The sequence below is a fragment of the Amycolatopsis coloradensis genome (genome assembly GCF_037997115.1).
GTDB lineage: Bacteria > Actinomycetota > Actinomycetes > Mycobacteriales > Pseudonocardiaceae > Amycolatopsis > Amycolatopsis coloradensis_A.
Genome location: NZ_CP150484.1, coordinates 4367534 through 4482876 on the forward strand (window position 1 = coordinate 4367534; position 115343 = coordinate 4482876).

A 115343-nucleotide genomic window follows, 5' to 3' on the forward strand; every position below is an offset into this window, starting at 1 on the left:
ACCGCGGCGATCGCGCCGAACGCGCCGACCGGGGCGGCCCACATGATCATGGCCAGGATCCGGAACACGAGCCGCTGGATGTGCTCGATGCCGCGGCGGATCGGCTCGCCCTTGGTACCCAGCTTCTGCACGGCGAAGCCGGCGAGGAGCGCGACCAGGAGCGTCTGCAGCACCTGGCCTTCGGTGAACGCGGAACCGAAGCTGGTGGGGATGATGCCCATGAGGAAGTCGACGGTGCCTTCGCCGCCTTCGGCCTGCTTGTGCGCCTTCGCCGCGGCGGCGGGGTCGAGGTGCAGGCCCTCACCCGGGTGCAGGAGGTTGCCCACGACGAGGCCGATCGCGAGCGCGAACGTCGACATCATCAGGAAGTAGCCGAGCGACAGCAACCCGACCTTGCCGACCTTCGCGGCCTTCGCCACCGATCCGATACCGAGCACGATGGTGCAGAAGATGATGGGGGAGATCATCATCTTGATCAGGTTGACGAAGCCCGTGCCGAGCGGCTTGAGCTCCTTGGCCAGACCCGGTGCGGCGAACCCGACGATGACGCCGAGGACGACCGCCGCGATCACGGCCAGGTACAGGTAGTGCATCTTGTCGCGGCGTCGTGGCGCCGCTTCCGGCGTTGTAGGCACCTTTGCCTCCAGCTCAGGGGGTGTTCGTGGGATTGCCGGTCACTATCACCCGGGCTGGTGAGCTGGGTCACGGTTGTGTTCATTGAGTTCGTACGAGTGTCATTTAGGGAATTCCGTCCAGGCGTGTGGAGCGACCTCGGCGTGGGTGTGCTGATATGGGCGGGTGCCCTCGACGACGCGGATCCGGACCAGGCGTGGCAGTCTCGCCCGCCAGCTGCTGATTCTGCAGCTCGTCGTGCTTTTCGCGCTCGTCGCGGCCGGGGTGACCTTCGCCTACCTCGATTCGGTCCGGGCCACCGAAGACCGGGCGCGGGACAAGGTGACCGCGGTCGCCGAAGCGGTGGCGGACGCCCCCGGAGTGCTGGCCGCACTGTCCACATCGGAGCCGACCCGGACACTGCAGCCGTTCGCGCAGAGTGTCCGCGCGGATACGGACGTGGACTTCGTGACCATCATGGACAAGAACGGGATCCGCTACACGCATCCGAATCCGGACCTGATCGGGCAGCCGTTCATCGGCAACATCGGCGAGGCGCAACGCGGCGGCAGGGTGCTCGAGACCTACGCCGGCTCGCTCGGGCCGTCCGAACGCGTCGTGGTGCCGGTGCACGGTGCCGCCGGACAGGTCGTCGCACTGGTGTCGGTCGGCATCACCGTCGAAGCGATCGACGCCGAACTGCGGGAACGCCTGTGGCCGCTGATCGGGGTCGCGGTGGCGGTACTGGTGGTCGGCGGGATCGGCAGCTACCTGGTCAGCGCCCGGCTCCGGCGGCAGACCAGGGGGATCGCGCCCGAGGAACTGAGCAACCTGTTCGAGTACCACGAAGCCGTCCTGCATTCCGTGCGCGAGGGGCTGCTGCTCGTCGGCGGTGACGGGCGGGTGGTGCTGTGCAACGACGGAGCCCGCGCGTTGCTGGGTGTCACCGCCGATCCGGTGGGCCGCGAACTGTCCTCATTGGACATTCCCGAAGATCTCGTCGAAGCGTTCACCTCGGGGGAGGAGCGCACCGACGAGCTCCATCTCACCGAGGCCAGGGTGCTCGTCGTCAGCACGTCGCCGGTGCGCTCGCGCGGTAAGGCGATGGGCACCGTGGTGATCCTGCGCGACCACACGGAACTCCAGGCGCTGACCGGGGAACTGACCACCGTGCGCGGCCTGGCCGAGGCGCTGCGGTCGCAGGCGCACGAGGCGGCGAACCGGCTCCACACCGTCGTTTCGCTGGTCGAGATCGGCCGCCCCGAACAGGCCGTCGAGTTCGCGACCGAAGAACTCGCGCTGGCGCAGGAACTCACCGACCGCGTGGTCGGCGCGGTCGCCGAACCGGTGCTCGCGGCGCTGCTGCTCGGCAAGGCGGCGGAGGCGAGCGAGCGCGGCGTCGAGTTCACGATCACGCCCGACACCGTCATGGAGGACGCGGACACCGGCGTCCCGCCACGCGACCTGGTGACCATCCTCGGCAATCTGATCGACAACGGCATCGACGCGGCGGCAGGGAACGCCGGCGACGGCGGGCGGCGGCCCGGCGTCGAGGTCACCGTGCGCTCCGACGCCGAGGGGCTACTGCTGCGGGTCGCCGACACCGGCCCCGGCGTGGTAGACGTCGAGGACGTCTTCCGGCGAGGGTGGACCACCAAACCCGAGGACGGGCACGGGCTCGGCTTGGCGCTGGTGGGTCAGGCAGTGCGGCGGCACGGTGGGACGATCGACGTCGGCCGCGACGAGGGCGCGGTGTTCACCGTGTGTTTGCCGCCGAAGGAGTCGACACGATGATCAAGGTGCTGGTCGTCGAGGACGAACCGGTGGCCGCCGACGCGCACCGCGTGTACGTCGAGCGGATGCCCGGCTTCACCGTGTCCGGCGTCGTCCACTCCGGCGGAGACGCCCTGCGGTTCTGCGAACGCGAACCGGTCGATCTCGTGCTGCTGGACTTCTATCTCCCGGACACGCACGGTCTCGCCGTCTGCCGGTCGCTGCGCGCGGCAGGGCTCCCGATCGACGTCATCGCGGTGACCTCGGCGCGGGATCTGGCGCTGGTGAAGGCCGCCGTGTCGGTCGGCGTGGTGCAGTACCTGCTGAAACCGTTCACTTTCGCCTCGCTGCGGGAGAAACTCGAGCGCTACGCCGAGTTCCACGGCGCATCGGGTGAGGTGACCGGGCAGGCCGAGATCGACCGCGCGCTCGGCACCCTGCGCACCACCGAGCGGCAAGTCCTGCCGAAGGGGATGAGCGCGCAGACCCTGGAGGCGATTACCGAAGTCCTCGCCTCGGCCGCCGACGGACTCTCCGCCGGAGCGGCCGCCACCGCGATCGGCGCCTCCCGCGTCACCGCGCGCCGCTACCTCGAATACCTCGCCGACAACGGCCTCGCCCAGCGCGAGCCCCGCTACGGCCAGGTCGGCCGCCCCGAGGTCTGGTACAAACCGAAAACCGTATAACGACCTATACGTCGACTCGCGGGCTACCTTGAGCATCGTGAAGATCGGCGAACTCGCGCGGAAGACCGGAGTCAGCGTCCGTGCGCTGCGCTATTACGAGGAAGAGGGCTTGATCAGCCCAGGCCGGGAAGGCAACGGCTACCGCGACTTCTGCGAAGGCTCGGTCGAGGCGGTCCTGCAGATCCGCGGGATGCTCGACGCGGGCCTCCCGATCAGGCTGATCCGCGAAGTACTCCCGTACCTCGACGGACCAGGGGAAGTCCGGCCGAAGGAGCCGTGCGAGTACATGATCGACGAGGTCGCGCGGCAGCGGGAAGTGCTCGATCGCCGGATCGCGCTCATGACCCGCAATCGCGACGCCCTCGACGCGTACCTCCGCGACTTGACCCTCACGCAAATGTGAGGGTTTTAGCGTGCGGACATGACTTCGATGCGCGCGCTGCGACAGAGCTCCTCGAACGGTCCCGAAGACCTTCACTTGATCACCGACGCACCCGTTCCGGTGCCGGGACCAGGCGAGATCCTGCTGAAGGTCACCGCCGCAGGGGTCAACTTCGCCGACGTCATGCAGACGCGGGGCACGTACGAAGGCGGTCCGGAAGCCCCATACGTCGCCGGGTTCGAGGCGGCCGGGGTGGTCGTCGCCGTGGGGGAGGGGGTGACCGCGCCTGTCATCGGCGACCACGTCGTCGGGACCGGTGCCGGGGCCTTCGCCGAGTACATGGTCATGTCCGCGGCCGGCGCGGTCCCGGTACCCGAAGGCTGGTCGGACGACCAGGCTATCGGGCTGATCCTGAACTGGGTCACGGCGCTCGCCGCGCTCAAGCCGCTGGGCAGGCTGGCCGCCGGTGAGACCGTGCTGGTGCAGGCGGCGGCAGGCGGGGTCGGTCAGGCCGCGGTCCGGCTGGCCAAGCATTACGGGGCGACCGTCATCGGTGCCGCGTCGCCGGACAAGCACGACTCGGTCCGGGCGCTGGGCGCCGACCGAGTGGTCGGTTACGGCGAGGAGACGGGGGAGATGGATCTCGTGCTCGAATCGGTCGGCGGGGCCACGTTCGCCGCCGGTCTCGCCGCCGCCAAGCGGGTCACCGGACGTGTCGTGGTCTACGGCGTCGCCGGGGCGAGGTCGCGATCACGAACCGAGACTTGAACTTCCGGCATCAGATCCACGTGATCGGACTGCATCTCGGCGTCTGATCGAGCACGCGCCCGCGATCTTCGCGGAGCTGATGGACGAACTGCGCGCCCTCATCGCCGTCGGTGTCCGCGTGCCGGGAAATCCCACGGTGTACGACCTGGCGGACGGGCCGAGGGCGCTCGTGGACCTCGAAGCGCGGGCGACTTCGGGCAAGCTCGTGCTGCGGCCCTGAACGAGGGTGACCGAACATAGTCGTATGCGAACACGTGCATGTCAATAGAGCGAAAGTGTTGGTAAATCACCAGCTGACGGAAGCGACGAAAGTTGGTGCCAAGCCTCGGCCGGGACTCCTAAATTCACGAACCATTCCGTTGTCCTCACAAGGAGTGGGTCCATGGCAAGGAAGTTCTTCGTCTCCGCGTCGGTGAGCTTGGCGCTGCTGGCCGTCCCGGTCACCGCCGGCCAGGCCACGGCGGCGGTTCAGCCTGCTCAGCAGACCGCGGCGGCGACCACGGTCTACTACGACGCCTCGGGAGCGCCCAGTTTCCGCGCCGCCATTCAGGCGGGCGTGGCGAACTGGAACAACTCGGTGTCGAACGTGAAGCTGCAGGAGAGCTCGTCGGGCGCAACCCTGCGCTACACCGAAGGCAACGACCCCTCGGGTTCGTACGCCGAGACCGACGGCCACGGCCGCGGCACGATCTTCATCGACTACACGCAGGCGCGGGAGTACGACCAGACGCGGATCGCCGCGCACGAGACCGGCCACGCGCTCGGCCTGCCGGACAACTACCAGGGTCCGTGCTCCGAGCTTATGTCCGGCGGCGGCCCCGGCCCGTCCTGCACCAACGCGAAGCCGAACGCCCAGGAGGTCTCGCGGGTGAACTCGCTGTGGGCCAACGGGCTCGTCGCGGCGGGCGCCATGCAGCGCATCTACAACTGACGCTCGTAAGTCCGTGAAGGCCTCCTTCCCTACGCTCAAGGTAGGGAAGGAGCTGCCGCGCGCGAGTTCGACGCCGTCCGGCACCTCGGNGACGCTCTTCCGATCTCTCAAGGTAGGGAAGGAGGCCTTCACGGACGTCTAGCCCTGGAACTCGTAGGCGCCCGCATCGACCCGCGCGCCGGCGAAGACCGGGTTGCCGTCGACGTCGCGGTCGTCGTACTTCGCGGTGCCGAGGTCGATCGCCGGGCTTCCCGCCTGAAGGATCAGGTTCGTGGCCGAGGTGAACTCCGGATCCGCGATCTTGTCCGTCGCACCGGGCGTGAACTGCCGGAGCCCGCCGAAGTACACGTTGTGGTCGGTCGCGGTGAAGGTCGGGTCCGCGTAGCCGACCTTGTACGCCGCCTGGACGACGTTCTGCGTCATCGTCAGCATCTGGTTCGTGCAGCCGCCGTAGCAGACGAAACCCTCCGCCTCCGCGTTCGGGAGCCGGAGTGAATTGTTGCGGAACACGGTGCCGAGCACCGGGCCGTTGCCATCCTCCGCGCCGCGCGTGATGATCCCGCCGCGCGTCTTGGCGCCGAAGATCGCGTTGTACTCGAAGACGTTGCCGGTCGAGACGCCGTCGGGATCCTTCGCGTCCGTGCCGAGTTCGGTGAAGGTCTCGTTGTCCTCGGAAATGTTGTGGTGGATGACGTTGCGGGAGCCGTAGAAGATCTCGACCGCGGCGCCGTCGAGACCACCGAAGTCGTCGGCTTTCGCGATCGAGCCGCTGATCCGGTTCCAGCCGATGTCAGAGTCGTTGCCCTGGACCAGGATGGCGAACGCGCCGGAGTCGTCGTTGCCGCCCGGCGTCACGACGGTCATGTGGTTGTTGTCGACGAGGTCGTTCTGCGTGACCTCGGTGCCCTCGGCCGACGGCGCGATGTACACGCCCGCGCCGGCGCCCGTGATCAGGTTCGACAGCACCTTGTTGCGGTCGCCGGACACCTTCACCCCGGCCCAGGAGCAGCGTCCCGCGTCGGCCGCGACGCCGATCTGCAGGTCCTTCACCACGGTGTCGTTCCCGGGAAGATCGACACACGCCTCGGCGTTGCCCTTGACGACCGGCCGCGCCCCGGTGCCATACGCGCCGATCATGACACCCGAACTCTTGACGGTGAGGCCGCCGGTCCAGGCACCTCCGCGACGCAACAGAACGGTGTCGCCCGCCGCGAACGTGGTGGCGGAGACCTTCGCCAGTGACTTCCACGGGGTCTGCTGCGAAGTGCCGCTCGCGGTGTCACTACCGGAGACCTGGTCGACGTAGTAGGTCTTCGAGGCGGCTTCGGCCGTCGTGAACCCGGTGCACGCGACGGCGGCGAGCACGGCCACGGAAAGCAGTTTCCAGGACATCCCGCGGACGGTAATCACCTGGCGCACAAGGGTCGTACAAAATCCTCGGCGCCTCTAGCATGATCCGATGCGCCGGGCGTCGAGGATTCTCGTACCGGCCGCGTTGCTGTTCAGCGCCGTGGTGGCGAGCAGCGGGATCGCGTCCGCGCCGCCGCCGGTGGCTCCCGTCGCCGGTCTGAACGAGCTCTGGAACGACTACGGCGACCAGGGCGGCCACTGGACCGGCGGGGATCGCACCGTGTCGGTGCCGCTGCCCGACGGCCGTACCGCGTGGCTGTTCTCGGACACGTTCCTCGGCACGGTGAACCCCGACCACAGCCGCCCCCGGGACAGCCCGATCGCCCGCAACACCCTGGTCGTCCAGCGTCCGGACGGCACGCTGGGGGAGACGCTGCACGGCGGAACCGCGGACGAGCCGGAGGCATTGATCGGGCTCGCGGGTTCGGGTGAGCACTACTGGGTCGGCGACGGAGTCGTCGAGGGCGATGTCCTGCGGGTGCTCTACAACCGGTACGAGACAACGGGGCCAGGCGGCCTCGATTTCCGGAGCACCGGGACGTCGCTGGCCACGTTCCGGTTGCCCGCGCTGACGCCGTCCGAGCTGCTGGTGATCCCGGTGAGCGAGAAGGTCGCGTGGGGATCGGAGCTGCTCGAAGACGGCGGGTACACCTACCTCTACGGTGCCGAACAAGGCCATCTCCGGCTCGCCAGGGTGCCCGTCGGGGGCCTTCGCGGACCTTGGCAGTTCTGGACCGGCGCCGGTTGGTCGTCCCACGAGGAGCACTCGGTCCGGATGCTGTCCGGGATCGGGACGGCGTTCTCGGTGACCCGTGTCGGCGGCGAATACGTGCTGATCACCATGGACACCAGCCCCGGCTTCAGCCCGGTGATGCTCGCCTACACCGCGAGTTCGCCGACCGGCCCGTTCGGCGATCCCGTCGTTCTCCACCGGGCACCCGAAGCCGGCGACCGGCGCATCGTCTACGACGCGACAGCGCATCCGCAGCTGAGCCGTCCCGGGAAGCTCACGGTGTCGTACAACGTGAACAGCCTCGACCACGGCGACAACTTCGAGGACGCGCGGATCTACCGGCCGCGGTTCGTCGAGGTCGCCTGGCCGCCGGTATTACGCTTCATCGGGTGATCGAGATACTCGACGATCTGGACGTCCTCACCCGGCCGGATGTCGATCCGCGCGGCCTGAGCCTCGCCGGTGTCCGTTATGGGGCGAAGGCCGCCGATACCGTCGCCCGCGACAGCGTCATCGAGGTCACGCTCTCGCCGATCGTCCACCGCGTGATCGCGGGAAGCGGCCGGGCCACGGAGTACTACGGCGCGGAGGGGGAGCCCCTCTCGCGTGAAGAGGTGGTCGAGAGCGTCGTCGAAACCGAGGGAATCGTTCACTTTTCCGGCAAGTTCAGCTGCCGGATCGTCGACGGGATGGTCTCCGGGTTCGCGTTGTACGGTGCCGGGCGTGGTCTCCTCGCCCACTTCGGGTACCTGCGCTCCCGTGACGAGTTCCTCGAAGTGTTCGGCACGCCCGATCTCGCCGAGGAGAGCTTCGATTGTGGCGAGCTGATGGGATACCGGCATCGCTACCGGGCTGCCGAGAAGCAGGTCTTCTGGGACAGCTGGGACGAGCACGTGGGCTGGTTGAACATCGGCGAATTCGATTCTCGCTGATCACTCGAGCGTGCGGCCTCCCGGCGCTTCGATGGTCAGGGGAACCGACGTGTCACCGGTGAGCTGGTTCAGCCGGGTCATGGTCCGGTCCAGTTGCTCCGCCAGCCGCGGGATCGTGCTCGACGGCAGGTACGCCTCGGCGCCGGCGTCGAGCATCCGCCGGACCGGTCCTTCGTACTTGACCCCGAGCTCGGCGTCCTCGATCTCCGTGATCACGATCCGGGCCTTCGGATACAGCGCACGGAAGTTGCCGATCAACTGCGGGCTGCCCGGCGGGACCAGCAGGACGTCGACGCTCGGGGGAGCCGAGCGCAGGTCCAGGACGAGGTAGCCGGGGCCGAGCCGCTCGGACAACGAGTCCCGCGCCGATGCGGACAGCTTCATGGCGGTGGCGACCACCGTGATGCCGTCGGAGTCCGCCGAACGCACCGGTTCTTCGCGGACAGCGCCGGAAATCGTTCCGATCGTCTCGCCGTTCCGCGTGATGAGCACGTCCTCGCCAGGGCGGAGGGTGTCGATGAGCGCTACGAGTTCTTCAGGAAGCTGGGAGGCGTCGACCCACCGCGCGGACTGATCACTCATCACCCCATGATGGCCCGCTTCCCTGCACCTGCTGCAAGGAAGGGGGCCCTCACACACTTCGGGTGCGCGGACCGTGTGGATTTCGGGACGTCAGATGTCCCGAAATCCACANCCACAGCAGGCACAGCGGCCGCGCGTGAAGGCCCCCTTCCCTCGGCTCAGCCGAGGGAAGGGAGCCTTCACGTACTTAAGGCGGGAACGGGCGCCGGTACCGAGCCCACGTACTTACCGCTGTCGCGGTCGCCCCGGCACGCCCGGCCGGGTCTGCCAGGGGTGAGGCCCGTCGAGCGGCCGGTACTCGACGCCCAGCGCGTCCAAACGCGGCAGGTGATGGTCCCGCAACCGCGGCAGGAACTCCGCGTAATCCCGTCCCGCCGGGTCGCTCCACGCCACTTCGGCGAAAGCGCACAGGCGCGGAAAGGTGACGTAATCCACCCGCCGCGCGGTGTCGAGATGCTCCGACCACACCTGCGCCTGCGCGCCGAGGATCGACTTCCCCTCGGGAAAATCGGCGGGCACCGGCTCGTAGCCGTAGAAGCTCTCCAGCGTGCTCAGGTACCCGACGGGGATCGGTTCATCGGGGTGGTCGGACTGCCGGTGGTCCAGGTACACGTGCTCCTCGGGGCACATGACGACGTCGTGGCCCGCGGCCGCCGCGCGGGCACCGGCCGCCTCGCTCTGCCACGAGCCGATGACCATCGGCGGCAGGTCGCCCGCTTCGAGCACCTCGTCCCAGCCGAGCGGACGACGCCCCCGATCGACCAGGTGCTGCGCGATCTCACGGACGAACCGGCCGTGTTCCTCGGTCGCGCCGGGTACTTCGTCACCGCCGAGCGCGATGACCTCGGACGGGAAGATCTCCAGCACGTGGTCGAAGACGCGTTTGAAGAAGTCCACAGTGGACTTGTTCGTGTTCAGCAGTGACGTGCTGATACCCCAGCTCGTCCAGACCTCCCACGGTTCGTCGGTCTCCGGGCCCAGTTCGGGATAGGCGGCGATCGCGGCCCTGGCGTGGCCGGGGATGTCGACCTCCGGGACCACCGTCACCGAACGCGACGCGGCGTACGCGACGATCTCGCGGAGATCGTCGGCCGAGTAGAACCCGCCGTGCGGACGCCCGTCCCGTTCCGGACCGTCGTGCCGCCCGACCATGGACGACTTCCGCCAGCCGCCGACCTCGGTCAGCCTGGGGAACTCGGGGATCTCGATCCGCCAGCCCTGATCGTCGGTCAGGTGCAGGTTGAGCACGTTGAGCTTGTGCGCGGCGATCAGGTCGATGAACCGCAGCACCTCGGCCTTGGTCCGGAAGTGCCTTGCCACGTCCAGTAAACAGCCGCGCCAGCCGAACCGCGGGTGGTCGGTGACCACGCCGCACGGGATCGTCTGCTGTTCACTGTGGATCGACGCGGCCCGGAACGCGTCCGGCCCGATCAGCTGCCGGAGCGTCTGGCGGCCGTAGAACTCGCCTGCCGCGTCGGCCGCGTGCAGTGTCACGCCGGACGGATCGATCTCCAGCCGATAGCCCTCGGCGGGCAGCAGATCGTCACGGCGCACGTCCACTTCGGACGGTACTGGGCAGTGTCCCGGCAAGGGTTCCACCGAGACGGGACGGGGAAGCAAGGTTTCGAAGCCAGGCATGTCAGCCCTTCACCGCGCCGCCCATGACGGACACGAGTCGTCGTTGCACGAGAATGAAGAACACCAGCACCGGGATGGTCATCAACGTCGAACCCGCCATCACCGCGCCCCAGTCGGTGTCCTCCGGTTTGAAGAACACCAGGATCGCCAGCGGGAGCGTTTGGTTCTCGGTGTTGGAGATGATGAACGTCTTCGCGAACAGGAAGTCGTTCCAGGCGTGGATGAACGCCAGCACGCTGATCGCCACCAGCCCGGGCGCCACCAGCGGGAAGAGGATCTGCCAGGTGAACCGCATCCGGCTCGCCCCGTCGATCTTCGACGCTTCTTCCAGCTCCTGCGGCACCGCGGCGACGAAGCCGCGCAGCATCCAGATCGCGAACGGCAGGCTGAACGCCAGGTGCACCAGGATCAGCGAGCCGAGGTGGTTGGTGCCGAACGCCGGCGCGACGTCGCCGACCGACCGCATCAGGAAGAACAGCGGGATGGTCAGCGCCTCCACCGGCACCATCTGCGCCACCAGCACCATCACCAGCAGCACGGTCCTGCCCTTGAAGTTGAACCGCGTCAGCGCGACCGCGGAGAGGAACGAGAGCAGCAGCGACAACGCCACCACCACGACGGCCACGATCACGCTGTTCAGGAAGAACATCGCGAAGCCTTCGCCGCTCAGCACCCGTTCGAAGTGTTCGAGCGTCGGCGTGAGCGTCCAAGGCCGGGGGTTCTCCGCCTGGATCTGCCCGGTGGGTTTGAAGGCCGAAAGCACCATCCAGTACACCGGGAACGCGACCATCCCGGCGATCACCACGCAGACGATCTCGGCGATCAGCCTGCCGGGCCTGCGCACCCGGCGGCCCGTCGTCACACCCATCCCGCGCTCCGGCGTTGCGACCGGACGTACAGCCCGGTGATGGACAGCAGCAGCAAGGTCATCACGACTCCGAGCGCCGCGCCGAGACCGTATTCCTGTCCGGCGAAGGCCTGTTGATAGGCGAAGACGTTGAGCACGAGGTTGCGCCCGGCCACGCCGCCGCCGTTGGTCATCACGTAGATCTGGGTGAAGATCTTGAAGTCCCAGATGATCGACTGGATGGTGGCGATGGTCAGCAGCGGCCGCACCATCGGCAGCGTGATCGACCACGTGGTGCGCCAGGTCGACGCGCCGTCGAGGTACGCGGCCTCGATGACCTCCTCCGGCACCCCCTTGAGCCCCGCGTACATCGTCACCATCACGAACGGGAACGAGCACCAGATGACCTCGGCCGCCACCAGCCCGAACGTGCTGTAGGTGTCGAACGTCCAGGAGTGGTTCGCCATCCCGGTGAACCCGATGCCCGAGAGCACCTCGTTCACCAGGCCGAAGTCCGCGTCGAACAGGAACAGCCAGACGTACGATCCCGCCATCGCCGGCGTCGCCCACGCGGCGAGCGCCGCCAGGAACAGCGGGACCCGCGCCCACGCGCGGACCCGGGTCGCCAGCACGGCGAGTCCCGTTCCGAGCGCGAGGCTGCCGACGACGCAGACCGCCGTGAAGCCGAGGGTCTTGGCCAGCACCTCCCAGAACTGGAGGTTCTCCAGCAGTTCGACGTAGTTGCCGAAGCCGAGGAACACCAGCGGGGCGTTGCCGACCGCCTGCGGCTGGCCGTAGTCGTAGAACGAGATCAGGACGAGCTGGTAGATCGGGTACACCAGCATCGCCAGCAGCAGGATGCCACCGGGCGCCAGGTAGAGCAGGGCGGCCCGCCCGTCCCGGCGACGGCGGGGCGACCGCCGTGCGGGGACGGCCGGAGCCGTGGTGCGGGGGATTTCCTGGGTGACCACTTAGCCGAACGCCTTGTTCATCTCGGCGGCCGCGGCGGTGAGCGCCGTCGCGGGTTCCTTGCCGCCGGTCGCGATCTGCTGGATCGCGGTGGGCAGGACGTTCTGCGCGTCGATCTTCGACCACGCCGCGGTGGCGGGGACGAACTTCGTGCCGGCGGTGAGCGTGTCGACGAACGGCTTGACCGACGGGTCGCTCGCGGCGACCTTCTGCTGGACGCTGCCGAGAGTGGGCAGGTTGCCCATGGCGACGTACATCTTCTCCTGGTATTTCGCACCACCGAGGAGCTGGGTGAACTCGACCGCGAGGCTCTTGCGCTTGGTCGCGTTGAACACGCCGAGCAGGTTGCCGCCCGCGAACGCGGGGGCGATCTTGCCCGCCTCGGTGCCCGGGATCGGGATGATCGCGTACTTGCCCTTCACCTGGCCGGCTTCGACAGCCTTGCGGTTGAAGTCACCGCCGATGGACATCCCGGCCTTGCCGCCGGCGAACGCCGTGATGCTCTGCGTTCCGGTGAGGTTGGCGCACTGCTCGGGCGGGCAGATGTCCGCCTTCAGCAGGTTCGCGTACGCCGCGACCCCGGCCTTGGCCTGCTCGGAGTCCACAGTGGACTTCCACTTACCGCCGTCCTGCTTGGCGATCTCGCCGCCGTGCGCCCAAAGGAACGGCAGCATCGCGTAGGTGTACTTGCCGCCGACGGAGATGCCGTACAGCTCCGGCTTCCTGGCGCGGATCGTCTTCGCGGTCTCGGTCAGCTCCGCCAGCGTCGCCGGCGGCTTGAGGCCGAGTTCGGCGAAGAGGTCCGTGCGGTAGTACAACGCGCGGATGCCGGTGAACCACGGAAGCCCGTAGGTCTTGCCGCCGGACTTCGCGGTCTCCAGTACCGCGGGCAGGATGTCGGCCCCTTCCTTCCACGACGAGAGATCGCCGGTCAGGTCGGCCAGCGCGCCGGTGGCGGCGTAGCTGGACACGTCGGTGTTGCCGAACTCGGCGACGTCCGGCGCGCTCGCCGGATCGTTGAAGGCGCCGGAGAACTTGTCCGCGCGGCCCTCCACCGGAATCCACTGGACGTCGACCTCGACGCCCGAGTGCGCCGCCTTGAACTCGGTGATCGCCTCCTTGACCGCCGCCTCCTTGGGCGCGCGGTTGGCCTCGTCGAACAGCCAGACCCGGATCGTGCCGGTCTTCTCGTCACCGCCGCTCGCGGCCGGTGTGTTCTGGGCCGGCGCGCAGCCGGCCACGAGGCCGACGGCCGCGAGGCCCGCGATGAGGACGCGAGTTCTCATGGGTTTTCTCCTTAGGCGAAAAAGACGGAATTGACCTGGGGGAGCGCCAGTTTCCCGGCGACGGCCCCCGGAAGACCGGTGCCGGGATCGCGCGGCAGCCAGCTGAGCGTGCCGGACTTGTCGCTCGACACGTAGAACCAGCGCTCGGTCGGGTCGAGGGTGAAGTGTCGCGGGTACACCCCGCCGACGGGCGCGTTGTTCAGCAGCTTCAAGGACTTTCCGTCCTCGCTGACGCCGAACGACGCGATCGTGTCGGAGCCGCGCACGGAGGCGTAGACGAACTTCCCGTCCTTGGACGTGGTGATCTCGCCCGGGTACTGCTCGCCGGGGGTGCCCGCGGGAACGGCCGGGGCGACCTGCCCGGCGGTGAGTTTCCCGGTCGCCGGGTTCCACGCCGCGACGGTCACCTCGGCCCGCAGCTCGCCGAGGATGTACGCGTACTTGCCGTTCGGGTGGAACGCCAGGTGCCGCGGCCCGGCGCCCGAGGGGAGCTTCAGCTGCTGGTTCAGCTTGAGCTTCCCGGTCGCGGTGTCGAGTTTGTAGACGTAGACCGAGTCCGCGCCGAGATCGACCGCGAGCACCCACTTGCCGGTGGGGTCGTTGACCACCTGGTGCGCGTGCGCCTGGCGCTCGGCGCCCTTGTGCTGGGCCAGATCGACGACGTCGCCGAGTTTCCCGCCCGCCAGGATCGGGAGGACGACGACGCTGCCACTGCTGTAGTTCGCGGCCAGCACGTACTTCTGGCTCGAATGGACGCTCAGATGGGTCGGGTGCCGGCCCTTGGCCGACTTCTTGTTGAGCAGCTTGGGCTTCGCCGGATCGGCCAGGCTGAACGAGGAGATCTGGCCGTTCTCGTCCTCGTTGGTCACGTAGAGAGTCTTGCGGTCGGCGCTGATGTCGAACCAGGAAGCGTTGCTGACTCCCGGAATCGTCCGGTCGATGACGAGCGCGTTGCTCGCCGCGTCCCGGTGAGCGACATCGAGCCCGTGCCCGGAACTGGTGTAGCTGCTGACGTAGATGGCCCCGGTTCCCTTCGGTCCGCAGGATTGTTCGGAGGCGTTCGCGAGGTGGGAACCGAGAACGGTGGTGAGTCCAGCCGCTCCGACGGCGCCGAGGAAGGTGCGTCGATCCAGTCCGGTCATCGTGATCTCTCCCAGTCGTCAGGTGGTTTAAACCACTGCCATGAGCAATGCTGCCACGCCGAAACCGGAAACGGAAAGGACGGTTTCCAGGACGGTCCAGGTTTTCAGGGTCTGCGGCACGGTCATGTTGAAGTACCGCGAGATGATCCAGAAACCGCCGTCGTTCACGTGCGAGGCGATGATCGAACCCGCCGAAATCGCGACGACCAGCAGCGCGAGCTGCATCTGCGAATAGCCCAGCGTCGCCACCGTCGGTGCGACGATGCCGCTCGTGGTCACGATCGCGACCGTCGCCGAACCCTGCGCGATGCGCATTCCGCAACTGATCACGTACGCCGCCAGGATGACCGGGAGACCGGCGTTGTCCAGGGATCCCGCGACGGCCTTGCCGATCCCTGTCGCGGCCAGCACGGCGCCGAAGAACGCGCCCGCGCCGACCACGAGCAGGATCATCGCGACCGGGCGCAGCGACTTCGCCGAAAGCTCGCTCAAATCCTTGCCCGTCAAGCCTCGGCGCAGGCCCAGCAGCCACGACGCCAGCAGCACCGAAATCGTCAGCGCGACCGCCGGGGTACCGACGAACGCGGCGACACCGGCGAGCGCGGAGTTCTTGGGAAGCCAGATGCTGCCGAACGTCCCGGCGAGGATCAGCACCAGCGGGACGGCGATGATCGCCAGCACCAGGCCGAGCGACGGCGGGTTTGTTTCCTTTTCGCCCTCTTCCTCGGCGACCAGGAATTCCGCGGGAACCTTCACGTCGACGCGCTTGCCGATCCAGGTCGAGTACGCGACGCCGCCGACAAGGAACGCCGGGATACCGCAGACCAGGCCCATCAGGATGATCCAGCCGAGTTCCACGTGCAGCAGACCGGCCGCGGCCACCGGGCCGGGGTGCGGCGGGAGGAACGCGTGTGTGATCGAAAGTCCGGCGAGCAACGGCAGCGCGTACAGCACGAGCGAGCGGCCGCCCTGTTTGGCGGCGACGTAGACCAGCGGCGCCAGCACGAAGATGCCGATGTCGAAGAAGACCGGGATACCGAAGACGAAGCCCGCGAGACCCATCGCCAGCGGGGCCCGCTTCTCACCGATGGCCCGCAGCAGCGCGCCGGTGAGCACCTTCGCCCCGCCCGATCGCTCCAAAATGGACCCGAGGATGGTGCCGAGTCCGATGATCGCGGCGATATGGCCGAGGATCCCGCCGAAACCCTTTTCCAGCAGGGAATCCGACGCCTTCTGCGCGGAGCCGACGATCTGGACGACCGGCAGTCCCGCGGCCAGCGCGGTCAGCAGGCCGACCACGATCAGCGCGATGAAGGGCTCGAGTTTGACTTTGATGATGAGGAACAACAACACCGCGATCGAGACGGCGGCGAGGGTCAGGAGACCTCCCGTCGTGTGTTGGAGCCAGTCGATCATCGGGCACTCCCGGGGTTCCGCAGTGAATGGCCGGCGAGGGCGCCGGTCGGTTGACCATCGTCGATGGCGGCGACACCGTTGACGAAGACATAGGGGATACCGGCGGCCTGCTGCCGCGGCTCGTCGAACGTGGCGGTGTCGGCGACGGTTTCCGGGTCGAACAGCACGAGGTCCGCCGCGTAGCCGGCGCGGACGAGACCCCGGTCGGTCAGCCGCAGGCGCTGTGCCGCGCGGCCGGTGAGGTGGGCGACGCATTCGGCGAGGTCGAGGACGCCGAGTTCGCGGACGTAGCGTGCGAGATAGCGCGGGAACGTGCCCCAAGCGCGGGGATGCGGCCGCGCGCCGACGAGCAGCCCATCGCTGCCGCCGGTGTGCGTGCGATGCCGCATGATCGCCTGGACGTTCTCCTCGTGACCGACGTGCATCAGGCAGGACGTGCCGAGCCTCTCCGAGATCAGGACGTCGAAGTACAGCTCCGCGGCAGGCTTTCCGGCTCGCTGTGCCGAAGCGGCGACGGAATGCCCGACGAGGTGGGCGTTCTCGTCCCGGCGGACACCGTTGATCTCGATGGCCTCCCAGTCGATCGGCACGCCGTGGGCACCGTCGGAGCCGGTCTCCTCGATCTCGGCGCGGATCCGCTCCCGGGTGTCCACATCGGACAGACGGGCCAGTGTGGCGTCGAGGCCGCCTTCGGTGGCCCAGCTCGGCAGCAGCGCCGAAAGGTAGGTGGCGCCGGGGAGGTAGGGGTAGGTGTCGAGCGTGATGTCGCAGCCGTCGTCGAGCGCCCGGTCGAGCAGCTCCAGCAGATTCGCCGCTTTGCCCTTGTTCACCGAGAAGTTCATCGTGGCGTGCGCGAGGTGCAACGGGCAGCCCGAGCGGCGGGAGACGTCGACCATCTCGCCGAACGCCTCCAGCGCGCCCTTGCCGTAGCTGCGATGGTGCGGGCTGTAGAAGCCACCGCGCTCGCCGACGACCTGGCACAGCTCGACGAGTTCTTCGGTGGTCGCGTACATGCCCGGCGTGTAGGTGAGCCCGGACGACATGCCCATCGCGCCCTCGGCCAGCCCGGTCGCGATGAGTTCCTTCATCGCGTTCATCTCGGCTTCGGTCGCTGGCCGGTCCTCCCAGCCGACGGTGAGCATGCGGACGGTGCCCTGCGGCACCAGATAGGCCGCGTTGACCGCGACCCCCGCGTCGAGCCGGTCGAGGTACTCGCCGACGGAGCGCCAGTTCCAGTCGAAGCCCGCCGGATCGTCGTTCCACCCGGCGAGCTGCTGGCGCAGCGCCGCGAGGACGTCGTCGTTCACGGGTGCGTAGGAGAGCCCGTCCTGCCCGAGCACCTCGGTCGTGACGCCCTGGGAGAGCTTCGCGAGGTGATCCGGATTGGCGAGCAGCTGAAGGTCGGAATGCGAATGCATGTCGATGAACCCGGGCGCGAGCACGAGTCCTTCGGCGTCGATGGTGCGGCGGCCCGCGAGCGAGCCGGGTTCGGCGACACTGGCGATCCGGCCGTCGGTGATGCCCACGTCGTGCCTGGTGAGCGGATCCCCGGTGCCGTCGGCGACCAGTGCGGAGCGGACAACGATGTCCATGGCGATTCTTCCTCTGCGGCGGTGGAGGACGGATCAGAAATGGGTGCGGACGAAATCGAGCACGGTCTCGCCGTCGGGGCCGACGACCGGGATCAGGGGCCATTTGTCGAAAACGGTGCACGGATGCGACAGGCCGAGGGCGATCCAGTCGCCGACCTCGACCGGCGACGACGCGGGCAGTGTGAGAAAGGCGTGCTGGTCGTTCATCTTCTGGATGGAGTGACCTTCGAGCGCGGACGGCGGCCCGTCGCCCTTGCGGATCAGGCGCGGCTCGGGCATGCCTTCGTCGAAGGAGGCGTCCCGTTTGCCGATGGTGAGCAGCGCGAGTTCGTCCGTGGGCTTCGACGTGACCTGCGCCCAGGCACGCAGCGCGGGACGGAACGAGGCGACCCCGTCGATACGCGGCTGCTCGCCGAGTGGCGAGATCACCCGGTAGAAGCCGTCGTCGTGGGTCACGTAGGCGCCGCTGCGCAGGATCGGCAGGACGTCCAGGCCACCCCAGTCCTTGGTGAGTTCGTCGGCGACGCGGTCGAAGTACGCGCTGCCGCCGCCGGTCACGATGATCTGGCCGGCGTCGTCGAGCAGGCCCTTGGTGTGGAAGGCGAAGACGAGTTCGCGTAGACCGTCCACATAGGAGCTGATCAGCCGGAGCGACTTTTCGTCGGTGTGGTGGGAAAGCGCGCCTTCGTAGCCGCCGGACCCGCGCAGCCGCAGAGCCGGGCTCGCATGCGCGGCTTCGGCGACGGCGAGCGCGGTCCCGGTGTCGCGGACGCCGGTGCGGCCGCCCTCGGCGCCGAGTTCGACCAGGACGTCCACCCTGCGGCGAGCGCCGCGCAGGGCTTCGGTCATCAGCTCGACACCGCGGACCGAGTCGACCCAGCAGACGAACTCGAAGTCGTCGTCGGCGTCGAGTTCGGCGGCGAGCCACTTCAGGCCCGAGGGGTCGAGCAGCTGGTTCGCCAGCAGGATCCGGGAAACGCCGAACGCGCGGTATACCCGCAGGTGGCCGGCGTTCGCGCAGGTGATGCCCCACGAGCCGTGCTTCAGCTGCCGCTCGAACAGCTGCGGCGCCATCGTCGTCTTGCCGTGCGGGGCCAGCGCGACCCCGCGTTCGGCGCACCAGCCCGCCATCGTGCGGAGGTTGTGTTCGACGGCCTCTTCGTCGAGAACGACGAACGGGCCGAGAAAGCCGTCGTCGAACAGCTTGGCGCCGCGGGCGGCGGCCTCGCCGATCGTGAGACCGGACAGCGAGGGCGCGACCGAGCGGAAGCGCCAGTCGACGCGCTCCTCCCGGACGGCCGCGACCGCGGCGGAATCGATGGTGCCGGCTTCGAACATGAGGTCCACCTCGGTTGCGTATGTTGCAACGGACGTTGCGCATATTGCGTGGGATAGGTGTAGCATCCGGTCCGCTGGAGGTCAACGGCGTGACGACTAGGAGACGCGAAGGTGACAAGCGAGCCTCGGCCGCCCGGGAATCTTTTGATCTTTGGGGATCGCGCTTTTTCGGCCGGAGGCCCCGCCATCGCGATGGCAGGGCGCTCTGCGGTCGTGAAGCGAAATGAATCCTTGTCGTGCGCCCTGGCGGCGGGATTGCGGTCGGCGCGATGAAGAGCACTGACGTGTTGTGCATCGGGGAGTCGATGGCCTTGTTCGTACCGGCCGAATCCGGGCCGCCCGACGAGGTACGGAAGTGGGTGCGGACCATCGGCGGAGCCGAATCGAACGTCGCCTGCCATCTCCCGGCGCTGGGTTTCACCAGCGCCTGGGTGAGCGCCGTCGGCGACGATCCGTTCGGCCGCGCGCTGGTGCGCGAAATCGGCGCGGCGGGGGTGGACGTCAGCGCGGTCGTGGTCGACCCGACGCGCCCGACCGGGCTCTACATCAAGGAAAGCGGAGCGGACGGCAGCCCCGTGCGCTACTACCGCAAAGGCTCCGCCGCGTCCGGAATGGACGCCGGGCTACTGGGAAAGCTCGATCTCGACGGGGTACGCGTGATCCACTTGTCCGGGATCACGCCCGCCTTGTCGGACGGCTGCCTCGACCTGGTGCGGGCGCTGATGGAACGACCGCGTGGCGACACGCTGGTGTCGTTCGACGTGAACTTCCGGCCCGCGCTGTGGGCCGGGCGCGACCCGTCGGTGCTGGCCGGGCTGGCCGCTCGCGCCGACATCCTGCTGGCCGGCGAGGACGAGGCCGAGCGAGTGTGGGGGACCGGCGACCCGGCGCGCCTGCGCGCCGCCGTGCCCGGACCGAAGACGCTGGTCGTCAAGCATGGGGCACGCGGCGTGACCTTGATCGACGGCGACGAAGCACCGCTGTTCTCGCCCGCGCTCCAGGTCGACGTCGTGGAGCCGGTCGGCGCGGGTGACGCCTTCGCGGCCGGTTTCCTCGCCGCGACCCTGCGCGGCGACGACCCCGCGACCCGGCTGCGGCGCGGTCATCTGCAGGCCGCGGCCACCCTGCTGACCCACGACGACGTGGGCAGGCCGCTGCCCGCGTCCGTCGTCGAAACGCTCCTCGGGGCGGATGAGGCAGCATGGGCGGCGGCCAAGCTGACGGACAAGGGAGTGGTGGGCGGATGAGCCAGAGCCTGGACAGGGCGCTCACGCTGCTGAGCGGGCTCGCCCGTGAGCCGAAGACACTGGACCAGCTCGCCGAGGAGATAGGCGTGCACAAGTCGACCGTGCTGCGCCTGCTTCGCACCCTGGAGGCGCACCACTTCGTGCGCCGGGAGGGTCAGCGGTACTACCGGCTGGGCAGTGCGCTCTTCGACCTCGCACAACAGGCGCTGGAGGATCGCGACGTCCGCCGCACAGCGCAATCCGCGCTCGCCGGGCTCAACGCGCGCACCGGGCACACCGTGCACCTCGCGTCCTATGAGGACGGAGAGGTCGTCTACATCGACAAGTTCGAGGGCAGGCATTCGGTGCGGATGTACTCCCGCATCGGGAAACGCGCGCCCCTGCACTGCACCGCCGTCGGCAAGGTGCTCGTCGCGGCGATGACGCCGGAGAAGCAGGCGGACGTGGTGTCGAGGATCGACTTCTTCGTCCGGACGCCGAACACGATCACCACTCCCGAGGCCTACATGAAGGAACTCGCGCTCGTCGCCGACCGCGGCTACGCGGTGGACAACGCCGAGCACGAGGACTTCATCCACTGCGTCGCCGCGCCGGTCCGCGGCCCGGGCGGCGTGGTGCTCGCCGCCGCGTCCGTGTCGGTGCCGAAGGTACTGCTGGACTACGACGGCCTGATGGGGCTCGTGCCCGAGCTGATCGCCGCCGCCGAAGAAGCTTCCGTCCACAGTGGATGGACGGGGAACCGAAAGGGGAAGTTGGAATGAGCAAGACCGCGATCAGCACGGAGAACGCGCCGAAGCCGGTGGCCGCGTTCTCGCAGGCGGTTCGCAAGGGCAACATCCTGCAGGTGGCCGGCCAGGTCGCCTTCGACCCGGCCACCGGCGCCATCGTCGGCGAGACCGTCGGTGAGCAGACCGAGCAGACCTTCAAGAACATCGAGGCGGTGCTCGAGGCCGCCGGTTCGAGCCTGGCCGACGCGATGATGGTGCGCGTGTACCTGACCGACGTCGACCACTTCGGCGCGTTCAACGAGGTCTACAACAAGCTGATCGGCGAAGCGCCGCACCCGGCCCGCACCACCGTGTACGTCGGCCTGCCCGCCGGGCTGCTGGTGGAGATCGACGTCCTGGCCGTGACGGACTGACCCGCGCCTCGTGAGTGGTAAGGACGGTTCTAACCGTCCTTACCACTCACGAGGTCACAGGACGCTCGTGTAGCCGTTCAGCGCGGGCTGCCCGCCCAGATGCGCGAAGAGCACATTCGAGTCCCGCGCGATCTCCCCGCGCGCGACGAGATCGATCAGCCCCGCCATGGACTTGCCCTCGTACACCGGATCCGTGAGCACTCCCTCCAACCGGGCCAGCGTCCGGATCGCGTCCAGTGTGGACTCGTCCGGGATGCCGTAGACCCCGGCGTGGTAGCGCTCGTCCAGCTCGACCTCCTCGATCTCGCCGGCAGCGATCAGTTCCGCGGTCGCCCTGGCGATGCGAGTGATCTGATCGCGTGTCTCGGCCGGTTTCGCCGACCCGTCGATGCCGAGGATCCGGCGCGGCTTACCGGAAAGCGCAGCTCCGGCGACCATCCCGGCCTGCGTGCTGCCGGTCACCGAGCAGACGATCACCGTGTCGAAGAAGACGCCGAGTTCCGCCTCCTGCGCTTCGAGTTCGACGATCCAGTTCGCGAAACCGAGCCCGCCGAGACGGTGGTCCGAGCCGCCGGCCGGGATCGCGTACGGCTTCCCGCCGCCGGCTTCGATTTCCTTGACCGCGTTCTCCCAGCTCTCCTTGAAGCCGACGCCGAACCCGGCCTCGACCATCCGGATGTCCGCGCCGAGGATGCGCGAGAGCTGGATGTTGCCGACCTTGTCGTACATCGGGTCGTTCCAATCGACCCAGCTCTCCTGCACCAGTACGGCCTTGAGCCCGGCCCGCGCGGCGGCCGCGGCGACCTGGCGGGTGTGGTTCGACTGCACGCCGCCGATCGAGATCAGCGTGTCCGCGCCCGAGGCCAGCGCGTCGGCGACCAGGTATTCGAGCTTCCGGGTCTTGTTGCCACCGAACGCGATCCCGGAGTTGACGTCCTCGCGTTTCGCCCAGACCTTCGCCCCGCCGAGATGAGCGGTGAGCCGCTCCAGCGGATGGACGGGGGAGGGGCCGAACAGCAGCGGGTAGCGCGGGAAATCGGCGAGGGTCATGGCGTCTCCAGGAGGTCTTCGAGCTCGGTCCAGATCGTGGCGGTGATCGCGCAGGCCGCGTCGACGTCGCCCGCTTCGATGGCGTCGGCCAGTTCCGCGTGGCGCTGGACCGACCGGTGGGCGGGCAGGGAACCGAAGCGGGCGTACTCGAGACGTCGCAGCAGGGGTGTGTAGCGGGCCAGCGTCGCGGCGATCGCCCGGTTGCGCGCGGCGGCCACCGGGACGTCGTGGAGTTCGTCGTCGGCGGCGATCGCGGCCGCGATGTCCCCGGCGGCGATCGCGTCGGCGAACCGGGCGTTGGCCACGCGCATCGCCGCGACCTCCACCGGTCCCATCCGGGGCGCACCCGCCCGGACTGCGAACTCGTGCAGCGCCCGGACGAGCTCCAGTGCGTCACGGACGTCGTCGGGAACGAACCCCGCGACGCGTGTGTAGCTCTGTGGCTTCGACTCGACGAGACCGTCCTCGACGAGCCGCAGCAGCGCTTGGCGCACCGGGGCCCGGGAAAGCCCCAGCTGATCGGCGAGGTCGCCGTCGCGCAGGTTCGTCCCCGGGGGCAGCGTTCCGTCGATGATCGCCCGCCGGATGCTCTCGTAGGCCTCGTCCCGGAGGAGGGACCTCGGTACCTTCGCCAACCCACTCACATCTGAAATGTTAGTTGCCATCGGCCGGTTCGGAAAGGGGCCGATGCCATGAAAGGTCCTTTCCTTGCGAATTTCACAAGGAAAGGACCTTTCATGGCACGCCAGAGGGGGCGGGAGGGCTAGTAGACCGGCCCCGTGTACTTCTCGCCCGGTCCCTGACCGGGAGCGTCGGGCACGGCCGAAGCTTCGCGGAACGCCTTCTGCAGCGACTGCAGGCCGTCGCGCAACGGGCCCGCGTGCAGGCCGAGGTACTCTGCCGAAGCGGTGACCAGCCCGGCGAGGGCGGTGATCAGGCGGCGGGCCTCGTCGAGGTCGCGGTGCGGTGAGCTGGCCGGGTCCTCGTCCGCGAGGCCGAGACGTTCGGCGCCGGCGGAGAGCAGCATGACGGCCGCCCTGCTGATCACCTCGACGCTCGGGATGTCCTCCAGGTCGCGGACGTCCGGGGAATACGGGGGCTGCTGAACGGGTTCATCTGACACGTCTGGTACCCTTCCACGAGCGACCAGCCCCCGAGCGATCGGGGGCGGCAAGTGGAGCCCCGCTCCCACCCGTGTCACCGCCGCAACACCAGGTGTCCGGGTCCGGTCTCGCCAAGACGATTTCGGGCGTCGAGGCGGTGTGTTCGGTTCTGGAGATCGAACACGATCGGAAAGAGTGGGCCCCGCGTACCGCACGGTACCGGGGCCTTAGGTATGTGGGCACCAGGTCGAAACGGTAGAAGAATTTACCTCGAACCAGGGAGGCCCCATCAGCGCCGAGACACGCATCAACGACCGAATCCGGGTACCGGAGGTCCGCCTCGTCGGGCCGGCCGGTGAACAGGTCGGCATCGTCCGGATCGAAGATGCGCTGCGGCTGGCACAGGAGAACGATCTCGATCTCGTCGAGGTCGCTCCGCAGGCACGCCCGCCCGTATGCAAGCTCATGGACTTCGGCAAGTTCAAGTACGAGAGCGCGCAGAAGGCCCGCGAGTCCCGCCGCAACCAGCAGCTCACCGTCATCAAAGAGCAGAAGCTGCGGCCGAAGATCGACCAGCACGACTACGAGACCAAGAAGGGTCACGTGTCGCGCTTCCTTGCGGCAGGCAACAAGGTCAAGGTCACGATCATGTTCCGCGGTCGCGAGCAGTCCCGGCCGGAACTCGGGTTCCGCCTGCTGCAGAAGCTCGCCGACGAGGTGACCGAGCTCGGCTTCGTCGAGTCGTCGCCGAAGCAGGACGGTCGCAACATGATCATGGTGTTGGCCCCGCACAAAAACGTGAAGCCGCAGAAGGCCGCGAAGGCAGCCAAGGACGAGTCGTCCGAGCCGCCCGCCGACGCGTAGCGCCGACCAGCACATGTCAGCGGCGCACCGGGCAACACCGGTGTGCCGCCGCACGGAAGAGGACAACGTAATGCCGAAGATGAAGACGCACAGCGGGACGTCCAAGCGTGTCCGCGTCACGGGTTCGGGCAAGCTGCGCCGCCAGAAGGCCGGCCGCCGCCACCTGATGGAGAAGAAGTCCAACAGGCTCACCCGTCGCCTCGAAGGCACGACCGAGATCGCCAAGAACGACGTCGGCCGCGTCAAGCGCCTTCTCGGCCGCTGACACCCCGCACTTTGTAAACGCCGGGCGCGCCAGCGCGCCCCCAGATCGACAGGATGGACCCAGTGGCACGCGTCAAGAGGGCTGTCAACGCCCAGAAGAAGCGTCGCGCGACTCTCGAGCTCGCCAGCGGCTACCGCGGCCAGCGTTCGCGGCTGTACCGCAAGGCGAAGGAGCAGACGCTTCACTCGCTGAACTACGCCTACCGGGACCGTCGTGCCCGCAAGGGTGACTTCCGCCAGCTGTGGATCACCCGGATCAACGCGGCGGCCCGCGCCAACGGCGTGACCTACAACCGGTTCATCCAGGGCCTCAAGGCCGCGGGTGTCGAGGTCGACCGCAAGATCCTCGCGGACCTCGCGGTCAACGACGCCGCCGCGTTCACCGCGCTGGCCGAGCTGGCCAAGGCGAACGTGAACACCGAAGAGAAGAAGTCGGCCTGACCGGCGACAGCGCTCTTCCGCGACCCGGGGCCGCTCCGTTCACCGAACGGACGCCCCGGGTCGTTGCTGCGCGCAAGCTCACCCGCCGGGCCGAGCGCGAGAAGACCGGCCGATTCCTGGCCGAGGGCGCGAACGCGGTCGAAGCCGCGCTCGAATACGGCGGCACGGTGTACGAGCTGTTCGTGACCGAACGCGCCGCCGCGCAGCACGAGCGCCTGCTCATCGCCGCGCGTGAGGCGGGTGTCCCCGTCTCGCCGATCACCGATCGCGCGGCCGGCGGATTGTCCGAGACCGTGACACCGCAAGGCATCGTCGCGGTCTGCGCGCTCGTCGACCGTCCACAAGAGACTGTCCTGAAGCCGGGCGCGAAGCTCGTCGTCGTCCTCGTCGACGTCGCGGACCCCGGTAACGCGGGCACCGTGATCCGGGTCGCGGACGCCGCCGGCGCCGACGCGGTCGTCCTCGCCGGGGACAGCGTCGACCCGCACAACGGCAAATGCGTCCGCGCGGCCGCCGGCAGCCTTTTCCACCCCGCCATCACCCGTATCCGGGACGTCGACGCGGCCTTGAAGGCCTGCTCCGCCGCCGGACTCCGCACCGTCGGCGCGCACGGCTACGCCGACACCGAGCTCGACCAGGTGACCTTCGACGAGCCCACCGCGTGGGTCTTCGGCAACGAGGCGCACGGATTGCCGCAGGGCGTCCTGGAGACCGTCGATCTCGCGGTCAAGATCCCGATGTACGGCCGGGCGGAGAGTCTCAACCTCGCGACGGCCGCCGCGATCTGCGTGTACACAAATGCGATGGCCTCCCGGGTCGCGACCACGTAGAGTCGCGGGCATCACGCCGTCGCATCACGACACCAAGGGAGCTCTCATGGAACGCAGTGTTCGTTCCAGCACCTTGTTTAGGGCGTAGAGCGCGGTTTTCGCACTTCCGAGTGACGGTGTGCCCAGCCCGAGGGTGATCGGGGGCCGCCGTTCGCTGTCCCATAGAATTCAGCAGCTGCTAAACCCATGTGTGCGCTCGCGTGCACCGGACCAGTCCCAGCGGACGCCGAGGAGTTATGTCCGAAGCCAACGACAAGCAGGACCCCCAGGCGGGAACGCTCGCGCCGGAAACGTTGACGGCCGCCGTCAAACAGGCCGAGACCGATTTCGCGGCCGCGGCGGATCTCGACGCGCTGGCCGCGGTCAAGCCCGCCCACCTCGGGGACCAGTCTCCGCTGCTGCTCGCCCGCCGCGAGATCGGCGCCCTGCCGAAGCAGGAGAAGGCCGAGGCCGGCAAGCGGGTCAACGAAGCGCGCCAAGCCATCCAGGCCGCCTTCGACGCGCGCCGAGCCGTGCTCCAAGCCGAACGTGACGAAAAGGTGCTCCGCGAGGAGGCCGTCGACGTCACGCTCCCGTGGGACCGCGTGCCCCGTGGCGCGCGGCACCCGATCGCGACCCTGTCGGATCGGATCGCCGACGCGTTCATCGCGATGGGCTACGAGATCGCCGAAGGCCCCGAGCTCGAAGCCGAGTGGTTCAACTTCGACGCGCTGAACTTCGGCAAGGACCACCCCGCGCGCCAGCTGCAGGACACGTTCTACCTCGGCGAGGAGGACTCCGGCCTGGTGCTGCGGACGCACACCTCGCCGGTGCAGGCCCGCACGCTGCTGCACCGTGACCTGCCCGTGTACGTCGTCTGCCCCGGCCGCACCTACCGGACCGACGAGCTCGACGCCACCCACACCCCGGTGTTCTCGCAGGTCGAAGGGCTCGCGGTGGACAAGGGCCTGACGATGGCCCACCTCAAGGGCACCCTCGACGCCTTCGCCCGCGCGATGTTCGGCGGTACCTCGAAGACCCGCCTGCGCCCGCACTTCTTCCCGTTCACCGAGCCGTCGGCCGAGGTCGACGTCTGGTTCGAGGAGAAGAAGGGCGGCCCCGGCTGGGTCGAGTGGGGCGGCTGCGGCATGGTCAACCCCAACGTCCTGCGTGCCTGCGGCGTCGATCCCGAGGTCTACTCGGGCTTCGCCTTCGGTATGGGTATCGAGCGCACCCTGCAGTTCCGCAACGGAATCCCGGACATGCGCGACATGGTGGAGGGCGACATCAGGTTCACCCTGCCCTTCGGAACGGAGGCCTGAGTGAAGGTCCCAGCCAGCTGGCTGACCGAACACCTCGACGTCGACGAGGAGGTCACGGCCCAGGATCTGGCCGACGCCTTCGTGCGCATCGGCATCGAGGTCGACGACGTCCGGAAACTCGAACCGGTCACCGGCCCGCTCGTGGTCGGCCGCGTCGCCGAGATCGAAGAGCTCACCGAGTTCAAGAAGCCGGTCCGGTTCTGCCGGGTCGATGTCGGCGAATCCGACGACGACATCGACAAGCCTGTCGAGAACCTCGACGATGACGAGGACGACGACGAAGGTCCTTTCGAGGACGACGGCCCCACGGGGATCAAGACCCGCGGGATCATCTGCGGCGCCTCGAACTTCGCCGAGGGCGACCTGGTCGTCGTCGCGCTGCCTGGCACCGTGCTGCCCGGTGGGTTCGAGATCGGGGCGCGCAAGACCTACGGCCGCCTCAGCGACGGCATGATCTGCTCCGCGAGCGAACTCGGCATCGGTGACGACCACTCCGGCATCCTGGTGCTGCCGCCGAGCACGGCCAGCCCCGGCGAGGACGCGAACAAGCTGCTCGGCCTCGAAGACACCGTCCTCGAGGTGACGCCGACCCCGGACCGCGGGTACACCCTGTCGGTCCGCGGCCTGGCCCGCGAGCTGTCCAACGCGCTCGACGTCCCGTTCGGCGACCCGGCGTCCATCGAGGTCCCCGAGGCCGAGAGTGACGCCTGGCCGGTGCACCTCGAAGACACCGAGGGCTGCAAGAGGTTCGTACTGCGCCGGGTCAAGAACCTCGACGCGACCGCACCGACGCCGTGGTGGATGCGCCGCCGCCTGATGCTGGCGGGTATCCGCTCGATTTCGCTCGCGGTCGACGTGACCAACTACGTCATGCTCGAACTCGGGCATCCGCTGCACGCCTTCGCGACCGGTTCGGTCAAGGGCGATCTGGTGGTGCGCAAGGCGAAGCCGGGCGAGAAACTGACCACTTTGGACGATGTCGAGCGCACGCTCGACGCGGACGACGTGGTGATCGCCGACGACAGCGGGGTCATCTCGCTGGCGGGCACGATGGGTGGCGCGTCGACCGAGATCACGCCGGAGAGCACCGATGTGCTGCTCGAAGCGGCGCACTGGGATCCCTCGTCGATCAGCCGGACGGCCCGCCGTCACAAGCTGTTCTCCGAGGCGGCCAAGCGGTTCGAGCGCTACACCGACCCGCAGCTGTGCGCGGTGGCCGTCGAGCTCGCCGCACGCCTGCTGCGTCAGTACGGCGAGGGCTCGATCCTGCCCGGCCGCACCGACGAGGGCGGCGTCGAGCCGAACCCGCCGGTGACCATGCCGATCAGCCTGCCCGACCAGGTGGCCGGGGTGCGGTACGAGCGCGGCGTCACGGTCAAACGGCTCTCGCAGATCGGCTGCAAGGTCAACGTGGGCACGGCCGAGGACGGCACCGCGCTGGTGACCGCCGTCCCGCCGAGCTGGCGCGGTGACCTGGTGCAGCCCGCCGACCTGGTCGAGGAGGTGCTCCGGCTGGAGGGCTACGACAGCATCCCGTCGGTGCTGCCAGACGCCCCGGCGGGCCGGGGCCTCACCGACACGCAGCGCCGCCGTCGTTCGGTCGCGCGTGCGCTGGCGGAGAACGGCTACGTCGAGGTGCTGCCCTTCCCGTTCATCTCGGACTCGGTCTGGGACGCGTTCGGGCTGCCCGAGGACGACGTCCGCCGCAGCACCGTGAAGGTCCGCAACCCGCTGGAGGCGGACAAGGACCGGATGGCGAGCACCTTGCTGCCGGGGCTGCTGGATACCTTGCAGCGCAACATCTCCCGTGGTTTCAAGGATGTCTCGCTGTTCCACATCGGACAGGTCGTGCTGCCCGGGCCGAACCCGATCCCGATGCCTTCGCTCGGGGTGGACCGGCGCCCGACCGACGAGGAGCTCGCGGTGCTGGAGGCGGCGGTCCCGCCGCAGCCGCTGCACGTCGCCGTCGTGCTCGCGGGCCAGCGTGCCCGTGCCGGCTGGTGGGGTGCGGGCGAGCAGGCGAACTGGGCCGACGCGGTGCAGGCCGCGCGGCTGGTCGCGCAGGCCGCCGGTGTCGAGCTGACCACCGCCGCCGCGGACCAGCCGCCGTGGCACCCCGGGCGCTGCGCGCAGCTGCGGGTGGGCCAGTGGCCCGTCGGTTACGCCGGTGAGCTGCACCCGAAGGTCGTCGAGGCGCTCGGGCTGCCGCCGCGTACCGTCGCGATGGAACTCGACCTGGACGCGATCCCGATCCCGGACGGCCGTCCGGCGCCGCGGATCTCGGCGTACCCGCCGGTGCTGCTCGACGTCGCCCTCGTCGCCGAGGCGAGCGTCCCGTCAGCCGACCTGGCCGAGGCGCTGCGCGAAGGCGCGGGCGAACTGCTCGAGGACATCACGCTGTTCGACTCGTACCAGGGTGAGCAGCTGGGCGAGGGCAAGCGTTCGGTGGCGTACAAGCTGCGGTTCCGTGCCGCGGACCGCACGCTGACCGTCGACGAGGCCACCAAGGCCCGCGACGCCGCCGTCGCGGTCGCGGGTGAACGCTTCGGCGCGAGCCTGCGGGCCTGACCCGAAAGTCCCGTGAAGGCCCCCTTCTCGCGGCCACGCCGAGGCTGGGCNGCTCGCCGCCCCGTGGTGGCGCAGGGAGGCGTACTCCCTCTCGGCTGAGCCGAGGGAAGGGGGCCTTCACGCGCTTCAGGTGTGGCAAAGTGAGGACTTGTGTCACGTCCAGACGGTCGGTCCAGTATCCAAGACATCGCCCGCGCCCGGCTGAGCGACGGTTTCGTCGGCAGGGTCGGGGAACGCGAGGACTTCCGGAGCAATCTGGGGCTGCCCGGAAGCGATCGGCGCCGCCGATATCTGTACTCGGTGCACGGTCTCGCCGGGGTCGGCAAGTCCTTCCTGCTCGACCAGCTTCGCGGTATCGCCGAGGAAACCCGCGCCGCCGTCGCCTTCGCGGACGACCGGCAACAGGATCTGCCCGCGACACTGGTCAAACTGGCGAAGGACCTCGCTCGCGCCGGACACGAGATGCGCCGGTTCGAGAAACGCCACGAGTCCTACCTCAAGGCCAGGGAACGGCTTCACAACGATCCGCAGGCTCCGGCGGCAGGCCGCGAGCTCGTGACGAAGACCGTGGTCAAGGCCGGCCTCGGCGTGGCGAAGACCCTGCCCGGCGGAAGCATCGCCGCCGACGCGATCGACGCGGACGCGACGGCGAAACAGCTGGAGCAGTTGCAGGTCTACCTCGCGGCGAAGTTCAAGCGGAAGGCCGATGTCCAGCTGCTCCTGGAACCGGCGGAAGAGCTGACCAAACCGTTCGTCGAAGATCTCTGGCGTATTCCGGAGACCCGGCAGATCGCGCTGTTCTTCGACACCTTCGAACGGACGGCGCCGGTACTGGAGACCTGGCTGCTCGACCTGTTCGGGGGACTGTACGGCGATCTCCCGCAGAACCTGGTGTTCACGGTCGCGGGCCAGTTCCCGCTGGACGAGGCGAAATGGAACCGGCACGCGCCGCTGGTGCGTGAGATCGAACTCCGGCCGTTCACCGAGCCGGAGGCGCGCCGCCTGCTCGCCGAGCACGGGATCACCGACGAAAAGGTCGTCGAGATCGTGCTGCGGCTGACCGACGGCCTGCCCGTTCTCGTCGCCATGCTGGCTCGCGGGAACCCCGCCGAAGCGGACGCGGTCGGCGATCCCAGTGACGACGCGGTCAAGCGGTTCCTGCACTGGGTTCCCGAAAAGGCCAGAAAGGACATCGCCGCCACGGCGTCGTTGCCCCGCTTCCTGGACGAGGACGTCATCGGCGTGCTGACCGGGAAGGAAAGCGCGGGCGAGATCTTCCGCTGGCTGCGGGAACTGCCGTTCGTCGGGCGCCGTGAGCTCCCGGTGCGCTATCACCCGGTGGTTCGCGGCCCGATGGTGCGCATGGAACGCGGCCGTTCACCCGGCGAGTTCGCCGAACGTCATCGCAGGCTCAGCGAATACTACGAAGGCCGGTGCGCCGAACTCGGCTTCAGCCGCCACCGCGACGCGTGGAACGACGAGCGCTGGCAGAGGCGAAAGCTCGAACAGACCTACCACCGGCTCTGCGGCGACCCGGCCGAGGCGCTGCCGGACGCGCTGCTCGGCGCCGCCGAGATGATCACCACCGGCACCGCTTCCGCCCGCGTTTGGGCGCGCATGATGGAGCAGGCGGGTGCCGACGCGGACGCGCCAGCGGTCCTGGGCTGGGGGCAGCGCCTGGCCGCCGCGGTCGGCGACGGTGAGATCCCGGTGCTCGACCTGCTCGCCGGTGCGGGCGAACTCGACGCGGCCCGGCTTTCCACCGTGCTCCGGCGCCGCGCGTGGGCCTACGAAGGGCAAGACGACGTCGCCGCGGCGAAGCGGGACTTCGACCGGGCTGTCGATCTGAACCCCGCCGATCCCTACGCGTGGAGCGATCGGGGCAACCTGTTCCACAACGAGGGCGACTGGGAACGGGCACTGTCGGACCTGGACCGGGCGATCGAACTCGATCCGACCTACGCCTACTCGTGGCGTGGGCGCGGTTCGGCCAGGGCCGAGCTCGGCGACCTCGAGGGTGCGATGGCCGACCTCGACGAGGCCGTTCGCCTCCAGCCCGATCACCGGTGGGCCTACACCATCCGGAGCGAGGTGCACTTCAAGCGCGGTGACGTCCGGAAGGCGATCGACGAGATCGACATCGCGATCAGGCTCGATCCCGACTACGCCTGGGCCGTCCACTACCGGGCCACGTTGTTCGCCGAACTGGGAGACAAGGAAGAGGCGCTCGCCTGCCACCGCGCTGCCGCCGCCCTCCGCCCGAAGGACGTGTTCTACCTGACCGAGCTCGCGTCGTTCCTCGAGCAGACCGGAGACGAGGACGCGGCGACGGCGACCTTCGACACGATCGTCGCGGCGGACCCTGGCAGCGCCAGTGCCCATGCGATGCGGGGGGCGTTCCACCACCGCGGTAAGCGGCACCGGCTCGCCATCGACGGCTTCACCACCGCGCTCCGGATCGACCCGGACTACGAGTGGGCGTACTACATGCGCGGGCGGGCATACGACGACCTGGAAGATCGCACGGCGGCGCTCGCCGACTACGAGCGCGCCATCGAACTGGCTCCCGAAGACGCCGAGAATCACCTCCGGCGAGGAATAGTGCTCAGCCGCCTGGGAAGGAATGGCGAAGCGCTGGAGGCTTTGAGCCGCGCGATCGAACTCGAACCCGGTAACGTGCTGGCGCACGCCCGGCGCGCGATGACGCACCGGAGGTCCGGCGAACACCCGGCCGCCCTCGCCGACATCGACGTCGCGGTCGCGGCGAGCCCGGAGATGGCCTTCTTCCACACCACCCGGGGGGACATCCTCAGAGGTCTCGACCGGCACGAGGAAGCCCGCGCCGCGTTGGACGAGGGGGTCCGGCTGGGACAGGACGAGGGATACGCCTGCTATCGGCGTGCCCACCACCGCCTCCTCTTCGGCGAGTTCGAGGGCGCTTTGTCCGATGTGGACAGCGCGCTGGCCGCCGGTGACGACGAGACCGGCGCCCTGCGCGCGGACATCCACCGTCAGGCGGGTGAGTACGGCGAAGCCATCCGGGAGCTGCGCGAACTGGTCGTCTCGGATCCCGATGACGCCGATCACCGCGAGAACCTCGGGGAGGCTTTGCTGTTCGCGGGGGAGACGGACGAGGCGATGGAGATCCTGCGTCCGCTAGCGCCGGAGTCCGTGTGGGCTCGCAATCTCCTCGCGATCGCCTGGCTGAAGGCTGGAAGAACTGAGGAAGCTCACCAGTCCTTCGCCGCCGGACTCGACGAAGCAGTCAAGCGGAACGCGGCAGAAGACCTCGGCTGGGAGGACCGGGTTCAGCCGCTCTTCTATCTTCTCGCCCTCGGACGTCACGCCGACGCGACACGTGAACTCAGGGCATTGCTGGAGAAGGAACCGCCCCGCGAGACGCGACTCATCCTGCTCCGCGACCTGAAAGACCTTCGAGAGCTGATGCCCGAACTCGGCGGAGAGATCGAGGAACTCATCGCCCTCGTTCCCCGGCCGGTGCTCACTCGCCCAGGTGTTTGAGCGCCTCCTTCCTGGACAGCGTGGACAGCGCCGGATGCGCGGTGACAAAGGCGCGCACCCAGTCCGGCTCGGTCTTCGCGTACTCGCGCAGGGCCCAGCCGATCCCTTTGCGCAGGAAGAAGTCCTTGTCGTCGATGTTGGCTTCGACCGAGCGGGTGAGCAGGTCGGTGTCCGTTCCGCCCTTGGCGCCGATCTGGCAGATGACCGACGTGCGGCGACGCCACCTGTCCTCGTCGTAGGCCCAGGTCAGCATCAGCGTGGTCACCGTATCCGGCTCCGCCCGCAGGATCGGCCCGACCCGGCGGATCGCGACTTCGTCCACGTAGTCCCACCAGGCGCCCGTCACGATCATCTCCTCGTACAGGCCGAGCAGATCGCCGTCCTGCCAGCGGGCGTAGGCACGGTGACCGGACAGGGCGATCGCCGCATAGCGCTCTTCACGGAATTCCGCTTCACGCCACAAGGTGAGAACTGCCGTCGAGAAACTCACTCGATCGGGTAGCGGATGTTCGGCGTAAACCCGCTTCAGCAAGGCCGTCCGAGGTGGGGACGCCACCCCGAGGAACGGCATCTCCGACTTCATGTACGCCCGCATCGACGGAGCCTTTTCCGGATCGGCCAGTCCGGCCAAACCGTTGCGAACCGCTGAAACCAGGCTTTTCACCTCGTCCACGCGTTCTCCTTTCCCCAGTGGGCGCCGCGAGCGTACGACAGGGGACCGACAAGACGGATATGCCCGGATCGGGATGCGGATACCGACTAAAGAGGGATGGCGGTCAACGTGTCGGTCAGCGAGATTGAAGCCGGTTCTCGGTAGCTTCGGCCCGACCGGGTCGAACGCGGACGAAAAGGAACACAGTGAAGAAATTCGTTGCCGCCCTGGCGGTCGCGGGGATCGGCGTCGGCACCATGGCGCTCGCTCCCTCCGCCACGGCCGCCTCGGCGTCGGACTTCGATCCGAAGCCCATCTCCTGGGGAGCCTGTACTCGCCCGAGCCTGGTCAAGGCCGGCGCGGAATGCGGTTTCCTCGAGGTCCCGTTGGACTACGCGAAGCCCGGCGGTGAGAAGATCTCGATCGCCGTCTCGCGTGTGAAGCACAAGGCCGCCAAGTCGCAGGGCGTCATGCTGGTCAACCCGGGCGGACCCGGCGGCTCCGGCCTCGGCCTCTCGACCCTCGGCAGGGCCGTCCCCAAGAAGGCGGGTGAAGAGTACGACTGGATCGGGTTCGACCCGCGCGGCGTGGGGGAGAGCAAGCCGTCCCTGACCTGCGACGGGAACTACGCCTCCTACAACCGCCCGCAGTACGTGCCGACCACGCGCGCCATCGAGACCGCGTGGCGTGAGAAGGCGAAGGGCTACGCGAAGGCGTGCGCCAAGAACGGCGCGATCCTCGACCACATCAAGACCATGGATGTGGCGAAGGACGTCGACAGCCTGCGCAAGGCGCTGGGCGAGAAGCAGATCAACTACTACGGCTTCTCCTATGGCACCTACCTCGGGCAGGTCTACAGCACACTGTTCCCGCAGAACGTGCGGCGGATGGTGTTCGACGGCACCGTCGACCCCCGCGACGTCTGGTACAAGGCGAACCTGAACCAGGACATCGCCTTCGACAAGAACATCAAGACCTACTTCGGCTGGATCGCGAAGTACGACGACGTCTACCACCTCGGCAAGACCGCGGCCGCGGTCGAGAAGCTGTGGTACGCCGAGCAGAAGAAGCTGTACGACAAGCCCGCGGGTGGCGTCATCGGCGGGTCCGAGTGGACGGACATCTTCCTGCAGGCGGGCTACTACGTGTTCGGCTGGGAAGACATCGCGAACGCGTTCGCCGGCTGGGTGCACAAGGGCGACTGGCAGACCTTGAAGGGCCTGTACGACGACTCCAACCCGCCGGGCCAGGACAACGGCTACGCGGTGTACGCGGCCGTGCAGTGCACCGACGTGGCGTGGCCGCAGAGCTGGCCCCGCTGGAAGTTCGACAACTGGGTCACGCACTTCCGGGCGCCGTTCGAAACCTGGGGCAACGCGTGGTTCAACGCGCCGTGCCTCGACTGGCCCGCGAAGCCGGGCAAGCCGGTGGAGATCGACGGGAGCAAGGTCCCCGGCATCCTGCTCGTCAACGAGGAGAACGACGCCGCGACGCCGTACCCCGGCAGCATCGAGGTCCGCAAGCGCTACCCGAACTCCAGCCTGATCAGCGCTCCGGGTGGCACGACGCACTCGGGCTCGCTGTCCGGTGTGTCCTGTGTGGACGACAAGATCGCGGATTACCTGCTGACCGGAAAGCTGCCGGTGCGCAAGCCGGGCAACGGTTCGGACGTGCAGTGCTCCCCGGTCCCGGCGCCGGTTCCCGCCGGTGCTTCCGCGGCCGCCAAGTCCGACCTTCCGTCCTCGGTCACCGAAGTGAAGAAGGAGGCGCTGGCTCAGGCGCTGCCTTTCTGAGTTTCTCGCTGGAAACGCCCCGGTCCGGATTTCCTGGACCGGGGCGTTTTCTGTGATGAGAAGGTCGAACGCTTCGTGTCGCGTTCGTGGGCGGGCCGGTGTCGCGAAAGCCACTTTGGGGACGTCTGGTGTCTCGATAGTGGCTTTCGCGACATGGCAGTGGGTCGCTTGGGGTGTGGGTGGCGGATCGGGAGCCGGTCAGGTTCCCCATGCCGCATTGGAGGCGCTCAGTGTCCCCCATGCGACATTGGGGACACTGAGCTGTGGCCTGGCGTGTGTCCGCTAGCAGTGGCTCGTCATCCGCATGCTGTGGATGCGGTCGAAGAACGCGGCGTCGAACGACCCCTCGGCGAACCACCAGTGCCACACGTTCTTGACGGTGCCCTTGACGAACTTGGTGTCACCGCCGTGATGGATGGGCCCGAGGACGATGCCGTTGCTGTCCAGGGTGTTCACCCACATCAGCCACGCGTCGTTGCTGTCGCTGCTGACGATCGTCGCTTCGAACGAAGCGCTGCCGTTGCGTCTGAGCGTCCATTTCGCGTTGTCCATCGTGCAGTCGCCTGCCTGGATGCGACCCCAGGTGAACCAGCAGGAATCCGCTCCGGTGCAGGTGGCCTGCGCGGTGGTGGACCCCGTCGTCCCGGCCGAGGCGGGCGTGACGAAGACGGCCCCGATCGTGAACACGAGCATCGTCACGAAAAGCGCCATCCGACGTGCTTTGGTTTTCATGTTTCCTCCCCGGAAATCGTCGATCCGTGCCGGCCGGCCATCCGTCGTGAAGAACCGGTGAGCAACGCTAACTCGCGGGTGACCGCGGTCTGGATCACTTAGGTGCGGCAACAGGGGTGGCCGATAGTGCGTGAGCGGCACCCTCGCGGTCCGGAAAGCGATGAAAGTTCCGGTCACGCACCGAGTCCCCTCACCGCGCCGGAAAACTGTCGGCGCCGCCCGTTAGCGTCCCCGGCATGACCATCGTCGAAGAGCACCGGACCGAGATCCGCGTGCAGGACACCGTTTATCGCATCGAGGTCGCCGCCCGTGAGGGTGGCGGCGCGGCCGGGGAAGACCGCTGGGTGACCGTCATGGTCGGCGGAGCCGGACCGCAAGAAGAGCCTGTCGCCGAAGGCAGGCTCGATATGGACGCCGAAGCCGTACCGGCCTTGGCGACCGTCCTTTCCGACACCCTCCTGGCGTTCGCCGGGCGGGGCAACGCCAGGAACGGCCGCCGAAGATCGGCGGACCGCCCCGCCCAGCAGGGCTCGCCGTGGTCCGACGAGCTGGACGCGGAACTGGAAAGCCGTTGGCTGGCCGGGGAAAGCGTCGAGGAGATCGCACGGCGGTTCGAGCGGACACCGGGCGGGATCCGGGCCCGGTTGCCCAGGGTCGGCTGCGACCCGGAGCGCCGGGGCGCGTATCTCCCGATCCCGCCGAGCAGGCGAGAGGGAGGTGAACTCGGCTGAACCAGTGCGGTCGCGAGGGCGGGCAAGTCCTCGCGGCCGCCGTCAGTCCACTGTGGACTTTGTTCCGCGCCGAGCCCTGGCCGCCATCTCCCTGAGATGATCGATCAGTTCCGGCGGTTCGTGCACGGTGAATTCGCAGCCGAGCCCGAGGATGCGGAACGCGAGCCAGTCCAGGGTGTCCGTGCCCGCGTGGAAAACGCAGCTCTCGTCGTCGATCGGTTCCAGCTCGCCGGTTCCCTCGCCGATCGCGGGGGAGACCTGGCCGATCGGCGCGTGCAGGGTCACGCATGCGCTGTAGGTGGGAAGGAGGCTGTACATCTTGTCCGTGACATAGGCCGCCACATCCTTCGCGGGTGGCTGTCTCGGCGTCGCCCGGCCACCGGTCGCCCGCGGTTCCGAGATCCGGTCCGCGCGGAAGATCCGCCAGTCGTCCCGGTCGAGGTCGTAGCCGAGCAGGTACCACCGGCGTCCGGCGGAGACGAGCCGATGCGGTTCCACATGCCGCCGGGATTCGGTCCCGTCGCCGGTGCGATAGGTGAACCGGGTCCGTTCGGTGTTGGCGATCGCGCCCGCGAAGACCGTGAGGTGTTCCGGGTCCACCACGGACCCGGTGCCCGGGATCGGCACGGTCGCGGCGCCCAGCGCGCCGACCCGATACCGCAGCCGCGACGGCAGCACCTGCTCGAGTTTGGCCAGCGCCCGCACCGAAGACTCCTCGATTCCCGAGATCGCCTGCCCGGCGGCACTCCGGAGACCGACAGCGATCGCGACGGCCTCCTCGTCGTCGAGCAGCAGCGGCGGCATCGCCGTACCGGCGACCAGCCGGTAGCCGCCTTCGGAACCTCGCGACGCTTCGACGGGGTAACCGAGCTCGCGCAAGCGGTCGATGTCGCGCCGGATGGTCCGCGGACTGACCTCCAGCCGGTCGGCGAGCTCGCTGCCGGGCCACTCGCGTGGGGTTTGCAGGAGTGACAGCAGGCTCAGCAGCCGGGCGGGCGTGTCGGTCATGCGGTCAAGGATGCCCGTATGAGGTCCCGGATCGGGTGAGCCACACGACTTTGTTTGATTGAACTTGCATGGGAGTGCATAATCATGCGTATGACGGTGAAGATCGCGGTGGCCGGAGCCAGCGGGTACGCGGGAGGCGAACTCCTGCGCCTGCTGCTGACCCATCCCGAAGTCCAGATCGGCGCGCTCACCGCGGCCAGCTCCGCGGGGACGCCGCTCATCCAGCACCAGCCGCACCTCGCGCCCTTGGCGGACCGTGTCCTGCTGGAGACGACCCCGGAGACCCTGGCCGGGCACGACGTCGTCTTCCTCGCCCTGCCACACGGCCATTCCGGCGCCATCGCCGCGCAGCTGGGCCCGGACGTCCTGGTGATCGACCTCGGCGCGGACCATCGCCTCTCGGACGCGGCAGACTGGCAGCGCTGGTACGGCGGCGACCACGCGGGGCAATGGCCGTACGGGCTTCCCGAACTCCCCGGCGCCCGCGAGCGCCTCGCCGGGACCAAACGCATCGCGGTCCCCGGCTGCTTCCCGACCGGCGGTTCGATCGCCCTCGCCCCGGCGCTCGCCGCGGGCCTGGTCGAGCCGGAGGTCAACGTCGTCGCCGTCACCGGGACCTCGGGCGCGGGCAAGAGCCTGAAGCCGAATCTCCTCGGCTCGGAGGTGATGGGTTCGGCCGCCGCGTACGGCGTCGGCGGTGCCCACCGCCACACCCCCGAATTCGCGCAGAACCTTTCCGCGGTCTCGGGTGAGCGGGTCAAGGTGTCCTTCACCCCCGTGCTGGCCCCGATGCCGCGCGGGATCCTCACCACCGCGAGCGCTCCGCTGAAGACCGACCTGGACGCCGATGGCGCCCGCGAGGTCTACGAAAAGGCGTACGCCACCGAGCCGTTCGTCCAGCTGCTGCCCGCGGGCCAGTGGCCGTCCTCGGCTTCGGTCGTCGGCTCGAACAACGTCCAGCTGCAGGTCACCGTCGACGCCGACACCCGGCGCCTGATCGTGGTCGCGGCCATCGACAACCTGACCAAGGGCACCGCGGGAGGTGCCGTCCAGTCGATGAACATCGCACTGGGCCTCCCGGAAACCACCGGACTACCGACCGTAGGAGTCGCTCCGTGACCGTCACCCAGCCGAAGGGATTCCGTGCCGCGGGCGTCGCCGCCGGAATCAAGGCCGAGGGCAAGCTCGACCTCACGCTCGTCGTCAACGACGGGCCGCTGCAGGTCGCGGCCGGCGTGTTCACGCGCAACGTGATCAAGGCCGCGCCCGTCCTGTGGTCACAAGAGGTGCTCAAGCAGCAGCGCCTCAAGGCCGTCGTCCTCAACTCCGGCGGCGCGAACGCCGCCACCGGCCCCGGCGGTTTCCAGGACACCCACAAGACCGCGGAGAAGGTCGCCGAACTCTTCGAAGCGGGCGCGATCGAGGTCGCGGTCTGCTCGACCGGGCTGATCGGCGAACGGCTGCCGATGGACGCGCTGCTCTCGGGCGTGGACACCGCTTTCGGGGCACTCGGCACGGGTGCCGAAGCCGACCTCAACGCCGCGACCGCGGTCATGACCACCGACAGCAAGCCCAAGCAGGCGGTTGCGAAGCACGACAGCGGCTGGAGCGTCGGCGGGTTCGCCAAGGGGGCGGGCATGCTCGCCCCGAACCTCGCGACGATGCTCTCCGTTCTCACCACCGACGCGGTCGTCACGCCGGAAGTCCTGGACAAGGCCCTGCGCGCCGCCACCGGCGTGACCTTCGACAGGCTCGATGTCGACGGCGGTACTTCCACCAACGACACGGTGCTCGTCCTCGCGTCCGGCGCCAGCGGTGTCGAGCCGACCGAGGCCGAACTGACCGAGCTCCTCACCGCCGTCAGTCTCGACCTCGTCCTGCAACTGCGCGCGGACTCCGAAGGCGCGACCAAGTACGTCGACGTCACGGTCACCGGTGCGGTGACCGAGGCCGACGCCATCGCCGTCGGCCGCACGATCGCGGAGGACAACCTGGTCAAGACCGCGCTGTTCGGTTCGGACCCGAACTGGGGCCGCATCGCCATGGCGCTGGGCCGGGTACCCGCGAAGATCGACCCGGAGAAGGTCGCCATCGCGATCAACGGCGTCACCCTGTTCGCCGACGGCACGCCCGCGGCGGACCGCTCCGAGGCCGACCTCTCGGGCCGGGACATCCAGATCGTCGTCGACCTCGGTCTCGGCGAAGGCGGGGCGACGATCTACACGACCGACCTCTCGCACGCGTACGTCGAAGAGAACAGCGCGTACTCGTCATGAGCCCTTCCGAATCCACCGTCCCCGCGGACGAGCGGCTTGCGACCGCCGCCGAGAAGGCTTCGATCCTCATCGAGGCCCTGCCCTGGCTGCAGCGTTTCCACGGCGCCACCGTCGTGGTCAAGTACGGCGGCAACGCCATGATCGACGAGAGCCTCAAGCAGGCCTTCGCCGAGGACATGGTCTTCCTGCGCATGGCCGGCCTGCGTCCGGTGGTGGTGCACGGCGGCGGCCCGCAGATCACCGCGATGCTCAACCGGCTCGGCGTCGAGGGCGAGTTCAAGGGCGGCCTGCGTGTCACCACGCCCGAGACGATGGACATCGTCCGCATGGTGCTGACCGGTCAGGTCAGCCGCGAACTGGTCGGCCTGATCAACGCGCACGGCCCGTACGCGGTCGGCATCTCCGGTGAGGACGCGCGGCTGTTCACCGCCGAGCGCAAACAGGCCACTGTGGACGGTGTACCGGTCGACATCGGGCTCGTCGGCGAGGTTTCCGAGGTCAACCCGGACGCGGTGCTCGACATCGTCAACGCGGGCCGGATCCCGGTGGTGTCCACCGTGGCCCCGGACGTCGACGGCATCGTGCACAACATCAACGCCGACACCGCCGCCGGTGCGCTGGCCGCCGCTCTCGGCGCGGAGAAACTCGTCGTGCTCACCGACGTCGAGGGCCTGTACGCCAACTGGCCGGACCGCGGTTCGCTGGTCGACCGGATCCGCGTGGACCGTCTCGAAACCCTGCTGCCCGGCCTCGCCAGCGGCATGATCCCGAAGATGGAGGCCTGCGTGCGCGCCATCCGCGGCGGCGTCCGCCGTGCGCACGTGATCGACGGCCGCATCGCCCATTCGGTCCTGCTGGAGGTTTTCACCTCCCGCGGCATCGGTACCATGGTCTTCCCCGAAACGGAGCTTCCGTGACCACGTACAAGTCCAATGTAGACGGCCAGGAGCACTGGAAGTCGTCCCTCATGGACAACTACGGCACCCCGGCGCTGGCCCTGGTCCGCGGCGAGGGGGCGAAGGTCTGGGACGCCGACGGCAAACCGTACGTCGACCTGCTGGGCGGGATCGCGGTCAACGCGCTCGGCCACGCGCACCCCGCCGTGGTCGCCGCGGTCACCGAACAGGTCGCGAAACTCGGGCACACCTCGAACCTCTACGTGAATCCGGTCGCCGTCGAACTGGCCGAAACCCTCCTGGACGTCGCCGGCCTGTCCGGCAACGCGAAGGTGCTGTTCGTCAACTCCGGCGCGGAGGCCAACGAAGCCGCGCTGAAGATCAGCAGGCTCACCGGCCGGACCAAGATCGTCGCCTGCGAGGGGGCCTTCCATGGGCGCACCATGGGCGCGCTCTCGCTGACCGGTCAGCCGTCGAAGCGGGACGCGTTCGCGCCGCTGGTCCCGGGCGTCACCCACGTTCCCTACGGTGACGTCGACGCGCTTCGCGCCGCGGTGGACACCGAAACCGCGGCGGTGTTCCTCGAGCCGATCCTCGGGGAGGCAGGCGTCGTCCCGGCGCCGGACGGCTACCTCCAGGCGGCGCGGGAGATCACCAAGGCGACCGGGACCCTGCTGGTCCTCGACGAGGTACAGACCGGCATCGGCCGCACCGGCGCGTGGTTCGCCTTCCAGCACACCGGCATCGTCCCGGACGTCGTCACGCTGGCCAAGGGACTCGGCGGCGGGCTGCCGATCGGCGCGGTCATCGGTGTCGGCGAGGCAGGCGAGCTGATGAAGCCAGGCCAGCACGGGACCACCTTCGGCGGCAATCCGATCTGCTGCGCCGCCGGGCTCGCCGTGCTCAGGACCATCGCCAAGGACAACCTGAACGACCACGTTTCCGCACTGGGCAAGGACATCGCGTCCCGTGTGGAGGAGCTCGGCCACCCGCTGGTGTCCGGGGTCCGCGGTGCGGGGCTGCTGCTCGGCATCGCGTTGCGCGAACCGGTCTCGGCGGCGGTCGCCAAGGCCGCGCAGGACGCGGGATACCTGGTCAACCCGATCGCACCCGACACCATCCGGCTGGCACCGCCGCTGATCCTGAGCGCCGAAGAGGCCGCGGGATTCCTCGAAGCCCTTCCCGGGGCGCTCGATTCCACCACCACCTAGGACAGAGACGAAACGCATGCTCCGCAACTTCCTCCGTGACGACGATCTCAGCCCCGTCGAACAGACCGAGATCCTGGATCTCGCCGACCAGTTGAAAGCCGAGCCCCTCAGCTCCCGTGCGCTGGAGGGCAAGTCCGTCGCGGCGATCTTCGAGAAGAACTCCACCCGGACCCGGTTCTCCTTCGAGGTGGGCATCGCCCAGCTCGGCGGGAACCCGGTCATCGTCGACGGCCGCTCCATGCAGCTCGGCCGCGAAGAGACCATCGAGGACACCTCGCGGGTGCTCTCGCGGTATCTGGACGCGATCGTGTGGCGGACGTTCGCCCAGAAGCGCATCGACGCGATGGCGTCGGCGGCGAGCATCCCGGTGATCAACGCGCTCACCGACGAGTTCCATCCGTGCCAGGTGCTCACGGACCTGATGACCATCCGCGAGCGCAAGGGCAAGCTCGCCGGGCTCACCCTGGTGTATCTCGGCGACGGCGCCAACAACATGGCGCATTCGCTGCTGCTGGGCGGGACCACGGCCGGGATGCACGTCCGCGTCGTCTCGCCGGAGGGCTTCCAGCCGGATCAGCAGGTCATGCTCGACGCGAAGCACCGGTCGTCGGAGACCGGCGGCAGCACCACGGTCTTCACCGATCCGTACGCCGCGGTCGAAGGCGCGGACGTCGTCGTCACCGACACCTGGACCTCCATGGGCCAGGAGAACGACGGTCTCGACCGCGTCGGCCCGTTCCGCGAGCTGCAGGTCAACGCCGCGCTGATGCGCCGCGCCGCGGACGAGGCGATCGTGCTGCACTGCCTGCCCGCGCACCGCGGCTGGGAGATCACCGACGAGGTCATCGACGGACCGGCCAGCGCGGTCTGGGACGAGGCCGAAAACCGTCTCCACGCCCAAAAGGCGCTGCTGGTGTGGCTGATGGACGAGAAGCGACGATGACCGGCAGCAGGGTCACCCGGCAGGCACGGATCACCGAACTCGTGTCCACGATGGCCATCCGCAGCCAGACGGAGCTCGCGAAGCTCCTGGCGGCGGAAGGTATCGAAGTCACGCAGGCGACGCTTTCGCGGGACCTCGACGAACTGGGCGCGGTCAAGCTCCGGGGTGCGGATTCCGGCGCGCCGGTGTATGTCATTCCCGAGGACGGCAGCCCGGTACGCGGGGTGCAGGGTGGCACGTCGAGGCTTTCGCGGTTGCTCGCCGAACTGCTCGTTTCGGCGGACTCGTCGGGCAACCTGACGGTGCTGCGCACCCCGCCGGGCGCGGCGCAGTTCCTGGCCAGCGCCATCGACAGGGCGGCGCTGGAGGAGGTCGTCGGTTCCATCGCCGGCGATGACACGGTCGCGGTGATCGCGAGGGAACCGTTGTCCGGCAAAGACCTGGCCGAGCGCTTCATGGCGCTGGCCCGACGGTCGTCCACAGTGGACGGCGGTGAGGAGACCGAAGGTGACGCCTGACGGGTTCGCCTTCCCGGACGACCCGGAGAAGCTGGTCATCACCTTCGACGAGGGTGTGCCGGTGGCCATCGACGGGGAGACCGTGACGCTGCTGGAAGCCTTCCAGCAGCTGAACCGCCGTGTCGGCGCCTTCGGGCTCAGAGGACGCGAGATCTATGAGGGACCGGCCGCGGTAGCGCTGGTCACCGCGCACGAGGAACTGCAAAAGGTCAGTACCGGGCGGGTGTCCGGCGAGGTGCGGCTGGTCCTGCACCGCGGCAACGCGGTCGTGAACTCCGCGCGCGACGAGCGCGCGCTGTACGACTTCACCACAGGCGCTACCTTCGACCGGTCAGTCGCCTGAAGAGAACCAAGGAATCCGAGGAGTGTTGTGAGCGGGAATGAGCAGCCGGTGCAGCTGTGGGGCGGCCGGTTCGCCAGCGGACCGGCCGAGGCGATGGCGGCGCTGAGCGCGTCGACCCATTTCGACTGGCGGCTGGCGCCGTACGACATCGCCGGGTCGCGGGCCCACGCGCGGGTGCTGCGGAAGGCGGGGCTGCTCACCGAAGACGAGCTGACCGGCATGCTCGCCGCGCTGGACACCCTCGCGCAGGACGTCGAGTCGGGCGCGTTCACCCCGACCGTCGCCGACGAAGACGTCCACACCGCGCTCGAACGCGGTCTGCTGGAGCGGGCGGGCACCGAACTCGGTGGCAAGCTGCGGGCGGGGCGTTCGCGCAACGACCAGGTCGCGACGCTGTTCCGGATGTGGCTGCGTGACGCCGCCCGCCGGGTGGTCGCGGGCACCCTCGGCGTCGTCGACGCACTCGTCTCGCAGGCGAAGCGGCACCCGGACGCGATCCTCCCGGGCCGCACCCACCTGCAGCACGCCCAGCCTGTCCTGCTGGCGCACCACCTGCTCGCGCACGGCCAGTCGCTGCTGCGCGATGTCACCCGTTTGCGTGACTGGGATGCTCGCACCGCTGAGTCGCCCTACGGCTCCGGTGCCCTGGCGGGGTCTTCGCTCGGCCTCGACCCGGAGGCCGTCGCCGAGGAGCTGGGCTTCGACACCAGCGTCGAGAACTCCATCGACGGCACGGCCTCGCGGGACTTCGTCGCCGAGTTCGCCTTCGACGTCGCGATGCTCGCGGTCAACCTGTCCAGGATCGCCGAAGAGGTGATCATCTGGAACACCGCCGAATTCGGCTACGTCACCCTCGACGACGCCTGGGCGACCGGCAGTTCGATCATGCCGCAGAAGAAGAATCCGGACGTAGCCGAGCTGACCCGCGGCAAGGCCGGGCGGCTCATCGGCAACCTGACCGGCCTGCTCGCGACGCTCAAGGCGCAGCCGCTCGCGTACAACCGTGACCTGCAGGAGGACAAGGAGCCGGTCTTCGACTCCGTCGAACAGCTGGAACTGCTGTTCCCGGCGATCGCGGGCATGCTCGAGACGCTGACCTTCCACACCGACCGGCTCGCCGAACTGGCGCCCGCCGGGTTCACCCTCGCCACGGACATCGCCGAATGGCTGGTGCGCCAGGGCGTTCCGTTCCGTGTCGCGCACGAAGCGGCGGGGGAGAGCGTCCGCGTCGCCGAAGCCCGCGGAGTCGGCCTTGACGAACTGACCGACGAAGAGTTCGAGAAGATCAACCCGGCACTGACGCCCGCCGTGCGCGAGGTGCTGACCGTCGAGGGCTCGGTGAGCTCGCGCAACGCCCGCGGCGGTACCGCCCCGGAGCGGGTCGCCGAGCAGCGGGACCGGCTGGTCGCGCGGGTCGCCGAACACCGCGCCTGGCTGAGCTGACCTCTCGCGTGAAGGCCCCCTTCCTCCATCCCTGCCCCCGCCACCGCCCTCAACGGACGCGCTGGCGCGCGCATGCCTGATTCCATCAGCCGAGGGAAGGGGGCCTTCACGCGCTTCAAGATCGCTTCGCGGTCTTCCGGAGCTTCGCTCGCACCGCACGGGTGGCGACCGGGCCGAGTCCTTCGAGGACGTCGACCAGGACAGCCAGCTGTCCCAGCGCGCTCAACGCCTGCTCGGCGCCGTCCGGATCAACCGACTCGAACAGTGTGAGACCGAGGAACCCGGCGGAGACGGCGTGAGCGAGTCCTTCGGTTTCCGCCAGTTCGAGCACCGGCGAACCGGCCAGCACGCGGTCCAGGGTCCCTTGGACTTCGCGGACCCATTTGTCCAGTGCCTGCCGCGTCGCCTCGGCCAGCCGTCCGCCGCCCTGCGCGCCGGCGAGTGCCTGGGCGAGGACCGTCATGTTCCCCTCGGCGCGTTCCTCCGCGTGGATGACCCGGCCCAGGTCCAGCAGTTCGCCGAGCGTGGTCACTTCGGCGAACCGGTCACGGAAGTGGGCGACGCGGCTTTCGGTCGCCGTCACGCAGGCCTGCGCGATCAGCTCCTCGACACTGCCGAAGTGGTAGAAGATCAGCGCCTGGTTGGTACCCGCCGCGGTGGCGACGGTCCTGGCCGAAACGGCGGTGATCCCGCTGGTGCGGATCGTCTCCAGCGCTCCGTCGATCAACCGCTGTTTCGTGCTGGGCCCGTTCATCAGCCCAGGACCTTCTCACGCAGGGGCTTCACCGCGCCGCTCACCCCCGGCCGCAGATCGACGAACCGTGCCTCGAAAGCGCCCCGGTAGCCGAACAGCGGTCCGAACCGCCGATTCGTCACCTGGATCTCGATGCGGAAGAGTCCGCTCTCCGCGTCGAACCACTCGTCGACCTCGGCCACACCGACGACGGATCGCGGCACCACACACCGAAGCGGGCCCTCGCGGATCCGGAACTCCTCCGACCGGATGCGGAAGCCACCGTCCGGTCGCACCGTCAGGTCGAGATCGACGGCGAGGTGCTGATGCGTCCCCAAGTAGTCGACGATCTTCCCGCGCTCGGTGCTGTAGATCATCTGAGCGTCGAACCGGCGTCGCCGTTCCGGTAGTTCGAAGGTGCGGACGAACGACACCGTCTCCCTGCCGAGCGAGTCGAAGTACGGATAGTTCTCGATGGTGAAAGGGACGTTGCGGCCACGTTCCGGGAACAGGATGTGCCTCGACGCGCCGAGCCGGAGGAACGGCGTGGTGAACGCGGCGCCGCGCCAGATCTCGTCCATCACGCCGACGCCGATCATCCCGACGCCGTTCTCCGTGCTCAGCGACAGCCGTTCACGCATTCGCGGATGCAACGACTCGAAGTCGGTGCCCAGCGCTTCTCGGAAGATCATGCCTGCTCCAGGGTGTCGAGGACGCGGGGCGCGACGCCGTCCTTGCCCGGTCGCGGGCTCCGGCGGCAGCGCCCCGCCGAGGGCGAGAGCAACGGGAGCTGTTCCGGCGGCCCGCCCGTCTCGAGCCACAGACGGAGCCTGTCGAACGACCAGGCCGTCATCCAGCCGAAGAGCGGCCGGAACAGCAGATCGGCGAACCTGCCGATGACACCCCATCGAGTGGTGTAGTCGAAACCGGTGACGAACCGGACACCGCCGTCGACCGGGGTGTAGCGCCAGTAGCCGGAACCGGACCTGATGAGCGACAGTGGATCCGCGGAGGCGAACCGCAACGCGGACGTCCGGCCGCCGTCCGGCCGCGTGCTCTCCCCGGCGTGTGTCCCGGTCCCGCTGACGACGAACCCCAGGAACTCGGTCGTGTACCGGAACCGTCCCGGCGAACCCGCGACGGGTTCGATCCGCGCGAAGCGGAGATCCCACCGTGCGTGCAGACGCGGATCCTGCGTGTACCGCCACAGCGTGTCGAGGTCCGTCCGGATCACCGTTTCGACGTAAAGCGCTCTTCGGCTCATGGAGCCCCCTCCAGTATTGAGCGTCCGCTCAAACCACTGTAAAGCACGTTTGAGCGATCGCTCAATAATCGGTCCGGTTAAGGTCGGCCTGGGAGAACGCGACGTAAGAGGAGTGCGGCACGTGGAGACCGGCAGACAGTTCACTCGCCGCGAGCTGGCGCTGGATCCGGTGGAGCTGTCCACACTCCTGCTCGGCGCGGTGATCGAAGCGACCGGTCCCGACGGCACGGTCGCCGTCCGCCTGGTGGAGGTCGAGGCCTACCGAGGGCTCGACGACCCCGCGTCGCACTGTTATCGCGGCAAGACGCCGCGCAACGCGGTCATGTGGGGACCGGCGGGGCACTTGTACGTGTACTTCGTCTACGGCATGCACTTCTGCGCGAACGTCGTCGGCACCGAAGACGGGCAGCCGGGCGCCGTGCTGCTGCGTGCCGGGGAGGTGGTGTCGGGTGCGGACATCGCCAGGGCGCGCAGGCCGTCGGCACGCGGCAACGGCGAACTCGCGAAAGGCCCGGCCATCCTCACCTCGGTGCTCGGCATCGACCGTGCCGAGAACGGCGTCGACCTGACCGACCCGGCGTCACCCGTCCGGCTGTTCTCCGGAGAACGCGTTTCCGAAGCGGACATCCGTACCGGGCCGCGCGTCGGTGTCGCGATGGCGATGGACACGCCGTGGCGGTTCTGGATCGACGGATCGCCCGCGGTCTCCACCTACCGCCGTGGCGGCAAGCGACGGGCGGCCGCCCCCGGCCGATAGTCGGTTGACCTGGTGCGGGAGGATCTACAGGCGTGAGCGAGCACATCCTTGACGAGTTGACCTGGCGCGGCCTGATCGCGCAATCCACCGACATCGACGCACTGCGGCGAGACCTCGACCAAGGACCTCTCACGCTCTATTGCGGATTCGACCCGACCGCGCCCAGCCTGCACGCCGGCAACCTGGTCCCGCTGTTGATGCTCTCGCGCTTCCAGCGTGCCGGTCACCGGCCGATCGTGCTGGCGGGTGTCGCGACCGGGATGATCGGCGATCCGCGCGACACCGGTGAGCGCACCCTCAACACGCTGGACACCGTCGCCGAATGGGCGGACCGGATCCGTGGGCAGTTGGAGCGCTTCGTCGACTTCGACGACTCGCCGACCGGCGCGGTCATCGAGAACAACCTGAACTGGACCGGCAAGCAGACCGTGGTCGAGTTCCTGCGCGACGTCGGCAAGCACTTCCCGGTCAACATGATGCTGAATCGCGAGACGGTGAAGCGCCGCCTCGAAGCCGACGGTATGTCCTACACCGAGTTCAGCTACCTGCTGCTGCAGTCGCAGGACTACCTGCACCTGTACCGCGAGTACGGCTGCAAGCTGCAGATCGGCGGCTCCGACCAGTGGGGCAACCTCGTCGGCGGCGTCGACCTGATCCGCCGGACGGACGGTGGCCACACGCACGCGCTGACCGCGCCGCTGGTCACCGACACCGAAGGACGCAAGTTCGGCAAGTCCACTGGCGGCGGGAGTGTCTGGCTCGACCCGGAGATGACCTCGCCGTACGCGTGGTTCCAGTACTTCGTGAACGTCGCCGACGCCGATGTCATCCGCTACCTGCGGATGTTCTCCTTCCTCGGGCAGGAGGAGATCGCGGCGCTGGCCGAGGACACCGAACAGCGCCCCCACCTGCGGTCCGCGCAGCGGAAGCTGGCGGAGGACTTCACGACCCTGGTGCACGGTGAAGAGGCGACCCGCCAGGTCATCGCCGCGAGCCAGGCGCTGTTCGGCAGGGGAGAGCTGCGTGAGCTCGACTCGGCGACCCTCGACGCTGCCATGGCCGAGGTGCCCAACGGCAAGGTCGACCCGAACGGAGAGTCGACCATCGTCGACCTGCTGATAGCCGCTGGGCTCGTCGACAGCAAGGGCGCCGCGCGCCGCACCGTCAAGGAAGGCGGCGCGTACGTCAACAACGCGAAGATCGCCGACGAGGAGTGGAAGCCGTCCGCGGACGACGCTCTGCACGGCCGCTGGCTCGTGGTCCGCAAGGGCAAGCGCAACGTCGCCGGCGTGCGCGTCGGGGGCTGATCGTGGCCCCGGCCCGAAACAGGGCCCCTGACCTGCGGAAACGCAGTTAAGGTACCCCCCTGTTTCGGGCCCTTCCGGGGCGTGTAAAGTTCTCCAAGTCGCCAGGGAAACCGGGCGGCCGACCGGGACACGAACCAAGCTCTCGCCGCGGAGTTGATAAACTCAGTGCGATTGAGTGGGTGTCTCACCAAAAACTGCTAGGAATGACTGCTTCGGATAAGGCCGCTTGGTTGCGGTGCGATCTGGGGTGTGTTGCTTGAGAACTCAACAGTGTGCTAGTGAACTAAGCCAGTAGAGCTTATGTATTTTGAACCTCNTGTCGTCAGCTCGTGTCGTGAGATGTTGGGTTAAGTCCCGCAACGAGCGCAACCCCTATTGTTAGTTGCCATCATTAAGTTGGGCACTCTAGCGAGACTGCCGGTAATAAACCGGAGGAAGGTGGGGATGACGTCAAATCATCATGCCCCTTATGACCTGGGCTACACACGTGCTACAATGGTTGGTACAACGAGTCGCAAGCCGGTGACGGCAAGCTAATCTCTTAAAGCCAATCTCAGTTCGGATTGTAGGCTGCAACTCGCCTACATGAAGTCGGAATCGCTAGTAATCGCGGATCAGCACGCCGCGGTGAATACGTTCCCGGGCCTTGTACACACCGCCCGTCACACCACGAGAGTTTGTAACACCCGAAGTCGGTGAGGTAACCTATTAGGAGCCAGCCGCCTAAGGTGGGATAGATGATTGGGGTGAAGTCGTAACAAGGTAGCCGTATCGGAAGGTGCGGCTGGATCACCTCCTTTTGAGCAAAGACAGCATCGTCCTGTCGGGCGCCTTCACAAAGTACCTGCATTCAGAGATTTGCATCGGCCAGGCCGGTGTGAGATGTCCCTTTCTGGGGCCTTAGCTCAGCTGGGAGAGCACCTGCTTTGCAAGCAGGGGGTCGTCGGTTCGATCCCGACAGGCTCCACCAGGGAGATTAAGAAACAAGCTCCGGGTCTGTAGCTCAGGTGGTTAGAGCGCACCCCTGATAAGGGTGAGGTCGGTGGTTCGAGTCCTCCCAGACCCACCATTCTCTGAATGACGCATACATTCGATCTTTATACGCATCAGCACTGTGGCTGGTACGTGTTCTTTTAAAACTTGTGACGTAGCGAGCGTTTGAGATGTTCTATCAGACGTGTCGTGAGGCTAAGGCGAGAGACGCAAGTCTCTTTATTGATTGAGTCGTTATATTCGTATCCGGGCTTTGTACCCCCGGGTCATGTATAACCCAAGGCAACTTGCGGTTATATGGTCAAGCGAATAAGCGCACACGGTGGATGCCTTGGCGGTCAGAGGCGATGAAGGACGTGGCAGCCTGCGAAAAGTATCGGGGAGCTGGCAACAAGCTTTGATCCGGTAATGTCCGAATGGGGAAACCCACCCGCTTGCGGGTATCCTGCAGTGAATACATAGCTGCTGGAAGCGAACCTGGTGAACTGAAATATCTAAGTAACCAGAGGAAAAGAAATCAACCGAGATTCCGTAAGTAGCGACGAGCGAACGCGGACTAGCCCTTAAGCTGGATTGGTTCTAGGAAAACGCTCTGGAAAGAGCGGCCATAGAAGGTGATAGCCCTGTATCTGAAAGGGCCATTCCAGTGAAGACGAGTAGGGCGGGGCACGTGAAACCCTGTCTGAACATGGGGGGACCATCCTCCAAGGCTAAATACTACTGACCGACCGATAGTGAACCAGTACCGTGAGGGAAAGGCGAAAAGAACCCCGGAGAGGGGAGTGAAATAGAACCTGAAACCGTGTGCGTACAAGCAGTAGGAGCTCCGCAAGGAGTGACTGCGTACCTTTTGTATAATGGGTCAGCGACTTACTGTTCGTGGCAAGCTTAACCGTATAGGGGAGGCGAAGGGAAACCGAGTCTGATAAGGGCGCATAGTCGCGGGCAGTAGACCCGAAACCGGGTGATCTAGTCATGCCCAGGGTGAAGGTGCGGTAACACGCACTGGAGGCCCGAACCCACTCCCGTTGCAAAGGTAGGGGATGAGGTGTGATTAGGAGTGAAAAGCTAATCGAACCCGGAGATAGCTGGTTCTCCTCGAAAGCTATTTAGGTAGCGCCTCATATGTATCCTCTCGGGGGTAGAGCACTGTTATGGCTAGGGGGTCATCGCGACTTACCAAACCATTGCAAACTCCGAATACCGAGACGGACTGTATGGGAGACACACGGCGGGTGCTAACGTCCGTCGTGAAGAGGGCAACAACCCTGACCACCATCTAAGGTCCCTAAGTTATGGCTAAGTGGGAAAGGATGTGAGGATCCCAAAACAACCAGGATGTTGGCTTAGAAGCAGCCATCATTTAAAGAAAGCGTAATAGCTCACTGGTCGAGTCGGTCTGCGGGGAAGATTTAACGGGGCTAAGCACAGAACCGAAGCTTGGGGTGCATAACTTTGTTATGCGCGGTAGAGGAGCGTTCCGTAAGCCGTTGAAGGTGGATTGAGAAGTCTGCTGGAGGTATCGGAAGTGCGAATGCTGACATGAGTAACGATAATGCGGGTGAAAAACCCGCACGCCGAAAGCCCAAGGTTTCCTTGCGCAACGTTAATCGGCGCAGGGTGAGTCGGCCCCTAAGGCGAGGACGAAAGTCGTAGTCGATGGGAAGCAGGTTAATATTCCTGCACCTCGCGTAAGTGCGATGGAGGGACGGAGAAGGTTAGGTGTACCAGGCGTTGGTTGTCCTGGGGAAAGGCGGTAGGTTTGGATCTTTGGCAAATCCGGGATCCTCTAAGACCGAGCACCGAGACGAGCCTTTATGGCGAAGTCACTGATACCACGCTTCCAGGAAAAGCTCCTAAGCTTCAGCTTACGCAGACCGTACCGTAAACCGACACAGGTGGGTAGGATGAGAATTCTCAGGCGCTTGAGAGAACTCGGGTGAAGGAACTAGGCAACATGGCACCGTAACTTCGGGAGAAGGTGCACCCTTTTTGGTGGCTCGTGCGAGCTATAGCTGAAGAGGGTCGCAGTAACCAGGCCGCTGCGACTGTTTATCAAAATGCATGGCTGTCGTCAGCTCGTGTCGTGAGATGTTGGGTTAAGTCCCGCAACGAGCGCAACCCTTATCCTACGTTGCCAGCGCGTAATGGCGGGGACTCGTGGGAGACTGCCGGGGTCAACTCGGAGGAAGGTGGGGATGACGTCAAGTCATCATGCCCCTTATGTCCAGGGCTTCACACATGCTACAATGGCTGGTACAGAGGGCTGCGATACCGCGAGGTGGAGCGAATCCCTTAAAGCCGGTCTCAGTTCGGATCGCAGTCTGCAACTCGACTGCGTGAAGTCGGAGTCGCTAGTAATCGCAGATCAGCAACGCTGCGGTGAATACGTTCCCGGGCCTTGTACACACCGCCCGTCACGTCATGAAAGTCGGTAACACCCGAAGCCCATGGCCCAACCCGTAAGGGGGGGAGTGGTCGAAGGTGGGACTGGCGATTGGGACGAAGTCGTAACAAGGTAGCCGTACCGGAAGGTGCGGCTGGATCACCTCCTTTCTAAGGAGCAACACATCCACCCCGCCGGGATACCCGGAGCAACGGTGGTGGAGTGGCCGGCACTCAATGCCCGAATGTGGTGTTGTGCTGGTTGCTCAAGGAATTGTGGAACTACTGGTTTATGCCGGTTCGCTTGATGCCCGCACGGGCTAGTACTGCTCCGCAAGGGGCGTGGAACGTGTGCTGCAGGGTCAAGGGAATTTCGGTGTTCACGAGCACGCTGTTGGGTCCTGAGGCAACACGCCAAGGGGCTTACACGAGCTCCAGGTTGTTTGTTTCTGGTGTGGTGTTTGAGAACTGTAGAGTGGATGCGAGCATCTTTGTGGTCAAGTTGTTAAGGGCACATGGTGGATGTCTTGGCTTCAGGAGCCGATGAAGGACGTGGGAGGCTGCGATATGCCTCGGGGAGCTGTCAACCGAGCTGTGATCCGAGGATTTCCGAATGGGGAAACCCAGCACCAGTTATGTGGTGTTACCCGCATCTGAATATATAGGGTGTGTGGAGGGAACGCGGGGAAGTGAAACATCTCAGTACCCGTAGGAAGAGAAAACAACCGTGATTCCGTGAGTAGTGGCGAGCGAAAGCGGAAGAGGCTAAACCATGCACATGTCAAGCTGTCAGGCGTTGTGTGTGTGGTGTTGTGGGACCCAGCGTCGAGGATCTGACAGTCCTCGGAACGATTACGCGTGTTAGTGGAACGCCTTGGGATGGGCGACCGGAGTGGGTGAGAGTCCCGTACGCGAAAACACGTTGTGGATTGTTTGTTTGGTGTTCCCGAGTAGCAGCGAGCTCGTGGAATTTGCTGTGAATCTGCCGGGACCACCCGGTAAGCCTAAATACTTCCTGAAGACCGATAGCGGACTAGTACCGTGAGGGAAAGATGAAAAGTACCCCGGGAGGGGAGTGAAAGAGTACCTGAAACCGTGTGCCTACAAGCCGTCAGAGCCCGAGCACATCCTTGTGATGTTGAGGTGATGGCGTGCCTTTTGAAGAATGAGCCTGCGAGTTAGTGCTGCGTGGCGAGGTTAACCCGTGTGGGGTAGCCGTAGCGAAAGCGAGTCTGAATAGGGCGTCTGAGTCGCGTGGTCTAGACCCGAAGCGGAGTGATCTACCCATGGCCAGGCTGAAGCGTCGGTAAGACGACGTGGAGGGCCGAACCCACTTAGGTTGAAAACTGAGGGGATGAGCTGTGGGTAGGGGTGAAAGGCCAATCAAACTCCGTGATAGCTGGTTCTCCCCGAAATGCATTTAGGTGCAGCGTCACATGTTTCTCCACGGGGGTAGAGCTACTGGATGGTCTAGGGGCCTTACCGGGTTACCGAAATCAACCAAACTCCGAATACCGTGGTGTGAGAGTGTGGCAGTGAGACGGCGGGGGATAAGCTTCGTCGTCGAGAGGGAAACAGCCCAGAACACCAGCTAAGGCCCCTAAGTGTGTGCTCAGTGGGAAAGGATGTGGGATTGCCCAGACAACCAGGAGGTTGGCTTAGAAGCAGCCACCCTTGAAAGAGTGCGTAATAGCTCACTGGTCAAGTGGTCCTGCGCCGACAATGTAGCGGGGCTTAAGCACACCGCCGAAGCTGTGTCATTCACACATATACATCCATCGCCTCCTTGAGAGTGTGATGCAGTGGTGTGGATGGGTAGGGGAGCGTCCTGCATCCAGGGAAGCGGCGGCGGAAGCCAGTCGTGGAGGGTGTGGGAGTGAGAATGCAGGCATGAGTAGCGAATGCAGAGTGAGAAACTCTGCCGCCGGATGACCAAGGGTTCCTGGGCCAGGCTAATCCGCCCAGGGTAAGTCGGGACCTAAGGCGAGGCCGACAGGCGTAGTCGATGGATAACGGGTTGATATTCCCGTACCCGAGCACGTGCGCCCAGGATGAGGCGGTTGATACTAACCACCCAAAGCCAGTTACCGATATCTTCGGATGGAGGTTTCTGTGTGGAGCGTGGGATCTGATTCCGTAGTAGTCGAGTGATGGGGTGACGCAGGAAGGTAGCTCCGCCAGTGAGTGGTAGTACTGGTGTAAGCGTGTAGACCGGAGTGTAGGCAAATCCGCACTCCATTAAGGTTGAGACGTGATGCGTAGCCGATTGAGGCGAAGTAGAGTGATCCTATGCTGCCGAGAAAAGCCTCTAGCGAGTGCGTGCACGGCCCGTACCCCAAACCAACACAGGTGGTCAGGTAGAGAATACTAAGGCGATCGGGTGAACTGTGGTTAAGGAACTCGGCAAAATGCCCCCGTAACTTCGGGAGAAGGGGGGCCAAACACTCTGAAGTCCCTTGCGGACTAGGGGTGGGTGGCCGCAGAGACCAGCGGAAAGCGACTGTTTACTAAAAACACAGGTCCATGCGAAGTCGCAAGACGATGTATATGGACTGACGCCTGCCCGGTGCTGGAACGTTAAGAGGACCGGTTAACCCTTCGGGGTGAAGCTGAGAATTTAAGCGCCAGTAAACGGCGGTGGTAACTATAACCATCCTAAGGTAGCGAAATTCCTTGTCGGGTAAGTTCCGACCTGCACGAATGGCGTAACGACAGGTAGCGAAATTCCTTGTCGGGTAAGTTCCGACCTGCACGAATGGCGTAACGACAGCGGCGCTGTCTCCACCCGAGACTCAGTGAAATTGAAATCGCTGTGAAGATGCAGCGTTCCCGTGGCAAGACGGAAAGACCCCGTGAACCTTTACTATAGCTTTACACTGAACGTTGAGTTCGTCTGTGTAGGATAGGTGGGAGGCTATGAAACTGTGGCGCCAGCTGCAGTGGAGCCATCCTTGAAATACCACCCTGTCGTGCTTGACGTTCTAACCTGGGCCCATTATCTGGGTCGGGGACCGTGTATGGTGGGTAGTTTGACTGGGGCGGTCTCCTCCTAAAGAGTAACGGAGGAGCTCGAAGGTACGCTCAGCGCGGTCGGACATCGCGCACTGTGTGCAAAGGCATAAGCGTGCTTGACTGCAAGATCGACGGATCAAGCAGGTAGGAAACTAGGACTTAGTGATCCGGTGGTTCTGTATGGAAGGGCCATCGCTCAACGGATAAAAGGTACTCCGGGGATAACAGGCTGATACCGCCCAAGAGTTCATATCGACGGCGGTGTTTGGCACCTCGATGTCGGCTCATCACATCCTGGGGCTGTAGTCGGTCCCAAGGGTATGGCTGTTCGCCATTTAAAGTGGTACGCGAGCTGGGTTCAGAACGTCGTGAGACAGTTCGGTCCCTATCTGCCATGGGCGTTGGAGATTTGAGAGGGGCTGCTCCTAGTACGAGAGGACCGGAGTGGACGAACCTCTGGTGTTCCGGTTGTCACGCCAGTGGCATTGCCGGGTAGCTATGTTCGGAAGCGATAACCGCTGAAAGCATCTAAGCGGGAAGCGCGCCTCAAGATGAGATCTCCCGGGGCACAAGCCCCCTGAAGGAACCATGTAGACTACGTGGTTGATAGGTCAGGTGTGTAAGTACAGCAATGTATTGAGCTAACTGATACTAATGATCCGTGCGGCTTGACCATATAACCTCAAGTTGCCTTGGCTTTACGACAACGTCGTAAGAGCATCCAAGTGCACGCTACGTCACAAGATCTATGAGAGGCAGGCGCCTTATCCAGCTGTAACGGATGGCGACGCTCCAACCGCCTCCCTGGTGAAATTAGCGCTGTGGAACCACCCGATCCCATCCCGAACTCGGAAGTGAAACGCAGCTGCGCCGATGGTAGTGTGGCTCAAGCCATGCGAGAGTAGGTCATCGCCAGGGTTTACACCCAAAACCCCGCTGCACGCGCAGCGGGGTTTTCCTTTTTTTGCAGGCCCCCGGTTTCGACCTGGACTTGCAGCAACAACTTCACGAAGAGCTTCAAGTTCCTCAAACAAGTTGTTGACAAAGCTGAAAGGCCTGCCATAATAGGCGGCTCGCAACGACGAAAGACCCTCGGGTCCAACGACGAAGCAGCATCGGCAACAACGTCCACTCCGGTGAGACGGCCTTGAAAAAAGGTGTTGACGAAGCGGAAAAGCCGGCTATAATGGGCGGCTCGCTACGAAGGAAACTTCGCAGCACACGGGAATGGCGCTGAGGCCACTTCCCCGGATCTTTGAAAGTATGCGCAGGTATCTTGTGAAGGCGCCTGCAGGAAGGATGATTGTCCATCTTGCAGACGTTTGATCAAGCAACTATTAATTGTTTTAAAGCAAGCGATACGTTGCCAGCATCAATCATCTGCAGCTTTAAATTTTGATCTTCGGATCATGCAGTTTTAAGTGAAGAGTTTGATCCTGGCTCAGAGTGAACGCTGGCGGTAGGCCTAACACATGCAAGTCGAACGGCAGCACAGGAGAGCTTGCTCTCTGGGTGGCGAGTGGCGGACGGGTGAGGAATACATCGGAATCTACTCTGTCGTGGGGGATAACGTAGGGAAACTTACGCTAATACCGCATACGACCTACGGGTGAAAGCAGGGGACCTTCGGGCCTTGCGCGATTGAATGAGCCGATGTCGGATTAGCTAGTTGGCGGGGTAAAGGCCCACCAAGGCGACGATCCGTAGCTGGTCTGAGAGGATGATCAGCCACACTGGGACTGAGACACGGCCCAGACTCCTACGGGAGGCAGCAGTGGGGAANCCTGCCCGGTGCTGGAACGTTAAGAGGACCGGTTAACCCTTCGGGGTGAAGCTGAGAATTTAAGCGCCAGTAAACGGCGGTGGTAACTATAACCATCCTAAGGTAGCGAAATTCCTTGTCGGGTAAGTTCCGACCTGCACGAATGGCGTAACGACTTTCCGGCTGTCTCAACCACAGGCCCGGCGAAATTGCACTACGAGTAAAGATGCTCGTTACGCGCGGCAGGACGGAAAGACCCCGGGACCTTTACTATAGTTTGGTATTGGTTTTCGGTTCGGCTTGTGTAGGATAGGTGGGAGACTGTGAAGCCGGCACGCTAGTGTTGGTGGAGTCGTTGTTGAAATACCACTCTGGTCGGATTGGGAATCTGAACCTCGGACCATGATCTGGTTCAGGGACAGTGCCTGATGGGTAGTTTAACTGGGGCGGTTGCCTCCTAAAGAGTAACGGAGGCGCCCAAAGGTTCCCTCAGCCTGGTTGGCAATCAGGTGTTGAGTGCAAGTGCACAAGGGAGCTTGACTGTGAGACAGACATGTCGAGCAGGGACGAAAGTCGGGACTAGTGATCCGGCACCACCTGGTGGAAGGGGTGTCGCTCAACGGATAAAAGGTACCCCGGGGATAACAGGCTGATCTTGCCCAAGAGTCCATATCGACGGCATGGTTTGGCACCTCGATGTCGGCTCGTCGCATCCTGGGGCCGGAGTAGGTCCCAAGGGTTGGGCTGTTCGCCCATTAAAGCGGCACGCGAGCTGGGTTTAGAACGTCGTGAGACAGTTCGGTCCCTATCCGCCGCGCGCGTAGGATACTTGAGGAAGGCTGTCCCTAGTACGAGAGGACCGGGACGGACGAACCTCTGGTATGCCAGTTGTCACGCCAGTGGCATGGCTGGTTGGCCACGTTCGGAAGGGATAACCGCTGAAGGCATCTAAGCGGGAAGCCTGTTCCAAGATGAGGTATCCCACCCCTTGTGGGTTAAGGCCCCCAACAGACCATTGGGTTGATAGGCCAGAAATGGAAGCACAGTAATGTGTTGTCGAGTTGACTGGTACTAATAGGCCGAGGACTTGCCCACGAAGATGTTACGCATCCACTCTACAGCTCTGAAACACCACACCGTCTGTGGAACAGGCAGTGTGTGTTGTTTCGTAGTGTTTCGGTGGTTATAGCGTCAGGGAAACGCCCGGTCCCATTCCGAACCCGGAAGCTAAGCCTGACAGCGCCGATGGTACTGCAACCGAAGGGTTGTGGGAGAGTAGGACACCGCCGGACTAACTTCAGGACAGGGTCCTGACCAGGGTTGAGAACCCCAACAGGTTCTCCCCGGTCAGGGCCCTGTCTCTTTTCATGTCCATGGACCGACTAGAATGGTCCGTTGGCCCACCTGACGGGTGGGCGCAAGTGTCGAAACTTTTCAATAGTGGCAGGAGGCCAGGTGTCCGAGTTCGGTCGACGTGACTCAGATGATGGCGCGTCCGGCCGGTCGGGTCGCCGGGACGACAGTCCCCGCGGAGGCCGGTCTGACGCGCAGCGAGGTGACCGGCGCGGTTCCGCCGGCGGCAGGCAGGACCGGGGCGGCCGCGATGGCGGCTACCAGGGCCGCCCGCGCAGGGACGATCGCGGTGCCCGCGGTTCCGGTGGCAGCTACGCCGGCAAGCCCGCGCGCGGCAACGACGGCCCCCGTGACCAGCGCTCCGGTGGCAGCCGGTTCGCAGGTCAGGGACGCGACGAGAGCCGTCCGCGCTACAACAACGACGACCGTCGTGGCCCTGGTGCCGGCGACCGTCGTGACGACCGGTCCGGTGGCCGCGACAACGATCGTCGCGGCGGCTTCCGCACCGACGACCGGCGCGACAGCCGCGACTACAAGGGCGGCGACCGCGGCGGTTACCGCTCGGACAACCGTGGCGGCGACAACCGCGGCGGTTACCGGTCCGACGACCGCGACAGCCGGGACAGCCGTGGCGGCGACCGCGGTGGATACCGCGGCGGCGACAACCGTGACAAGCGCGGCAGTGACAATCGCGGCGGTGACCGTGGGGGCTACCGGTCCGAGAACCGGGGTGGCGACCGCGGTGCTTACCGCTCGTCCGACAGCCGTCCCGAGCGTCGCTACGACAACCGCTCCGACAATCGGTCGGACAGCCGTTCGGACAACCGTTCCGAGGGCCGGTACGAGAAGCGCTCCGACAGCCGCCCGGCTCGTTCCGGCTACGGCTCGGACAACCGCGGCCGTTCCGACGACCGCCCGTCCGGCAACCGTTACGAAGGACGCCCCCAGGGAAAGTCCTACGGCGACCGTGACAATCGGGGTGGCGGTGACGACCGGCGTCCGTCCTATCGCGATGACCGCGGTGGCTCCCGTTCCGGCGGCTACAGCGGCGACCGCCGTCCCAGCGGTGGTGGCTACGAGCGCAAGAGCTTCGGCGACCGCGACAAGCGCGGTGACGACAAGCGCGGTGCCTACCGTCCGTCCGGTGACCGTCCCGACCGCCGTTCGTCCGACCGGCCGGAGAAGCGGTACGACGACAAGCGCGGCGGCTTCGACCGCAAGCGCGACGACCGTCCCCAGCGTGACCGTTCCGAAGGCCGCAAGGACTTCCGTTCGTCTCCGCGCACCGAGGACAGGCCTGTCGACGACGAGACTTTGGCGCGTGAGCTGCTCGAGGCTCCCGAGCTGCCCGAAGGCATCGAGTTCTCCGACCTCGACGAAGAGGTCCGCCGGGAACTCCGCACCCTGCCCAAGGCACTCGCGGAAACCGTCGGCAAGCATCTGGTCGCGGCCGGTGGCCTCGTCGACGAGGATCCCGAAGCCGCCATGGAGCATGCCAAGTACGCGAAGGCCAAGGCGTCGCGGGTCCCGATCGTCCGTGAAGCGCTCGGCCTGGTCGCCTACCACGCGGGCAACTGGTCCGAGGCGCTGTCCGAGCTGCGGGCCGTCCGCCGGATGACCCGGGCCGACGACCACATCGCGATCATCGCCGACGCCGAGCGTGCCATCGGTCGCCCGGAGCGGGCCCTCGACCTCGCGAAGGAGGTCGACAAGGAGCGCCTGTCCAAGGCGACCCAGATCGAACTCGCGATCGTCGCGGCCGGCGCGCGGCGTGACCTCGGTCAGCTGGACGCCGCCGTCGTCTCCCTGCAGGGTGACGACCTCAAGGCGGAGAAGCGCGACCCGTGGAGCGCCCGGCTGTTCTACGCCTACGCCGACAACCTCGCCGCCGCGGACCGCAAGGACGAGGCGATCCGCTGGTTCCTGAACGCGGCAGAGGCCGACGAGGAGGACGAGACCGACGCCGCCGAGCGCGCCGCGGAGCTCACGAATGGCTGACGCCCTGTCGGCCGGGTACGACGCGGTCCTGTTCGACCTCGACGGCACGGTCTATCACGGCAGCACCGTGGTCCCGGGCGCACCGGAAGCGCTCCGGGCGCTTCGGGACCACGGCACGGCCGTCCGTTGGGTGACCAACAACGCCTCCAAGGCACCCGCGGAGGTCTCCGCACACCTGGAGGCACTCGGACTGCCCGCCACCCCCGAAGAGGTCCACACGAGCTCTCAGGCCGCCGCCGCCCTGCTGGGTGAGCGGCTGCCTCAGGGCGCGGTGGTTCTTGTCGTGGGCACGGACTCGCTGGCCGCCCAGATCGAGTCCGTCGGCCTGAAGACGATCCGGGAAGTCGGTCCGGACGTGGCCGCGGTGGTGCAAGGGCACTCGCCGCAGAACACCTGGGCCGCTCTCGCGGAGGCGTGCCTCGCCATCCGCGCGGGCGCGCTGTGGGTGGCGACCAACGTCGACGCGACCCTGCCCAGCGAACGCGGACTGCTCCCGGGCAACGGGTCGATGGTGGCCGCGTTGCGCACCGCCACCGGCGTCGAACCGCTGGTGGCCGGCAAGCCCGCGCCGGGGCTGTTCACGACGGCGGCGCGGGACGCGGGTGCGGAGCGTGCCCTCGTCGTGGGCGACAGGCTGGACACCGACATCGAGGGTGCCGTCGCGGCCGGGATCGACACGCTCTGCGTCCTGACCGGCGTCGCCGACGCGGCATCCCTGATCTCGGCGAGGCCCGAGGAGCGTCCGCGCTACCTCGCGTGGGACCTGTCCGGATTGGGCAGCCGCGCGGACCTTCTCGAAATCGGGCCCAAGGACGGCTGGCGCGTCACCGCACAGGGTGACGTGCTCGAAGCCGACGGTGAAGGCGACTCCCTCGACCTGTTGCGCGCGTTGTGCGCGGCGGCCTGGGAATCGGGGATCACCGAGGTCCGTGGTGTGGGCGACACCGCCCGCGCCGCGCTCGCCGAGCTGCGCCTCGGCTGACCAGCGCTGCTAACTTGGTGGAGTGCAAGACCACTTCCACCCCGTGCCGCGACCGCCGGTGCCGGGCCCTCCGCCGGTGCCCGGGCCACCGGCGGTCCAGGCCGATCAGTTCGCGCAGCAGGACACGGATCCCCGAGCCGGGATCGACGAAGCCGTGGCGGGTCTCGACGACCTCGCCGCGCTTCCGCTCTCGGAGCACGTCGACCGGTTCGAGGCCGTGCACACCGAACTGACGGTGGCGCTGTCCACCATCGACAAGGTCTGACCGCGTGCCCAAACGCGCCCGCCTGGACGCGGAGCTCGTCCGGCGGGGACTCGCCCGTTCCCGGGAGCAGGCGTCGGCGCTGATCGCCGAAGGCAAGGTCACCGTGCGCGGCATGGTGGCCACCAAACCCGCGACCGGGGTCGAGTCCGGCGCGCCGATCGTGGTGCGCGACGGCGACGACCCCGGCTGGGCCTCGCGCGGCGCGCACAAGTTGCTCGGCGCGCTCGAAGCCTTCACCCCGCAAGGTCTTTCCACCGAGGGAAAACGCTGTCTCGACGCGGGCGCCTCGACCGGTGGCTTCACCGATGTCCTGCTGCGCAACGGCGCCGCCACGGTGATCGCCGCCGACGTCGGCCGCGGCCTGCTGGACTGGCGCCTGCGCACCGACGACCGCGTCGTGGTCCTGGACAAGACGAACGTGCGCAACCTGACCCCGGAAGACCTCGGAGGGCAGGTCGACCTCGTGGTCGGGGATCTCTCGTTCATCTCGCTCAAACTCGTGCTGCCCGCGCTGGCCGCCTGCGCGCGGGACGGCGCGGATCTGGTGCCGATGGTGAAACCGCAGTTCGAGGTGGGCAAGGACCGGCTCGGCAGCGGCGGCGTCGTCCGGGACCCGGACCTGCGCGCCGAATCGGTGCTCGGTGTGCTCGCCGAGGCCGAAAAACTGGATCTGAGCCTGCGCGGCGTCGTGGCGAGCCCGCTTCCCGGGCCGTCGGGGAACGTCGAATACTTCGTCTGGCTTACCCGTGGGGCGGGGGAGACCGACGGCACCGACGCCGAGCGGTTCGTCCGGACCGCAGTCCTGGAGGGACCCCAATGAGCGATCGCGAGGTGCTGCTAGTCGTGCACCCGGACCGGGACGCGACCCGGGACGCGGCACGCGAGGTTTCGGCCCGTTTCGCCAAGGCGGGTGTGCGGCTCCGGGTACTCGACGAAGACGTCCGGGAGATGCTGGAAGCCGACGGCGGGATCGGCGCGCCCTGCACGGTCATGGCGCCGGAGCAGGACCCGGCCGCCGGCACCGAGCTGGTGTTCGTGCTCGGCGGCGACGGCACCCTGCTGCGGGCAGCGGAACTGGCGAGGCCGAACGGCGTTCCGGTCCTCGGCGTGAACCTCGGCCGGGTCGGCTTCCTGGCGGAGGCCGATTCGGACAAGCTCGCCGACACCGTCCAGCGTGCCGTCGACGGCGACTATCAGGTCGAAGAGCGGATGACCGTCGATGTCGTCGTGACCGTCGACGGTGAGGAGACCGTCAACACCTGGGCGCTCAACGAGGCCAGCGTCGAGAAGAGCTCACGTGAGCGCGTGCTGGACGCCCTCATCGAGGTCGACGGAAGGCCCGTGTCGTCCTTCGGCTGCGACGGCGTCCTGTGCGCCACCCCGACCGGCTCGACGGCGTACGCGTTCTCCGCGGGCGGGCCGATCATCTGGCCGGACGTCCAGGCCCTGCTGGTGGTCCCGAGCAACGCGCACGCGATGTTCTCCCGGCCGCTGGTCGTCTCGCGGGACTCGGAGATCACCGTCGCCATCGATCCGGACGGTTCGCCCGCCGTCCTGACCTGCGACGGATCGCGGACCTTCGATCTTCCCGCCGGTGCGGCCGTGCGGGTCACCTGCGGCCGGGTGCCGGTGCGCCTGGTCCGGTTGTGGGAAGGCCCGTTCACCGACCGGCTGGTGCACAAGTTCTCGTTGCCGATCAAGGGCTGGCGGGAGCGGCACGCTCGCTGACGGATGTCAGGAAAGGGTCGTTCAGGACGTTTTTTGTCTTGAACGACCCTTTCCTGACGTGCCGGGTGCGGGAATGGTCGGGGTGGGCCGCTACGGTGGGCGTCGTGCTGGCCGAGATGCGCATCCAGGGCCTCGGAGTCATCGAGGACGCCCTGCTGGAACTGCACGCGGGCTTCACCGTCGTCACCGGTGAGACGGGTGCGGGCAAGACCATGGTCGTCAGCGGGTTGCACCTGCTCTCCGGCGGCCGAGCCGAAGTGTCCAAGGTGCGGACGGGAATGCTGAAGGCCTTCGTGGAAGGCCGCTTCGAGCTGGGCGGTGCCGAGGGCGCCACCCGGATCGTCACCGACGCCGGGGCGGAGGTCGACGAGGACGGCAGTGTCATCGCGCTGCGCGCGGTCTCGGTCGACGGCCGGTCCCGTGCCCACCTCGGCGGCCGTTCGGTGCCGGTCGGGGTACTGGCCGATCTGTCCGAGCAGCTGATCGCCGTCCACGGGCAGAACGATCAGCTGCGGCTGCTCCGGCCCGCCGAGCAGCGCGCGGTGATCGACCGGTTCGCCGGTGAGGCCGTCACCGAACCGCTCGAGCGGTATCGCGCCGTCCGGGACGAGTGGCTCGCCGTCGTCGCCGAACTGACCGAGCGTTCCACCCGCTCCCGCGAGATGGCGCAGCAGGCCGACCTGTTGCGCCACGGCCTCGCCGAGATCGACGCCGTCGCGCCGGAACCGGGCGAGGACACGGAACTCACCGAGCAGATCAAGCGGCTCGCCGCGGTCGACGAACTGAGGGCGGCGGCCAGCGCGGCGCACGCCGCCGTCGCCGGTTCGGCGGACGGGGATCCGGACGCGCCCGGCGCCCTGGGGCTGATCGGGGAGGCGAGCCGCCATCTGACCGGTTCCGAAGACGCCGTGCTGCGTGAACTCGGGCCCCGGTTGGACGAGGCGTCGGTGCTGCTGTCCGAAGTGGGCGCCGAGCTGGGCAGCTACCTCGAAACGCTCGACGCCGACCCGGCATTGCTGGAGAAGGTGCTCGCGCGCCAGGCGGACCTGAAGCGGCTCACGCGCAAATACGCGGCAGACGTGGACGGCGTGCTCGCCTGGGCCGACGACGCCCGCCGCCGGATGTCCACGATGGACACCTCCGAAGAGGCGTTGGCCGAGCTGGCCAAGCGCCGCGACGAACTCGCCGTCACGCTGGCGGAACACGCGCTCACGCTGTCGGAGGCGCGGGTCGAGGCCGCCGCCGAACTCGCCGAGGCGATCACCGCCGAGATGTCCGGGCTCGCCATGGGGCATGCCGAGATCGAGATCACCGTCGAGCGGCGCACCGTGGACGAGAGTGACGCCCACGCGGTGAAGGTCGACGGCAGGCTCGTGCACGCCGGGCCCGACGGCGTCGACGATGTCGAGCTGCTACTGAGGGCGCACAACGGCGCGCCGCCGCTTCCGGTGCACAAGGCCGCTTCCGGTGGTGAGCTTTCCCGCGTGATGCTGGCGATCGAGGTCGTCCTCGCGCACGCGGACACCGTGCAGACACTGGTGTTCGACGAGGTCGACGCCGGGGTCGGCGGCCGGGCCGCGGTCGAGATCGGCAGGCGGCTCGCGCGGCTGGCGCGCAGTCACCAGGTCCTGGTGGTCACGCATCTGCCGCAGGTGGCCGCGTTCGCCGATCAGCATCTGGTGGTGGACAAGGGCACCAGCGGCGGCGTGACCCGCAGCGGCGTGCGCGTGCTCGAACAGTCGGAGCGTGTCGTCGAGCTCGCCCGCATGCTCGCCGGAATGGAAAGCACCGAGACCGGCCGGGCGCACGCGGAGGAGTTGCTCGCCGTCGCCGAGGCCGACAAGAGCGCGCCCGACAAGCCCAAAGCCCGTCGCGGCGGAAAGCGAAAGAAGGCGAAGTAGCCTCTGCCTGAGCGAGTCCGTGAAGGCCTCCTTCCCTACCTTCAGGGTGGGGAANCGTCCGATCGAACAGCCGCGCCATCGCCTGCCGGGTGTAAGCGCTCATGCCCAGGACGATGGCCCCGCGAAAACGGTGTTGTCAAACGGATGCTCAGGATTTATCAGTCTCGTGAGTGGTAAGGACGGTTCTAACCGTCCTTACCACTCACGAGACCTGACCGGCTTCTCACGTGACGGACCGGACGACGCGCGTGATCCGGTGGACGACACGCGTGACTGGATGGACGACACGCCCGTGGCCGGGCTCCGCCGCGAGTCGTCCATCCAAACACACGAGTCGTCCATCCAAACACGCGTGTCGTCCGCCCAGTCACGCGAAACCGCCATCCGCGCACGGGCAGTACGTACCTGAGACACGGTACCCACTCACGAAAAGGCACGGGAGACCTGCGAAAGCACGATGAGCCCGCAGAAGACCAGGTTCTTGTACTTGTGGTCCACCAGGATGGCCACGAATTCGCGAAGGGTGGCGCTCGGCCAGAAGTACCAGGCCGTCGGCGATCCGATGACCTGACCGTTCACCTTGGCGCGGCGGGCGATGAGGGCGGCGCGGAGCACGTGGAAGTTGTTCGTGACCACCGTGCACCGGTAGTCCGCCTTCCGCTGCTTCATGATCTCGGCGCTGAAGGTGAGGTTCTCGAAGGTCGTCCGCGAGCGGTCTTCGAGGAGGATCCGCTCCCTCGGCAGCCCGTTTTCGACCAGGTAGCCCGCCATGGCATGGGACTCCGGCAGGTCCTCGTCGGGTCCTTGCCCGCCCGAGGTGACCACCATCGGCTCCCGGCCGCGCCGGGCTTCGGCGTCGATGACGCGTTTGGCCCGGTTCAGGCGGCCCGCCAGCAGCGGCGGCACCCGGTGCCCGTCCAGCAGGCCCGAACCCAGCACCACGACGAAGTCCACGCCCTTTTCGGTGCGGATGCGGCCGTAGACGATCGAGTACAGGAGGAAGCAGACGAAGAGAAACGAGAAGTAGACGACGATTCCGTTCAGGATGCCCCGGACGATGTCGAGCGGCTCCCAGGCGAGTTGCGTGACCGTCGCGTTGAAGACGATCAGTGCGCAGATGCCGAGCCCCGTCAGCAGCGAAAGGACGTTGGCCAGCCGCCGTCCCTCGCGGCGGAGCATGGTGATCCCGTTGCAGATCAGGAAGACCGTCAGCGCCAGAACCGTCGGGATGATCATCAGGATCACGCCGACCGCGACGAACCCCGCCGCCTCGGGCGACACCGAGGCGAGCAGCGCGATGAAGGTCACGCCGAGGAACAGCAGCGCGAAGAAGAGGTAAAAGCCGTTCCGCAGCCGGCGTCGGTCGCGCAGGAAGCTCACGAGGAACGCCGCGCAGCACAAGGCCGCGATGGCGAAGGGGATTGCAGCGGCCTTCACGAGAACTCCAGCCTGGGGACGATGCGGGCACTCGAGTGTCGGCACGCGGTGCGGCGGCATTCAAACACACGGCTGAACCGCTGGGCGCATCTCCCGCGGGTGTGTCGCCTTTCCTGGCCCGAGTGTGTCACCGGGCGCGTTGCACAGGCCGCTCGTCCCACACCGGTTCCGCGGTTTCGCGTACGTGTCCGTCCGAGCCGAACACGAGGTACCGATCAAAGGAGCGCGCGAACCACCGGTCGTGCGTCACCGCGATCGCGGTGCCTTCGTAGGCTTCCAACGCCTGCTGCAGCGCTTCCGCCGAGGCGAGGTCGAGGTTGTCGGTCGAGACCGGCAAGGTGCCCGGCCTCGACCAGGCGATGAAGGCGAACCAGGCGTGCGAGCCGGTCGCCTAGATCACACGGGTTCGAGCGAAGAACTGTTCGGTACCGGCGTGCCGGGCAAAGCCCGATGGGGAATCATCGCGCTCGCCCGGGAACTGTTCCCGGGCGGGTGGGTGTTCCCGGCGCCGTCCGGCGCCGGGAACGCGTTCGCAGATGACGCCCGGTGATCGACGCGGAGTCCTCGGCCAGTGCCGACGGCGTGCCCTCGAACACCACTGTCCCGCCGTCGGCTCCCGCGCCCGGCCCGATGTCGATGACGTGGTCGGCGTGCGCGATCACCCGTTGGTCGTGTTCGATCAGGACGAGTGTCGCGCCGCCGTCGACGAGTTCGTCGCAGAGGGCGAGCAACCGGTCGACGTCGCTGCCGTGCAGTCCGGCGGTGGGTTCGTCGAGCACCAGGCGCAGTTCTTCCGCGGGGCCGGCGTCGGCGAGATGGCGGGCGAGCAGCAGCCGTTGCCGTTCGCCGCCGGACAAGGTGTCGAGGCTCTGTCCGATGGTCAGGTAGCCGAGCCCGACCCGGTCCAGCCAGCGCAACCGCCTGCCGATGGCGGACCGCTCGCCGAACAGGGCGGCGGCGTCCGTCGGGTTCATCGCCAGGACGTCGGCGATGGTCCGGCCGTTCAAGCGCGCGGCGAGCGCGTCCGGGTTGAACCGGGTGCCGCCGCAGGCGTCACAGCCGGTCTGGACGTCGTCGAGGAAGGCCAGATCGGTGATGATGACGCCCTTCCCCTTGCAGACCGGGCACGCGCCGCGGCCGTTGGCGCTGAACCACGACGGATGTTTCCCGGTGGCCTTCCCGAAAGTTTCGCGAATGGGCTCGGCGACGCCCAGCACCGTGGCGGGTGTGGACCGGATGCCACCGCGCAGCGGGGCCTGGTCGACGACGACGAAATCGGGATGCTGCCGGGGAAGTTCACCCGTGATCAGGCTGCTCTTGCCGGAACCGGCGACACCCGAGACGACGGTCAGGACGCCGAGCGGCACGTCGACGGTGACGTCACGCAGGTTGTGGCTGCGGGCGCCGGAGATCGTCACGGCGCCGCGCGCGGTGCGCGTCCGCTGCCGGAAGTGAAGCGGGGTACCGAGAATCCGCCCGGTCTCGGTGCCCGCCGCGATGAGTTCGCCGGGACTGCCTTCGAACTGGATCCGCCCTCCGCCGTCACCACCGCCGGGCCCGAGGTCGATGACGTGATCCGCGGCCGCGATGACCGCGGGATGGTGCTCGACCACGAGGATCGTGTTGTGCGCGTCGCGGAGCTTGGCCAGCAGTTCGAGGAGACGGTGCACGTCGTGCGGGTGCAGGCCGGTACTGGGCTCGTCGAACACGTAACAGACGTCGCTGAGCGCGCTGCCGAGATGGCGGACGATCTTGACGCGCTGGGCCTCGCCGCCGGACAGCGTCCTCGACTCGCGGGACAGGCTCAGGTAGCCGAGACCGACCGAGTCCAGGGCGTCGAGGCGTTCCCGGATCGCCCGCAGCAGCGGCGCCACCGACGGAACGCACACTTTCGCGACGACGTCCCGCAATTCGCCGACCGGCAGCGCCGACCAGTCCGCGATGGACCGTCCGTCGATCAGGCTGCCGCGCGCCGCCTCGGACAGGCGGGTTCCCGCGCACTCCGGGCAGACGCCGCGGATGACGACTCCGGCGAGCCCTTCCTGTTCCTCGGCGGTGAGTCGTGAGGGAGTCTTGCGCAGGTACGTGTCGCGCAACCGCGGGACGATACCGTCGAAGAGGCCGTGCTTGGGGTAGTCGGAGCCGGGGGAGTCGAGGGGGAGTCCTTCGGCGTGCAGCAGCGTTTCGACCTTCGCCGACGGCAATCGTTCCAACGGGACATCGGGGTCGACGAGTCCGGAGTGGACGAGCCGTTTCCACCGGTAGGTCCCCGGGGCGAACGTCGGGAAACGCACGGCGCCGTCGCGCAGGCTCAGCGAGCGGTCGAGCAGCCGGTCGAGATCGATTTCGTCGACCACGCCGAGCCCTTCGCAGCGCGGGCACATCCCGGCCGGATCGTTGAACGAGTAGGCGGGCGAGAATCCGGCGTTCGGTTCGCCGACGCGGGAGAAGAGCAGACGCAGCAGTGGCGCGATGTCGCTCGCCGTGCCGACGGTGGACCGCGCGTTGCCGGTGAACCGCCGCTGATCGACGATCGTGGTGAAGACCAGCCCGTCGATCCGGTCGACGTCGGCGGGCGGATGCTGGGGCAGCCGGTTCCGCACGAAGGCGGGATAGCTCCCGGTGACCAGGCGTTCGGCTTCGGCCGCGATCGTGTCGAAGGCCAGCGACGACTTCCCGGACCCGGATACGCCGGTGAACACCGTCAGCCGGTGTTTCGGCACCCGCACCGAAACGTCGCGGAGGTTGTGCGTCCGGGCACCTTCCACCGTGATCCACCGGCCCCGGTCTGCTTGAACTTTCGCCATGAACCGAGGCTACGATGAGATGTGGCCGGTTTTCGGCCACAATTACGGGAGGCGTCGTGACGGCACCACGGGAACGGATGCTGCGGCTGTTGTCGCTCCTGCAGTCCGGCCGGGCGTGGCCCGCCGCCGAACTCGCGACGGCCATGGAAGTCCCGCCGCGCACGCTTCGCCGGGACATCGACCACATTCGCGGTCTGGGCTATCCCGTGGAGAGCAGCCGCGGCCCCGGCGGCAACTACCGGCTCGTCGCGGGAAGCGCGCTGCCGCCGCTCATGCTGGAACACGACGAGGCGATCGCCACCGTGCTCGGGCTGCGGCTCGCCGCGGCGGGCGGCACCGGCATCGACCTGACCGCCGAATCGGCAGACCGCGCCGCCGCGAAACTCCGGCGTGTCCTGCCGGCGGCGCTGCGCAGGCGGACCGACGAAATGCTCGCAGCGGTCGAGTTCGGGAGCGGTGAACAGCCGCGGGTCACCCAAGACGTCCTGAACGTCCTCGCCGCGGCGATCGCGGCTCGTCGATGCCTCGAATTCGCGTACACGGCGAAGGACGGCCCGTCGTCACGGACGGTCGAGCCGATGCGCCTCGTCCAGCTCGGCAGAAGGTGGTACCTGTACGCGTGGGACCTCGGCAGGCGGGATTGGCGGAGCTTCCGGCTCGACCGGATCGCCGGGCCGAGGACGACGGACGTGGCGTTCGAGCCGCGTGAGCTCCCGGTCGACGACGTCGCGGCCCACCTTCAGGAACGCTTTCACAGCCCGAAATCGCTCCGGATCACGCTGACCCTGGACGTCGGCGCGGAGGAGGCCGCCGCCCGTCTGCATCGGATCGACGGGAGTTTCGAAGCCCTGGGCGACGACAGGTGCCGGTATGTCGCCCATGTCGACTCCTTCGAGTGGCTGGCCGTCGTCCTCTTGCTCACCGACATCGGGTTCACGGTGGAAGAACCGGCGGAATTCGGCGAGTACCTCGCGCGAACGGGGGACCGGTTGATGCGGGGGAGCAAGAAGCCCGGCCCACGGGACTGACCGGCGCCGTGGCTTTGGCGCGACTCGCGTGATCAGAGGGCGAACACGCCGGGGCCGTGTCTTCCGGCTGGAATCACGGGTGTTCCGGGTGGGGCCACTGCTGCCCCCGCGTCCAGGAGTCCAGCACCATCAGCGTCTTCGTGCCCGTCACCTGGTGGTGTCGCCGGATCTCGTCGATGGTCTGCTGCAGATGGCCCATGTCCCGCACCCGCAGCCAGACGAGCGCGTCGGGGTCGCCGGCGATGGTGAACACCGCCTGGGCCTCGGGCATCCGGGTGGTGGTGCGGACGATCTCGCCGACCTTGGTGGTCCCGGTGAACCGCAGCTCGGTGAACGCCTCGATGGCCCAGCCGAGTTTGGCGTGGTCGATCTGGACGGTGTAGCCGACGATGACGCCATTCTCCTGCATACGGTCGATGCGGCGTTTGACGGCCGCCGTCGACAGCGTGACGCGGGCCCCGATGTCGCCCAGCGTGCGCCGGGCGTCCTCCCGCAACAGTTCGAGGATCTCGCGATCGGTCTCGTCGATGAGCTGGTCCGCCATGAGCAAGGATGGTACGCAGACGCAACAGATATCGGCCACCGCGGAAGATGGGCCGGATTTTTTGCGTGCCGAGTGCCAATAGACTGCCGCCTGTTGCGACGGCCCGCGAGGTCGGGTCTCCTGTCGTGACGTCGCGCGGGGGTGCCGAAGGAGGCAGGTCTGGTGGAGCAGTTCACGTTGGAGGACCGGTATCTGCGGGAGGACGGCACCGTCTATCTCAGCGGCGTCCAGGCCCTGGTCCGGATGCTGTTCGACCGGGTGCGGCACGACCGCGCCGCCGGGGCCTCGCCCGCCGTGTTCGTCTCCGGCTACGAGGGATCCCCGCTGGCCGGATACGACCTCGAGCTCGGCCGCCGCTCCGTCCTGCTCGAGAAGCACGATGTCGTGCACCGCCCCGGCTTGAACGAGGAGCTCGCCGCGACGGCGGTCATGGGCAGTCAGCTCACCGCGTCGGTCGGCTCGTCACGCGGCGGGGTCACCGGGTTCTGGTACGGCAAGGCACCCGGTCTGGACCGGGCGACCGACGCACTGCGGCACGCCAATCTCGCGGGGACCGACCCGGCCGGTGGTGCGGTGGCGCTGGTCGGCGACGACCCGAACGCCAAATCCTCCTCGGTGCCGTGCGCCTCCGAGCTCGCGCTGGCCGACCTGGCGATGCCGGTGTTCTTCCCGTCCGATTCCCAGGACGTGCTGGACTTCGGCCTGCACGCGGTCGAGCTGTCCAGGGCGAGTGGTCTGTGGTCGTCGATGAAACTCGTGGCGAACGTGGCCGACGCCGCGAGCACCGCCCACGTCCGCCCCCGGTGGACCGCGCCGGAGCTTGCAATGCCCGCGTACCGGCACAAGCCCAGCTCCCGGCTGCTCGGCACCACGTTGATGGCGCTCGAACGCAGCCTGTACACCGAACGTCTGCCGCTGGCCGTCGAATACGTGCGCGCGAGCGGGGTCAACCGGATCGTCCAGGAAGGACCCGCGGACCGGATCGGCATCGTGACCGCCGGGAAGTCCTATTTGGACCTCATGCAAGCACTGCGGCTGCTCGGCCTGGACGCCGACGCGTTGTCCCGGCACGGGATCCGGATTCTCAAACTCGGCGTCATCCACCCGTTGGAACCGTCGATCGTCCGCCGGTTCGCCGACGGCCTGAGCGAGATCGTCGTGGTGGAGGAGAAGCGTTCCTTCGTGGAGTCGGCGATCAAGGAGGTGCTGTACGGCACCGCCAGCGCGCCCGCCGTGTACGGCAAGACCGGCCCGGGCGGCCGCACCCTGTGCACCGAACTCGGTGAACTCGACCCGGACGCCATCGCCAGGGTGCTGGCCGCCCGGCTGAGCGACCACCACGAGATCCCGTCGGTGACCGCGTGGCGGCAGCGGCGGCGCCGTGAGCGCATCTCGGTGCCGTTGCTGACCAGGACGCCGTACTTCTGCTCCGGCTGCCCGCACAACTCGTCGACCAAGGTGCCCGAGGGAACCGTGGTGGGCGGCGGGATCGGCTGCCACGCCATGGCGTTGTTCATGGAACCGGAACAGGTCGGGGACGTGGTCGGGCTGACCCAGATGGGCGGCGAGGGCGCGCAGTGGCTCGGGATGGAGCCGTTCGTCGACGCCTCGCATTTCGTGCAGAACATCGGCGACGGCACGTTCACCCATTCCGGCAGCCTCGCCGTCCGGGCGGCGGTGGCCGCCGGGGTGAACATCACCTACAAGATCCTCTACAACGCCACCGTCGCGATGACCGGCGGTCAGGACGCTGTCGGCGGGCTCTCGGTGGACCGGCTGGCGTCGCTGCTGCTGGTCGAAGGCGTCGCGAAGGTGGTCATCACCAGCGACGAACCGAAGCGGCTCCGCGGCCTGCGCCTGCCCGACGGCGTCGAGGTCCGGCACCGCGACGAAGTGCTGAGCACGCAAGAGGAACTGGCCCGCGTTCCCGGGGTCACGGTGCTCATCCACGACCAGGAATGCGCCGCCGAGAAGCGCCGCAAACGCCGTCGCGGCAAACTGGACACCCCCGCCGCCAAGGTCGTGATCAACGAGCGGGTGTGCGAAGGATGCGGCGACTGCGGCGAGAAGTCGAACTGCCTGTCGGTGCAGCCGGTCAGCACCGAGTTCGGCCGCAAGACCGCGATCCACCAGTCGTCGTGCAACGTGGACTACTCGTGCCTGGCGGGGGACTGCCCGTCGTTCATGACGGTGGTGCCCACAGGGCGCAAACACCGGGCGCGGCTCGCGGAGATCACGGCGGCCGAACTGCCTGAGCCCGAGACCTCCGGCACCGACTTCACCGTGCGGATCACCGGCGTCGGCGGGACCGGCGTGGTCACCGTCGCGCAGATCCTCGCCACGGCCGCCGTGATCGAGGGCAAGCAGGTCCGGACACTGGACCAGACCGGGCTCGCGCAGAAGGGTGGCGCCGTCGTCTCGGATCTGAAGATCACCGCAGAGCCGGCGCCGCTGGCCCCGAAACTCGCGACCGGGGAATGCGATCTCTACCTGGCCTGTGACGTCCTCGTCGGCGCGGACCCCGCGAATCTGACGGTGACCGATCCCGCCCGGACCATCGCGGTGGTCTCCACGACCGAGGTGCCGACCGGCCGGATGGTCGTCGACACCACCGTTTCGTTCCCCGACGCGGCGGCGGTGCGGGGCGCGATCTCGGAGAGTATGGCGCGGACCGTGGCGCTCGACGCGCGGGCGCTGGCGGAAACCCTGTTCGACGACGACCAGTTCGCCAACATCCTCCAGCTCGGCGCGGCTCACCAGACCGGCGCCATCCCGCTGGACGCGGCGAGCGTGGAGCGCGCGATCGAACTCAACGGGGTCGCGGTCGCGGGCAACCTTCAGGCGTTCCGGCGCGGCAGGCAGCTCGTCGCCGATCCTGACGGACTGCATGCCGCGATCGCCCCGCCCACCGTCGCCGCGACCCCCGCCCCGTCGGCCGCCATGCTGCGCGCCCGCGCGCTCGTCCACGCCGAGCCGGGCTCGGAACTCGCGCGGCTGCTGGACATCCGCGTGCCCGAACTCGTCCGGTACCAGGATGTTCGGTACGCGCGGGAGTACGCCGAGTTCGTCGAGCGCGTCCGGGTCCTGGAAGGGGACTCGACCGCCGTCACCGAAGCGGTGGCGCGAAACCTGCACAAACTGATGGCCTACAAGGACGAGTACGAGGTCGCGCGGCTCTCGCTCGATCCCGCCGTGCTCGCCGGGATCGAGGCGGAGTTCGGCGTCGGCAGCCGCTACGCCTACCGTCTGCACCCACCCTTCCTGCGCGCGCTGGGCATGAAACGGAAGATCGCGCTCGGCCCGAAGTTCCGTCCCGTGTTCGTCGCACTGCGTGCCGCGCGGAAGCTGCGCGGCACCCGCTGGGACCCGTTCGGCAAGGCGCATGTCCGGAAGGTGGAACGGGAACTCGTCACGCAATACCGGGAAACGATCCTCACCGCTTTCGCCACCGAGAGCGCGGACCGCGGCAGGATCCTGGCCCTGGCGGAGCTGCCCGATCTGGTCCGCGGGTACGAGGACGTCAAACTGGCGAACGTCGAGGCTTACCGGCGGGAACAGACCGCGCTCCTCGCCGAACTCGTGCAGGGGGACAGGCTCGGCGCGAGCACTTGAGGGAATCAGTTCGTGTACGCCGACAGCTGATCCAGGACGGGGTAGGGTTCCGGCCCGGCCGACCGGATTTTGTCGCCATGGTGCGCTTTTTTGTACTTCCGGACGACCTTTTCGGCGACGAAGCCGGTCGGCTGTCCGGGTGCGTTACTGTCGCACCGGGGTCCGCGCATGACACACCACTGATCGGGATTGGGGAGTCATCGTGATGAGGAATCGTGTGCCCGTCGCTCGAAGACGGATCTTTTCGCTGGTAGCGGCTCTTGTCGTGGTCACCGGCGCGGTGACGGGGACCGCGCAGGCCACCCCGGTGGGACCGGTGGATCTCGGGACGTTGCCCGGGGACGACGAGAGCACGGTCCTGGCGGTCAACGAGGCAGGGGAGATGGTCGGGCTCTCGTTGGCGGGCCCCGTCCCGAAACGCAGCCGTCCGGTCCGGTGGGACGCCAACGGCCAGATCATGGCGCTGCCCACGCCGGGCGGCACCGAGGGGCAGGTCCGTGACATCAACGGTCTCGGGGTGTCCGCCGGCTACGTGCTGACCGCGACCACCGCCGTGCCCGCCCGCTGGGACGCCGCGGGCCAGGCGACCCTGTTGCAGCTTCCGCCCGGCTACCACAACGCCACCGCGTGGGCGATCAGCGACACCAACGTCGTCGTCGGGAGCTGGCTGACGCCGGACGACCGGTTCCACGGGTTCCGCTGGGATCCGGATGGTGCGGCCACCGACCTCGGGACGTTGCCCGGCGAGACCTGGAGCATGGCCGACGGTATCTCCGCCGACGGCACCATCGTCGTCGGCGGCGCCGTCCGCTCCGCGGCGAACCAGGCCGTACGGTGGGTGGACGGCGGGCCGATCACCGAACTGGCGCCGCAGGGCGTGAGCAGCGGGGCGAGCCGCATCAACGACGGCGGCGTGGCCGCCGGAACCTTCCGCGGAACCACCAGCGGGCCCCCTCTTCCGGCGAAGTGGGACCGGGACGGCGTGCTCCATCCCCTTGACTGGCCCAGCCCGCACTCGGTCTGGATCTACGGGATCGGCTCCACCGGTTACGTGGTCGGTTCCGGTTACCTGAACCCGCCTCGCCGATCGGCCCTGATCTGGAACCTCGACGGCGACGTCGCCGCATTGCCCGACGACGGTCTCGGCGCCGACGCCGAATCGGTCAACGCCCACGGCACCGTCGCAGGCACTTTCCGGAGCAAGGCGACGGTCTGGTTCCTCGACGGGGAACGCAGGCAGCTCGGCACGCTGCCGGGCGGCACCCGCAGCCAGGGGTACCGGATCACCGACAACGGCCGTGTGGTCGGGACCTCCGCCAACGCCACCGGAAAGTCGCACGCGGTGTACTGGACGCTCGGCTAGCAGCCGACACGTCCGGGCGCGCTTGACGCAACGGGACACGGTCGCCTTCGCGAAGTCTGCCGAATATCCGCTGGACGGCAGGACCAGACTCGGTGTGGGTACCTCATCGAGCGAAGGAAGCGATCTTGGGCAGTACGACGGATCTCGGTCCGATGCCGCGGCGGATCACCGTCGACGTGGCACAGGTGCGCAGTCTCGTCGGCGAGCAGTTCCCGGAGTGGGCCGGTCTTCCGGTCCGGCCGGTGGCCGAGTCCGGTTGGGACAACAGGACTTTCCGGCTCGGTGAGGGAATGGTGGCGCGGCTGCCGAGTGCCGCCGAATACGCCTTGGCGGTGGACAAGGAACAGCGGTGGCTTCCGGTGCTCGCTCCCCGGCTGCCGCTGCCCGTCCCGGTTGCGCTGGCGAAGGGAAAACCGGGCGCGGGCTACCCCTTCTCATGGTCCGTCCTTCGGTGGCTCGACGGCGAACCCGCGAGCGCGGACCGTATCCCGGACCCGGTCCGGTTCGCTCTCGACCTGTCCGGTTTCCTGGTCGCGTTGAGGAACGTCGATGCCGCGGACGGCCCTCAGCCGGGTAAGCACAACTGGTTCCGGGGCGCCACTCTGCGCACGTTCGACCCGCTGGTCGAGCGCGCGCTCACGGAGCTGGACGGCGAAGTCGACGTCGGCTCGGCCCGCGAGCTCTGGAAGTCGGCGCTGGACGTTCCCTGGGACGGCGTCGATCGGTGGTTCCACGGTGACGTCGCGCCGGGGAATCTTCTGCTCGACGGCGGGCGACTGACGGCCGTCATCGATTTCGGTACCTGTGGAGTCGGCGATCCGTCCTGCGATCTGGCCATCGCCTGGACGTTGCTGACGGCCGACGGCAGGGAGGCGTTCCGCGAGCGGCTTTCGGTCGGCAGCCCGGAATGGGAGCGTGGGCGTGGCTGGGCGCTGTGGAAGACCTTGGTCGCCTGCGCTCGGACGCGGGGCCGCGCCGACGGGGAAGCGGTGACCGCGCGTCGCGCTTTGGCCAAGATCCTGGCCATTCGCTGAAGGCCCGTTGCCCGTTGTCGATCCGTGGTTGGATCGGCGCATGTCTGCCATCGTCGTCGCCGTGATCGCGGCCGTCGCATCGGTCTCCGCGGCCGTGGTCGCCGGGATGTTCGCGCTGGCCGCCCGCCGTCTCGAAGCCCGGGTCCAGAGCGTCGACCAGGTTCGCGAACGGATCTCCGAGCAGAAGCGCGCGATGTGCGAGCCCGTCGTCGACATGCTCGACCGGATGTTCACCAGTGACGACCTGCCCACGGAAGAAGAGCTGAAGCACAAGCGGCGCTTCGACACCTGGGTGAACGTGTACGGCTCCGACGGTATCGTCCAGGCGTACTCGCGGCTCATGCAGGCACTCCCGGCCGGGGCGCCGGCCGACATCCAGTTCCGGCTCTACGCGGACTTCCTGATCGAGGTCCGCAAGGACATCGGTGATCCGGGTACCGCGGTCGACCGGATGCAGATCCTCGGGCCGCGGTCCGCGAACCTCTCCGACCGCCGGAGCCTGACCGATCCCGACGTCAACACGGTCTGCAAACGCCTCGGCTGGGTTCCGCCCTGGCGCGCCAAGTAGACCGACCCGATCGCGGTCATGTTGGCCAGTAACCACCATCGCCGAGGCGAGGTCGGCCGTTTTGGGGTCGTGGCTGACAGAATCGCGAACGGTGAATCGACCGCGTATGACAAAGACGAAGAATGGTCGCGCGGGCTCTGTGATTTTGCTTGCCTGGTGTGCCGCGCGGGTGTGTTAATTCCCTGTGGCATACCCGTGAATATGTGCACGCGCCCGCTGGGAAGAGCCCGCGAAAGCGGGCATTAATCGTTTGTCCGGTGGTTTCGGCGGGCGTGGTCCATGTGTTGGAGAGGTACCTGTGAAACACAGAAGACGTAGTCGAAGACTGGCCACTGGGGGCATCGCCGTCGTCAGCACGGCGGCCTTGGTGGCACTGGGACTCGCGATAGGGTCGGGCACCAGTGCCGCGGCTCCGGGTGAGCTCACGCAGAATTACTCGTGTCCGTTCCCGTTGATCGGAAATCAGAACGTCTCGGTCACCATCAAGACCACGCAGCCTTCGACGATCGCGACCGGGAAACTGACTCCCGCCATCGAGATCACCGCCGTGTCCAACGCGGGCAAGACGGCGACGGAAGGTCTTCGGCTCGTCGGTGCCGAGTCCATCAAGGGCACCGCGAAGGCGACTTCGACCGTGACGATGCCCGGCAGCCAGGGCACGATGACGGTGAAGGTCGACTCCGACGTGCCGAACCAGCCCATCCCGCCCGCGGGCAACGATCTCGTCGTCAACGCGACGGGCAGCGCGCCCGCGCTGAGGTTCGATCAGCCGGGCACCGCGTCGCTCGCGGTGACCGGCCTCCAGCTGGTGATGACCCCGCTGAAGGCCGACGGCACCCCGACCGGTCTCGGCACCTTCACTTCGGACTGCACACTGGCGGCCGGGGCCGAGACCGTCCTGCAGACCTACACGGTGACCGGCTCGCCGGTCACCCCGGAAGCCGTTGTCGGCACAGGGAACCACCCGCCGCTGCGGCAGGTCTACAGCTGCCCGTTCCCGTTGATCGGGAACCAGGACGTCACGGTCGACATCAACGCCACGCTGCCCGACACGATCCCGGTCGGCCAGTTCACGCCCAGGATCGACATCACGGCCGTCTCCAACGCGGGCAAGACCGCGACCGAAGGGCTCCGGCTCGTCGGCGCCGAGAAGATCAAGGGATCGGCGCTGGCCACCTCGCTGGTCTCCAGCCCGCAGGGACATCTCGCGGTCGGCGTGCCGACGGCCGTCCCGCTGCAGCCGATCCCACCGACGGGCAACGACCTGATCGTCAACGCGAGCGGTGCGGCGCCGTCGTTGCGGTTCGACAAGCCGGGGACGGCGACGCTTTCGGTGCACGATCTGGTGCTCACCATGACGCCGTTGACGGCTTCCGGCGCGGAGACCGGCCTCGGCACGTTCGTCGCGGACTGCACCCCGGCGAACGGCCAGGCCAACGTGCTGCACACCTTCACCGTCACCGCGGCCGCGGACACGACCCCGCCGTCGGCTCCCGGCGCGGTGACGGTCGGCGAAGTCACCCAGAACAGCGTCGCGTTGTCCTGGGGCGCCGCCACCGATGAGGTCGGCGTGACCGGCTACGACGTCTACGCGGGCACGAACCTCGTCAAGTCCGTGACCGGGACGTCGGCCACGATCGACGGTCTCATCCCGGACACGGAGTACTCGTTCACGGTCAAGGCGAAGGACGCGGCGGGCAACGTCTCGCCCGCCACCGCGCCTGCCACCGCCCGGACCGCGAAGGCCCCGGACACGCAGGCGCCGACCACACCCGCGAACGTGCACTCGACCGGATCCACCCAGACCAGCGTGACGCTGGCCTGGGACGCGTCGAGTGACAACGTCGGTGTCACGGGCTACGACGTCTTGAAGGGCACCGAGGTCGTCAAGTCGGTCACGGAACCGCAGGCCACGATCGAAGGTCTGACGGCAGACACCGAGTACACCTTCACCGTGGTAGCGAAGGACGCGGCGGGCAACACTTCGGCCGCCAGTGCCGCGGTCGCGGCGCGGACGCAGGCCGCGCCCGACACGCAGGCTCCCGGTGTGCCGGGCAACCTGCACTCGACCGGTACCTCGGCCTCCAGCGTCGGCCTGGCGTGGGACGCGTCGAGTGACAACGTCGGTGTCACCGGGTACGACGTGTACAACGGCGGCACCCTGGTGAAGTCGGTGACGGAAACCAACGCCACCGTCGACGGTCTCGCCGCCGACACCGAGTACACCTTCACCGTCGTCGCGAAGGACGCGGCGGGCAACAGGTCAGAGCCCAGCGCGGCGGTGACCGCCCGGACCGCCACGGTCCCCGACACCGAAGCGCCCAGCGTTCCGGCTGGTCTCGCCACGACAGACGTCACCCAGTCCAGTGTCGCGCTGTCCTGGAACGCGTCGAGCGACAACGTCGGTGTCACCGGCTATGACGTCTACAACGGCTCTACGCTGGTGAAGACGGTGACGGGGACTTCGGCCACTGTGGACGGTCTCGCGCCGGACACCGAGTATTCGTTCACCGTGGTCGCGAAGGACGCCGCGGGCAACGCTTCGGCGCCCAGTGCCGCCGCGACGGCGCGGACGCAGGCCGCGCCCGACACCCAGGCGCCCGTCGCACCGGGCAACCCGCGCTCCACCGGGTCCACGCAGACCAGCGTGAGCCTTGAGTGGAACGCGGCGACGGACAACGTCGGTGTCACCGGCTATGACGTCTACAACGGCTCTACGCTGGTGAAGACGGTGACGGGGACTTCGGCCACTGTGGACGGTCTCGCGCCGGACACGGAGTACTCGTTCACCGTGGTCGCGAAGGACGCGGCGGGCAACCTCTCGACTCCGAGCGCCGCCGTCACCGTCCGGACGCAGGCCGCGCCCGACGTGGTGGCTCCCAGCGTGCCGGGCAACCCGCGCTCCACGGGAACCACGCAGACCAGCGTGAGCCTCGAGTGGGATGCCGCGACGGACAACGTCGGTGTCACCGGGTACGACGTCTACAACGGCTCCGCGCTGGTGAAGTCGGTGACCGGCACCTCCGTGATCGTGGACGGTCTCACGGCCGACACGGAGTATTCGTTCACCGTCGTCGCCAAGGACGCCGCGGGGAACAAGTCGGCCGCCAGCACGCCGGTCACGGCGAAGACCCAGCCGAACACCTCCCCGGTCGTCAAGTACGGCTACGACCTGACCGGCAAGACGCAGCTGAAGAAGCTCGCGGGCCCGATCGACCTGCGCGGCGGCATCAACGCCGCGATCACGCTGGCGAACGGGACCTTCGACGCCGACCTGACGCTGAACCCGACGAGCGCGAACCTCACGCTCTGGGGTTTCGTCCCGGTCAAGGCGAAGATCGAGTTCGCTTCGGCGGATAAGACCACGGGAACCCTGGCCGACGGGGTGCTCAAGTCGACCTCGGCGGTGACGGTCAAGCTGCCGCGGATCAGCGTCTTCGGCTTCCCGGTCTCGGCGAGCCCGGCCTGCCAGACGAAGACACCCGCCCAGATCCCGCTCCAGTCGAAGGCCGGCTTCGACCCGCTGGCCGGTGGCAAGCTCACCGGCTCCTACACCCTGCCGCCGCTGCAGGGTTGTGGATTCCTCAACGACATCGTCAGCGGTGTCGCCTCCGGTCCCGGCAACACGGTGGAGGTGAACCTGAAGCCGCGTCCGGTCGGCTGATCCCACGAAAACCTTGATCCGGCCCCGTCGCATCTCGCGGCGGGGCCGGTTCCATGACCGGACCACCGGCGCGAGTGGTCCGGGTTACTCCGATCGGCCCTGCCGGTGAAGACGGTCAGCGAATAAGTTGCCGCTAACAACAAATCCTGCCGTCGATGAAGCCTGTGGGAAGGATCGACATGAAATCTCCGAAGCGGCGTCGCGCGATAGTCGCGCTGTTGACCGCGGCGGCGCTCCTGGCGTCCACGCCGGTGAGTGCCGCACCGCTGGCGGACGCGCCCGGCGCACCGGGTACCGGGGCGGCCTGGACGACCGGGGGCAAGGAGGGCTTCGGTACCGCCACCAACGCGGTGTCGAAGGTCTGGTTCACCCTCGGCCAGGGCATCAGTCACGAGATCTACTACCCGACCGTGGACGTCGCGAACGTCCAGGACCTGCAGTACGTGGTGTCCGACGGTGCCGGTTTCACGCAGCTGGAACGCGACCACACCACCAAACAGCTGGTGCTCACCGATCCGCGTTCCCTGAGCTACCGGCAGATCAACACCGCCACCAACGGCCGGTACCGGATCACCAAGACCCACACCGCCGATCCGGCCCGGTCCACCGTGCTGATCCAGACCAGGTTCGAGGTGCTCAGCGGGGGTCCGCTGCAGTTGTACGCGTTGTACAACCCGTCCCTGAACAACAGCGGGATGGGGGACACCGGCGCCACCACCGGCGGGCAGCTGGTCGCTTCGGACGGGCCGGTGTCCAGCGCCTTGGCCGCCTCCACCGGTTTCGTCAAGGCGACCAGCGGCTACAGCGGGACCGCGAGCGATGGCTACGTCGACCTGAGCGGTGATTACGTTCTCGGCGCACAGTACGACTCGGCCTCGACGCCCGGGAACCTGGTGCAGCTGGGGCAGATCCCCGTGGGGACCGACACCACCTTCACCCTCGCGATCGGGTTCGGAGGTGATCGCGGCGCCGCGTCGGCGAACGCGACGGCCTCGCTCGCGGGTGGTTTCGGGGCGGCGGACACCGCGTACCGATCCGGCTGGAGTGGCTATCTCTCCTCGCTGGCCGCAGTGCCGCGTTCGATCACCGGCGCCGGCTTGACCACGCAGTACAACGTGGCGCTGATGACCCTCAAGGCTCACGAGGACAAGACCTACGCGGGTGCGAACGTCGCCTCGCTCACCAATCCCTGGGGTGAGGCGAAAGACGCGAGCGGCACGGGGGACTGCGGGTACCACGCGGTCTGGTCCCGTGATCTCTACCAGGTCTCGACCGCGCAGATCGCGGCGGGCGACTCGGCGGCGGCCCACCGTTCGGTCGATTATCTGTTCACCGTCCAGCAGCGGCCGGACGGTTCGTTCCCGCAGAACACCCGGCTCGACGGCACGAATTGCTGGACCAGCCTGCAGATGGACGAGGTCGCCTTCCCGATCGTGCTCGCGTGGCAGCTGGGCCGGTCCGACGCGGGGATGTGGGCGAAGGTGAAGAAGTCCGCGGACTTCCTCGTCACGAACGGTCCCTCCACCCCGCAGGAACGCTGGGAGGAGAACGGCGGCTACTCGCCGTCCACCATCGCCGCGGAGATCGCCGGACTGATCTGCGCCGCCGACATCGCCGAACGCAACGGCGACACGACGGCGGCCGCCCGGTACCGCGAAACCGCGGACCGGTGGCAGGCGCAGGTCAGCGCCTGGACGTTCACCACGTCCGGTCCGCTCGGCGACGGCCGGTACTTCCACCGCATCGACGGCAATGGCAATCCCAACGACGGCCAGAACGTCTTCCTGCAGAACGGCGGGGGAAACCACGACGAACGCGCCATCATCGACGCGGGCTTCCTGGACCTCGTCCGCCTCGGCGTGAAACCGGCGGCCGATCCGGATGTCGCCGCTTCACTGTCCGAAGTGGACTCGACACTGAAGGTCGACACCCCGAACGGCCCGATGTGGTACCGCTACAACCACGACGGCTACGGCGAAACCGCTTCCGGTGGTCCGTACACCGGCGCCGGCGTCGGACGGCTGTGGCCGCTGCTCACCGGCGAACGCGGGGAATACGAGCTGGCCAACGGCCGCCCGGCGACGACGCATCTGGCGGCCATGGCCGCTTCGGCGAATCCCGGTTTCCTGATCCCGGAACAGGTCTGGGACCGGCAAAGCACCGGTGGCTTCACCTTCGGCGAAGGCACCGGCTCGGCGACGCCGCTGGCCTGGTCGATGGCGCAGTTCGTCCGGCTGGCGCATTCGATCGACGCGGGTGCCCCGGTCGAGACGCCGTCGGTGGTCAAGCAGCGATACAGCGCGGCGTGCTCGGCCGTTTCGGCGAAGTTTACGGTGAACGCCACGACTTCATGGGGCCAGAACATCTTCGTCGTCGGTGACCGGCCCGAACTCGGTGCGTGGAACCCGGCGAACGCCGTCCCGATGGCGTCGGCCGACTATCCCTTGTGGACGGCGAACGTCACGCTGCCGAAGGGAGCCGCCTTCCAGTACAAGTACATCCGGAAGGAGGGCGGCGCCGTCACGTGGGAATCGGGTGCCAACCGGGCGGGCACCGCTTCGGGCGGCTGCACGATGGCGTTGAACGACACCTGGCGGTCCTGAGTCCTCGTGAGTGGTAAGGACGGTACCGGCCGCTCTTACCACTCACGACTCGCGTGACTGGACGGACGACACGCGGGATCCCCGGCAAACTCTCCGGCACCTTTCACGCCGACGGCGACCGGCAGTTCTGGGCAGGGTCTCCAGCGCCCGGCGCAGCTGGTCCCGCTCGACCGAGGGATCCTTCAAGTCCTCGTGTGCCGTCATGATCTCTATTTCACCGCACCCCGTTGTGCGGCCTGCCACCGCGCTGATCGTCGGTGGGCGGACGCTCAATCCCGCCGAAGGAACTTTTTGGCCCTGAGCAAGGCAGGTTGGAGTACGCGCCGAGGGTCGAGTCGCTGTCGATGTGCCGAGAAGACGTTCGCGAGCTTCGCGCGTCGGGAGTCGACCTTCTGCCTCCGCTCAGGGGCGGGAGACGGAGTCGCCAGTTCTCCGGTGATCGATCCTGATTCCTTGGCGCCCTGGGCCGGTCGAGGGGGATCCTCGGCCGACGACGGCACGTGTCCCGCTGACTCCGCGACCGGCACGGGGCGTGGAGCGGGGGCAGGTTCCGGGGTGGCGCGGGTCATCGCGGGTCGACGGCGGGGCTGCTTGAGATTCTTCCGAGGCGGGACCGTCGATGGAGGGGGAGTGCGCTTGCCCCGTCCGCCGTCTGAGCGAGCGGCTCGCCGCGGCCTTCGCCGACCGCGGTCGAGCATGTCGGGGGTGATCGCCGGGTTCATGAGCGGGGTGTGCGCGGCATCGGCGTTCGGCACAGCGGGCTCGTTCGCCGCGGGATAGCGAGCGAACGCATCGCCGGCCGGAGGACTGGTTCGGTGCCGAAGCCGCAGAAGGCCATAGCCGCCGAGCAGTCCGAGAAGTCCGAGAAGTCCCCACCACGTCGTCATCGTCGTCCTCTTTTCCTGCGTGACCGGTCGAAAACGGGTGTCCCCTCTGCGAGCTTTCAATCGAGGAGGCCCCCGAACGTGCGGCATCGTTCACTCGTACCGGGCAGGAAAGCCAGGTTGTATTGGCGTGGTGCACGCTGAGCAAACGTTACGTCACACGGTCGTGACCTGCGTTTATCCGGCACTGTTAGGCCAAGCGGGCTACGGTCGAACCGCGGACGGCGGGGTGACGGGAGCTCGTGATGGCGCGGAGGGCGGTGCGGGGTCCGGCGGGGGGCGGTGTTCCGGGGTGGGTGAGCCCGATGCTGGCCGGCCCGGATGGTGGCCGGTTGCGGGAGGGGCCGGAGTGGGCTTACGAGTACAAGCTCGACGGTTACCGGGCTTGCATGAGGGTGGCCGCCGACGGGACGACGGTGTTGACCAGCCGCAACGAGGTCGACTTCACCGACGAGTTCGCGGACCTGGCCGGCGTCCTGACCGAGGCGCTGGACGGCCGGAGCGCGGTGCTGGACGGTGAGATCGTCGTCTACAACGACGCGGGGCAGATCGACTTCGGGCTACTGCAAGAACGGCGCGGCCGCTACCAGACTCATCGCAGCTCTGCTCGCCGTGATGAGCCGTTCGACGACGTCCCGGTCCGGTTTCTGGCGTTCGACCTGCTGCACCTTGGTGGCACCTCACTGCTGCGCGAGCCGTATGACGAGCGGCGGCGGCAGCTGACCCTGTTGCCGATGCCGGATCCGTACCGGGTGGAGGTGGTGCGAGGTTTCACCTTCACCGATCTGGTCGCCGATCGCCGGACCCCGCAGTACTTGCTCGAGCATGTGAAGGCCAGCGGTCATGAGGGTCTGGTCGCGAAGCTCCGCACCGCGGCGTACACCCCGGGACGTCGCGGCAACGCCTGGCTGAAGCACCCGCTGATCCAGACGACGGAGGTGATCGTCTGCGGCTACCGGCCCGGGCAGGGACGGCTGAACGGGGTGATGGGCGGACTGCTGCTGGGCGCTCACGACCCCGGCACCGGCGACCTGGTCTACGTCGGTGACGTCGGCACCGGTTTCACCGAGGCCGAACGGAGCCGCCTGCAGGCCCGGCTCGACATCCTCGAGCGGAAGCGGCACCCGTTCGCGGTGACACCACCCAGGGCCGACACCGCGCGGGCGCATTGGGTGAAACCGGAGCTGGTGGGCGAGGTGGTGTACCGGCAGTTCACCCGCGGCGCCGGCCGCCTGCGGCACACCGCGTGGCGCGGACTGCGAGACGACAAGGAGCCCGCCGAAGTCCTGGCACCGCAACGACGAGAGGCTGTCTCCGCCAAGGCTCGACCGGGGACATCCTCTCGAGACGCCGCGCGGCCGCGTGAGCAGGCACAAGGTGAACCGGTGATCGGGGACCAGCCCGCGGCCTCGCCGGTGGCCGGGGCCAAGATCGCCGTCCAGGCAGGCCGCAGGCGGCTCACTTTGTCCAATTTGGACAAGGTCTTGTATCCGGACGGGTTCACCAAGGGTGAGGTCATCAACTATTACTCCCGCATCGCCCCGGTCCTGTTGCCCCATCTGGCCGGGCGTCCGGTGACGTTCATCCGCTTCCCGGATGGTGTCGGCGGCGAGCAGTTCTTCGAGAAGAACGTTCCGCACGGTGCGCCCTCGTGGTTGCCCACCGTCCGGATCGCTCGCAGCGGGGCCCGCGGTTCGGGAGAGCCGATCACGTACGCCTTGTTGGACGAACTCGCGGCCGTGGTGTGGGCGGCGAACATGGCCGCGCTCGAACTCCACGTTCCCCAATGGACTGTCGATGGCGATGGGGTACGCCGCCCACCGGACCGGCTGGTGTTCGATCTCGATCCCGGGCCGGGAACCTCGATCGTGCACTGCTGCGGTGTCGCTGAACGCCTGCGCGACGCACTGACCGAGGACGGACTGACGCCACTGGCGAAGACCTCAGGCTCGAAAGGCATGCAGCTCTACTGCGCCATCACCACCGACGACTCCGCGGCACCGTCGGCGTATGCCAAGAAACTCGCGCAACGCCTGGTCCGGGAAACACCGGACCTGGTGACCGCGGTGATGGCCAAGGCCCAGCGGAGCGGGCGGGTGTTCATCGACTGGTCCCAGAACAACCCCGCCAAGACCACCGTGGCTCCGTACTCCCTGCGCGGCCGCGACCATCCGACCGTGTCCACCCCGATCACCTGGGACGAAATCCGCGCCTGTCGCCGCCCGGCACAACTGGTTTTCACCGCCGACGACGTCCTCGAACGCGTCGACGATCACGGAGACCTGCTCGCCGACCTGGACACCACGCGAGCGGCTCTGCCTTAGTGCGACCTGACGCCGTCAGCGGCGGGCGGCCGGAGTGCCCGCTGGTCCGGCAGGATTCCCGCGAACGCGTCAGACGGCGTGGGCCGGGCCGACTGAGCGGCCCGGGTTGTTCTCGGCCAGCTTCAGGGAGATCACGGCGCCCATGGACATCCCCGGGGACCAGAAATTGAAGCCGTGCGGGACCGCGGTCGCGGGGAAGTTGTTGCCGCGCGAGAACTTGTCGCTGGACTGTGTGCCGCGGGTGGTGCGCACGTGGTCGACCGGCTCGCGGATCCCGACCGCGCGTTCGGTGATCCGGACGTCGTCCACCCAGCCCGCGCTTTCGCCGCCCGGCGGCTCGCTGACCAGGACGATCCGGGCGATCCGCCGTCCGGCGAAGTCGCCCAGCCGGCGGCGCACGAGATTCCACTGGTCCACGTACAGCGTCTTGTCCAGCCCCTGCTCCGCGGCGCTGAACCCGGCCGATGTGCCGTCGGCGAACTCGACGTCCAGCGCCACGAAGGTGCCGCGGTAGTCGGTCCCCGCTTCGGGGAAGACCACATAGGACAGCTCGGTGTCGCCGGTGACCTCGACGTCCATTTCGAACACGGTCGCGCGCAGCGCGTTCTCGTAGCGGAGGGCGCGCGCGCCCGTGAAGCCGACGCCGGTCTTCGCGGTCGGCGACGAAGCCGGGCCGGTGCCGACGCGCAGGGCCGGATCGACCGGCTGCGGATCACCCGTTTCGAAGGAGGAGAAGAACCCGGTGATCGTCACCAGGCCACCGTAACTCGGACGCGTGAGCGCGGCTCGGCGTGCCGCATCCAGAGGACTAAACGCGTGAGGAAAGGAACTCCTCGAAGGTGCCGACGCCGGTCGCGTTCTCCGGCGTGAGGTTGCCGCCCGCCCGGAACGTCCGGGCCGCCTTGCCCGGCAACCACAGCGACACGATCGGGGCCGCCCATGTCCGGCACCCGCCCCGACGGCGCACCGGACACCAGTTCGACCAGCCGATCCGCGACGTCGGCGGTGCTGACCGGCTGGAACCGGAACCCCGACGGCATGAACTCTCCGAGGCCAGCTTCTCGTCGTAGTAGAAGGATCGGATCACGTCGATGCCGACGATCGAGATGTACACCAGATGCGGACTTCCCGCCCGCCGCGCCGCCTCGACCAGGTTCCGCGTCACCCGCTCGTCCCCGCGGCCCAGCGTCGAAGCGCAATGGATGATCGCCGAAACACCGTCGACCGCCCCGGCGAGGCCGTCACCGGTCTTCAGATCGCACCGCGCCCATTCGTTCGGCTCATCGGCGGGACGTGGTCGCCTGCTCATGATCCGGGCCGGCCGACCTTCGGCCACCAGCCGCCGCACCACCTCACGGCCGAGGTCGCCGCTACCGCCGGTCACCAGAATCGGGTTCGTCACCTTGATCTCCGTTCACGAGCGCTTCCACCCCTCAAGAACCGGCGGTGCGGGGCGCTTCCGCCTGGCCTCGTAGTGGTGGTCCCAGAGGTAGTGAAGGCCTCCTTGCCAACCCTCAGGGTAGGGAAGGAGGCCTTCACGGACCAGGCTTGGGGATCAACCGCGGCCGGATCAGTCGGTCGGCACCATCTTCCCGCAGTCCCCAGGCGACTTGATCTCCTCGTCGGCGGCCTGGGCCACCTGCTCGAAGTTCCGCACGAAGCTCCGGTAGATCCCGTCGTTGTCCGAGACCCGGATGACGTTCTCGTCGTTCTCGTGCAGGGACGGGTTGTTGAAGTTCTGGCTGCCGGTGAAGACGACCTTGGTGCCCGGCTTCAGGTAGTCACCCTCGATCATCATGTTCTTCTCGTGGATGCCTGCCTCGTTCCCCTTCTTGAAGCCACGCAGCCGCACGCGGTCCGGCTGCCCCTTCATCAGCGCTTCGCAGGAGCCCTTGGTCATCCGCAAGGCCACGATGTCCACGGAACAGCCGCGGGCGGCCAGGATCCGCAGCCGTTCGATGATCTTCATCCGGGTGAGTGACCACACCCCGATGCGGATCTTGGACTTCTCCGCCGAACAGCCGACCTCCTTCAGGGTGTTCTCGACGGTGTCGTTCCCGGCGTCCTTGAGCCTGGGATAGAAGTAGCTCTTGGTGTTGCCGGTGATCACGGGAGGGTTGGCTTCGTAGTAGCCGGGGTTCGCCGTGCCCCCGTCCGCGACCTTGCGCAGGTCGGCGAAGTAGTCGTTGTACCTGGCGAACAGGCCTGCGTTCCCGACATCGGTGTAGTAGCTGTTCCAGCCGCCCATGCCGCCCGTCGTGTTCTCGCTGAGATTCGCCGATCCGGTCGCGACCACCGACGGCGCGTCCAGCGTCCGGTCGAACAGGAAGAACTTGTTGTGCATCGCGTTCCCACCGTTGCACCCCCGGTCGGTCTTGCAGCTCTTCGCCCATGAGTTCTTGTCGCCGGTCTTCTCGAGCCGGTTCTTCAGGTCCTGGTAGTTCGGATGGTCCGTCGCCCGTCCGTCGACCAGGACCTGGACATGCACCCCGCGCTCCGCGGCGTCCGCGAGCGCCTCCGTGATCGGCTTGTCCCGCAAGAGGAACTGCGCGGTCTTGATGGTCGAGTTCTCGGGTGCGCCACGGATCAGCCGTTCGAGGTGTTCGACGATCTGGCCGCCGCCAGGTGTGTTGAAATCCGCGCGTGTGGTCAGCTGCGACGGCGCGGCGGCGGCCGGGAGTCCGGTCGCCGCCACCAGTAGCGCGGCTGCCAGTGCTCCTCGAAGCGCGGTCGTCCTGTGCGGTTTCATACCGATTCCCTCCCCATTGCCGGATCTGCTGGCGGGTCCACGCTCCCCAGCGCGGGCCACTGGGGCAAGCGAAACCGCCCGGGATGGGACGCTGGGACGAAACTCCGCCGCTGACCTGCGGTGACGCCGGGCCGGGAGACGTGATTTCGCGAATTCGCGCGGCGAATGGCCCGCGATGGGACACTGTTATCCGTCCAGGACATGGCGCGGAGGGGGCGCAGCGGAATGGCGAGTGAGGCGGCTGCCACGCTGGCGGCACTTCTCACCGAGTACAAACAGCGGAGCGGGCTGAGCTACGAACAGCTCGGGCGCAAGGTGCATTCGAGCCGGTCGACCGTGCACCGCTACTGCACCGGGAGTAACGTTCCCACGACGTTCGCGCCGATCGAGGCGATCGCGACGGTGTGCGGCGCGAGCCGCGAGGATCTCGCGAAGCTGTACCGGGTGTGGGAGCGTGCGGACCTTGGCGAAACCCCCGTGTCCGAGCCGCCGGTCATCCGGGAAATCGACGTGGCGGAGCCCGCTCGCGGACGGCCGCTGACCCATATCGCGCTCGTCGTGGTCCTCGGAGCCGTCCTGCTCGCCGGAGGTGCCGTGGCGAACCCGCCGGACCGGCAGGCGCCGGTCACGGCACCCGCCGTCCAGGCGGCGATGTGGACGAGCGCGCCACGCACACTCGATCCGGAATTCGTCGGGGTGACGGCGAACTCCAACACCGGGCTGATGCCGACGTTCCGCGTCGGATCCGTCCGCTTGTGGAACACGCGCACCCGGTGGCAGAACCTGGAGCCCGCCCGCGGCAGCTATGACTGGAAGACGCTCGATCGGCTCGTGAACGGTGCCCGTGGTGCCGGTTTCCCGGTGACCCTGACCTTCGGCGGCACCCCGTCCTGGGCGAGCCCGAACAGCCCGAAATCCGTCTACACCGACGACTCCCGCACCGGCCCGCCCGACGACCTCGCCGACTGGGAACGTTTCGTGCGGGCCGTGGTCGAGCAGTATCGCGGCCGGATCGACGCCTACGAGCTGTGGGACATGGCCAATCATCAGGACTTCTTCTCCGGTTCGATGGCCGGACTGGTGGAAATGACGCGCAGGGGGAGCCAGGTGATCAAGTCCGCCGACCCCGCCGCCACCGTGGTCTGCCCGTCCATGGGCGAGCTCTGGGATCCCGCGGCGTTCGAGGGGTTCCGGCGGTTCGCCAAGCTCGGCGGCTACGACCATTGCGACGCCGCCGCGATGAAACTGGCTCCCCGCAACGACTCCGACCCACCGGAGACGATGCTGCCGCTGGCACAGGAGATCGAGAAGGTATTGCATGAAGCCGGCGCCGGCATCAGGTTGTGGAGCACCGGCTCTGCCTACGACGTGAACAGGCAGCGGCCCGTCGACGCCGATCGGGGTGCCCAGCACGCTGCCCGGTTCTTCCTTGCCGGCCTCTACGCGCAATACCGCCGCATGTACTTCTACAACTGGGGCAGCGCCAAGGTCCCCATCGTGCTGCAACCCGCAGGCGGTCCGCACACGAAGGCGGCGCGACACGTGGAACGCCTGCACACCTGGTTGTCGGGCAGCCGGATCCATTCCTGCGCGCAGGGGCACGCGGCCGGACTACCCGATCACCTGTGGCAGTGCCGTTTCGATCAGGGTGGCAAAGCCTTCCTGATCTGGTGGACCATCGACCGGTCAGAGCGGATCCCGGCGGCCCAGGGCACCACGTCGGTCGAAGACCTCGACGGGACAGTCACGCCGGTGGAACCCGGCGCCGAGGTCACCGTCACCGGCAGCCCGGTCCTGCTGAAACTGGGCTGAGGCTTCAGCCGCTGTTCAAAGTGGACACGACCGCCGCCACGGTCACCGTGTTGAACACGAAGGCGATGGCCGCGTGGGTGGTCACCGTCCTGCGCATCTCCCGGGAGACGACGTCCACATCGGTCGTCCCGAACGTCGTCATCACGGACACCCGTCGTCGGCGTGGTAGGCGATCGCGAACGACACCAGGACACAGATCCACGCGACGACGACCAACGACACCGCGACTCCCACGCGCGCGCTCGGTGGCAGGCTCTCGCCACCGAGCCCCGGCATCCACACCACCGCCACCGCCAGGGCGGCCGCCGCGATGGTGATCGACACCCCAGGCCCCGGGGCGGTCCCGAAGACGTACCGCTGCGCGAACGTGCCGCGGCTCTCCCGACGCGCCCAGTCCTGGATCTGCTCGGGGGTCGCCGTGCCGAACGCGGCCACCGTCACGACGGGGTAGCCGACGAGATACGCGAGAAGGACCAGAACACCCGCGTCGACCATCGCGATCGACAGCACGTCCTCGCGGAACACAGCCGCCAACGCGGCGATGACCAGCGCGAACGCGACGCTCAAGCCGCTCCTGCGGCGCTCGGACAGCCAGCTCCGAGCCGATTGGCGAGACAGCGTGGTCTCCTTTCGCCGACGATCGGGCCAGTCTCGCACCGGAGTCCCGGCTCCGGTGGGCCCCGATACTCCGTTCCAGGGATGTGACATTTCGTGGCAACCTGTCAGACTTCGGGAGCGTCGAAGCAACACTTCCGGAGTACGAGGGGGACGAATGGGGCAGGGGTTCTCGGTCGAGCCGGCCGCGGTGCGCGCGCTCGGAGACCTGGTCCTGCGGGCGGGCGCGGGCGCGGACACCTACCGGCAGTGGTTCGACCGGCTGGTCGGCGCCGGGGCCGGGTTCGACACCGAACGCGGTGAGGGTTTCCTTGCGGCCGCCTGGTCGAAACTGGACGAGTGGCAGCGCACGGCGCTGAGTCAGTCGCGATTCGCGGCCGATCTCGCCTCGGGCGGCGGGCACGAACTGCGGTGCGTCGCGCACTGGTACGGCGTGGTGGACGCCCGTGCGGCCGAGTTGCTGGACCGGCTCAACCCGGAGCCGGACGCCGCGCGGATCCCGGCGGACGAGGTGCGCGACCCGGCGGGGGCGGCGGCGTTCCGCGACGCCGTCCTGGTCGGTTACGGCGGACCCGACCCGGCGGCCATTTCCGACCCGACCTGGTGGCCGGTGAAGGCCGAGCAGGAGCGCGAGAAGCTTCTCGATCTCGGGGGATCGCTGGGCGATGTCGCCGAGGTGATCAAGATGCTCACCGGGTCCGACAAGGACTTCATCACCATGCTCGCCGACCTGCTCGTCGGCGACTGGACCGTGCTGCAGGAGCAGGCGGTGCTCTACCATGACGCCGCGACCGGGCTGGAGAACATCGCGGCCAACATCAACCAGGGCCGGTTCGGGATCCAGGGGGTGTGGGCCGGTGAGGCCGCCGACCGGGCGAAGAACTGGCTGGCCGATTACCGCGCCTGCGTGCTGCAGCTGGCCCAGTACTTCCATGGCGCGTGCCGGGCTATCCAGGCGCTGGCGAAGCTCGCGTACCACATGATGCAGGAGATCAGGCACGGCTACAGCTCGGCGATCGACATCGCGTTGCTGATCCTCACCAAGGGCAAGAAACTCGGGCTGGAGCGCGGGGTCCGGGTGGCGGAGGTGATCAGCGAAGCGCTGTCCGAGCTGGGACGCCGAGGCAAGCTCATCAACATCTTCAAGGACCCCGAGTTGCGCGACATCATCCACCTGGTGCTGTCGTTCAACGAAATCGTCGGGATCATCCAGACCTGGATCAGTGCCGCGCTGGGGCTGGCACACGCCTTCGCGGGCGAGAAGACGCTCGACGAACTACTGGAAGCCACCATCGCGATGGGCGAACCGCCGCAGTGGCCGCAAGACTACGAACACCGGGACGCCGAGTGCCCGGCCAAGAGCAGGCGGGTGCGGCTGTGACGGGACACGAGCTCTTCGGCTCCGAGCAGGGCGAGCGGGCGCGGCAGACGGCCATGCGGCTGCTGGCGGCGACCGGCGGTGCCGCCGGGGACTTCGCGGGGGAGGTGCTCGCCGGGCGACGGCGGCCGCACGAACTGCTGGCCCACGGCCCGGTACTGGACGAGTTCGTCCAGGAGGCGCGAGGCTGGTGGCAGGTCATCGACGCGCTGCCCGCCGAGGAACGTCAGCGGCTCGCCGGCGAAGCCTGGTCGTCCTTGGAGCGGCAGGTCGGCGAACTGGCCACTTTGGACGTCGACGACGCCGTCGCGGAGCTGGAAAAGCTGTCCGCGCCGGCGCAGGACCCGCCCGCGCGGAACCGTCGTCGCCGGGACGACGAAGACGACGACTGGTCCGAGAGGTCCTATCTGGAGCCGCTCTGAGCCGGGGTGTCGTCCGCCATCGCGTTGGCCTCGGCGATCCGGGCCATATGCTCTTCGGCCCAGTTCCGGAGCGCCGCCAGCGGCACGTCGAGCGACAGGCCGAGGTCGGTCAGCCGGTAGTGCACGCGGGGCGGCACGGTGGGCTCCACCCGGCGGTCGACGAGGCCGTCACGGACCAGGCTGTGCAGGGTCACCGACAGCATTTTCTGGGATACGCCGGGGATCCTGCGCCGTAGCTCGGCGAAACGCACCTCGTGCGGAGCCGCCTCCGCGAGGACCTTGACCGCCATCGACGTCCATTTCGTGCCGATGCGGTCCAGCAGACGGCGGGTAGGGCACTCGGGGTCGAACAGATCGCCGCGCGGTGTCGTCGAGCGCGGCTGTCGGGAGGTCACCTGAAGCTCACCACCTGTGGGGAAAGTGCCGTCTTGGCGGCACGCCGGAAGTTACCTACGGTTTTCTGGTAACCAATGGTAACCACTACGGAGGCGACGTGCCCCAGCTGCGACGGATCGGCATCAACGGCATCGAGGTCAACATGACCATCGCGGGCAGTGGGCCCGCGGTCCTGCTGCTGCACGGCTTCCCGCATACCTGGCGGCTCTGGAGCGAGATCATCGGCCCGCTGGCCGAGCATCACCGGGTCATCACCCCGGATCTGCGTGGGCTCGGCGACAGCACCCGCGCCGTGGACGGCTATGACGCGAGCACGCTGGCCACCGACGCCGAAGGCATCCTCGACGTCCTTGGCGAAACCGAGGCGGACGTCGTCGCCATCGACGCCGGCACGCCGGTCGCCTTCCTGCTCGCCCTGCGGCGGCCGGATCTGGTGCGGCGGCTCGTCGTGATGGAGTCGCTGGTGGGTTCGCTGCCCGGCGCCGAGGACTTCCTGGCGGGCGGCCCACCGTGGTGGTTCGGCTTCCACGCCGTTCCCGGTCTCGCGGAAAAGGTGCTGATCGGGCACGAGGCGGAGTACATCGGTTGGTTCCTCGCGGCGGGAACGCTCGGACGCGGTGTGCCGCCGGGGATCCGTGACGCCTTCGTCGACGCCTACGCCGGGCAGGACGCCCTGCGCTGCGCCTTCTCCTACTATCGCGCACTGCCGGTCACCGCCCGCCAGATCGGTGAAGCGGTGGCGGGCAGCAGGCTCACGATGCCCACGATGGCGATCGGTGCCCACCCGGTCGGTCGTGCGCTGGAACGGCAATTGCGTCCCGTCGCCGACGACCTGACCGGACACCTCATCGAGGACTGTGGCCACATCATCCCGCTGGACCGGCCCGCGGAACTGCTTCGCCTGCTGACCCCGTTCCTTGCCACCCCCTGAGGCCCGGCACGATCAGGCATATGACGCGTGAGACAGAGGACGGTTCGGTGTACGGCACGATCTTCCGGCGACGGGACACCCGTGGCGAGTTCACCGGCGAGCCGATTCCGGAAGAGGTGCTGCGCCGAGTGCTGAGCGCGGCGCACGCCGCGCCGAGTGTGGGCCTGTCCCAGCCCTGGGATTTCGTCGTGGTGTCCGATATGGACCTTCGAAAGCGGTTTCGCGAGCACGTGCTGGCCGAACGCGAGGTGTTCGAAGACCGGTTGGACGTGGAGCGGGCCCGTGTCTTCGCGAACATCAAGATCGAGGGGATCGTCGAGTCCTCCGCCGGGATCGTGGTCGGCTACGACCCGGCACGCGGCGCGCCCGACGTGCTGGGGAGGCACGCGATCGCCGACGCCGGTCTGTACTCGGTGTGCCTGGCCATTCAGAACCTTTGGCTGGCGGCTACCGCCGAGGGGCTCGGCGTCGGCTGGGTCAGCTTCTACCGCGAAGAGTTCCTGCGCGATTTGGTGGGATTCCCCGGAAACGTCCGTCCGGTGGCGTGGTTGTGCGTCGGCCCGGTGCGGGACCTGCCCACCGCCCCCGATCTGGAGCGGCACGGCTGGCGGGAACGTCTTCCACTCGACGCCGTGTTGCACTACGAACGGTACGTATCCGATGGATGATCATCATTTCGGCAAGGACGGTCGCGCTGCCTGGGGCCGGCCGTCGACGAAAATCTGATGGTGCGGCTGCGCGGCGGTCGTGTACCGCGTGGGGGAGCACGTGCTGCGGGGTGGCCGGCCTGCGGCCGGACGCAGGAGAGCTGACGTCTTCTCGACCGTCCCGACCCACGACCAGGGCCGAAGGCTCCCTTTGTCGCATCAGACGCAGCGAAGGGGGCCTTCGCCCCGCCTGTCAACCTCGCCCAAGATCAACTTAAGCTACGTGACATTTAGGTCAGAGCCCCCTTTGTCACTCGCGACCCTCTTGGGAACCCGTGCAGATTGGTATCAATCAGACATTCAATCGCCATGAAGTGTCCCTTGTGGACGAATAGGGTGCGAAGGCCGCCCTCTGCCTCGAAACCGGCAAAGAAGGTCTACGCGGCAGAGGTCCTCGCGGTCGCGCAACGTTTGCCTTATCCCTCTATAGGCCCTGTATCTGTGGCGACCCAGTGGGTCACCGGTCCCGGTCGGCGAGGGCGGAGGCGATCAGCGCGACAGCCGGATCGGGATCCCCGGCGAGCAGCTCCAGCATGCCGCCCGCCTTGGCCCCCGGAATCTCCGCCAGGGCCTGGACCACGCGGATCCGGACCGCGGAATCCCCGGTGTGCGCCGCGAGCGCGTCGGCCAGGGCGGCCATGATCCGTTCCTCGGAGCCGGGAATCTCCATCAGCGCGCCGAGGACCTCCGCGGCTTCGACGTCGTTCGTGCCGTCGACCACCATGCCGACGAGGGTGGGGATGGCCGCGGTCGTGCCCCTCCCACCCAAGGCGAGCGCGGCGGGCCCGCGCACCCTCGCGTCGGAGTCCCCGAGCGCCTCCGTGAGCGCCTTGCCCGCTTCCTCGCCAGGGATCTCGGCGAGCGCCAGTACCGCGCGCTGCCGGACGCCCGCGTCCTCCGCGTGCAGTCCTGCCGCCACCTCGGCCACCCCGTCGCCGCCCGCCCTCGCGAGAGCCCAGCGCAGGGCTCCGGCGACGTTCGGGTCGGCCTCGGTCAGGATCGCGTCGGCGATCCGGTCGGCGGGAACCGGCATGTCTTCGGCCGGGCTCAGGGCGGCCTGCTGACGGCGCGCCGCGTGAGGCGAAGTGAGCCCTCGCAGGAGTTCCACGATACGAAGGGCGTCCTGCCAGTCCGAGGGCGCGGACGCGTCGACCGTACGCAGCCGCGCGAGCAGCTCCCGTTCCCGGTTCAACCGGTCCTCCGCCTGACGGATGAGATCGCCGACCAGCGTCGACGGAGTGAAGGTCGGATCCTCCAGCGCGCGCGAGATCTGGCGCAGGGACAACCCGAGTGAGCGCAGGCTCTCCACATGGAAGATCCTGCGGATGTCCTCGTCCTGGTACTCCCGGTAGCCGCCGACGGTGCGTCCCGTCGGCCGCACCAGCCCGAGGGAGTCGTAGTGGCGCAGCATCCGGGAGCTCACTCCCGAACGCCGCGCCACCTCGCCGATCAGCACGCCGATCCTCCGGCCCCTTGCGGACCGAGCGCCATGATCCGTTTCGCCTCGTCCGCCGTTACGTCGAACCCCGCTTCCGGGTCGCGCAGGAGGCGTTCCGTGGCGAAGGCGTGCGCGCGCACCGCGTCATCGCGGCTCTCCGATGCCTTCCGCAGGGCCGGCTCGCAGGCGTCCCCGAGCGCGACGAGCGCCCGGCTGAGGCTCAGCCGCCTGTTCCGGTCACCACGGCCGAGCTCGATCGCCAGTTCCGCGGCCAGCCCGGCTCGTTCCCCCTCCGGCACGAGGATGACAGCCGCACGCCAGGCGCTTCGCGCCACCTCGTCGTCCGCGTCGTGCAACAGGGATGCGGTGATCGCGGGCCAGGCGGCGCGGTCCCCGATCTTCGACAGGGTGTGCAGCGCCTGGCTCCGTGCTTGCGCCCGCTCGGATCGAAGCTCCACCAGGAGCCGGGGCACCGTGCTCGACGGCGGGAGACGGGTCAGCGCCCAGGTGAGCATGTCGCGGACGAAGAAGTCGGGCTCGATCGCGCATCGCGCGACCAGGGCGTCGGTGAAGCGCGGGTCGGGCCGGGTGCCTGCGGCCATGGCGGCCTTGAGCCGCGTCGACGAGTCCTCGGCACCGAGAGCGTCGAGCAGCGGTGTGTCCGTGGTCGGGTTCATGGGAACCACCTCCTGCGCTTCAGTGAAGACCTTGTCACGATGTCAAGGTCAACCCTCAAGCTCGCCGAACCCGGCGTGTCGGCCTCAGCGCAGCTTGTCGACCTCGGCGATCCGCTCCCAGCGGGCGCCCAGCGCGTTGAGCAAAGCCGCCATGTCGATGTCGTCGTCGCCGTCGAGGAGTGCCTTGTCCAGACGGCGGGCGCGGCGGTTCACCTGGCTCAAGACCGACTTGCCCTCGTCGGTGAGCGAAAGCAGTTTGCGCCGCGCGTCGTGCGGGGATTCGACGCGCCGGATGAGACCCCGCCGTTCGAGCCTGCGGCACAGATCGGCCATCGTCGAGGTGTCGAGCGCGACGGCGCCCGCGAGGGAACTCTGGTCGCTGCCGGGATAGGTACGGACCGCCGAAAGGACCGCGAACTGCGGACCGGTCAACACCGGATCCACATGGCGGTTCCACGCCGCGAGGTACGCCTGGTACAGCCTGCGGGCGCCGTAGCCGGGAGCCGCCAGCAGGTCCGACGGCGGCGCGGGAGTGACGGCCGGTGTGTCGTCCCTGCGCCGGCCCGTGCGCGCCGATTCACCCATCGCTGCTCCTTGTCGGCTCCAACCCGCTGCCCGGGCCCCCGCGGTGATCCTACGTGTCCGGACGGTCGCTCAGTGGCAGGCCGCCGAGATCTGTCCGAGGTCACCTCTTGCGCATCCGGATAGTACGTGTTCGTATGAAGACCGGTCTTCCGTACCCGGATAGTACGTGCTCGGATCAATATGGAGGTGGTCGGCGATGGACCGGAACCTGTTCAACGACATCTGCTTGCGCCAGTTGACGTTCTCGGGGGTGCACGAGGGCGAGACCGTGGTGGTGCTGACCCGCGGCGGGGAGCGGGCGGAGTACGCCGACGCCTTCCTGTGGGCCGCCCAGCAGCTGGGTGCCTCGGCGTACCACATGCGGCTGCCGTCGCCGGTCAGCGCCGCGGGCGCGTGGGCGGTCGGCGACTCGGGGCTCGGGAACATCCCGCTGGCGGTCGAGGCGCTCAAGAGCGTGGACATGGTGATCGACTGCACGTTCCTGTTGTTCAGCAAGGAACAGTTCGCCATCCAGGACGCGGGCACCCGGATCCTCACCGCCGTCGAACCGCCCGAACTGCTGGCCCGGCTCATGCCGACGAAGGAACTGCGCGAGCGGGTGGAGATCGGCGCGGAACTCCTCGCCAAGGCGGGCGCCATGCGGATCACCAGCCCGGCGGGCACAGACGTCACCTATCAGCTCGGCGTGTACCCGACGCTGTCCGAATACGGCTACACCGACACTCCCGGCCGCTGGGACCACTGGCCGGCGGCGTTCGTGTTCACCGGCGGGGCCGACGACGGTGTCGACGGGAAGATCGTGCTTTCGCCGGGGGATGTGCTGCTGCCGTTCAACACCTACGTACAGACACCGGTGGAGATCACCATCGAACAGGGGTTCATCCGGGACATCCGCGGCGGCGCCGGATCGTCCGGGCTGGACGCGGATCTGCTGCGCTCGTACATCGAGAGCTTCGACGATCCGCGCGGCTACGGCATGAGCCACGTGGGCTGGGGGCTCGACGAGCGCGCGCACTGGCACGGCCTGACCCAGTTCCCCGGCGGGATGGGCATGGAGCTGCGGAGTTTCTACGGCAACGTCATGTTCTCCATCGGCCCCAACAACGAGCTCGGCGGACCGAACGACACGCCTTGCCACTTCGACATCCCGATGCGCGGCAATTCCCTTTACCTGGACGACGAACTGATCGTCGACAACGGTGAGCTGACCGTCGCCGAGATGCGCCCGGCGGCCCGCCGATGAGCGACCACCACATCGGGATGATCGTCCCCAGTTCGAACCTCACCATGGAGACCGAGCTGCCGCGAATGCTGCGCGTCAGGGAGGAGGCCGAGCCGGGGGACCGGTTCGTCTTCCACTCCGCGCGGGCCAGGATGCGGCACGTCGAACCCGAACAGCTACGGGCGATGAACGCCCAGGCCGGGAGGGCGGCGGCCGAACTCGCCGACGCGCGGCCCGACGTCGTCGCCACCGCGTGCCTGGTGGCGATCATGGCCCAGGGGCCCGGCTACCACTGCACCGCCGAGGACGACATCACGCGCGTGCTGCGCGAAGAGGGTTGCGAGTCACCGGTCGTCTCCAGCGCCGGCGCGCTGCTGTCCGGGCTGAGCGCGCTCGGCGCCCGCAAGGTCGCGATCATCACGCCGTACATGAAGCCGCTGACCAAGGCGGTGGCGGAGTACATCGAGGACGCCGGGTTCGAGGTCGCCGACGCACTTTCGCTCGAAGTGGCGGACAACCTCGCCGTCGCCCGGCTGGATCCCGCCGGGCTGCGAGAGCACCACCGCAAGCTGAATCTGTCCGATGTGGACACCTTGGTGCTCTCCGCCTGTGTCCAGATGCCTTCGCTGCCCGCGATCCAGCCGGTGGAGGACGAGATCGGGATCCCGGTCCTCTCGGCGGCGACGGCCACGACGTTCCGGATCCTCTCGGAACTCGGCGTGGAGTCTTGGGTGCCCGGTGCCGGCAGCTTGCTCAGTGGCACGAAAGCTATGACGAAGACGGGAGGCGGGCATGGCCGCGAGTCAGTCGTTTGAGGTCGTTGTCGTCGGTGGCGGGCTCGGTGGGCTCTGTGCCGCGTTGTCCCTGCGGCAACGGGGTCTGCGCGTCACCGTGGTCGAAGCCGCCCCTGAGCTGGGCGAGATCGGCGCGGGGATCCAGACCGCGCCGAACGCCAGCCGGATCCTCATCGGGCTCGGCCTGCGCGCCCGGCTCGAGCGGGTGCGGACGGAGCCGCAGGACCAGGTGCGCCGTCGCTGGGCCGACGGCAGCATCATCGCCCAGCTGGCGCTGGGCAGGCGCGTGACCGACCAGTACGGCGCGCCCTACTGGCACTACCACCGGGCCGACCTGCACGGAGTCCTGCTGGACGCCTGCCTCGATCCGGAGGTCCCCGGTCCGGTGGTGCGGGTGGCGACCGGCGCGCGGGTGGTCGACCTCGACCGGTCGGTGCCGGACCGGCCGACCGTGATCACCGCCGACGGACGCCGGTTCACCGGTGACGTCGTGGTCGGGGCGGACGGCATCCGGTCTTCGGTGCGCGATCTCGCCGGCTTCGACGACACCCTCGCGTTCTCCGGAGAGATGGCGTACCGGGCCTTGATCTCCGGCGACCTCATCGCGCAGGACCCGGCAACCCGATTCCTGGCCGACCGCTATCACTCCACGATCTGGTACGGCCCCAACAAACACCTGGTGCACTACATGATCCGCGGCGGGGAGTACCTCAACGTGGTCGCGATCGTGCCCTGCACCGAAACGGTGGCCGAGGACTGGAGCGGCCCGGCCACCGCCGCCGAACTCGCCGCGGAGTACCACGACTGGGACGATCGGGTACCGACGATGCTGGCGAAGGCGAAGGACGAGGACGTCTCGGTGTGGGCGATGTACCGCCGTCGCCGTGACCCGGTCTGGGTCGACGGCCGGGTCGCCCTGCTCGGCGACGCGTGCCACGCGATGCTGCCGTACCAGGCACAAGGCGCGTCCCAGGCGATGGAAGACGCGGCGGTGCTGGCAGAGGAGCTGGGGCGCGTCACCCGCGACGGGATCGACGGTGCTTTGATCCGCTACGTGGACCGGCGCGCCAAGCACGCGGGCATGGTGCAGGACGCCTCGCTGCAGAACATGGACTTCTATCACCTGCCCGACGGTCCCGAACAGCGCGAACGGGACGAGAAGCTACGGCGCTTCGACGGCGAATCCGACGTGTCCTACGACTGGCTGTGGAACGGCAGCCCGCTCACCGACCCCGACACCGAGTCCATCCACTACCAGTTCGCCCGCTGAGGCGCGCTGGCCGTCAATCGCAACGGAGCGGTTCATGCGTACTGGTGATCAGATCGTCCAGGACCTGCCCTGGCGTTGGAGCGTGCAGGGAAAGATCTTCCTCATCGGCGGACTGGGCTACATGTTCGACGCCTGGGACGTCGCGCTGAACGGATTCCTCACTCCGCTGGTCGGGACGGAATTCGGCTTGTCCGCCGGCGGGAAGGGGCTGGTGGCCACCGCGAACCTGATCGGCATGGCCGTGGGCGCGGTCGCCTGGGGCACGGTCGCCGACCGGATCGGCCGGAAACGGGCGTTCAGCATCACGCTGCTGCTGTTCGCGCTGTTCTCCGTGCTGGGCGCGCTCGCGCCGAACGTGGAGACGTTCCTGGCCCTGCGTTTCCTCGCGGGGATCGGACTGGGCGGCTGCATCCCGGTCGACTACGCGATCGTCAGCGAGTTCTCCCCGCGCAAGCATCGCGGCCGGGTCCTGTCCGCGATGGACGGCTGGTGGCCGATCGGGACCACGCTGGCCGCCGTCAGCGCGACGCTGCTGCTCCCGGTCGAGGGGAACTGGCGCTGGATGCTGGTCTTGATGATCCTGCCCGCGCTGTTGCTGTTCTGGGTGCGGCGTGGTGTCCCGGAATCACCGCTGTACCTGGTGCGCAAGGGTCGCGAGGCGGAGGCACGGGCCGTGATCGACGACCTCGTGCGCCGCACGGGAGCGGCTCCGGAGCCCTACTCGGTCCCGCCCGCGGTGGTCGAGGACACCCGCGGTGGCGCGGTCGCGGCCGCGTTCGATCAGTTGCGCCGGGTGTGGGCGTTCAACCCGCGGATCACCGCGGTGGCGTGGTCGTTGTTCATCAGCGTCATGCTGGTCTACTACGCCGCGCTCAGCTGGATGCCGTCCATCCTGCGGGCGCAGGGCTTCGGCGAGATCGCGGCCTTCGCCTCGACCGCGCTCATGAACGCGACCGGCATCGTCGGGGTCGCGGTGGCCGTGCTCCTGGTCGACAAGGTCGGCCGCAAGCGGATCATCATGGTCGCCGGTCCGCTCACCGCACTGTCGCTGGTGGTGTTCTCCCTGCTGCTCGACACGCCTGCCGCGGCGGTCGTGGCGATCGGCGCGTTCGGCCTGTTCGCGCTGGTGGTCATCCCGGTGATGTACGCCTACGTCTCCGAGCTCTACCCGACGGAACTCCGGGCTTCGGGGTTCGGCTGGGCGTCGTCGTCGAGCCGGGCGATCACCGGCTTCGCGCCGCTGCTGTTCGGCAGCGTGCTGTGGCCGGTGCTCGGGTTGCCGCTCACCTTCACCGTGCTGGGTGTGCTCGTGGTGGCCGCGGTCGTGTTCATGATGACGGGCGCGCCGGAGACCCGCGGCCGCGAACTCGACCGGATCGTCGACCCGGTCGAGGCACCCGCCGAGACCAGGACGGCTCTGTGAAGCCCGCCGCGTTCCGGTACCACCGGGCCCACGACGTCACCGACGCCGTCGGTCTGCTCGGCGAACTCGCCGCGGCGGGCGAGGACCCGAAGCTCATCGCGGGCGGGCAGAGCCTGATGCCGATGATGAACTTCCGCCTCGCCCGGCCGACCGCGCTGGTGGATCTGGGCCCGTTGCGGCGAGAACCGGCGCTGAACTCGTTCCGGCGTGACGGTTCCAGCCTCACGATCGGCGCGATGGTCACCCATCGGGCGGTGGAGGTCGCCGAGCTGGGACCGGATTTCGCCGTGCTGTCCCGCGCGATGCGGTGGGTGGGGCATCTGCCGATCCGGTCCCGCGGCACGGTGGCGGGCAGCGTCGTTCACGGTGACGCGACCGCGGAGTGGTGCCTGCTGGCCCTGCTGCTCGACGCGGTGATCGTCGCCGAAGGTCCGGGCGGGCCCAGGGAGATCCCGGCCGAGGAGATGTTCCACGGCTTCTACACCACGGCCGTCGAACCGGACGAGGTCGTGACCGCGGTGCGCTTCACCCGCCCGTCGCCCCGGGCCGCGTTGACCGAGTTCGCCCGCCGCCACGGCGATTTCGCGATCGTCGACGCCGCCGTGAGCATCGACGCGGAGCACGGGGGCCGGGTCGTGCTCGGCGGCGTCGCGCCCGCGCCGGTCAGGGTGCCCGAGGCCGAGGCGCTGCTCGACGGCGGCGTCCCGGGACCGGACCTGTTCGCCGAGTGCGGGGAGGCCGCGGCGGCGGCGATCGATCCGCCCGACGACGCGGCGGGCAGCGCCGCCTACCGCCGACGGCTGGCGCGCACCCTCGTCACCCGGGCGCTGCACGAGGCCTGGGAGAAAGGAGAAACGCGATGACTCCGCGGTTCGACGGGCGCAACGGCCGCTGGGTCGGCGCGTCGGTGCCCCGGCGCGAGGATCCCCGCCTGCTCACCGGCCGGGGCCGGTTCGTCGACGACATCCAGCTGCCCGGAATGCTGCACGCGGCCTTCGTCCGATCGACGGTCGCGCACGGCACGATCACCGGGATCGATCTGTCGGCCACTCTGGCGGTCGACGGCGTCGTCGCCGCCTACACGGCGTCCGACCTCGATCTCGGTGATATCGTCGCCTTGCTCGACCGCCCGCCCGAGGAGTTCTCGCCGACCGCGATGCCGATCCTCGCCAGGGAGAAGGTGCGGTTCACCGGCGAACCGGTGGCGCTGGTCGTCGCGCGAGATCCGTACAGCGCCGAGGACGGCGTCGAAGCCGCGGTGGTGGACTACGAGCCGCTCAGGGCGATCGTGTCGGAGGAGTCGGCGTTCGCCGAGGACGCGCCGGTCGTGCACGACGAGGCGCCGGGCAATGTGCTGGTCGACGTCTCGATGTTCGACACACCCGGTGTCGACGCGGCGTTCGAGGCGGCCCGCGCGGGTGGCGGCCGCGTGGTCGAAGTCGTCACGAAGAGCGGACGGCAGAACGCGCTCCCGCTCGAAACGCGAGGAGTGGTCGCCTCCTGGGACGACCGCGACGACCAGTTGCTCGTCCAGATGTGCACGCAGGTGCCGCATCAGGTGCGTACGGCGATGGCCCGTTCGCTGCGGGTCCCCGAACGCACCGTGCGGGTCACCGTCCCGGACATGGGTGGGGGTTTCGGCCAGAAATGCGTCGTCGGCCGCGAGGAGATCGCGGTCGCGGCGGCGGTCCGGCGGCTGAACCGGCCGGTGAAGTGGATCGAGGACCGGCGCGAGGCGCTCACGGCCGGATTCCTTGCCAGGGAACAGCGTTACCGCACGCTGGCGGCTTTCGACGAGGACGGGCGGATCACCGCGCTGGACGTCGACGTCGTCTGCGACATGGGCGCGTACTCCTGCTACCCGTTCACCGCGGGCATCGAGCCGCTGATGGCGTCGGCCGAGATGCCGAGTGTGTACCAGGTTCCCGAGTACCGGGTCCGTGCCCGCGCCATCGCGAGCAACAAGGCGCCGACGGCGCCCTATCGCGGGGTCAGCCGTCCGCAGTACGTGATGGCGATCGAACGGGTCATGGAACGCGCTGCCAGGGAACTCGGCCTCGATCCGGTCGAGATCCGGCGGCGCAACGTGATCACGCAGTTCCCGTACACCGGTGTCAATGCCATCACCTACGACCCCGGCACGTACCGCGAATCGCTCGAACTCGCCGAGGCGGCGATCCGCGACGAGGGGTGGTACGAGATCCGGGACCGTGCCGCCGCCGACGGCAGGCATATCGGCATCGGCTACTGCTGTTTCTCCGAGCGGACCGGGTACGGCTCGGGCGCCTTCGCGAAGCGGAAGATGGCGGTGGTCCCCGGTTTCGACATCTCCGAGATCCGGATGGACACCACCGGATCCGTCGTGGTCACCAGCGGCACCATGAACCACGGCCAGTCCCACGAGACGACGCTGGCGCAGATCGTGGCCGACCGGCTGGGACTGCACCTCGACCAGGTCAAGCTCCGCCAGGGTGACACCGAGCGCATCGCCTACGGATGGGGGACTTTCGCCTCGCGCTCGGTGACGATCGGTGGCTCGGCGGTGTCCCTCGCGGCCGGGAAACTGGGCGAACTGTTGTGCAGGATCGCCGCGCACCTGCTCGAAACGAGTCCTGACAACGTCCGCCTCGACGGTGACGGCGGCGTCGTCCAGATCGACGACCCGGAGCGGCGCGCGTCGTTCGAGGAGATCGCCGACGTGGCCTACCTGCGCAGTCACCTGCTGCCCAAGGACGTCGAACCGACGTTGACGGCCACGGCGAGCTTCGACGTGCCCGGCGACGGCACGTTCTCCAACGCCACGCACGCCGTGGTCGTCGAGGCAGATCCGGGCACCGGCCAGATCCGGATCCTGCGCTACGCCTGCGTGGAGGACTGCGGCGTGGTGATCCATCCGCAGGTCGTCGACGGCCAGTGCCGCGGCGGGATCGCGCAGGGCATCGCCGGCGCGTTGTTCGAGGAGATCACCTACGCGGGCAACGGGGAACCGTCGGCCGCGAGCTTCATCGACTACCTCGTCCCGACCGCGACGGAGATCCCGGACATCACCGTCACCCACCTCGAAACCCCTTGCTCCTTAACGGAAAACGGCGCGAAGGGCGCGGGGGAGGGCGGCACCATCGGCGCGCCGGCCGCGGTGCTGAACGCGATCAACGACGCGCTGCGCCGTACGGGGGTCGAACTCGACACGACCCCGGTCCACCCGCAGACCGTGCTCGCCGCGCTCGACGCGGAGATCCACCAGGAAGTGAGCGTCCCCTCATGAGCGACCGGCACCTGATCGTCCTGAACGTCAACGGCGAGTCGCACGAGGCCCTCGTCGAGCCGCGCAAGACCCTGCTCGACGTCCTGCGTCACGACCTCGGGCTCACCGGCACCCACGTCGGCTGCGAGCACGGGGTCTGCGGTGCCTGCACCGTCCTCGTCGACGGCGAGCCGGTACGGGCGTGCCTGATGTTCGCCGTCCAGGCGGAGACGGCCGAGATCCGCACGGTCGAATCGCTGGGGCAGGACGGCGAACTTTCCGATCTGCAGCGGTCTTTCAGCGAGCACCACGGTCTGCAGTGCGGCTTCTGCACGCCCGGATTCCTCATGCTGGCCGAAGGATTCCTCGCCCAGCGGCCGGACGCCTGCCGCGAGGAGATCCGCGAGGCCGTCTCGGCGAACCTGTGCCGCTGCACCGGTTATCAGACGATCGTCGACGCGATCGAGGCGACCGCGACCCGCCGGTGCCACGCCGCGAAGAAGGAGGCGACAGCGTGATCCTGGAAAACCAACTGTCCGTCCCGGCCGGACCCGACGCGGTCTTCGCCTTGATCAACGACGTCGAACGGGTGGCCGGTTGCCTGCCGGGCGCGATCCTCGACGGGCGGCAGGACGACGCCTATCTCGGCCGCGTCAAGGTCAAGGTCGGCCCGATCACCGCGGCCTACTCGGGCACCGTGCGGTTCACCGACGTCACCCCCGCAGACCGCAGCCTGCGGCTGGTGGCCAGGGGAGCCGACGCCCACGGCAACGGTGACGCGGAGGCCGACGTCACGCTGACCGTGCGCGAGGCGCCCGGCGGCGCCACCATCGAGTTGCGCACCGATCTGTCGATCCGCGGCAAGCTCGCCCAATTCGGCAAGGGCGCGATCGGCGCCGTCTCCACCCGGCTGCTCGACCAGTTCGCCCGCAATCTCGCGGACCAGCTTCGAGCGGGGCCCGTGGCGGCCACGAGCGCCGCTCCCGCGCCGGTGCCGGAGGCCGTCGACGGGCTCGCCATGGTGCTTCCCGAGGGCGTCAAACGCTACGGCGTGATCGCGGCCGCCGCGGCCCTCGGGTTGTTCCAGGGCTGGCTGCTGGGCCGGATCCGTACTCAGGACGAACTGATCAAGGAGTTGCAGCGTGCCCGTCGATGAACGCCTCGACAGCGTGTACGACCGAGCCGGTTTCGGCGCGAGCGTGCCGCGCGGTTCGCGCCCGGCCCTGGTCGTGGTCGACCTGACCCGCGGGTTCACCGAACCCGGGTTCCCGTCCGGAGCCGACCTCACCGCCGAGGTGACCGCGACCGCCGCTCTCGTCGCCGAAGCCCGGCGGCGGGACGTGCCGGTGATCTACACCGCGATCTCCTACACACCCGCCGAAGCGGACGGCGACGCCGTCGCGTGGCTCCGGAAAGCGCCCGGGATGCGGGCGCTGCGCGAAGGAAGCGAAGCGGTCGCCCTCGACCCGCGGCTGGACCAGCGACAGGGCGACCATCTGATCCTGAAGAAGGGCGCGTCGGCGTTCCACGGGACCTCGCTGGCGGCGCTCCTCACGAGTCTGGGCACGGACAACGTTGTCGTTTGCGGCGCAACCACTTCGGGATGTGTCCGCGCGACCGCCGTCGACGCCGTCCAATCCGGCTTCAATACGCTCGTCGTACGGGAAGCCTGCGGTGACCGCGCGCAAGGACCGCACGATGCCGCTTTGTTCGACCTGCAAGCGAAATACGCGGACGTCGTCGAACTTGACGAGGCCCTGGCGTATCTCGCGGATCTGGATCGCCGCACGCTCGGTCAGCCCGCCTTGGCGGATCTCGGCGACGTTCCGGCGACCAGCCGCTGGGTGACGTCGGGCTCGGTCCGGCTGCACGTGCTCGACTACGGTCCCGCCGACGGCGTCCCGGTGCTCGTGCTGCCGGGGATCACCAGCCCCGCGGTCACGATGGACTTCGTGGTACGGGAACTCACCGATCTCGTGCGGCCACTCGTGCTCGATGTGCGCGGCCGCGGGCTGTCCGATGACGCGTCCGACTACGACCTGGGAAGCTACGCCGCGGACGTCGATGCGGTCGTGGACGGACTCGGGCTGCGTGATCCGATCCTGTTCGGACACTCCATGGGCGCGCGGATCGCCGCGCGTGCCGCCACTACCCGGCCACTTCGGGGCACGGTGCTGGCCGACCCTCCGCTGAGCGGTCCCGGACGGGCGCCGTATCCCACCACTCTCGACGCCTTCCTCGGGCAACTCGCGCAGGCCCGCCGAGGCACCGACGCCGACGAGGTGGCCCGGTCCTGGCCGCGATGGCCGCGCCGGGAACAGGAATTGCGCGCCCGCTGGCTGTCTTCGTGCTCCCGCGACGCGATCGCCGCCACCCACGCCGGGTTCGAATCCGAGGACTTCTTCGACGACTGGCCGAAGGTGCCCGCTCCGACCTACTTCCTTTACGGCGGCGCGAGCCCGGTAGTCACCGCCGCCGGCGCGGCTGAAGCGGCCGAGCGCAATCCGTCGGCCGAGTTCGTCGAGATCCCGGAGGCGGGGCACATGATCTTCTGGGATGAGCCCGAAGCCGCTCTCGCCGCGCTTCGGGAGGCGTTGCGGAAGCTGCTCTGAGCCGTCACCAGTCGATCGGGCACCGCGACCGGATCTTGATCAAGCCGTCCATGCGCTGTGACCGACATGTGGAGTCCCTCAAAAGAGGATCGAATCGGCGACCGAGTGCCTGAGCGGTTCGAGCGGCCGTAGGACCCAGGGCCCAGAGGCACCGGGCAGGATCGGCCCCCGGTCCGACGCGAGCGGGTGTCCCGTTGGGCTGGACTGGCGAGCGACGTGTTCGCGCTCGACGGGAAGAAGACCTGATGCTCAAGTTCGACCGGCTCACCAAGCGACGAGGATCGGCGACGATCCTTTCCGACGTCAGTTTCGAAGCGCGTCCGGGCCGGGTGACCGGCTTCCTCGGGCCCAACGGTGCCGGGAAGTCGTCGACCCTGCGGATCCTGCTCGGACTGGACCGGCCGACGTCGGGCACCGCGCTGGTCGACGGCGTGCCGTTCGCCGGGCTGCGGGATCCCCTGCGCAAGGTCGGCGCCGTACTCGACGGCTCGGGCGCGCATCGCTCGCGCACCGGCAGGGCGCATCTGAAGTGGGTCGCCGCGGCGGGCGGTATCCCGAGCGGCAGGGTGGACGAGGTCCTCGCGGAGGTCGGACTGTCCGCCGCCGCCGGCAAACGCGTCCGCGGCTACTCGCTGGGGATGGGGCGGCGGCTGGCCCTGGCTGCGGCGCTGCTCGGCGATCCCGAGGCGCTGGTGCTCGACGAACCGGTCAACGGCCTCGATCCAGAGGGTATCCGCTGGATCCGCGGTTTCCTGCGTGAGCGGGCCGCGGCCGGGCGAACCGTCCTGCTATCGAGCCATTTCATGGGAGAACTGTCGGAGACGGTCGACGACGTGGTGGTCATCGACGGCGGCAGGATCGTCGCGCAGGGAACACTCACCGAAGTCGTCGGCAGGCACCGAAGCCTGGAGGACGCCTTCTTCGCGCTCACCACAGAGGTCGTGCGATGAGGGCCTACCGGGGAGAACTGCGCAAGCTCACCTCGCTGCCGTCGGTCTGGGCCGCGGTCGCGGTCGGCGTACTGCTCCCGGCCGCCCTGACGTTCCTCAACGCGAGTGCGGCGGCCCGTCGTGGCGGCAACGTGGACCTCGGATTCCAGGAACTCGCGTTCGGCGTGGTGGGCGCGATCATCCTGGGCGTCGTCGCGGTGAGCAGTGAGTACACCACCGAGGGGGAGAACGCCGGTGGCGGACGCCAGATCACCACGAGCCTCATGGTCGTCCCGTCCCGGCGGCGATTGCTGATCACGAAGCTGGCGGCGATGAGCACCTTGGTCGCGGCGCTGGCGGCGGTTTCCTCGACCATCACCCTCATGACCGTCGAAGCGCCGGGCGCGAGTGATTTCGGGCGCCTGCCCGGAGTCGTCCTCTACTGGGTGCTGACGGCCCTGCTCGCGTCCGGCCTGACCTTGTTGACGCGCAACGGAATCCTGCCGCTCACCGTGCTGATCCTGAACACGTCGGTGGTCACGGTCACTTACCTGCTCGCGAAACTCACGCCGCTGGCCGCGTTCTTCCCCGACCTGGCCGGGTTCCGGATGTTCATCGAGCGGGTGGATCTGCCCGTCCAGCTCGCGCCGGTCACCGGTGGCCTGGTGATGACGGCCTGGGTCGCGGCGCTGCTCGCCGCGGGCTTCCTGGTCTTCCGCGGGAGGGACGCGTGACCGGCGGCCGGGCGATCCGGGCCGAGACCCGCAAACTGCTCAGCCTGCCGGCGACGTATTTCACCCTGCTCGGCACCTTGGGTGTTTCGGCGATCCTCAGCACCGCGTTCTCGCGACAAGACGTCTCACCCGTCGGCCACACCCAGGCCGGGTTCATCGTCCTCGGGGTCATCGCGGTGACGTCGGAGTACAGCGGCGGCCAGATCCACCGGACCCTGACGGCCATGCCACGCCGGATCACCCAGCACCTGGCCAAAATTGCCGCGCTCCTGATCGTGGCCGCCCCGGCGGCCGTCCTCACCGTGCTGGCCGGTGGACCTCGGTCCGCCGTGGTGGGAGCGAGCGCCTACCTCACGCTCACCACGATCCTTTCCGCCACTGTCGCGACGGTCCTGCGGTGGAGTGTCCCGGCGGTGGCCGGGCTGCTCGGGTACTACTTCATCGCGGGCCCGCTTCTCCGGGATCGAGCCCCGTTCGCGGCCTACCTCCCGGACGCCGCGAGCCACGACTTGCGCTCGCTCGGCGGCTCGGCCGTCGTGCTGGGTTGGGTGCTCGTCGCGGTGGGGATTTCCGCGGCCACGTTCCATCGGCGGGACGCTTGACCGCGCCTCAGCTTCGCGGGATCACCAGTCCCAGGTCGTACGCCGTGATCACCAGCTGAGCGCGGTCGCGGGCCGAAAGCTTGCTCAGGAGCCGGCTGATGTGCGTCTTGACCGTCTTGACGGAGATGGTCAGCGTCTCGGCGATCTCGGTGTTGGACAGCCCGCGGCCGACGAACGTGAGGATCTCGATCTCACGTGGGGTCAGCCCGGTGGGAGGGGGCGGGTTCCGGTGCGGCGGCGCCGTGACGTAATGCTCTATCAACCGGGTGAGGATGGCGGGCGCGAACAGGGATTCGCCGGTGTACGTCCGGCGGACGGCGGCGATGAGCTCGTCCGGTTCGGTGTCCTTGAGCAGGAAACCGCTCGCTCCCGCGCGGAGCGCGCCGTAGACGTACTCGTCCAGTTCGAACATGCTCAGCACGAGGATCCTGGTCCCGGCCAGGTCGGGGCAGGCGCTGATCTCCTTGGTGGCCACGATCCCGTCCTGGCCGGGCATGCGGATGTCCATCAGCACGACGTCCGGGCCCAGCCGCCGCGCCATTTCCACCGCTTGAGTCCCGTCCTCGGCCTGTCCGACGACGACCATGTCCGGCGTGGCGTCGATGATGATCGCCAGGCTGTGCCGCAGCAGCCGCTGGTCGTCGGCGAGCAGGACCCGGATCGGTGGCTGTTCGGGTTCGGTCACCGGTGTGCTCCGTCCGGTAGTCGCGCGGTGAGCCGGAATCCGGTTCCGGCCGGTGCCGCGTGCAGGTCGCCGCCGAGTACCTCGGCACGTTCTCGGAGTCCGGCCAGGCCGTGGCCGGCACCGACGGCGGGCGACCAGGCGCTTCGCGGCCCGTCGTCCTCGACGGTCACGACGATCGTGTCGCCATCGCGCCGTAGCTCGACGCGAGCGATCGTCGGCCCGGCATATCGCGCGGTGTTCGCGACGGCTTCGCGGACGATTTCGCAGATTGTCGCTTGTACCCCAGGGGAAACGTCCCCGAGTTCGCCGACGTCCAGTCGTGGCTCGAGGCCCAGCGGGCGGGCGGCCTCGACGATGGCGGGAAGATCCGACAGGTTCAGCACTGGCCGCAAGGGCGCGCCGCGTTCGTCAGGGTCGCGAAGCACGGCCAGCATGCGCCGGAGTTCGGTGACCGCGTCCCGGCTCGTCCGCTCGATGTCGATGAGCGCCTGTTCGCGCTCTGCTTCCCGGACATCTCCTTGGACCCGCCTCGCGGCACTGGCCCGCAACGTGATCACGCCGAGGCCGTGGGAAACGATGTCGTGGAGTTCCCGGGCGATCCGGAGCCGCTCCTGCTGCGTGGCGTGCTCGGCCGCCCAACCGGTGAGGCGTGCTTCGTAGTCGAGGCGTCGCTTGCGCGCGCGGACCAGCGTCCATGTCGTCACGCCGATGGCCGTGGTCACGACGAGAATCGGCACGACGACCGCGCCGGGCCCGTTCGCGCCGACGGCCAGCAACGCGACCACGGCCACGACCAGCACCGCGGAGGCGACCAGCCACGCACGCGATCGCCATTCGGGGCGGTCCGGCGGTGTCATCACCGGCCATCGTATTACCGGCGGACGCGGTCGTTTCCCGGGACGTCAAGCGGCATGCGCCAGCGTCAGCGCGCCACCCGCCGCCGAAAGCACCAGAACAGACCAGCGGACGGACCGTTCGCCGACCCGGCGGCTCAGCGCCCGCCCCAGCAGGTCGCCGGCGAGCGCGGCGACCGCGACCGCGAGGAGCACGCTCACGGGCGCCTCCACCCAGCCGAGACTGGGCAGCGCGACCAGGCCGAGCAGGAAGAAGTAGATCGACAGTGTCCCGCGTGTCTCGTCCGCGCCCCAGCCCGCGCTCGCCCCGTACACCGCCACGGCGGGACCGGAGAGCCCGGCGACGGAGTTCATCGCCGCGCTCAGCACGCCCGCGCCGACAGCGCCTGTCCTGCCCGCGAGCCGTCTGCTGGTGATGCCGCTGGCCAGCACGCCGACGGCCAGGACGCAGCAGCCGCCCGCGGCGAGCAGCAGCGGCCGCGCGGGGACACCGCGGACGACGAGCGCGACGACCGGGGTGAACACCACAGCGGGCACGGTCATCCACGCGACCTGTGCCCATCTGATCGCCCGCCAATGGGTGATCGCGACCGCGAGATAGACCGGGAAGCCGAGCAGCAGGGTGAGCCGGACGGCGTCGAGCGGACCCAGCGTCAGCGCCAGGAACGGTACGCACAGCAGGGAAAGCCCCATCCCGGACAGACGCTGGGCGACCACCCCGGCCGCCGCCGCGAACGAGGTCATGGCCAGGGTTCCCACGGATCCATTGTGGATTCGGTCGCGGAGCGGCGGTAGCCGTCGCTTGGCGAAGACGTCATAGCTCAGCGCTATGAGCGGCGAAGGATGTCGGGTGTTGTGAAGGTGGCTTTCGTCGCGTCGGATGCAGGGAAAGTCCCCTTCGGCCCGGGCTCTGCGGGTCTGAGTCAGAGGCGTGTCGCGAGCAGGTCATGATCTACGACGGCACGTGGTGAGGCCTTCATGGACTACCGCCTCGCGAACTGGACCCGTCGAACACGTGGGTTCTGGCACTTCTGGCCGTTCC

Annotated in this window: 95 protein-coding genes, 2 tRNA genes, 3 rRNA genes, 2 pseudogenes and 6 other annotated features; of the genes and pseudogenes, 66 read left to right on the forward strand and 36 right to left on the reverse strand. The window is 67.9% G+C overall.

Annotated elements, in window-relative coordinates; genetic code table 11:
• Positions 1–593: cation:dicarboxylate symporter family transporter (locus tag LCL61_RS20535; protein WP_340688636.1), on the reverse strand; the 593-nt coding region annotated here is incomplete at its 3' end.
• A 205-nt stretch (positions 594–798) separates the two neighbouring features.
• Here LCL61_RS20535 and LCL61_RS20540 point away from each other — a divergent pair.
• The 6 genes from LCL61_RS20540 (at position 799) to LCL61_RS20565 (ending at position 5152) form a co-directional block, all read left to right on the forward strand.
• A complete protein-coding gene (locus LCL61_RS20540; RefSeq protein WP_340688340.1) occupies positions 799–2406 on the forward strand; it encodes a sensor histidine kinase in 1608 nt (535 codons plus the stop codon).
• Entirely contained in the window at positions 2403–3071 is a 669-nt protein-coding gene (locus tag LCL61_RS20545) for a response regulator (protein WP_340688341.1), read from the forward strand. Before LCL61_RS20540 ends, LCL61_RS20545 begins: the two co-directional genes overlap by 4 nt.
• Positions 3072–3108: 37 nt before the next feature.
• Positions 3109–3474, forward strand: a complete 366-nt coding sequence (locus LCL61_RS20550) for a MerR family transcriptional regulator (protein ID WP_340688342.1) — start codon at positions 3109–3111, stop codon at positions 3472–3474.
• A gap of 18 nt (positions 3475–3492) precedes the next feature.
• Positions 3493–4221 carry an alcohol dehydrogenase catalytic domain-containing protein gene (locus LCL61_RS20555; protein ID WP_340688343.1) on the forward strand — a complete coding sequence of 243 codons (729 nt, stop codon included), beginning with the start codon at positions 3493–3495 and terminating at the stop codon, positions 4219–4221.
• Between the two features lie 79 nt (positions 4222–4300).
• A complete protein-coding gene (locus LCL61_RS20560) occupies positions 4301–4441 on the forward strand; it encodes a hypothetical protein (protein ID WP_340688344.1) in 141 nt (46 codons plus the stop codon).
• Between the two features lie 162 nt (positions 4442–4603).
• On the forward strand, positions 4604–5152 hold the full coding sequence (locus LCL61_RS20565; RefSeq protein ID WP_340688345.1) for a snapalysin family zinc-dependent metalloprotease: 549 nt from the start codon (positions 4604–4606) through the stop codon (positions 5150–5152).
• Positions 5153–5290: 138 nt separating this feature from the next.
• Here LCL61_RS20565 and LCL61_RS20570 read toward each other — a convergent pair whose 3' ends face one another.
• Complete coding sequence (locus LCL61_RS20570; protein WP_340688346.1) at positions 5291–6544, reverse strand: choice-of-anchor Q domain-containing protein; 1254 nt, start codon at positions 6542–6544, stop codon at positions 5291–5293.
• Between the two features lie 67 nt (positions 6545–6611).
• Here LCL61_RS20570 and LCL61_RS20575 point away from each other — a divergent pair, with 67 nt between their 5' ends.
• Together LCL61_RS20575 and LCL61_RS20580 are read left to right on the forward strand one after the other, a co-directional pair.
• On the forward strand, positions 6612–7688 hold the full coding sequence (locus tag LCL61_RS20575; RefSeq protein ID WP_340688347.1) for a DUF5005 domain-containing protein: 1077 nt from the start codon (positions 6612–6614) through the stop codon (positions 7686–7688).
• Positions 7685–8227, forward strand: a complete 543-nt coding sequence (locus tag LCL61_RS20580; protein WP_340688348.1) for a hypothetical protein — start codon at positions 7685–7687, stop codon at positions 8225–8227. Before LCL61_RS20575 ends, LCL61_RS20580 begins: the two co-directional genes overlap by 4 nt.
• Here LCL61_RS20580 and LCL61_RS20585 read toward each other — a convergent pair whose 3' ends face one another.
• The 9 genes from LCL61_RS20585 to LCL61_RS20625 form a co-directional block, all read right to left on the reverse strand.
• Positions 8228–8809: a hypothetical protein gene (locus tag LCL61_RS20585; protein WP_340688349.1), complete on the reverse strand. Its 582-nt coding sequence runs from the start codon at positions 8807–8809 to the stop codon at positions 8228–8230.
• Between the two features lie 225 nt (positions 8810–9034).
• Positions 9035–10447: a beta-N-acetylhexosaminidase gene (locus LCL61_RS20590; protein WP_340688350.1), complete on the reverse strand. Its 1413-nt coding sequence runs from the start codon at positions 10445–10447 to the stop codon at positions 9035–9037.
• Position 10448: 1 nt separating this feature from the next.
• On the reverse strand, positions 10449–11315 hold the full coding sequence (locus LCL61_RS20595; protein WP_016335410.1) for a carbohydrate ABC transporter permease: 867 nt from the start codon (positions 11313–11315) through the stop codon (positions 10449–10451).
• The gene (locus LCL61_RS20600) at positions 11306–12265 is read right to left on the reverse strand and encodes a carbohydrate ABC transporter permease (protein ID WP_125688506.1); all 960 of its coding nucleotides are present in this window, start codon (positions 12263–12265) and stop codon (positions 11306–11308) included. Before LCL61_RS20600 ends, LCL61_RS20595 begins: the two co-directional genes overlap by 10 nt.
• Entirely contained in the window at positions 12266–13549 is a 1284-nt protein-coding gene (locus LCL61_RS20605) for an extracellular solute-binding protein (protein WP_340688351.1), read from the reverse strand.
• Positions 13550–13560: 11 nt separating this feature from the next.
• Positions 13561–14691, reverse strand: coding sequence for a lactonase family protein (locus LCL61_RS20610; protein ID WP_340688352.1), 1131 nt, complete (start codon positions 14689–14691; stop codon positions 13561–13563).
• A 27-nt stretch (positions 14692–14718) separates the two neighbouring features.
• On the reverse strand, positions 14719–16107 hold the full coding sequence (locus LCL61_RS20615) for a gluconate:H+ symporter (RefSeq protein ID WP_340688353.1): 1389 nt from the start codon (positions 16105–16107) through the stop codon (positions 14719–14721).
• Complete coding sequence (locus tag LCL61_RS20620; RefSeq protein WP_340688354.1) at positions 16104–17699, reverse strand: D-aminoacylase; 1596 nt, start codon at positions 17697–17699, stop codon at positions 16104–16106. Before LCL61_RS20620 ends, LCL61_RS20615 begins: the two co-directional genes overlap by 4 nt.
• A gap of 33 nt (positions 17700–17732) precedes the next feature.
• Positions 17733–19037 (reverse strand): amino acid deaminase, encoded by a 1305-nt coding sequence (locus LCL61_RS20625; protein ID WP_340688355.1) that lies wholly within the window; start codon positions 19035–19037, stop codon positions 17733–17735.
• Between the two features lie 269 nt (positions 19038–19306).
• Between LCL61_RS20625 and LCL61_RS20630 the strand changes: the two genes are divergently transcribed.
• From LCL61_RS20630 to LCL61_RS20640, 3 genes are read left to right on the forward strand one after another with little or no spacing between them, the layout of a single operon-like run.
• Positions 19307–20284, forward strand: coding sequence for a sugar kinase (locus LCL61_RS20630; RefSeq protein ID WP_340688356.1), 978 nt, complete (start codon positions 19307–19309; stop codon positions 20282–20284).
• The gene (locus LCL61_RS20635) at positions 20281–21045 is read left to right on the forward strand and encodes an IclR family transcriptional regulator (protein ID WP_340688357.1); all 765 of its coding nucleotides are present in this window, start codon (positions 20281–20283) and stop codon (positions 21043–21045) included. The genes LCL61_RS20630 and LCL61_RS20635 overlap by 4 nt, the downstream gene beginning before the upstream one ends.
• A complete protein-coding gene (locus LCL61_RS20640) occupies positions 21042–21425 on the forward strand; it encodes a RidA family protein (RefSeq protein WP_034321592.1) in 384 nt (127 codons plus the stop codon). Before LCL61_RS20635 ends, LCL61_RS20640 begins: the two co-directional genes overlap by 4 nt.
• Positions 21426–21479: 54 nt before the next feature.
• On the opposite strand, the gene LCL61_RS20645 is transcribed toward LCL61_RS20640, so the two are convergent.
• The 3 genes from LCL61_RS20645 to LCL61_RS20655 all read right to left on the reverse strand — a co-directional run bounded on the left by LCL61_RS20645 (position 21480) and on the right by LCL61_RS20655 (position 23598).
• On the reverse strand, positions 21480–22475 hold the full coding sequence (locus LCL61_RS20645) for a 1-aminocyclopropane-1-carboxylate deaminase (protein WP_340688358.1): 996 nt from the start codon (positions 22473–22475) through the stop codon (positions 21480–21482).
• Complete coding sequence (locus LCL61_RS20650) at positions 22472–23110, reverse strand: GntR family transcriptional regulator (protein ID WP_425342058.1); 639 nt, start codon at positions 23108–23110, stop codon at positions 22472–22474. Before LCL61_RS20650 ends, LCL61_RS20645 begins: the two co-directional genes overlap by 4 nt.
• A gap of 128 nt (positions 23111–23238) precedes the next feature.
• Positions 23239–23598 (reverse strand): DUF1844 domain-containing protein, encoded by a 360-nt coding sequence (locus tag LCL61_RS20655; protein WP_005163289.1) that lies wholly within the window; start codon positions 23596–23598, stop codon positions 23239–23241.
• A 268-nt stretch (positions 23599–23866) separates the two neighbouring features.
• On the opposite strand from LCL61_RS20655, the gene infC reads away from it, so the two are divergent.
• The 7 genes from infC (at position 23867) to LCL61_RS20690 (ending at position 33368) form a co-directional block, all read left to right on the forward strand.
• Positions 23867–24442, forward strand: a complete 576-nt coding sequence (gene infC / locus LCL61_RS20660) for a translation initiation factor IF-3 (protein ID WP_125789870.1) — start codon at positions 23867–23869, stop codon at positions 24440–24442.
• A gap of 70 nt (positions 24443–24512) precedes the next feature.
• Positions 24513–24707 (forward strand): 50S ribosomal protein L35, encoded by a 195-nt coding sequence (gene rpmI, locus LCL61_RS20665; RefSeq protein WP_007028043.1) that lies wholly within the window; start codon positions 24513–24515, stop codon positions 24705–24707.
• A gap of 62 nt (positions 24708–24769) precedes the next feature.
• Positions 24770–25147, forward strand: a complete 378-nt coding sequence (rplT, locus tag LCL61_RS20670) for a 50S ribosomal protein L20 (RefSeq protein WP_005163284.1) — start codon at positions 24770–24772, stop codon at positions 25145–25147.
• Positions 25144–25977 (forward strand): TrmH family RNA methyltransferase, encoded by an 834-nt coding sequence (locus tag LCL61_RS20675; protein ID WP_425342059.1) that lies wholly within the window; start codon positions 25144–25146, stop codon positions 25975–25977. Before rplT ends, LCL61_RS20675 begins: the two co-directional genes overlap by 4 nt.
• Before the next feature lie 236 nt (positions 25978–26213).
• Positions 26214–27278, forward strand: a complete 1065-nt coding sequence (gene pheS / locus LCL61_RS20680; protein ID WP_340688361.1) for a phenylalanine--tRNA ligase subunit alpha — start codon at positions 26214–26216, stop codon at positions 27276–27278.
• Positions 27279–29846, forward strand: a complete 2568-nt coding sequence (gene pheT / locus LCL61_RS20685; RefSeq protein WP_340688362.1) for a phenylalanine--tRNA ligase subunit beta — start codon at positions 27279–27281, stop codon at positions 29844–29846.
• Between the two features lie 150 nt (positions 29847–29996).
• The gene (locus LCL61_RS20690) at positions 29997–33368 is read left to right on the forward strand and encodes a tetratricopeptide repeat protein (RefSeq protein WP_340688363.1); all 3372 of its coding nucleotides are present in this window, start codon (positions 29997–29999) and stop codon (positions 33366–33368) included.
• Here LCL61_RS20690 and LCL61_RS20695 read toward each other — a convergent pair.
• A complete protein-coding gene (locus tag LCL61_RS20695) occupies positions 33349–34041 on the reverse strand; it encodes a DNA alkylation repair protein (RefSeq protein WP_340688364.1) in 693 nt (230 codons plus the stop codon). The two genes, LCL61_RS20690 and LCL61_RS20695, sit on opposite strands and share 20 nt — an antisense overlap.
• 185 nt (positions 34042–34226) lie before the next feature.
• On the opposite strand from LCL61_RS20695, the gene LCL61_RS20700 reads away from it, so the two are divergent.
• Positions 34227–35813: an alpha/beta hydrolase gene (locus LCL61_RS20700; protein WP_340688365.1), complete on the forward strand. Its 1587-nt coding sequence runs from the start codon at positions 34227–34229 to the stop codon at positions 35811–35813.
• A 282-nt stretch (positions 35814–36095) separates the two neighbouring features.
• Here LCL61_RS20700 and LCL61_RS20705 read toward each other — a convergent pair whose 3' ends face one another.
• On the reverse strand, positions 36096–36545 hold the full coding sequence (locus LCL61_RS20705) for a DUF6294 family protein (protein WP_340688366.1): 450 nt from the start codon (positions 36543–36545) through the stop codon (positions 36096–36098).
• A 236-nt stretch (positions 36546–36781) separates the two neighbouring features.
• Here LCL61_RS20705 and LCL61_RS20710 point away from each other — a divergent pair, with 236 nt between their 5' ends.
• The gene (locus LCL61_RS20710) at positions 36782–37276 is read left to right on the forward strand and encodes a helix-turn-helix domain containing protein (protein WP_340688367.1); all 495 of its coding nucleotides are present in this window, start codon (positions 36782–36784) and stop codon (positions 37274–37276) included.
• 42 nt (positions 37277–37318) lie between these two features.
• Here the strand turns inward: LCL61_RS20710 and LCL61_RS20715 are convergent, their stop codons facing one another.
• Entirely contained in the window at positions 37319–38284 is a 966-nt protein-coding gene (locus LCL61_RS20715; RefSeq protein WP_340688368.1) for a YafY family protein, read from the reverse strand.
• 90 nt (positions 38285–38374) lie between these two features.
• Here LCL61_RS20715 and argC point away from each other — a divergent pair, with 90 nt between their 5' ends.
• From argC to argH, 8 genes are read left to right on the forward strand one after another with little or no spacing between them, the layout of a single operon-like run.
• The gene (argC, locus tag LCL61_RS20720; RefSeq protein ID WP_340688369.1) at positions 38375–39403 is read left to right on the forward strand and encodes an N-acetyl-gamma-glutamyl-phosphate reductase; all 1029 of its coding nucleotides are present in this window, start codon (positions 38375–38377) and stop codon (positions 39401–39403) included.
• The gene (gene argJ / locus LCL61_RS20725; protein ID WP_340688370.1) at positions 39400–40560 is read left to right on the forward strand and encodes a bifunctional glutamate N-acetyltransferase/amino-acid acetyltransferase ArgJ; all 1161 of its coding nucleotides are present in this window, start codon (positions 39400–39402) and stop codon (positions 40558–40560) included. The genes argC and argJ overlap by 4 nt, the downstream gene beginning before the upstream one ends.
• Positions 40557–41477, forward strand: a complete 921-nt coding sequence (argB, locus tag LCL61_RS20730) for an acetylglutamate kinase (RefSeq protein ID WP_340688371.1) — start codon at positions 40557–40559, stop codon at positions 41475–41477. The genes argJ and argB overlap by 4 nt, the downstream gene beginning before the upstream one ends.
• A gap of 50 nt (positions 41478–41527) precedes the next feature.
• Entirely contained in the window at positions 41528–42667 is a 1140-nt protein-coding gene (locus LCL61_RS20735) for an acetylornithine transaminase (RefSeq protein ID WP_340688637.1), read from the forward strand.
• Between the two features lie 16 nt (positions 42668–42683).
• A complete protein-coding gene (gene argF / locus LCL61_RS20740) occupies positions 42684–43610 on the forward strand; it encodes an ornithine carbamoyltransferase (protein WP_340688372.1) in 927 nt (308 codons plus the stop codon).
• A complete protein-coding gene (locus LCL61_RS20745; protein WP_340688373.1) occupies positions 43607–44128 on the forward strand; it encodes an arginine repressor in 522 nt (173 codons plus the stop codon). Before argF ends, LCL61_RS20745 begins: the two co-directional genes overlap by 4 nt.
• Positions 44118–44471: an argininosuccinate synthase domain-containing protein gene (locus tag LCL61_RS20750; protein ID WP_125682416.1), complete on the forward strand. Its 354-nt coding sequence runs from the start codon at positions 44118–44120 to the stop codon at positions 44469–44471. Before LCL61_RS20745 ends, LCL61_RS20750 begins: the two co-directional genes overlap by 11 nt.
• 27 nt (positions 44472–44498) lie before the next feature.
• Complete coding sequence (gene argH, locus LCL61_RS20755; protein ID WP_340688374.1) at positions 44499–45914, forward strand: argininosuccinate lyase; 1416 nt, start codon at positions 44499–44501, stop codon at positions 45912–45914.
• A gap of 115 nt (positions 45915–46029) precedes the next feature.
• Here argH and LCL61_RS20760 read toward each other — a convergent pair whose 3' ends face one another.
• The 3 genes from LCL61_RS20760 to LCL61_RS20770 are packed head-to-tail and all read right to left on the reverse strand — an operon-like array spanning position 46030 to position 47911.
• Entirely contained in the window at positions 46030–46668 is a 639-nt protein-coding gene (locus LCL61_RS20760; protein WP_340688375.1) for a TetR/AcrR family transcriptional regulator, read from the reverse strand.
• Entirely contained in the window at positions 46668–47339 is a 672-nt protein-coding gene (locus LCL61_RS20765) for a DUF4166 domain-containing protein (RefSeq protein ID WP_340688376.1), read from the reverse strand. The genes LCL61_RS20760 and LCL61_RS20765 overlap by 1 nt, the downstream gene beginning before the upstream one ends.
• A complete protein-coding gene (locus LCL61_RS20770) occupies positions 47336–47911 on the reverse strand; it encodes an SRPBCC family protein (protein WP_340688377.1) in 576 nt (191 codons plus the stop codon). The genes LCL61_RS20765 and LCL61_RS20770 overlap by 4 nt, the downstream gene beginning before the upstream one ends.
• Positions 47912–48032: 121 nt before the next feature.
• Between LCL61_RS20770 and LCL61_RS20775 the strand changes: the two genes are divergently transcribed.
• The 13 genes from LCL61_RS20775 to recN all read left to right on the forward strand — a co-directional run bounded on the left by LCL61_RS20775 (position 48033) and on the right by recN (position 66354).
• Entirely contained in the window at positions 48033–48668 is a 636-nt protein-coding gene (locus tag LCL61_RS20775) for a DNA-3-methyladenine glycosylase (RefSeq protein ID WP_340688378.1), read from the forward strand.
• Positions 48669–48700: 32 nt separating this feature from the next.
• Positions 48701–49975, forward strand: a complete 1275-nt coding sequence (gene tyrS, locus LCL61_RS20780; RefSeq protein WP_340688379.1) for a tyrosine--tRNA ligase — start codon at positions 48701–48703, stop codon at positions 49973–49975.
• A gap of 232 nt (positions 49976–50207) precedes the next feature.
• Positions 50208–50610, forward strand: a sequence feature (16S ribosomal RNA rRNA prediction is too short).
• Positions 50611–50628: 18 nt separating this feature from the next.
• Positions 50629–50762, forward strand: a sequence feature (16S ribosomal RNA rRNA prediction is too short).
• A gap of 107 nt (positions 50763–50869) precedes the next feature.
• Positions 50870–50945 (forward strand) — tRNA-Ala (locus LCL61_RS20785).
• A 22-nt stretch (positions 50946–50967) separates the two neighbouring features.
• Positions 50968–51044, forward strand: a tRNA-Ile gene (locus LCL61_RS20790).
• 223 nt (positions 51045–51267) lie between these two features.
• Positions 51268–53358: a sequence feature (most likely nonfunctional fraction of RNA operon), on the forward strand.
• Between the two features lie 18 nt (positions 53359–53376).
• Positions 53377–53511: a sequence feature (16S ribosomal RNA rRNA prediction is too short), on the forward strand.
• 337 nt (positions 53512–53848) lie between these two features.
• Positions 53849–57041, forward strand: a 23S ribosomal RNA gene (locus LCL61_RS20795).
• A 127-nt stretch (positions 57042–57168) separates the two neighbouring features.
• Positions 57169–57283 (forward strand): 5S ribosomal RNA (rrf, locus tag LCL61_RS20800).
• A gap of 508 nt (positions 57284–57791) precedes the next feature.
• Positions 57792–58294: a sequence feature (most likely nonfunctional fraction of RNA operon), on the forward strand.
• A 46-nt stretch (positions 58295–58340) separates the two neighbouring features.
• Positions 58341–59210, forward strand: a sequence feature (23S ribosomal RNA rRNA prediction is too short).
• A 92-nt stretch (positions 59211–59302) separates the two neighbouring features.
• A 5S ribosomal RNA gene (gene rrf, locus LCL61_RS20805) occupies positions 59303–59419 on the forward strand.
• Positions 59420–59582: 163 nt separating this feature from the next.
• Positions 59583–61478 (forward strand): hypothetical protein, encoded by a 1896-nt coding sequence (locus LCL61_RS20810; RefSeq protein ID WP_340688380.1) that lies wholly within the window; start codon positions 59583–59585, stop codon positions 61476–61478.
• Positions 61471–62460, forward strand: a complete 990-nt coding sequence (locus LCL61_RS20815; RefSeq protein ID WP_340688381.1) for an HAD-IIA family hydrolase — start codon at positions 61471–61473, stop codon at positions 62458–62460. The genes LCL61_RS20810 and LCL61_RS20815 overlap by 8 nt, the downstream gene beginning before the upstream one ends.
• 58 nt (positions 62461–62518) lie before the next feature.
• Positions 62519–62725 (forward strand): hypothetical protein, encoded by a 207-nt coding sequence (locus LCL61_RS20820; RefSeq protein WP_039924600.1) that lies wholly within the window; start codon positions 62519–62521, stop codon positions 62723–62725.
• A 4-nt stretch (positions 62726–62729) separates the two neighbouring features.
• The gene (locus tag LCL61_RS20825; RefSeq protein WP_340688382.1) at positions 62730–63545 is read left to right on the forward strand and encodes a TlyA family RNA methyltransferase; all 816 of its coding nucleotides are present in this window, start codon (positions 62730–62732) and stop codon (positions 63543–63545) included.
• Positions 63542–64453, forward strand: a complete 912-nt coding sequence (locus LCL61_RS20830) for an NAD kinase (RefSeq protein WP_072026471.1) — start codon at positions 63542–63544, stop codon at positions 64451–64453. Before LCL61_RS20825 ends, LCL61_RS20830 begins: the two co-directional genes overlap by 4 nt.
• Positions 64454–64557: 104 nt before the next feature.
• Entirely contained in the window at positions 64558–66354 is a 1797-nt protein-coding gene (gene recN, locus LCL61_RS20835; RefSeq protein ID WP_340688638.1) for a DNA repair protein RecN, read from the forward strand.
• A gap of 423 nt (positions 66355–66777) precedes the next feature.
• Here recN and LCL61_RS20840 read toward each other — a convergent pair whose 3' ends face one another.
• From LCL61_RS20840 to LCL61_RS20850, 3 genes and pseudogenes are all read right to left on the reverse strand, one after another.
• Entirely contained in the window at positions 66778–67791 is a 1014-nt protein-coding gene (locus LCL61_RS20840; RefSeq protein WP_340688383.1) for a YdcF family protein, read from the reverse strand.
• Between the two features lie 127 nt (positions 67792–67918).
• Positions 67919–68116: pseudogene (locus LCL61_RS20845) on the reverse strand (ABC transporter ATP-binding protein); the annotation flags it as partial.
• Between the two features lie 133 nt (positions 68117–68249).
• Positions 68250–70598 carry an excinuclease ABC subunit UvrA gene (locus LCL61_RS20850; protein WP_340688384.1) on the reverse strand — a complete coding sequence of 783 codons (2349 nt, stop codon included), beginning with the start codon at positions 70596–70598 and terminating at the stop codon, positions 68250–68252.
• A gap of 56 nt (positions 70599–70654) precedes the next feature.
• Between LCL61_RS20850 and LCL61_RS20855 the strand changes: the two genes are divergently transcribed.
• Positions 70655–71626, forward strand: coding sequence for a YafY family protein (locus tag LCL61_RS20855; protein WP_340688385.1), 972 nt, complete (start codon positions 70655–70657; stop codon positions 71624–71626).
• A gap of 73 nt (positions 71627–71699) precedes the next feature.
• Here the strand turns inward: LCL61_RS20855 and LCL61_RS20860 are convergent, their stop codons facing one another.
• A complete protein-coding gene (locus LCL61_RS20860; RefSeq protein ID WP_340688386.1) occupies positions 71700–72170 on the reverse strand; it encodes an Lrp/AsnC family transcriptional regulator in 471 nt (156 codons plus the stop codon).
• A 162-nt stretch (positions 72171–72332) separates the two neighbouring features.
• On the opposite strand from LCL61_RS20860, the gene LCL61_RS20865 reads away from it, so the two are divergent.
• The 7 genes from LCL61_RS20865 to ligD all read left to right on the forward strand — a co-directional run bounded on the left by LCL61_RS20865 (position 72333) and on the right by ligD (position 88222).
• On the forward strand, positions 72333–75782 hold the full coding sequence (locus LCL61_RS20865) for an indolepyruvate ferredoxin oxidoreductase family protein (RefSeq protein ID WP_340688387.1): 3450 nt from the start codon (positions 72333–72335) through the stop codon (positions 75780–75782).
• A 205-nt stretch (positions 75783–75987) separates the two neighbouring features.
• Complete coding sequence (locus LCL61_RS20870) at positions 75988–77145, forward strand: HAF repeat-containing protein (RefSeq protein WP_340688388.1); 1158 nt, start codon at positions 75988–75990, stop codon at positions 77143–77145.
• A 152-nt stretch (positions 77146–77297) separates the two neighbouring features.
• Positions 77298–78179: an aminoglycoside phosphotransferase family protein gene (locus tag LCL61_RS20875; protein ID WP_340688639.1), complete on the forward strand. Its 882-nt coding sequence runs from the start codon at positions 77298–77300 to the stop codon at positions 78177–78179.
• A 40-nt stretch (positions 78180–78219) separates the two neighbouring features.
• Complete coding sequence (locus tag LCL61_RS20880; RefSeq protein ID WP_340688389.1) at positions 78220–78747, forward strand: hypothetical protein; 528 nt, start codon at positions 78220–78222, stop codon at positions 78745–78747.
• A 451-nt stretch (positions 78748–79198) separates the two neighbouring features.
• A complete protein-coding gene (locus LCL61_RS20885; RefSeq protein WP_340688390.1) occupies positions 79199–82411 on the forward strand; it encodes a fibronectin type III domain-containing protein in 3213 nt (1070 codons plus the stop codon).
• 179 nt (positions 82412–82590) lie between these two features.
• Positions 82591–85014, forward strand: a complete 2424-nt coding sequence (locus LCL61_RS20890; RefSeq protein ID WP_340688391.1) for a glucan 1,4-alpha-glucosidase — start codon at positions 82591–82593, stop codon at positions 85012–85014.
• Positions 85015–86143: 1129 nt separating this feature from the next.
• Positions 86144–88222, forward strand: coding sequence for a DNA ligase D (gene ligD / locus LCL61_RS20895; RefSeq protein ID WP_340688392.1), 2079 nt, complete (start codon positions 86144–86146; stop codon positions 88220–88222).
• Positions 88223–88360: 138 nt separating this feature from the next.
• On the opposite strand, the pseudogene LCL61_RS20900 reads toward ligD, so the two are convergent.
• The 3 genes and pseudogenes from LCL61_RS20900 to LCL61_RS20910 form a co-directional block, all read right to left on the reverse strand.
• A pseudogene (locus tag LCL61_RS20900) lies at positions 88361–88975 on the reverse strand (GH92 family glycosyl hydrolase); the annotation flags it as partial.
• Positions 88976–89030: 55 nt separating this feature from the next.
• Positions 89031–89624, reverse strand: coding sequence for an SDR family oxidoreductase (locus LCL61_RS20905; protein WP_425342018.1), 594 nt, complete (start codon positions 89622–89624; stop codon positions 89031–89033).
• Positions 89625–89792: 168 nt separating this feature from the next.
• The gene (locus LCL61_RS20910) at positions 89793–90971 is read right to left on the reverse strand and encodes a phospholipase D-like domain-containing protein (protein WP_340688393.1); all 1179 of its coding nucleotides are present in this window, start codon (positions 90969–90971) and stop codon (positions 89793–89795) included.
• A gap of 225 nt (positions 90972–91196) precedes the next feature.
• Between LCL61_RS20910 and LCL61_RS20915 the strand changes: the two genes are divergently transcribed.
• The gene (locus tag LCL61_RS20915) at positions 91197–92783 is read left to right on the forward strand and encodes a helix-turn-helix domain-containing protein (protein ID WP_340688394.1); all 1587 of its coding nucleotides are present in this window, start codon (positions 91197–91199) and stop codon (positions 92781–92783) included.
• A gap of 4 nt (positions 92784–92787) precedes the next feature.
• On the opposite strand, the gene LCL61_RS20920 is transcribed toward LCL61_RS20915, so the two are convergent.
• Together LCL61_RS20920 and LCL61_RS20925 are read right to left on the reverse strand one after the other, a co-directional pair.
• The gene (locus tag LCL61_RS20920; protein ID WP_340688395.1) at positions 92788–92925 is read right to left on the reverse strand and encodes a DUF1345 domain-containing protein; all 138 of its coding nucleotides are present in this window, start codon (positions 92923–92925) and stop codon (positions 92788–92790) included.
• Positions 92925–93350 (reverse strand): DUF1345 domain-containing protein, encoded by a 426-nt coding sequence (locus LCL61_RS20925; protein ID WP_340688396.1) that lies wholly within the window; start codon positions 93348–93350, stop codon positions 92925–92927. The genes LCL61_RS20920 and LCL61_RS20925 overlap by 1 nt, the downstream gene beginning before the upstream one ends.
• A 205-nt stretch (positions 93351–93555) precedes the next feature.
• On the opposite strand from LCL61_RS20925, the gene LCL61_RS20930 reads away from it, so the two are divergent.
• A complete protein-coding gene (locus LCL61_RS20930) occupies positions 93556–94779 on the forward strand; it encodes a hypothetical protein (protein WP_340688397.1) in 1224 nt (407 codons plus the stop codon).
• On the forward strand, positions 94776–95198 hold the full coding sequence (locus tag LCL61_RS20935) for a hypothetical protein (RefSeq protein ID WP_340688398.1): 423 nt from the start codon (positions 94776–94778) through the stop codon (positions 95196–95198). Before LCL61_RS20930 ends, LCL61_RS20935 begins: the two co-directional genes overlap by 4 nt.
• Here the strand turns inward: LCL61_RS20935 and LCL61_RS20940 are convergent.
• Entirely contained in the window at positions 95180–95593 is a 414-nt protein-coding gene (locus LCL61_RS20940; protein WP_340688399.1) for a helix-turn-helix domain-containing protein, read from the reverse strand. The two genes, LCL61_RS20935 and LCL61_RS20940, sit on opposite strands and share 19 nt — an antisense overlap.
• 143 nt (positions 95594–95736) lie before the next feature.
• Between LCL61_RS20940 and LCL61_RS20945 the strand changes: the two genes are divergently transcribed.
• Together LCL61_RS20945 and bluB are read left to right on the forward strand one after the other, a co-directional pair.
• Positions 95737–96525 (forward strand): alpha/beta hydrolase, encoded by a 789-nt coding sequence (locus LCL61_RS20945; RefSeq protein WP_340688640.1) that lies wholly within the window; start codon positions 95737–95739, stop codon positions 96523–96525.
• 20 nt (positions 96526–96545) lie between these two features.
• Positions 96546–97193: a 5,6-dimethylbenzimidazole synthase gene (bluB, locus tag LCL61_RS20950; protein ID WP_340688400.1), complete on the forward strand. Its 648-nt coding sequence runs from the start codon at positions 96546–96548 to the stop codon at positions 97191–97193.
• Between the two features lie 496 nt (positions 97194–97689).
• On the opposite strand, the gene LCL61_RS20955 is transcribed toward bluB, so the two are convergent.
• The 3 genes from LCL61_RS20955 to LCL61_RS20965 all read right to left on the reverse strand — a co-directional run bounded on the left by LCL61_RS20955 (position 97690) and on the right by LCL61_RS20965 (position 99932).
• Entirely contained in the window at positions 97690–98688 is a 999-nt protein-coding gene (locus LCL61_RS20955) for a HEAT repeat domain-containing protein (protein WP_340688401.1), read from the reverse strand.
• Entirely contained in the window at positions 98682–99347 is a 666-nt protein-coding gene (locus LCL61_RS20960; RefSeq protein WP_340688402.1) for a HEAT repeat domain-containing protein, read from the reverse strand. The genes LCL61_RS20955 and LCL61_RS20960 overlap by 7 nt, the downstream gene beginning before the upstream one ends.
• An 84-nt stretch (positions 99348–99431) precedes the next feature.
• Positions 99432–99932, reverse strand: coding sequence for a MarR family winged helix-turn-helix transcriptional regulator (locus tag LCL61_RS20965; RefSeq protein WP_340688403.1), 501 nt, complete (start codon positions 99930–99932; stop codon positions 99432–99434).
• Between the two features lie 196 nt (positions 99933–100128).
• On the opposite strand from LCL61_RS20965, the gene LCL61_RS20970 reads away from it, so the two are divergent.
• The 12 genes from LCL61_RS20970 (at position 100129) to LCL61_RS21025 (ending at position 112762) form a co-directional block, all read left to right on the forward strand.
• Positions 100129–101175, forward strand: a complete 1047-nt coding sequence (locus LCL61_RS20970; RefSeq protein ID WP_340688404.1) for a leucyl aminopeptidase — start codon at positions 100129–100131, stop codon at positions 101173–101175.
• Positions 101172–101969 (forward strand): Asp/Glu racemase, encoded by a 798-nt coding sequence (locus LCL61_RS20975; RefSeq protein WP_340688405.1) that lies wholly within the window; start codon positions 101172–101174, stop codon positions 101967–101969. Before LCL61_RS20970 ends, LCL61_RS20975 begins: the two co-directional genes overlap by 4 nt.
• Positions 101947–103218: an FAD-dependent oxidoreductase gene (locus LCL61_RS20980; protein ID WP_340688406.1), complete on the forward strand. Its 1272-nt coding sequence runs from the start codon at positions 101947–101949 to the stop codon at positions 103216–103218. Before LCL61_RS20975 ends, LCL61_RS20980 begins: the two co-directional genes overlap by 23 nt.
• A 34-nt stretch (positions 103219–103252) precedes the next feature.
• Positions 103253–104641, forward strand: a complete 1389-nt coding sequence (locus LCL61_RS20985) for an MFS transporter (RefSeq protein ID WP_340688407.1) — start codon at positions 103253–103255, stop codon at positions 104639–104641.
• Positions 104638–105504 (forward strand): FAD binding domain-containing protein, encoded by an 867-nt coding sequence (locus LCL61_RS20990; RefSeq protein WP_340688408.1) that lies wholly within the window; start codon positions 104638–104640, stop codon positions 105502–105504. The genes LCL61_RS20985 and LCL61_RS20990 overlap by 4 nt, the downstream gene beginning before the upstream one ends.
• The gene (locus tag LCL61_RS20995; protein ID WP_340688409.1) at positions 105501–107906 is read left to right on the forward strand and encodes a xanthine dehydrogenase family protein molybdopterin-binding subunit; all 2406 of its coding nucleotides are present in this window, start codon (positions 105501–105503) and stop codon (positions 107904–107906) included. Before LCL61_RS20990 ends, LCL61_RS20995 begins: the two co-directional genes overlap by 4 nt.
• On the forward strand, positions 107903–108403 hold the full coding sequence (locus tag LCL61_RS21000; protein WP_340688410.1) for a (2Fe-2S)-binding protein: 501 nt from the start codon (positions 107903–107905) through the stop codon (positions 108401–108403). Before LCL61_RS20995 ends, LCL61_RS21000 begins: the two co-directional genes overlap by 4 nt.
• Positions 108400–109041, forward strand: a complete 642-nt coding sequence (locus tag LCL61_RS21005) for an SRPBCC family protein (protein ID WP_340688411.1) — start codon at positions 108400–108402, stop codon at positions 109039–109041. Before LCL61_RS21000 ends, LCL61_RS21005 begins: the two co-directional genes overlap by 4 nt.
• Positions 109028–110497 (forward strand): isochorismatase family protein, encoded by a 1470-nt coding sequence (locus LCL61_RS21010; RefSeq protein WP_340688412.1) that lies wholly within the window; start codon positions 109028–109030, stop codon positions 110495–110497. Before LCL61_RS21005 ends, LCL61_RS21010 begins: the two co-directional genes overlap by 14 nt.
• Positions 110498–110742: 245 nt before the next feature.
• On the forward strand, positions 110743–111447 hold the full coding sequence (locus LCL61_RS21015) for an ABC transporter ATP-binding protein (RefSeq protein WP_340688413.1): 705 nt from the start codon (positions 110743–110745) through the stop codon (positions 111445–111447).
• Positions 111444–112160 (forward strand): ABC transporter permease, encoded by a 717-nt coding sequence (locus LCL61_RS21020; protein ID WP_340688414.1) that lies wholly within the window; start codon positions 111444–111446, stop codon positions 112158–112160. The genes LCL61_RS21015 and LCL61_RS21020 overlap by 4 nt, the downstream gene beginning before the upstream one ends.
• A complete protein-coding gene (locus tag LCL61_RS21025; protein ID WP_340688415.1) occupies positions 112157–112762 on the forward strand; it encodes a hypothetical protein in 606 nt (201 codons plus the stop codon). The genes LCL61_RS21020 and LCL61_RS21025 overlap by 4 nt, the downstream gene beginning before the upstream one ends.
• 7 nt (positions 112763–112769) lie before the next feature.
• Here the strand turns inward: LCL61_RS21025 and LCL61_RS21030 are convergent, their stop codons facing one another.
• The 3 genes from LCL61_RS21030 to LCL61_RS21040 are packed head-to-tail and all read right to left on the reverse strand — an operon-like array spanning position 112770 to position 115060.
• Positions 112770–113447: a response regulator transcription factor gene (locus tag LCL61_RS21030; protein WP_340688416.1), complete on the reverse strand. Its 678-nt coding sequence runs from the start codon at positions 113445–113447 to the stop codon at positions 112770–112772.
• Complete coding sequence (locus LCL61_RS21035) at positions 113444–114304, reverse strand: sensor histidine kinase (RefSeq protein WP_340688417.1); 861 nt, start codon at positions 114302–114304, stop codon at positions 113444–113446. Before LCL61_RS21035 ends, LCL61_RS21030 begins: the two co-directional genes overlap by 4 nt.
• Positions 114305–114349: 45 nt before the next feature.
• Entirely contained in the window at positions 114350–115060 is a 711-nt protein-coding gene (locus LCL61_RS21040) for a sulfite exporter TauE/SafE family protein (protein ID WP_340688418.1), read from the reverse strand.
• Between the last annotated feature and the right edge of the window lie 283 nt (positions 115061–115343).

Coding starts and splice junctions, on each gene's coding strand:
- LCL61_RS20545 (WP_340688341.1), top strand. CDS start 2,403: ATGATCAAGGTGCTGGTCGTCGAGGACGAACCGGTGGCCGCCGACGCG.
- LCL61_RS20555 (WP_340688343.1), top strand. CDS start 3,493: ATGACTTCGATGCGCGCGCTGCGACAGAGCTCCTCGAACGGTCCCGAA.
- LCL61_RS20560 (WP_340688344.1), top strand. CDS start 4,301: ATGGACGAACTGCGCGCCCTCATCGCCGTCGGTGTCCGCGTGCCGGGA.
- LCL61_RS20565 (WP_340688345.1), top strand. CDS start 4,604: ATGGCAAGGAAGTTCTTCGTCTCCGCGTCGGTGAGCTTGGCGCTGCTG.
- LCL61_RS20570 (WP_340688346.1), bottom strand. CDS start 6,544: ATGTCCTGGAAACTGCTTTCCGTGGCCGTGCTCGCCGCCGTCGCGTGC.
- LCL61_RS20575 (WP_340688347.1), top strand. CDS start 6,612: ATGCGCCGGGCGTCGAGGATTCTCGTACCGGCCGCGTTGCTGTTCAGC.
- LCL61_RS20585 (WP_340688349.1), bottom strand. CDS start 8,809: ATGAGTGATCAGTCCGCGCGGTGGGTCGACGCCTCCCAGCTTCCTGAA.
- LCL61_RS20590 (WP_340688350.1), bottom strand. CDS start 10,447: ATGCCTGGCTTCGAAACCTTGCTTCCCCGTCCCGTCTCGGTGGAACCC.
- LCL61_RS20595 (WP_016335410.1), bottom strand. CDS start 11,315: ATGGGTGTGACGACGGGCCGCCGGGTGCGCAGGCCCGGCAGGCTGATC.
- LCL61_RS20605 (WP_340688351.1), bottom strand. CDS start 13,549: ATGAGAACTCGCGTCCTCATCGCGGGCCTCGCGGCCGTCGGCCTCGTG.
- LCL61_RS20610 (WP_340688352.1), bottom strand. CDS start 14,691: ATGACCGGACTGGATCGACGCACCTTCCTCGGCGCCGTCGGAGCGGCT.
- LCL61_RS20615 (WP_340688353.1), bottom strand. CDS start 16,107: ATGATCGACTGGCTCCAACACACGACGGGAGGTCTCCTGACCCTCGCC.
- LCL61_RS20620 (WP_340688354.1), bottom strand. CDS start 17,699: ATGGACATCGTTGTCCGCTCCGCACTGGTCGCCGACGGCACCGGGGAT.
- LCL61_RS20625 (WP_340688355.1), bottom strand. CDS start 19,037: ATGTTCGAAGCCGGCACCATCGATTCCGCCGCGGTCGCGGCCGTCCGG.
- LCL61_RS20630 (WP_340688356.1), top strand. CDS start 19,307: ATGAAGAGCACTGACGTGTTGTGCATCGGGGAGTCGATGGCCTTGTTC.
- LCL61_RS20635 (WP_340688357.1), top strand. CDS start 20,281: ATGAGCCAGAGCCTGGACAGGGCGCTCACGCTGCTGAGCGGGCTCGCC.
- LCL61_RS20640 (WP_034321592.1), top strand. CDS start 21,042: ATGAGCAAGACCGCGATCAGCACGGAGAACGCGCCGAAGCCGGTGGCC.
- LCL61_RS20645 (WP_340688358.1), bottom strand. CDS start 22,475: ATGACCCTCGCCGATTTCCCGCGCTACCCGCTGCTGTTCGGCCCCTCC.
- rpmI (WP_007028043.1), top strand. CDS start 24,513: ATGCCGAAGATGAAGACGCACAGCGGGACGTCCAAGCGTGTCCGCGTC.
- pheS (WP_340688361.1), top strand. CDS start 26,214: ATGTCCGAAGCCAACGACAAGCAGGACCCCCAGGCGGGAACGCTCGCG.
- LCL61_RS20705 (WP_340688366.1), bottom strand. CDS start 36,545: ATGAAAACCAAAGCACGTCGGATGGCGCTTTTCGTGACGATGCTCGTG.
- LCL61_RS20710 (WP_340688367.1), top strand. CDS start 36,782: ATGACCATCGTCGAAGAGCACCGGACCGAGATCCGCGTGCAGGACACC.
- LCL61_RS20715 (WP_340688368.1), bottom strand. CDS start 38,284: ATGACCGACACGCCCGCCCGGCTGCTGAGCCTGCTGTCACTCCTGCAA.
- argC (WP_340688369.1), top strand. CDS start 38,375: ATGACGGTGAAGATCGCGGTGGCCGGAGCCAGCGGGTACGCGGGAGGC.
- argB (WP_340688371.1), top strand. CDS start 40,557: ATGAGCCCTTCCGAATCCACCGTCCCCGCGGACGAGCGGCTTGCGACC.
- LCL61_RS20735 (WP_340688637.1), top strand. CDS start 41,528: ATGGACAACTACGGCACCCCGGCGCTGGCCCTGGTCCGCGGCGAGGGG.
- argF (WP_340688372.1), top strand. CDS start 42,684: ATGCTCCGCAACTTCCTCCGTGACGACGATCTCAGCCCCGTCGAACAG.
- LCL61_RS20745 (WP_340688373.1), top strand. CDS start 43,607: ATGACCGGCAGCAGGGTCACCCGGCAGGCACGGATCACCGAACTCGTG.
- LCL61_RS20760 (WP_340688375.1), bottom strand. CDS start 46,668: ATGAACGGGCCCAGCACGAAACAGCGGTTGATCGACGGAGCGCTGGAG.
- LCL61_RS20765 (WP_340688376.1), bottom strand. CDS start 47,339: ATGATCTTCCGAGAAGCGCTGGGCACCGACTTCGAGTCGTTGCATCCG.
- LCL61_RS20770 (WP_340688377.1), bottom strand. CDS start 47,911: ATGAGCCGAAGAGCGCTTTACGTCGAAACGGTGATCCGGACGGACCTC.
- LCL61_RS20815 (WP_340688381.1), top strand. CDS start 61,471: ATGGCTGACGCCCTGTCGGCCGGGTACGACGCGGTCCTGTTCGACCTC.
- LCL61_RS20830 (WP_072026471.1), top strand. CDS start 63,542: ATGAGCGATCGCGAGGTGCTGCTAGTCGTGCACCCGGACCGGGACGCG.
- LCL61_RS20850 (WP_340688384.1), bottom strand. CDS start 70,598: ATGGCGAAAGTTCAAGCAGACCGGGGCCGGTGGATCACGGTGGAAGGT.
- LCL61_RS20860 (WP_340688386.1), bottom strand. CDS start 72,170: ATGGCGGACCAGCTCATCGACGAGACCGATCGCGAGATCCTCGAACTG.
- LCL61_RS20870 (WP_340688388.1), top strand. CDS start 75,988: ATGAGGAATCGTGTGCCCGTCGCTCGAAGACGGATCTTTTCGCTGGTA.
- LCL61_RS20875 (WP_340688639.1), top strand. CDS start 77,298: ATGCCGCGGCGGATCACCGTCGACGTGGCACAGGTGCGCAGTCTCGTC.
- LCL61_RS20880 (WP_340688389.1), top strand. CDS start 78,220: ATGTCTGCCATCGTCGTCGCCGTGATCGCGGCCGTCGCATCGGTCTCC.
- LCL61_RS20890 (WP_340688391.1), top strand. CDS start 82,591: ATGAAATCTCCGAAGCGGCGTCGCGCGATAGTCGCGCTGTTGACCGCG.
- ligD (WP_340688392.1), top strand. CDS start 86,144: ATGGCGCGGAGGGCGGTGCGGGGTCCGGCGGGGGGCGGTGTTCCGGGG.
- LCL61_RS20910 (WP_340688393.1), bottom strand. CDS start 90,971: ATGAAACCGCACAGGACGACCGCGCTTCGAGGAGCACTGGCAGCCGCG.
- LCL61_RS20915 (WP_340688394.1), top strand. CDS start 91,197: ATGGCGAGTGAGGCGGCTGCCACGCTGGCGGCACTTCTCACCGAGTAC.
- LCL61_RS20920 (WP_340688395.1), bottom strand. CDS start 92,925: ATGACGACGTTCGGGACGACCGATGTGGACGTCGTCTCCCGGGAGATG.
- LCL61_RS20930 (WP_340688397.1), top strand. CDS start 93,556: ATGGGGCAGGGGTTCTCGGTCGAGCCGGCCGCGGTGCGCGCGCTCGGA.
- LCL61_RS20945 (WP_340688640.1), top strand. CDS start 95,737: ATGACCATCGCGGGCAGTGGGCCCGCGGTCCTGCTGCTGCACGGCTTC.
- bluB (WP_340688400.1), top strand. CDS start 96,546: ATGACGCGTGAGACAGAGGACGGTTCGGTGTACGGCACGATCTTCCGG.
- LCL61_RS20960 (WP_340688402.1), bottom strand. CDS start 99,347: ATGAACCCGACCACGGACACACCGCTGCTCGACGCTCTCGGTGCCGAG.
- LCL61_RS20965 (WP_340688403.1), bottom strand. CDS start 99,932: ATGGGTGAATCGGCGCGCACGGGCCGGCGCAGGGACGACACACCGGCC.
- LCL61_RS20970 (WP_340688404.1), top strand. CDS start 100,129: ATGGACCGGAACCTGTTCAACGACATCTGCTTGCGCCAGTTGACGTTC.
- LCL61_RS20975 (WP_340688405.1), top strand. CDS start 101,172: ATGAGCGACCACCACATCGGGATGATCGTCCCCAGTTCGAACCTCACC.
- LCL61_RS20980 (WP_340688406.1), top strand. CDS start 101,947: ATGGCCGCGAGTCAGTCGTTTGAGGTCGTTGTCGTCGGTGGCGGGCTC.
- LCL61_RS20985 (WP_340688407.1), top strand. CDS start 103,253: ATGCGTACTGGTGATCAGATCGTCCAGGACCTGCCCTGGCGTTGGAGC.
- LCL61_RS20995 (WP_340688409.1), top strand. CDS start 105,501: ATGACTCCGCGGTTCGACGGGCGCAACGGCCGCTGGGTCGGCGCGTCG.
- LCL61_RS21000 (WP_340688410.1), top strand. CDS start 107,903: ATGAGCGACCGGCACCTGATCGTCCTGAACGTCAACGGCGAGTCGCAC.
- LCL61_RS21015 (WP_340688413.1), top strand. CDS start 110,743: ATGCTCAAGTTCGACCGGCTCACCAAGCGACGAGGATCGGCGACGATC.
- LCL61_RS21020 (WP_340688414.1), top strand. CDS start 111,444: ATGAGGGCCTACCGGGGAGAACTGCGCAAGCTCACCTCGCTGCCGTCG.
- LCL61_RS21035 (WP_340688417.1), bottom strand. CDS start 114,304: ATGACACCGCCGGACCGCCCCGAATGGCGATCGCGTGCGTGGCTGGTC.